The organism is Streptomyces sp. NPDC050315 (assembly GCF_040655775.1).
Taxonomy (GTDB): Bacteria; Actinomycetota; Actinomycetes; order Streptomycetales; family Streptomycetaceae; genus Streptomyces.
Window position 1 is genome coordinate 225,668 of record NZ_JBFAKN010000006.1, and the last position, 112,974, is coordinate 338,641.

At 69.7% G+C, this 112,974-nt stretch carries 105 protein-coding genes, 6 tRNA genes, 2 pseudogenes and 1 riboswitch (2 of these 114 only partly in view); of the genes and pseudogenes, 59 read left to right on the plus strand and 54 right to left on the minus strand.

Annotated elements, in window-relative coordinates:
• The 4 genes from AB0I82_RS23285 to AB0I82_RS23300 all read left to right on the plus strand — a co-directional run.
• Positions 1-53, plus strand: the end of a protein-coding gene (locus AB0I82_RS23285) for an ATP-binding protein (protein WP_363259277.1). 445 nt of this gene lie to the left of the window's left edge; only the last 53 of its 498 coding nucleotides appear in the window; the start codon falls outside the window, past its left edge; the stop codon is at positions 51-53.
• A 315-nt stretch (positions 54-368) separates the two neighbouring features.
• Positions 369-572: a cold-shock protein gene (locus tag AB0I82_RS23290; protein ID WP_363259278.1), complete on the plus strand. Its 204-nt coding sequence runs from the start codon at positions 369-371 to the stop codon at positions 570-572.
• 209 nt (positions 573-781) lie between these two features.
• Positions 782-2,317: a DEAD/DEAH box helicase gene (locus tag AB0I82_RS23295; protein WP_363259279.1), complete on the plus strand. Its 1,536-nt coding sequence runs from the start codon at positions 782-784 to the stop codon at positions 2,315-2,317.
• A 61-nt stretch (positions 2,318-2,378) separates the two neighbouring features.
• Complete coding sequence (locus AB0I82_RS23300) at positions 2,379-2,690, plus strand: SCO5918 family protein (RefSeq protein WP_363259280.1); 312 nt, start codon at positions 2,379-2,381, stop codon at positions 2,688-2,690.
• Positions 2,691-2,805: 115 nt separating this feature from the next.
• Here the strand turns inward: AB0I82_RS23300 and AB0I82_RS23305 are convergent, their stop codons facing one another.
• Positions 2,806-3,180 (minus strand): hypothetical protein, encoded by a 375-nt coding sequence (locus AB0I82_RS23305; protein ID WP_363259281.1) that lies wholly within the window; start codon positions 3,178-3,180, stop codon positions 2,806-2,808.
• Between the two features lie 242 nt (positions 3,181-3,422).
• Between AB0I82_RS23305 and AB0I82_RS23310 the strand changes: the two genes are divergently transcribed.
• The gene (locus tag AB0I82_RS23310) at positions 3,423-3,761 is read left to right on the plus strand and encodes a MerR family transcriptional regulator (protein WP_363259282.1); all 339 of its coding nucleotides are present in this window, start codon (positions 3,423-3,425) and stop codon (positions 3,759-3,761) included.
• An 18-nt stretch (positions 3,762-3,779) separates the two neighbouring features.
• Here the strand turns inward: AB0I82_RS23310 and AB0I82_RS23315 are convergent, their stop codons facing one another.
• Positions 3,780-4,181 (minus strand): hypothetical protein, encoded by a 402-nt coding sequence (locus AB0I82_RS23315; protein WP_363259283.1) that lies wholly within the window; start codon positions 4,179-4,181, stop codon positions 3,780-3,782.
• Positions 4,182-4,785: 604 nt separating this feature from the next.
• On the opposite strand from AB0I82_RS23315, the gene AB0I82_RS23320 reads away from it, so the two are divergent.
• Positions 4,786-4,896, plus strand: coding sequence for a GTP-binding protein (locus tag AB0I82_RS23320; RefSeq protein ID WP_363259284.1), 111 nt, complete (start codon positions 4,786-4,788; stop codon positions 4,894-4,896).
• Between the two features lie 9 nt (positions 4,897-4,905).
• Positions 4,906-5,787, plus strand: a complete 882-nt coding sequence (locus AB0I82_RS23325) for a DUF72 domain-containing protein (RefSeq protein WP_363259285.1) — start codon at positions 4,906-4,908, stop codon at positions 5,785-5,787.
• Here AB0I82_RS23325 and AB0I82_RS23330 read toward each other — a convergent pair.
• From AB0I82_RS23330 to AB0I82_RS23375, 10 genes are read right to left on the minus strand one after another with little or no spacing between them, the layout of a single operon-like run.
• Positions 5,711-7,423 carry an ATP-binding cassette domain-containing protein gene (locus AB0I82_RS23330; protein WP_363259286.1) on the minus strand — a complete coding sequence of 571 codons (1,713 nt, stop codon included), beginning with the start codon at positions 7,421-7,423 and terminating at the stop codon, positions 5,711-5,713. The genes AB0I82_RS23325 and AB0I82_RS23330 overlap by 77 nt on opposite strands.
• On the minus strand, positions 7,420-8,244 hold the full coding sequence (locus AB0I82_RS23335; protein ID WP_363259287.1) for an ABC transporter permease subunit: 825 nt from the start codon (positions 8,242-8,244) through the stop codon (positions 7,420-7,422). The genes AB0I82_RS23330 and AB0I82_RS23335 overlap by 4 nt, the downstream gene beginning before the upstream one ends.
• Complete coding sequence (locus AB0I82_RS23340; RefSeq protein WP_363259288.1) at positions 8,241-9,218, minus strand: ABC transporter permease; 978 nt, start codon at positions 9,216-9,218, stop codon at positions 8,241-8,243. Before AB0I82_RS23340 ends, AB0I82_RS23335 begins: the two co-directional genes overlap by 4 nt.
• Positions 9,215-10,807 (minus strand): ABC transporter substrate-binding protein, encoded by a 1,593-nt coding sequence (locus AB0I82_RS23345; protein ID WP_363259289.1) that lies wholly within the window; start codon positions 10,805-10,807, stop codon positions 9,215-9,217. The genes AB0I82_RS23340 and AB0I82_RS23345 overlap by 4 nt, the downstream gene beginning before the upstream one ends.
• A 37-nt stretch (positions 10,808-10,844) precedes the next feature.
• Positions 10,845-11,636: a class I SAM-dependent methyltransferase gene (locus AB0I82_RS23350; protein WP_363259290.1), complete on the minus strand. Its 792-nt coding sequence runs from the start codon at positions 11,634-11,636 to the stop codon at positions 10,845-10,847.
• 20 nt (positions 11,637-11,656) lie between these two features.
• Positions 11,657-12,922, minus strand: coding sequence for an MFS transporter (locus tag AB0I82_RS23355; RefSeq protein ID WP_363259291.1), 1,266 nt, complete (start codon positions 12,920-12,922; stop codon positions 11,657-11,659).
• Entirely contained in the window at positions 12,919-14,019 is a 1,101-nt protein-coding gene (locus AB0I82_RS23360) for a dipeptide epimerase (RefSeq protein ID WP_363259292.1), read from the minus strand. The genes AB0I82_RS23355 and AB0I82_RS23360 overlap by 4 nt, the downstream gene beginning before the upstream one ends.
• Entirely contained in the window at positions 14,016-15,113 is a 1,098-nt protein-coding gene (locus AB0I82_RS23365) for a pyridoxal-phosphate dependent enzyme (RefSeq protein ID WP_363259293.1), read from the minus strand. The genes AB0I82_RS23360 and AB0I82_RS23365 overlap by 4 nt, the downstream gene beginning before the upstream one ends.
• Positions 15,110-15,988, minus strand: coding sequence for a DUF364 domain-containing protein (locus tag AB0I82_RS23370; RefSeq protein WP_363259294.1), 879 nt, complete (start codon positions 15,986-15,988; stop codon positions 15,110-15,112). Before AB0I82_RS23370 ends, AB0I82_RS23365 begins: the two co-directional genes overlap by 4 nt.
• Entirely contained in the window at positions 15,985-17,241 is a 1,257-nt protein-coding gene (locus tag AB0I82_RS23375) for an ATP-grasp domain-containing protein (protein WP_363259295.1), read from the minus strand. The genes AB0I82_RS23370 and AB0I82_RS23375 overlap by 4 nt, the downstream gene beginning before the upstream one ends.
• 157 nt (positions 17,242-17,398) lie before the next feature.
• On the opposite strand from AB0I82_RS23375, the gene AB0I82_RS23380 reads away from it, so the two are divergent.
• From AB0I82_RS23380 to AB0I82_RS23395, 4 genes are all read left to right on the plus strand, one after another.
• Entirely contained in the window at positions 17,399-18,892 is a 1,494-nt protein-coding gene (locus AB0I82_RS23380; RefSeq protein WP_363259296.1) for an alpha/beta fold hydrolase, read from the plus strand.
• A gap of 22 nt (positions 18,893-18,914) precedes the next feature.
• Complete coding sequence (locus AB0I82_RS23385; protein WP_363259297.1) at positions 18,915-19,532, plus strand: GNAT family N-acetyltransferase; 618 nt, start codon at positions 18,915-18,917, stop codon at positions 19,530-19,532.
• 62 nt (positions 19,533-19,594) lie between these two features.
• Positions 19,595-20,632 carry an AAA family ATPase gene (locus AB0I82_RS23390; RefSeq protein ID WP_363259298.1) on the plus strand — a complete coding sequence of 346 codons (1,038 nt, stop codon included), beginning with the start codon at positions 19,595-19,597 and terminating at the stop codon, positions 20,630-20,632.
• Positions 20,633-20,752: 120 nt separating this feature from the next.
• Positions 20,753-21,862, plus strand: a complete 1,110-nt coding sequence (locus AB0I82_RS23395) for a PP2C family protein-serine/threonine phosphatase (protein WP_363259299.1) — start codon at positions 20,753-20,755, stop codon at positions 21,860-21,862.
• Here AB0I82_RS23395 and AB0I82_RS23400 read toward each other — a convergent pair whose 3' ends face one another.
• Together AB0I82_RS23400 and AB0I82_RS23405 are read right to left on the minus strand one after the other, a co-directional pair.
• The gene (locus AB0I82_RS23400) at positions 21,863-23,446 is read right to left on the minus strand and encodes a PTS ascorbate transporter subunit IIC (protein ID WP_363259300.1); all 1,584 of its coding nucleotides are present in this window, start codon (positions 23,444-23,446) and stop codon (positions 21,863-21,865) included.
• A 38-nt stretch (positions 23,447-23,484) separates the two neighbouring features.
• Positions 23,485-24,261, minus strand: a complete 777-nt coding sequence (locus AB0I82_RS23405; protein ID WP_363259301.1) for a PTS sugar transporter subunit IIA — start codon at positions 24,259-24,261, stop codon at positions 23,485-23,487.
• Between the two features lie 70 nt (positions 24,262-24,331).
• Here AB0I82_RS23405 and AB0I82_RS23410 point away from each other — a divergent pair, with 70 nt between their 5' ends.
• Positions 24,332-24,919, plus strand: coding sequence for an HhH-GPD-type base excision DNA repair protein (locus AB0I82_RS23410; RefSeq protein WP_363259302.1), 588 nt, complete (start codon positions 24,332-24,334; stop codon positions 24,917-24,919).
• A 74-nt stretch (positions 24,920-24,993) separates the two neighbouring features.
• Here AB0I82_RS23410 and AB0I82_RS23415 read toward each other — a convergent pair whose 3' ends face one another.
• Both AB0I82_RS23415 and AB0I82_RS23420 read right to left on the minus strand, forming a co-directional pair.
• Positions 24,994-26,121, minus strand: a complete 1,128-nt coding sequence (locus tag AB0I82_RS23415) for a HoxN/HupN/NixA family nickel/cobalt transporter (protein WP_363259645.1) — start codon at positions 26,119-26,121, stop codon at positions 24,994-24,996.
• Positions 26,122-26,152: 31 nt separating this feature from the next.
• Positions 26,153-26,404: riboswitch (cobalamin riboswitch) on the minus strand.
• Between the two features lie 171 nt (positions 26,405-26,575).
• On the minus strand, positions 26,576-27,472 hold the full coding sequence (locus AB0I82_RS23420; protein WP_363259303.1) for a helix-turn-helix transcriptional regulator: 897 nt from the start codon (positions 27,470-27,472) through the stop codon (positions 26,576-26,578).
• A 244-nt stretch (positions 27,473-27,716) separates the two neighbouring features.
• Here AB0I82_RS23420 and AB0I82_RS23425 point away from each other — a divergent pair, with 244 nt between their 5' ends.
• The 4 genes from AB0I82_RS23425 (at position 27,717) to AB0I82_RS23440 (ending at position 30,844) form a co-directional block, all read left to right on the plus strand.
• Positions 27,717-28,766: an NAD(P)-dependent alcohol dehydrogenase gene (locus AB0I82_RS23425; RefSeq protein ID WP_363259304.1), complete on the plus strand. Its 1,050-nt coding sequence runs from the start codon at positions 27,717-27,719 to the stop codon at positions 28,764-28,766.
• A 325-nt stretch (positions 28,767-29,091) separates the two neighbouring features.
• Positions 29,092-29,622, plus strand: coding sequence for a DUF4232 domain-containing protein (locus AB0I82_RS23430; protein ID WP_363259305.1), 531 nt, complete (start codon positions 29,092-29,094; stop codon positions 29,620-29,622).
• A gap of 146 nt (positions 29,623-29,768) precedes the next feature.
• On the plus strand, positions 29,769-30,065 hold the full coding sequence (locus AB0I82_RS23435) for a type II toxin-antitoxin system VapB family antitoxin (RefSeq protein ID WP_004943146.1): 297 nt from the start codon (positions 29,769-29,771) through the stop codon (positions 30,063-30,065).
• 155 nt (positions 30,066-30,220) lie between these two features.
• Positions 30,221-30,844, plus strand: a complete 624-nt coding sequence (locus AB0I82_RS23440; RefSeq protein WP_363259646.1) for a LytR C-terminal domain-containing protein — start codon at positions 30,221-30,223, stop codon at positions 30,842-30,844.
• A 90-nt stretch (positions 30,845-30,934) separates the two neighbouring features.
• Here AB0I82_RS23440 and upp read toward each other — a convergent pair whose 3' ends face one another.
• Entirely contained in the window at positions 30,935-31,570 is a 636-nt protein-coding gene (gene upp / locus AB0I82_RS23445) for a uracil phosphoribosyltransferase (protein ID WP_030259840.1), read from the minus strand.
• Positions 31,571-31,777: 207 nt separating this feature from the next.
• Here upp and AB0I82_RS23450 point away from each other — a divergent pair, with 207 nt between their 5' ends.
• From AB0I82_RS23450 to AB0I82_RS23515, 14 genes are all read left to right on the plus strand, one after another.
• Positions 31,778-32,146, plus strand: a complete 369-nt coding sequence (locus AB0I82_RS23450) for a hypothetical protein (RefSeq protein ID WP_363259664.1) — start codon at positions 31,778-31,780, stop codon at positions 32,144-32,146.
• Positions 32,147-32,473: 327 nt separating this feature from the next.
• Complete coding sequence (locus AB0I82_RS23455) at positions 32,474-33,007, plus strand: hypothetical protein (RefSeq protein ID WP_363259306.1); 534 nt, start codon at positions 32,474-32,476, stop codon at positions 33,005-33,007.
• A gap of 81 nt (positions 33,008-33,088) precedes the next feature.
• Complete coding sequence (tadA, locus tag AB0I82_RS23460) at positions 33,089-33,640, plus strand: tRNA adenosine(34) deaminase TadA (RefSeq protein ID WP_363259307.1); 552 nt, start codon at positions 33,089-33,091, stop codon at positions 33,638-33,640.
• A 102-nt stretch (positions 33,641-33,742) separates the two neighbouring features.
• Positions 33,743-33,829: transfer RNA gene (locus tag AB0I82_RS23465), tRNA-Ser, on the plus strand.
• Positions 33,830-34,212: 383 nt separating this feature from the next.
• Positions 34,213-34,377, plus strand: a complete 165-nt coding sequence (locus AB0I82_RS23470; RefSeq protein WP_363259308.1) for a hypothetical protein — start codon at positions 34,213-34,215, stop codon at positions 34,375-34,377.
• Positions 34,378-34,490: 113 nt separating this feature from the next.
• Positions 34,491-34,784 carry a Dabb family protein gene (locus AB0I82_RS23475; protein WP_363259309.1) on the plus strand — a complete coding sequence of 98 codons (294 nt, stop codon included), beginning with the start codon at positions 34,491-34,493 and terminating at the stop codon, positions 34,782-34,784.
• Between the two features lie 403 nt (positions 34,785-35,187).
• Positions 35,188-35,991: an RNA polymerase sigma factor SigF gene (locus AB0I82_RS23480; RefSeq protein WP_363259310.1), complete on the plus strand. Its 804-nt coding sequence runs from the start codon at positions 35,188-35,190 to the stop codon at positions 35,989-35,991.
• Positions 35,992-36,203: 212 nt separating this feature from the next.
• Entirely contained in the window at positions 36,204-37,028 is an 825-nt protein-coding gene (locus tag AB0I82_RS23485; RefSeq protein WP_363259311.1) for an RNA polymerase sigma factor SigF, read from the plus strand.
• 113 nt (positions 37,029-37,141) lie between these two features.
• On the plus strand, positions 37,142-37,840 hold the full coding sequence (locus AB0I82_RS23490) for a hypothetical protein (protein WP_363259312.1): 699 nt from the start codon (positions 37,142-37,144) through the stop codon (positions 37,838-37,840).
• Between the two features lie 68 nt (positions 37,841-37,908).
• A complete protein-coding gene (locus AB0I82_RS23495; protein WP_363259313.1) occupies positions 37,909-38,469 on the plus strand; it encodes an SseB family protein in 561 nt (186 codons plus the stop codon).
• Entirely contained in the window at positions 38,466-39,188 is a 723-nt protein-coding gene (locus tag AB0I82_RS23500) for a hypothetical protein (protein WP_363259314.1), read from the plus strand. Before AB0I82_RS23495 ends, AB0I82_RS23500 begins: the two co-directional genes overlap by 4 nt.
• Complete coding sequence (locus AB0I82_RS23505; RefSeq protein WP_363259315.1) at positions 39,188-44,074, plus strand: putative T7SS-secreted protein; 4,887 nt, start codon at positions 39,188-39,190, stop codon at positions 44,072-44,074. Before AB0I82_RS23500 ends, AB0I82_RS23505 begins: the two co-directional genes overlap by 1 nt.
• Before the next feature lie 6 nt (positions 44,075-44,080).
• Positions 44,081-44,524, plus strand: coding sequence for a hypothetical protein (locus AB0I82_RS23510; RefSeq protein WP_363259316.1), 444 nt, complete (start codon positions 44,081-44,083; stop codon positions 44,522-44,524).
• 130 nt (positions 44,525-44,654) lie between these two features.
• On the plus strand, positions 44,655-44,951 hold the full coding sequence (locus AB0I82_RS23515; protein ID WP_363259317.1) for a hypothetical protein: 297 nt from the start codon (positions 44,655-44,657) through the stop codon (positions 44,949-44,951).
• Positions 44,952-45,086: 135 nt separating this feature from the next.
• Here the strand turns inward: AB0I82_RS23515 and AB0I82_RS23520 are convergent, their stop codons facing one another.
• The 4 genes from AB0I82_RS23520 to AB0I82_RS23535 all read right to left on the minus strand — a co-directional run bounded on the left by AB0I82_RS23520 (position 45,087) and on the right by AB0I82_RS23535 (position 46,675).
• Positions 45,087-45,434, minus strand: coding sequence for a DUF6247 family protein (locus tag AB0I82_RS23520; RefSeq protein ID WP_363259318.1), 348 nt, complete (start codon positions 45,432-45,434; stop codon positions 45,087-45,089).
• Positions 45,435-45,572: 138 nt separating this feature from the next.
• A complete protein-coding gene (locus AB0I82_RS23525; RefSeq protein ID WP_363259319.1) occupies positions 45,573-45,905 on the minus strand; it encodes a helix-turn-helix transcriptional regulator in 333 nt (110 codons plus the stop codon).
• Positions 45,905-46,288, minus strand: coding sequence for a type II toxin-antitoxin system RelE/ParE family toxin (locus AB0I82_RS23530; protein WP_363259320.1), 384 nt, complete (start codon positions 46,286-46,288; stop codon positions 45,905-45,907). The genes AB0I82_RS23525 and AB0I82_RS23530 overlap by 1 nt, the downstream gene beginning before the upstream one ends.
• 123 nt (positions 46,289-46,411) lie before the next feature.
• Positions 46,412-46,675 (minus strand): GntR family transcriptional regulator, encoded by a 264-nt coding sequence (locus AB0I82_RS23535; protein WP_363259321.1) that lies wholly within the window; start codon positions 46,673-46,675, stop codon positions 46,412-46,414.
• Between the two features lie 285 nt (positions 46,676-46,960).
• Here AB0I82_RS23535 and AB0I82_RS23540 point away from each other — a divergent pair, with 285 nt between their 5' ends.
• Positions 46,961-47,095 (plus strand): hypothetical protein, encoded by a 135-nt coding sequence (locus AB0I82_RS23540; RefSeq protein WP_363259322.1) that lies wholly within the window; start codon positions 46,961-46,963, stop codon positions 47,093-47,095.
• A gap of 409 nt (positions 47,096-47,504) precedes the next feature.
• Here AB0I82_RS23540 and AB0I82_RS23545 read toward each other — a convergent pair whose 3' ends face one another.
• A complete protein-coding gene (locus AB0I82_RS23545; protein WP_363259323.1) occupies positions 47,505-47,723 on the minus strand; it encodes a hypothetical protein in 219 nt (72 codons plus the stop codon).
• A gap of 337 nt (positions 47,724-48,060) precedes the next feature.
• Between AB0I82_RS23545 and AB0I82_RS23550 the strand changes: the two genes are divergently transcribed.
• From AB0I82_RS23550 to AB0I82_RS23560, 3 genes are all read left to right on the plus strand, one after another.
• On the plus strand, positions 48,061-48,579 hold the full coding sequence (locus AB0I82_RS23550) for a MarR family transcriptional regulator (RefSeq protein WP_363259324.1): 519 nt from the start codon (positions 48,061-48,063) through the stop codon (positions 48,577-48,579).
• A gap of 8 nt (positions 48,580-48,587) precedes the next feature.
• A complete protein-coding gene (locus AB0I82_RS23555; RefSeq protein WP_363259325.1) occupies positions 48,588-51,221 on the plus strand; it encodes an MFS transporter in 2,634 nt (877 codons plus the stop codon).
• Between the two features lie 193 nt (positions 51,222-51,414).
• Positions 51,415-52,251: a YceI family protein gene (locus AB0I82_RS23560; protein ID WP_363259326.1), complete on the plus strand. Its 837-nt coding sequence runs from the start codon at positions 51,415-51,417 to the stop codon at positions 52,249-52,251.
• Between the two features lie 15 nt (positions 52,252-52,266).
• Here AB0I82_RS23560 and AB0I82_RS23565 read toward each other — a convergent pair whose 3' ends face one another.
• The 8 genes from AB0I82_RS23565 to AB0I82_RS23600 form a co-directional block, all read right to left on the minus strand.
• Positions 52,267-53,040, minus strand: a complete 774-nt coding sequence (locus tag AB0I82_RS23565) for a TetR/AcrR family transcriptional regulator (RefSeq protein ID WP_363259327.1) — start codon at positions 53,038-53,040, stop codon at positions 52,267-52,269.
• Between the two features lie 53 nt (positions 53,041-53,093).
• Positions 53,094-54,623: an MFS transporter gene (locus AB0I82_RS23570; protein WP_363259328.1), complete on the minus strand. Its 1,530-nt coding sequence runs from the start codon at positions 54,621-54,623 to the stop codon at positions 53,094-53,096.
• 71 nt (positions 54,624-54,694) lie between these two features.
• Complete coding sequence (locus AB0I82_RS23575; RefSeq protein ID WP_363259329.1) at positions 54,695-56,770, minus strand: glycosyltransferase family 39 protein; 2,076 nt, start codon at positions 56,768-56,770, stop codon at positions 54,695-54,697.
• Complete coding sequence (locus tag AB0I82_RS23580; protein ID WP_363259330.1) at positions 56,767-58,041, minus strand: bifunctional glycosyltransferase family 2/GtrA family protein; 1,275 nt, start codon at positions 58,039-58,041, stop codon at positions 56,767-56,769. Before AB0I82_RS23580 ends, AB0I82_RS23575 begins: the two co-directional genes overlap by 4 nt.
• Positions 58,042-58,070: 29 nt before the next feature.
• Positions 58,071-59,648 (minus strand): HAMP domain-containing sensor histidine kinase, encoded by a 1,578-nt coding sequence (locus tag AB0I82_RS23585; protein ID WP_363259331.1) that lies wholly within the window; start codon positions 59,646-59,648, stop codon positions 58,071-58,073.
• Positions 59,649-59,662: 14 nt separating this feature from the next.
• Positions 59,663-60,415 (minus strand): response regulator transcription factor, encoded by a 753-nt coding sequence (locus AB0I82_RS23590; protein WP_363259332.1) that lies wholly within the window; start codon positions 60,413-60,415, stop codon positions 59,663-59,665.
• Between the two features lie 198 nt (positions 60,416-60,613).
• Positions 60,614-61,528 (minus strand): DUF2797 domain-containing protein, encoded by a 915-nt coding sequence (locus AB0I82_RS23595; RefSeq protein WP_363259333.1) that lies wholly within the window; start codon positions 61,526-61,528, stop codon positions 60,614-60,616.
• Positions 61,529-61,570: 42 nt separating this feature from the next.
• Positions 61,571-62,593, minus strand: a complete 1,023-nt coding sequence (locus tag AB0I82_RS23600; protein ID WP_363259334.1) for a helix-turn-helix domain-containing protein — start codon at positions 62,591-62,593, stop codon at positions 61,571-61,573.
• Positions 62,594-62,664: 71 nt separating this feature from the next.
• Between AB0I82_RS23600 and AB0I82_RS23605 the strand changes: the two genes are divergently transcribed.
• Positions 62,665-63,435 (plus strand): NAD(P)H-dependent oxidoreductase, encoded by a 771-nt coding sequence (locus AB0I82_RS23605; RefSeq protein ID WP_363259335.1) that lies wholly within the window; start codon positions 62,665-62,667, stop codon positions 63,433-63,435.
• A gap of 59 nt (positions 63,436-63,494) precedes the next feature.
• Here the strand turns inward: AB0I82_RS23605 and AB0I82_RS23610 are convergent.
• The 3 genes from AB0I82_RS23610 to AB0I82_RS23620 all read right to left on the minus strand — a co-directional run bounded on the left by AB0I82_RS23610 (position 63,495) and on the right by AB0I82_RS23620 (position 64,047).
• Positions 63,495-63,567 (minus strand) — tRNA-Arg (locus AB0I82_RS23610).
• A gap of 152 nt (positions 63,568-63,719) precedes the next feature.
• Positions 63,720-63,792, minus strand: a tRNA-Arg gene (locus AB0I82_RS23615).
• 164 nt (positions 63,793-63,956) lie between these two features.
• A tRNA-Ser gene (locus tag AB0I82_RS23620) sits at positions 63,957-64,047 on the minus strand.
• Between the two features lie 244 nt (positions 64,048-64,291).
• Here AB0I82_RS23620 and AB0I82_RS23625 point away from each other — a divergent pair.
• Together AB0I82_RS23625 and AB0I82_RS23630 are read left to right on the plus strand one after the other, a co-directional pair.
• Positions 64,292-64,780, plus strand: a complete 489-nt coding sequence (locus tag AB0I82_RS23625) for an SSI family serine proteinase inhibitor (protein ID WP_363259336.1) — start codon at positions 64,292-64,294, stop codon at positions 64,778-64,780.
• Between the two features lie 369 nt (positions 64,781-65,149).
• Positions 65,150-69,604 (plus strand): PAS domain-containing protein, encoded by a 4,455-nt coding sequence (locus AB0I82_RS23630; protein ID WP_363259337.1) that lies wholly within the window; start codon positions 65,150-65,152, stop codon positions 69,602-69,604.
• A gap of 49 nt (positions 69,605-69,653) precedes the next feature.
• Here AB0I82_RS23630 and AB0I82_RS23635 read toward each other — a convergent pair whose 3' ends face one another.
• Positions 69,654-70,238, minus strand: a complete 585-nt coding sequence (locus AB0I82_RS23635) for a TetR family transcriptional regulator (protein ID WP_363259338.1) — start codon at positions 70,236-70,238, stop codon at positions 69,654-69,656.
• A gap of 99 nt (positions 70,239-70,337) precedes the next feature.
• On the opposite strand from AB0I82_RS23635, the gene AB0I82_RS23640 reads away from it, so the two are divergent.
• Both AB0I82_RS23640 and AB0I82_RS23645 read left to right on the plus strand, forming a co-directional pair.
• Positions 70,338-71,603: an MFS transporter gene (locus tag AB0I82_RS23640; RefSeq protein WP_363259339.1), complete on the plus strand. Its 1,266-nt coding sequence runs from the start codon at positions 70,338-70,340 to the stop codon at positions 71,601-71,603.
• Between the two features lie 123 nt (positions 71,604-71,726).
• Positions 71,727-73,172, plus strand: coding sequence for a recombinase family protein (locus AB0I82_RS23645; protein ID WP_363259340.1), 1,446 nt, complete (start codon positions 71,727-71,729; stop codon positions 73,170-73,172).
• A gap of 57 nt (positions 73,173-73,229) precedes the next feature.
• Here the strand turns inward: AB0I82_RS23645 and AB0I82_RS23650 are convergent, their stop codons facing one another.
• The 7 genes and pseudogenes from AB0I82_RS23650 to AB0I82_RS23680 all read right to left on the minus strand — a co-directional run bounded on the left by AB0I82_RS23650 (position 73,230) and on the right by AB0I82_RS23680 (position 80,029).
• On the minus strand, positions 73,230-74,921 hold the full coding sequence (locus tag AB0I82_RS23650; protein ID WP_363259341.1) for a long-chain fatty acid--CoA ligase: 1,692 nt from the start codon (positions 74,919-74,921) through the stop codon (positions 73,230-73,232).
• A 168-nt stretch (positions 74,922-75,089) separates the two neighbouring features.
• Complete coding sequence (locus AB0I82_RS23655) at positions 75,090-75,698, minus strand: SigE family RNA polymerase sigma factor (RefSeq protein ID WP_363259342.1); 609 nt, start codon at positions 75,696-75,698, stop codon at positions 75,090-75,092.
• A 182-nt stretch (positions 75,699-75,880) separates the two neighbouring features.
• Positions 75,881-76,846, minus strand: coding sequence for a DUF1906 domain-containing protein (locus AB0I82_RS23660; RefSeq protein WP_363259343.1), 966 nt, complete (start codon positions 76,844-76,846; stop codon positions 75,881-75,883).
• Positions 76,847-76,961: 115 nt separating this feature from the next.
• Positions 76,962-78,131, minus strand: coding sequence for a lipid-transfer protein (locus tag AB0I82_RS23665; protein ID WP_363259344.1), 1,170 nt, complete (start codon positions 78,129-78,131; stop codon positions 76,962-76,964).
• Positions 78,128-78,616 (minus strand): MaoC family dehydratase, encoded by a 489-nt coding sequence (locus AB0I82_RS23670; RefSeq protein ID WP_363259647.1) that lies wholly within the window; start codon positions 78,614-78,616, stop codon positions 78,128-78,130. Before AB0I82_RS23670 ends, AB0I82_RS23665 begins: the two co-directional genes overlap by 4 nt.
• A pseudogene (locus AB0I82_RS23675) lies at positions 78,599-79,504 on the minus strand (bifunctional MaoC family dehydratase N-terminal/OB-fold nucleic acid binding domain-containing protein); the annotation flags it as partial. The pseudogene AB0I82_RS23675 and the gene AB0I82_RS23670, both read right to left, overlap by 18 nt.
• Before the next feature lie 219 nt (positions 79,505-79,723).
• Complete coding sequence (locus AB0I82_RS23680) at positions 79,724-80,029, minus strand: hypothetical protein (RefSeq protein WP_030259736.1); 306 nt, start codon at positions 80,027-80,029, stop codon at positions 79,724-79,726.
• A gap of 674 nt (positions 80,030-80,703) precedes the next feature.
• On the opposite strand from AB0I82_RS23680, the pseudogene AB0I82_RS23685 reads away from it, so the two are divergent.
• A pseudogene (locus tag AB0I82_RS23685) lies at positions 80,704-80,836 on the plus strand (IS5/IS1182 family transposase); the annotation flags it as partial.
• A 411-nt stretch (positions 80,837-81,247) separates the two neighbouring features.
• Here the strand turns inward: AB0I82_RS23685 and AB0I82_RS23690 are convergent.
• Positions 81,248-82,000, minus strand: coding sequence for a PRC and DUF2382 domain-containing protein (locus tag AB0I82_RS23690; RefSeq protein WP_363259345.1), 753 nt, complete (start codon positions 81,998-82,000; stop codon positions 81,248-81,250).
• 298 nt (positions 82,001-82,298) lie between these two features.
• Between AB0I82_RS23690 and AB0I82_RS23695 the strand changes: the two genes are divergently transcribed.
• Entirely contained in the window at positions 82,299-82,592 is a 294-nt protein-coding gene (locus AB0I82_RS23695) for a hypothetical protein (RefSeq protein ID WP_363259346.1), read from the plus strand.
• A gap of 489 nt (positions 82,593-83,081) precedes the next feature.
• Here the strand turns inward: AB0I82_RS23695 and AB0I82_RS23700 are convergent, their stop codons facing one another.
• The 3 genes from AB0I82_RS23700 to AB0I82_RS23710 form a co-directional block, all read right to left on the minus strand.
• Positions 83,082-83,321, minus strand: a complete 240-nt coding sequence (locus AB0I82_RS23700) for a hypothetical protein (protein ID WP_363259347.1) — start codon at positions 83,319-83,321, stop codon at positions 83,082-83,084.
• A gap of 360 nt (positions 83,322-83,681) precedes the next feature.
• A tRNA-Ser gene (locus tag AB0I82_RS23705) sits at positions 83,682-83,802 on the minus strand.
• A 136-nt stretch (positions 83,803-83,938) separates the two neighbouring features.
• Complete coding sequence (locus tag AB0I82_RS23710) at positions 83,939-84,841, minus strand: hypothetical protein (RefSeq protein ID WP_363259348.1); 903 nt, start codon at positions 84,839-84,841, stop codon at positions 83,939-83,941.
• Positions 84,842-85,282: 441 nt separating this feature from the next.
• On the opposite strand from AB0I82_RS23710, the gene AB0I82_RS23715 reads away from it, so the two are divergent.
• A complete protein-coding gene (locus AB0I82_RS23715; protein ID WP_363259349.1) occupies positions 85,283-85,660 on the plus strand; it encodes a hypothetical protein in 378 nt (125 codons plus the stop codon).
• Between the two features lie 816 nt (positions 85,661-86,476).
• Positions 86,477-87,841, plus strand: a complete 1,365-nt coding sequence (dgt, locus tag AB0I82_RS23720; RefSeq protein ID WP_363259350.1) for a dGTP triphosphohydrolase — start codon at positions 86,477-86,479, stop codon at positions 87,839-87,841.
• Positions 87,842-87,949: 108 nt separating this feature from the next.
• Here dgt and AB0I82_RS23725 read toward each other — a convergent pair whose 3' ends face one another.
• Positions 87,950-88,519 (minus strand): hypothetical protein, encoded by a 570-nt coding sequence (locus AB0I82_RS23725; RefSeq protein WP_363259351.1) that lies wholly within the window; start codon positions 88,517-88,519, stop codon positions 87,950-87,952.
• Between the two features lie 213 nt (positions 88,520-88,732).
• On the opposite strand from AB0I82_RS23725, the gene AB0I82_RS23730 reads away from it, so the two are divergent.
• Positions 88,733-89,068, plus strand: coding sequence for a DUF6233 domain-containing protein (locus AB0I82_RS23730; RefSeq protein ID WP_363259352.1), 336 nt, complete (start codon positions 88,733-88,735; stop codon positions 89,066-89,068).
• A 60-nt stretch (positions 89,069-89,128) separates the two neighbouring features.
• On the opposite strand, the gene AB0I82_RS23735 is transcribed toward AB0I82_RS23730, so the two are convergent.
• Both AB0I82_RS23735 and AB0I82_RS23740 read right to left on the minus strand, forming a co-directional pair.
• Positions 89,129-89,578 (minus strand): DoxX family protein, encoded by a 450-nt coding sequence (locus AB0I82_RS23735; RefSeq protein ID WP_363259353.1) that lies wholly within the window; start codon positions 89,576-89,578, stop codon positions 89,129-89,131.
• A gap of 269 nt (positions 89,579-89,847) precedes the next feature.
• Complete coding sequence (locus tag AB0I82_RS23740; protein ID WP_363259354.1) at positions 89,848-90,207, minus strand: hypothetical protein; 360 nt, start codon at positions 90,205-90,207, stop codon at positions 89,848-89,850.
• A gap of 705 nt (positions 90,208-90,912) precedes the next feature.
• On the opposite strand from AB0I82_RS23740, the gene AB0I82_RS23745 reads away from it, so the two are divergent.
• Complete coding sequence (locus AB0I82_RS23745; protein ID WP_363259355.1) at positions 90,913-92,127, plus strand: amidohydrolase family protein; 1,215 nt, start codon at positions 90,913-90,915, stop codon at positions 92,125-92,127.
• Between the two features lie 81 nt (positions 92,128-92,208).
• Here AB0I82_RS23745 and AB0I82_RS23750 read toward each other — a convergent pair whose 3' ends face one another.
• A complete protein-coding gene (locus AB0I82_RS23750) occupies positions 92,209-92,997 on the minus strand; it encodes a GntR family transcriptional regulator (RefSeq protein ID WP_363259356.1) in 789 nt (262 codons plus the stop codon).
• 570 nt (positions 92,998-93,567) lie between these two features.
• Here AB0I82_RS23750 and AB0I82_RS23755 point away from each other — a divergent pair.
• The 3 genes from AB0I82_RS23755 to AB0I82_RS23765 all read left to right on the plus strand — a co-directional run bounded on the left by AB0I82_RS23755 (position 93,568) and on the right by AB0I82_RS23765 (position 96,096).
• Positions 93,568-94,326, plus strand: a complete 759-nt coding sequence (locus tag AB0I82_RS23755; RefSeq protein WP_363259357.1) for a GntR family transcriptional regulator — start codon at positions 93,568-93,570, stop codon at positions 94,324-94,326.
• A gap of 39 nt (positions 94,327-94,365) precedes the next feature.
• Positions 94,366-95,289, plus strand: a complete 924-nt coding sequence (locus tag AB0I82_RS23760; protein WP_363259358.1) for an FkbM family methyltransferase — start codon at positions 94,366-94,368, stop codon at positions 95,287-95,289.
• A gap of 609 nt (positions 95,290-95,898) precedes the next feature.
• Positions 95,899-96,096 (plus strand): hypothetical protein, encoded by a 198-nt coding sequence (locus tag AB0I82_RS23765; RefSeq protein ID WP_363259359.1) that lies wholly within the window; start codon positions 95,899-95,901, stop codon positions 96,094-96,096.
• Between the two features lie 665 nt (positions 96,097-96,761).
• Here the strand turns inward: AB0I82_RS23765 and AB0I82_RS23770 are convergent.
• Positions 96,762-97,517 carry a glycosyltransferase family 2 protein gene (locus AB0I82_RS23770; RefSeq protein ID WP_363259648.1) on the minus strand — a complete coding sequence of 252 codons (756 nt, stop codon included), beginning with the start codon at positions 97,515-97,517 and terminating at the stop codon, positions 96,762-96,764.
• 2 nt (positions 97,518-97,519) lie between these two features.
• The gene (locus AB0I82_RS23775) at positions 97,520-98,308 is read right to left on the minus strand and encodes a GntR family transcriptional regulator (protein WP_363259360.1); all 789 of its coding nucleotides are present in this window, start codon (positions 98,306-98,308) and stop codon (positions 97,520-97,522) included.
• Positions 98,309-98,769: 461 nt separating this feature from the next.
• Between AB0I82_RS23775 and AB0I82_RS23780 the strand changes: the two genes are divergently transcribed.
• From AB0I82_RS23780 to AB0I82_RS23830, 11 genes are all read left to right on the plus strand, one after another.
• Positions 98,770-99,069, plus strand: a complete 300-nt coding sequence (locus AB0I82_RS23780; RefSeq protein ID WP_363259361.1) for a hypothetical protein — start codon at positions 98,770-98,772, stop codon at positions 99,067-99,069.
• Complete coding sequence (locus AB0I82_RS23785; RefSeq protein WP_363259362.1) at positions 99,069-99,314, plus strand: hypothetical protein; 246 nt, start codon at positions 99,069-99,071, stop codon at positions 99,312-99,314. Before AB0I82_RS23780 ends, AB0I82_RS23785 begins: the two co-directional genes overlap by 1 nt.
• Before the next feature lie 202 nt (positions 99,315-99,516).
• The gene (locus tag AB0I82_RS23790) at positions 99,517-100,587 is read left to right on the plus strand and encodes a hypothetical protein (protein WP_363259363.1); all 1,071 of its coding nucleotides are present in this window, start codon (positions 99,517-99,519) and stop codon (positions 100,585-100,587) included.
• A gap of 89 nt (positions 100,588-100,676) precedes the next feature.
• Complete coding sequence (locus AB0I82_RS23795) at positions 100,677-102,866, plus strand: cell division protein FtsK (RefSeq protein WP_363259364.1); 2,190 nt, start codon at positions 100,677-100,679, stop codon at positions 102,864-102,866.
• 140 nt (positions 102,867-103,006) lie between these two features.
• Entirely contained in the window at positions 103,007-103,258 is a 252-nt protein-coding gene (locus AB0I82_RS23800; RefSeq protein WP_363259365.1) for a hypothetical protein, read from the plus strand.
• A gap of 32 nt (positions 103,259-103,290) precedes the next feature.
• On the plus strand, positions 103,291-103,479 hold the full coding sequence (locus AB0I82_RS23805; protein WP_030260061.1) for a hypothetical protein: 189 nt from the start codon (positions 103,291-103,293) through the stop codon (positions 103,477-103,479).
• 9 nt (positions 103,480-103,488) lie between these two features.
• Positions 103,489-103,872: a hypothetical protein gene (locus AB0I82_RS23810; protein WP_363259367.1), complete on the plus strand. Its 384-nt coding sequence runs from the start codon at positions 103,489-103,491 to the stop codon at positions 103,870-103,872.
• A 95-nt stretch (positions 103,873-103,967) separates the two neighbouring features.
• Positions 103,968-105,767, plus strand: coding sequence for a DnaB-like helicase N-terminal domain-containing protein (locus AB0I82_RS23815; RefSeq protein WP_363259368.1), 1,800 nt, complete (start codon positions 103,968-103,970; stop codon positions 105,765-105,767).
• Between the two features lie 235 nt (positions 105,768-106,002).
• A complete protein-coding gene (locus AB0I82_RS23820) occupies positions 106,003-106,185 on the plus strand; it encodes a helix-turn-helix domain-containing protein (protein WP_363259369.1) in 183 nt (60 codons plus the stop codon).
• Between the two features lie 53 nt (positions 106,186-106,238).
• Positions 106,239-107,651 carry a tyrosine-type recombinase/integrase gene (locus tag AB0I82_RS23825; protein ID WP_363259370.1) on the plus strand — a complete coding sequence of 471 codons (1,413 nt, stop codon included), beginning with the start codon at positions 106,239-106,241 and terminating at the stop codon, positions 107,649-107,651.
• 1,223 nt (positions 107,652-108,874) lie between these two features.
• Positions 108,875-109,429: a hypothetical protein gene (locus AB0I82_RS23830; RefSeq protein ID WP_363259371.1), complete on the plus strand. Its 555-nt coding sequence runs from the start codon at positions 108,875-108,877 to the stop codon at positions 109,427-109,429.
• 804 nt (positions 109,430-110,233) lie between these two features.
• Here AB0I82_RS23830 and AB0I82_RS23835 read toward each other — a convergent pair.
• The 3 genes from AB0I82_RS23835 to AB0I82_RS23845 all read right to left on the minus strand — a co-directional run.
• Complete coding sequence (locus tag AB0I82_RS23835) at positions 110,234-111,412, minus strand: protein kinase family protein (protein WP_363259372.1); 1,179 nt, start codon at positions 111,410-111,412, stop codon at positions 110,234-110,236.
• Positions 111,413-112,107: 695 nt separating this feature from the next.
• Positions 112,108-112,197 (minus strand) — tRNA-Ser (locus AB0I82_RS23840).
• Between the two features lie 384 nt (positions 112,198-112,581).
• A protein-coding gene (locus AB0I82_RS23845; RefSeq protein ID WP_363259373.1) for a trypsin-like peptidase domain-containing protein crosses the window boundary here: on the minus strand, positions 112,582-112,974 show its final stretch. Its footprint extends 1,446 nt past the window's final position; the window shows 393 of its 1,839 coding nt (coding positions 1,447-1,839); the start codon falls outside the window, past its right edge; its stop codon occupies positions 112,582-112,584.

A 112,974-nucleotide genomic window follows, 5' to 3' on the forward strand; every position in this document is an offset into this window, starting at 1 on the left:
GGCAGGGGACGACCGCGCCGGACCCAGAGGTTGCCTGCCGGAGCACGGCATGAAACGCACGACGTACCTGCGCCGGTGCGCGCGGCAATATCTGTGGCCGCCGAGAGAGAAATCAGCGCGAGGCGCGCTGAGAGTTTCTTGCGCGGGAAGCGGAGTGGAATTACTCACCCCTCAGTACCGACCGTACCGTGCTACTGTCGTTACCAGTTGCAGTTGTGGTTCCCAAAACTTCAAGTGCCCGCACCGTGTTTCCGTACCGGTGGGAGCGCTTTTTGTGTTTCCGGTCTTTTTCCGGCGGGGTGATCATCGCGGCGACATGGAGTCCGCAAAGTGCAGACTCCAGGAACTGCCCCGAAGGAGAAATTGACATGGCTACTGGCACCGTGAAGTGGTTCAACTCGGAAAAGGGCTTCGGCTTCATCGAGCAGGACGGCGGCGGCCCCGACGTCTTCGCCCACTACTCGAACATCGCCGCCCAGGGCTTCCGTGAGCTCCTCGAGGGCCAGAAGGTGACCTTCGACATCGCGCAGGGCCAGAAGGGCCCGACGGCCGAGAACATCGTTGCCGCCTAAGGCTGACGCAGTACCGCAGCTGGGGCCCGCACCTTGGGGTGCGGGCCCCAGCTCGTTGCTTTCCCGCAATTCTTCTGTTCCGCTGCCGGTCGGTCATTACCGACCAGGCCCGGTTCATATTTCACCCGGCTCGTTCTCGCAATTCTCCGCGCTGTGTACTCGCTGCGGGTTTTCCTTGATACGCGCCGCATCAAGGAAGGTTTCCCCAAATGAAGCGCACTCGCGGAAATGATCGCTACGCCCGTTCTCGTAACGGTGGTTCCGGCTCCGGTGGTTCCGGCGGCGGCCGTTTCGGCGCACCGTCCTCCGGCCGTTCCGGTGGCCCGCGCCGTTCCGGCGGTAACGGGCGTCGGCCGGCCGCTCCTCAGGGGGAGTTCGCGCTGCCGGTGACGGTCACCCCCGCGCTGCCCGCCGTCGAGGCGTTCGCCGATCTCGACATGCCGGCGCAGCTGCTGGCCGAGCTCGGTTCGCAGGGCGTGACCACGCCCTTCCCGATCCAGGCGGCGACGCTGCCGAACTCTCTTGCGGGCCGGGACGTGCTGGGCCGGGGCCGCACCGGTTCGGGCAAGACCCTTGCCTTCGGTCTCGCGATGCTGGCCCGTACGGCAGGGCAGCGTGCCGAGCCGCGCCGCCCGCTGGCCCTGGTCCTCGTACCGACGCGTGAGCTGGCCCAGCAGGTCACCGACGCGCTCACCCCCTACGCCCGCGCCCTGAGGCTGCGGCTGGCCACGGTGGTCGGCGGGATGTCGATCGGCCGGCAGGCCGGTGCGCTCCGCGGCGGTGCGGAGGTGGTGGTCGCGACGCCGGGCCGTCTCAAGGACCTCATCGACCGCGGCGACTGCCAGCTGAACCAGGTCGGCATCACCGTGCTGGACGAGGCCGACCAGATGGCCGACATGGGCTTCATGCCGCAGGTCACCGCGCTGCTGGACCAGGTGCGCCCCGAGGGCCAGCGGATGCTGTTCTCGGCCACGCTGGACCGCAACGTCGACCGGCTGGTCCGCACCTACCTGACCGACCCGGTGGTCCACTCCGTCGACCCGTCCGCGGGCGCGGTGACCACGATGGACCACCACGTGCTGCACGTGCACGGCACCGACAAGCACCGGCTGACCACCGAGATCGCGGCCCGCGACGGCCGGGTGATCATGTTCCTGGACACCAAGCACGCCGTCGACAAGCTGACCCAGCACCTGCTCAACAACGGCGTCCGCGCCGCCGCCCTGCACGGCGGCAAGTCCCAGCCGCAGCGCACCCGCACCCTCGCCCAGTTCAAGACCGGCGATGTGACGGCGCTGATCGCCACCAACGTCGCGGCCCGCGGCATCCACGTCGACAACCTCGACCTGGTCGTGAACGTCGACCCGCCCCAGGACCACAAGGACTACCTGCACCGGGGCGGCCGCACGGCCCGCGCCGGCGAGTCCGGCAGCGTCGTCACCCTGGTGACCTCCCAGCAGCGCCGCGACATGAGCCGCCTGATGGCCACCGCGGGCATCACCCCGCAGATCACCCAGGTCCGCTCCGGCGAGGCGGAACTCAGCCGCATCACCGGCGCACAGGCCCCCTCGGGCATCCCGGTCACCATCCCCAAGCCGGCCGCCGCGGAACGCCCCCGCAGCGGCAGCCCCTCCTCCTCCCGCGGCCGCCGCAGCCGCAGCGCCCAGAACCGGCGCACCGACCGCACGCGGCGCGGCCCCGGTCAGCGGCAGTCCGCCCCCGCCTCGGGGGCCGGCTCGCGCTGATCGTCCCTGTCCCTGTCCCTGTCCCTGCCAGCCGGCCCCTCTCCCCTGTTAGTGAGGCATCATGCGCTGCATCATCGCTCGTTTCCCGTTCGACCTGACCAAGGATGGGGTGCTGGCCGCCATGAAGGGCGTCAAGCCGGAGCTCGTCACGGGTGACTCGGTGGTGATCGGCCGCCGCCAGTACCCCGTCAAGCAGGTGGGCGCGGTCATCACCCGGCAGGACCGCCGCGACTTCTCCGCGGGCGAGGTCACCCGGGCCATGACGCGGCTCGGCTTCACGTGCCACACCGCCGAGACCGAGGCCGCACCCGCGGAGGCGCTCACCCCGCTGGAGGCCGCATCGGCACTGCTCGGGACCGCCACCCCCGAGTAGCGGCGACGGCGTCAGTACACAGCTCAGTACCGCTCAGTACAGCGAGGAGGGCCCTGCCGGTGTGCGCCGGCAGGGCCCTCCTCACGTGTTCGTTCGCCTCAGGGACGCGTACCTCTCAGTGGTCGGAGTAGCTGAAGTCGCCGACGGTCCACGCGCTCACATCCTGGATCGCGACGCGGTACATCCCGCCCGTCTCCGGGATCCCGATGCTGCCCTGCAGGATGCGGGCGACATGGAAGTGCAGGTGCGTGGGGGTTTCGGCGTGGTCGGGGCGGCGCTGGGTCCCGTCGTTGGTGAAAATGCCGGCGAACGGGCCGAGGCGCGCCGAGTCCGACAGGACCTCCGACACCCGCTGCCGCCACAGGGCTTCGGGGGCCAGCCGGCCGGTGATGACCGCGCTGCTGGTGACAACGGTCAGGGGCATCTGATTGCTTTGCTCGGACTCCACCATGGCGGCGATGTCGACGAGCAGCACGTCAGGGTTCGACATGAGAGCCGATTCTATTCAGGGGCGCGGTCCGGCGGATCCCTCCGGCCCCCCGAATGCGCTGAAATCTCTCCTCGCCGGAGTAGACATTGCGCGGCCGCACGGTGAAGGCTTCGCTCGCAGCCGTCGGCCCCACGAGCTCCGGCGGCCGGGCGGATGGTGTTGAATTTCCCGCGGGGCCCTGCTGCCGGGGCCCTGACGCCGCACGGCACCAAGGCCCTCGACAGTCGGATCGACGAGGTGAAATGACAGCAGGAAACCCGCTCAGTGGTCGGCTGGACGACGACGACTACCCCGCGTACACCATGGGACGGGCCGCCGAGATGCTCGGCACCACTCCCGGGTTCCTCCGCGCCATCGGGGAGGCCGGGCTGATCACCCCGCTCCGCTCGGAGGGCGGACATCGCCGGTACTCCCGCTACCAGCTGCGGATCGCCGCCCGCGCCCGCGAGATCGTGGACCAGGGCACCCCGGTCGAGGCCGCGTGCCGCATCGTCATCCTCGAGGACCAGCTCGAAGAGGCCCAGCGCATCAACGCCGAGTACCGCCGCGCCGAGGGCAAGCCGGAGGACGGCGCGCACTGAGCCGGATGCGCCCGGGCGTTATTCGGCCCAGCGCAGGCAGACGGCGGCGACCCAGCGGCCGCCGAAGGGCTTGCTCAGCTTCGCCCAGCGGTTGTCGCCGCCGCATTCCTTGTACTTGCCGCCGTTCCTGATCTCGTTGACGCAGACGGAGACGCCCTTACTGATGTTGCCCACCTCCTTGTAGGACTTCCCGGGTCCCTTGCGGGCGGTCAGCTTGATCTTCGTCGTGTGCCGGTAGCACTTCGCCACGGCGTGGGTTCCGGCCTTTGTTTCGGCCTTCGTTTCGGCCTTCGTTTCGGCCCGGGCTCCGGCCTGCGTGTCGGTCTGCGCGGCAGCAGTAGCGGTCCCACTCGCCGTACTCATGACGACAGCGCCGCTCAGCAGCGCGGAACAGACGGCGGCGGTGGTCCGGTACCTCATACGCTCTCTCCCGTTGACGTATTCCTGTGGGGTGTTGGGCGATTCCACCGTGACACCCGTTGCCGGACTCTGTAAATGGTGCTGTGCGGACGGGAGTTGCGCCCGATCGAGCCACTCCGGCCGGGTCCGAGCGGCAATCCGCCGGTCGAGTATGGGCTGCTCACCGAGGGGGTATCAGAGCACGGTCAGCGCCCTTCAAGGGGGGATTCAGAATGACCACACCGCCTCAAGAGTGTGTCGTACTCGATATTCCGGAGGGATTACGGCTGAACCTCTTGGGTCTTGTCGTCGAAGTCGGCCAGGTACGGATAGTCGCTGACCGGGCGGGTCTGCTCGGCAACCTCTTGGCGTCCCTGACCTGCGGCGGCGGCACGTCCGCAGTCAGGAGCGGCCCACACGCATAGGAACGGAACCACCGCTGCCTCGTCCCGCGCACGTTCGGGACGAGGCAGCGCGGCGCCCACCGATAAATGCGTTGCCGGGCGGACGGGGGTCTGCCGCACTGCCGGAGGTCACTGAACCCACCGAAGGGAGACGGAAATGCGGACGACATTCATGTCCCAGCAGCAGGTAATCGCCGCCCATTCGGAGGACATGACACTCGGTGCAGAGGTTGAACCCGGGAATTCCGGCGCACGTCGACGCCGGTAAGACGAGCCTGACCGAGCGGCTACTACAGGCCGCCCGGGCGGTGAGCGCCCGGGAGCGCGGGTAGCCGGGCGCCATGGGTGGAATTGCCGTAGGGGTGTGCGGGTGGACGGACCCGGCGCTGGTGCGCAGTGGCTGGTACCCGGCGGGGAGCCGGGGCGCGGAGGGGAGGCTGCGCTATTACGCCGAGCGGTTTCCTGTCGTGGAGGCCGACGCGACGTACTACGCGCTGCCCAGCGCGCGGAACAGCGAGCTGTGGGCCGCACGCACGCCGGCCGGCTTCCGCTTCGACGTCAAGGCGTTCTCGCTCCTCACCGGGCACCCCACACGGGCGGCGGCGCTCCCCGCCGACCTGCGCCCGGCCTTCGCCCGCGGCCCGCGAAACCCGCGAGACGCCGATCCGGCGCTGCTCGACGAGGTGTGGGCGCGGTTCAGCGGAGCGCTCGCACCGCTGCGGAACGCCGGCCGGCTCGGCACGCTGTTGTTCCAGTTCCCGCCGTGGCTCGCGCCGGGCGCGCGGGCCGAGGAGTTCCTCGAACGGTGCGCGGAACGTACGGACGGCTGGCCCGTCGCCGTCGAGTTCCGGCATCCCGACTGGTGGCGACGGGAGGCGGCCGACCGCACCACGGCGCTCCTCTCGGGGCTCGGCATGGCGGCCGTGGCCGTGGACATGACGCAGACGCTCCCGGCGTCCGTACCGCCCGTCACCCCGGTGACCTCGCCCGGCACGGCCGTGGTCCGCTTCCACGGCCGGAGCGAGGCATGGGGCACGGGCAGCAAGGAGGACCGCTACCGGCACGCCTACACGACCGCCGAACTGACCGAGTGGATACCGCGCATACGCTCACTGACCCACCGCGCCGACACCGTCCACGTCCTGTTCAACAACTGCTGTGGCGATGCGGCGGTACGTGCGGCGGAGACGATGCGGGGACTGCTGCCAGAGACGGGGCGCTGAGGATCCGCCGGGTGGGGCCGTGGTCCGCGAGACGGCCGCTCTTGATGACGGCGGTGCGGGTGGACACGGCGGCGGTTTCGCGGTCGTGGGTGATCAGGACCAGGGCGAGGTCCGGGCGGGTGCGGAGGAGGTCGGTGAGGAGGGTGAGGAGGGCGCGGCGGGTCACGGTGTCCAGGCCCGAGGTGATCTCGTCGCAGATCAGGACGCGGGGGCGGGCCAGGAGGGCGCGGGCCAGGGCGGCGCGCTGGAGTTCGCCGCCGGAGAGCTGCTGGGGGCGGCGGCGTACGAGGTCGGCGGGGAGGCCGAGATCGGCCAGGGTGTCCGCGGCCTCGGTCAGGGCCGCGGCGGCGGGGACGTGCCGCAGCCGGACGGCCGTGCGGGCCACCTGGTCCAGGACCGGGCGGTGCTCGTCGAAGGCGGCGCGGGCGTCCTGGAAGACGTACTGGACCGCCGCGAGCTCCGCGCGGGTGCGGGACCGCAGGCTGCGCGGGAGCGGCACGCCGTCGAGCAGGATCTCGCCGTCGTGGGTGCGGTGCAGGCCGGCCAGGCAGCGGCCGAGGGTCGTCTTGCCGCTCCCGGACCGGCCGACGACGGCCAGGCACTCGCCGGGCTGGAGGGTGAGGGCGGGGACGTGCAGGACGGGGGTCCGGTGGTGGCGGGCGGTCAGGTCGCGGATGTGGAGGAGGGGAGCGACGGGGGCATGGGGAGTTCCCTGGATGCCGGGGGCATCGGGAGTTCCCTGAATGTCGCGGTCCTCGGGGGTCTCCTGGAGGTCGGGGGTGTCGGAGATGTCGGCGGCCTCGGCCGCGCGGCCTGAGGGGGTGGCCCTGTCGGAAGCCGGCGGGGCGTCGTGCCTGGGAGCCGCGTCCGCGAACAGTTCGCGGGTCCATTCGTGTTGGGGCGACTGCCGGACCTGCTCCGCCGGGCCCGATTCCACGACGCGGCCCGCGCGCATGACGTAGAGGTCGTCGGCGAGGGCGCGGACGACGTCCAGGTCGTGGCTGAGGAGGAGGACGGCGATGCCCTGCCGGGCCAGGCCCGCGAGCTGTTCGACGATGCGGCGCTTGGTCAGGTCGTCCTGGCCGGTGGTCGGCTCGTCGGCGATCACCGCGCGGGCGCCGGTGAGCAGGGCCTGGGCGAGGACGAAGCGCTGCTGCTGGCCGCCGGAGAGCTGGTGCGGGTAGCGCCGCAACAGCGGTTCGGCGTCCGGGATTTGGGCCTGTGCGCAGGCCTGCAGGACGCGTTCGGTGACGGCCGTGCGGCGGTCGCGCCGGGGCAGGTCGCGCACCTGGGCGCGGGCGATGTCGCGGAGCAGGGCGTCGACCCGGCGGGCGGGGTTGAGGGCGGCGGCCGGGTGCTGGGGCACATAGCCGATGAGGCCGTCCGGTACGCGCACGTCGCCGGTGACGCGGGCACCGGACGGATACTCGCCCAGCAGCGCCAGCCCCGTGGTCGTCTTGCCGCTGCCGGACGCGCCGACGAGCGCGGTGATCCGCCCGGGGTACAGCCCCAGGGACACCCCGTCGACGATCGCGCGGCCGGGCCCCGTTTCGGTGTCGATCACGACCCGCAGGTCCTCGATCTCCGCGACCGGGTCGCCGGTGGGCAGCAGGGAAGTGTCGGTGGCCCCGTTCACGTGCGAGTTTCCTTTCGTGCCGAGGACCGCGTGCGAGCCAGCGCCGCGTCGAAGAGCAGGTTGCCGCCCATGGTCAGGGCGACGATCAGTACCGCGGGCAGGACGACGGCCCACGGCTGGACGAACAGGCCCGTGCGGTTGCGGTCGACCATCACCGCCCAGTCGGCGGCGTCCGGGGCCACGCCGACGCCCAGGAAGGCGGCGGTGGCCACGAGGTACAGGACGCCGGTCAGCCGGGTGCCGGCGTCGGCGGCGAGGGTGCGCAGGGCCGAGCGGCCGACGTAGCCCACGGCCATCCGCCACCAGGTCTCGCCCTGCATCCGCAGCGCCTCGACGGCGGGGCGGGCTGCCGCCTCGGCCGCGGTGGCGCGGATGATGCGGGCCGCGTCCGGGATGTTCACCAGGGCGACGAGCAGGGCGAGTCCTGCCGTCCCGGGCGAGAACACGGCCGCGGCGAGGAGGATCAGCAGCAGGGACGGGATTGCCAGGAGCACGTCCAGCGGGCGCATCAGGAGCTCTTCGAGCCAGCCGCGGTGGGTCAGGGCGGCGGCGAGGCCGAGCGGCAGGGCTACCGCGTACGCGAGCGCGGTCGCGGACAGCGCGGTGAGGACGACCGTACGGCCGCCGAGCAGCACCTGCCGCCAGACGTCCCGGCCGACGAAGTCGGTACCGGCCCAGTGCCCGTCGCCGAGGGTGAAGGAGGCGCCGCGCGGGCCGGGTTCGCCGGCGAGCAGCGGGCCGAGGAGGGCGATCAGCAGCGGTACGGCGGTGAGCAGGAGGGCGAGCGCGAAGCGGCCGGATCCGCGGGTACGCATGGTCATGCGGCCACCGCCGCTCGTGGGGTGAACCGGCGCGCCACCAGGTCGGCGCCGAGGTTCAGGACGACGGCGGTGAGCCCGAAGACCACCGCAAGGCCCTGGATGACCGGGACATCGCGCTCGGCGACCGCGTTCATCAGAACCGTACCGAGGCCGGGGATCACGAACAGCGCCTCGACGACGATGACGCCGCACAGCAGCCAGTCGATCGTGCGCGCCAGCTGCTGCGCCGCGGGGGCGAGGGCATTGGGGAGGGCGTGCGTGTACCGGACGCGCGCGCCCGCGATGCCGTACCGGCGGGCCTGCGCGGCGTACGGCGACGCCAGCGCGTCGATCATCCCGGCCCTCACCAGCCGGGCCAGCGAGCACACCGGCCGGGCGAGCAGGACGAGGACCGGGAGGACGAGCGCGGCGGGGTGGGCGAGCAGGTCGGTGCCGTAGCCCACGGCGGTCGGCGGCAGCCAGCCGAGCCGGAGCGCGAAGACCGTGACGAGCAGCACGCCGAGCGCGAACTCCGGTACGGCGTAGACGCCCAGGGTCGCGGAGCTGATGAGGCGGTCGGCGAGCCGGCCCTCGTGGCGCGCGGCGAGCACGCCGAGGCCGACGGAGACCGGGATCAGCAGCGCGACCGTCAGGGCCGCGAGCAGCACGGTCGGGCCGAAACCGTTCGCGAGGTAGGTGGCGACCGGGCGGCCGGAGGTCAGGGAGGTGCCGAGGTCGCCGTGGAGGAGGCCGGCTGCCCACGCGACGAGGCGTTCGTGGGCGGGCCGGTCCAGGTGCAGGGCCTCGCGGATGGCCGCGACGCGGGCCGGGTCGGGCTGGTCGCCCGCGAGGGCCACGGCCGCGTCCCCGGGCAGCGCCTCGGTCAGGGCGAAGACCAGCAGTACGACGGCCACGGTCTGGCCGGCGCCGAGCAGCAGCCGGCGGACCACCCAGGCCCGCAGGCCGGTACCGCGAACCTCTTTGGTGGCACTCACGCCAGCCACACCTTGTCGAACCGGGCCCAGTCCAGCGTGTTGGCGGGCGCGTCCCGCGCGACGCCCCGGACGTTCTTGGCCGTGCCGAGGATCCAGTCGGCGAAGCCCCAGACCAGGAAGCCGCCCTCGGTGTACAGCCGGCGCTGCATCCGCTCGTAGACGGCCGCCCGGTCCTTCTTGTCCTTGGTCGACTGGGCCTGCTGGTAGAGCGCGTCGAAGTCCTTGTGGTGCCACTGGGTGGCGTTGGTGGTGGAGTCGGTGAGCAGGCGCTGGGAGATGTGGGACTCGATGGGCATGGCGCCGGAGCGGTAGCTGGCGAACGTCCCGGAGTCCAGGGTGTCGGTCCAGAAGGTGTCCTTGCTGCCCACCTTGACCTTCACGTGCACGCCGGCCTTGGCGGCCTGGTCGCGGAAGATGGACGCGGCCTCGGTGAAGCCGGCGGCGACGGGCGAGGTGTCCAGGGTGACCTTCAGGCCCTCGGCCCGCGCCTTCTTCAGCAGGTGGCGGGCCTTGTCGAGGTCCTGGGTGCGCTGCGGCAGGCCGTCGGCGTAGTACTCGTACCCCTTGCCGAAGAGGTCGTTGCCGATCTCGCCGGCGCCGGACAGCGCGCCCTTGACCAGCTCCTCGCGGTCGGCGATCAGGTAGAACGCCTCGCGCACCCGCTTGTCGTCGAACGGCGCCCGGTCCGTCTTCATCGCGAACGCCTGCATGGCGCTGTTGCGCAGCCGGACGATCTCCACCTGGCCCTTGCCCTCGTGCGCCCGCCCGGTGGTCGGGTTCAGCTCGTGGGCGTACTCGACCTGGCCGCCCAGGAGGGCGTTGACGCGGGCCGACTCCTCGTTGGCGATCACGAACTCCAGCCGCTCCAGGTGCGGCGCGCCGTCCCAGTACTCGTCGTACCGCTCGACGACGGCGGACCGGCCGGGCGTGAAGGAGACGAAGCGGAACGGGCCGCTGCCGACCGGCTTGTCGTCGAAGTGCTTCGCGCCCTCGGGAACGATGTACGCGCCGAACGCGGCCAGCACATTGGGGAATTCGGCGGTGGGCCGCTTCAGGACGAATTCGACCGTGCGGTCGTCCACGGCCCGGCTCGCCTTGAGGTCGATGGGCTCCAGGGACGCCTTGGCGCGGAACGCCTCCTTCGGGTCGGCGATGCGGCGGTAGCTGTACAGGACGTCGGCGGCGGTCACCGGCTTTCCGTCGTGGAAGGTGGCCTTGCGCAGCTTCACCCGCCAGCGGTCCAGGCCGTCGTTGGGCTCCCAGGAAGCGGCGAGGCGCGGCTGCGCGGAGAGGTCGGCGCCCTGGTCGGCGAGCTTGTCGAAGAGGGCCTTGGCTCTGGCGGCGTCGGCGAAGAGGTTGGTGCGGTGCGGGTCGAGGGTCTCGCTCGCGCCGCCGCCGGCGAACGCGGCGCGCAGCGTGCCGCCGCGCCGGGGCTTGCCGTCGCCGCCCGCGGCGGCACCGGAGCCGCCGGGGCCGCCGCAGCCGGCCAGCGCGAGCGCGCCGAGCCCGGCCACGCCGCCGGCGGCTGCGAGGAATCCCCGGCGGCGCAGGCCGGGGAAGCGGGAGTCGTCGAAGGGGGCGTTGGGCATGGCGGTGTCCTTGCTGTGAGAGTCGGGTGACGAACGGTCAGGCAGGGGACATGAGGCGCGCGACAAGGTGCAGGCGGTCCGCGTCCAGGCGCTCGCCCGGGGGGTCGCCCTCCCGCCACGCGGGTTCGGTGCGCGGGCCCGGCCCGTCGTACAGCGCGACCACCTCGAAGCCGTGCGCCGCGAGCACGTACCGCAGCTCCTGCGGGAGGAGCAGCCGCCAGGCGGAGCGCTGTTCGACGGGTGCGGAGCCGTCGTCGGCGGTCCAGACGCGGGTACGGCGCAGCAGCTGCGCCGCGCGGTCGACGTACAGGGTCGTGGTGGACTCGTACGCGACGCCCTGCCAGGCGAAACGGCGCACCGCCGGCGCGTCGAGGATCTCCGTACGGCCCAGGAAGAACGCACCGTTGCGCATCTCGGCGACGAGCAGTCCGCCGGGTGCCAGGCTGCGCCGGCAGGAGGCGAGGAAGCCGTCGAGGTCGTCGTTGGTGTGGCAGTACAGCAGCGCGCTGTCCAGGCAGACGACGGCGTCGAAGGACCGCTCGGGGAAGCGGAAGCCGCGCAGGTCGGCAGGTACGTACGAGGGTCCGGGGTGATGCGTACGGGCGTACGCCAGCATCGCCTCCGAGAGGTCGGCTCCGACGACGGAGCGGCCGGTGCTGTGCAGGTACGCGGCGTCGCGCCCGGTGCCGCAGCCGATGTCCAGGACGCGCGGCCCGGAGCCGTACCGGCGCAGGCAGTCCGCGGCCCAGCGCCCGGCCAGTCGTTCGGTGTCGGGGAACCGGGCCTCGTACAGCTCCGGGTTGTCGGTCAGCAGGTTTCCGCTGCTCACGGCGGTTCCTTCCGAGGTACTCACGCGGCCACCGCCACGGGTCCGGCGGGCGCCCGCTCCGGCAGTGCGCGCAGCTTGTGCAGCCAGCCCACGCCCGCGGCGGACAGCAGCCCGAACACCAGGCAGCAGGCCCACGGCAGCCAGCCCGCGTCCTGTCCGCCGGCGTCCATGGCCCAGCCGACGACGGTGTTGCCGACGGCAGCGGCGATGCCGGAGACGACGTAGAACAGGCCGAAGTAGGTACCGGTCAGCTCGGCGCGGCCGAAGTCGGGGATCAGCTCCATCACGAACGGCTGGGCGATCATGACGCCGAGGTAGAGCAGCAGCGCGCCGGCCAGTACGGGCAGGGCGCGCAGCGCGGCGGCGCCCAGGCTGCCGGGCGGCCCGGTCAGCCCCGCGACGGCCATCGGCGGCACGAACGCCAGGCCCATCAGGGCGAGTCCGGCGGTGATCCAGCGGGAGCGGCTGCCGCGGTCCTTCAGGGCGCGGGTCACGCGCAGCTGGAGGGTGAGGTTGGCGGCGGTGCCGACGAGGAAGACGATCCCGGCCGCGCCGTCCCAGCCGGTGGCCCGCCGGGCGCCGTCCGGCAGCAGCAGGTACAGCTGGTTCTCCATGGTGTACATGCCGACCATGGCGAGCGAGAAGGCCAGGAAGACGCGGTTGGAGACGACCTCGCGCCAGTCGCCCAGTACGGAACTCTTGGTGGGTGTTGCGGTACGGGCGGGCAGCACGGCGGCCTGCGCGGCGGTCAGTACGGCGAAGATCCCGGCGGCGGTGAGCGCGGAGGCCCGGAAGTCGACCAGCAGCAGGGCGGAGCCGAGCAGCGGGCCGATGAGCGCGCCGGTGGTCGCGAAGACGTTGAACAGCGCGAACGCCTCGGCCTTGCGGTCGCCCGCCTCCTGCGCCAGGTAGGCGCGCACGGCCGGGTTGAAGAGCGCGCCGGCCAGGCCGCTGAGGATGGACGCGGCGAGCAGCACGGCCAGGCCGTCGCCGAGCGCGAAGAGCGCGAAGCCGACGGTGCGCAGACCGCAGCCCGCGATGATGACGCCGCGCGCGCCGAGCCGGTCGGCGGCCGAGCCGCCGATGAGGAACAGGCCCTGCTGGCTGAGGTTGCGGACGCCGAGCACGATGCCGACGACCGCCGCCGACATGCCCAGGTCCTCGCCCAGGTGCACCGCGAGATACGGGATGAGCAGGTAGAAGCCGGTGTTGACGCCGAGCTGGTTGATCAGGAGGAGGCGGATGGCCGGCGGGAACCCGCGCATCTCGTGCCAGGTTCTCTTCATCGCGGCACCTCTTGGACGAGGCCGGCCGGTGCGGCCGTCCCGTCGGGCAGGTCGGTGTGGCGCACCGGCCGCACGCCGAGGCCCGGCTGCCGCCCGGCCCGTACGGTGCCGTCGGTGCCGCCGATGCCGGTCCACGGGTCGTGGGCGAGCAGCAGGTGGCCGTCGAGGTCGGCCCAGCGGGCGCGGTCGGCGAGGTGGACGGCGGGGGCGAGGCCGAGCGAGCTGGCGGTCAGGCAGCCGAGCATCAGCTCGGTGCCGCTGCCGGATATCAGGTCGGCGATACGCAGCGCCGCGTGCACGCCGCCGCACTTGGCGAGCTTGACGTTGATGCCGTGCACCCGGCCGACGAGCCGCCGGGCGTCCTCGAAGCCGACCGCGTCCTCGTCGGCGATGACGGGGATCGGCGAGCGTTCGGCGAGCCGGGCCAGCGCTTCGGGGCGGCCGGGCGCGATGGGCTGTTCGACGGCCTCGACGCCGAGGTCGGCGTACCGGGGCAGCAGGGCCGAGGCCTGCGCGGTGGTCCAGGCGCCGTTGGGGTCCAGCAGCAGCCGGGCGTACGGCGCCGCTTCACGTACCGCGAGTACGCGCTCCAGGTCGTCCTCGGGGTCGGGCGAGCCGGCCTTGATCTTGATGACGGAGAAGCCGTGCCGGGCCAGCCGCCCGGCCTCCTCCCCGGCGGCGCGGCGCGAGCCGATGCCGATGGTGCGCGCGGTCGCGGCCCGCGGCGCCTCCTGGGCCCCGAGGAGCCGGTGCACGGGTGCGTCGGCGCGCCTGCCGACCAGGTCCAGCAGGGCCGACTCGACGGCGGCGGTCACGGCGGGCGGGGTGGCAGGCCCGGGCAGCGCGCCCTCGCGCAGGGCATCCAGCGCCGCCTCCGGCCCGTCGAATCGGGCGAGTTCGAGCGCGGTCTCGCTGAGCAGCCGTCCGATGGTCTCGGCGTCGAGGTTGTAGTACGTACTGGCCACGGCCTCGCCGTAACCGCGCTGTCCTTGGTGTTCGATGGCGAGCCAGACGGCGTCGCGGGCCGCCATGGTCGAGCGGGAGATGCGCAGCGGCTCGGTGAGCCGGAGCCGTACGGTGCGCTGGCTGAGCTTCACGGGGTGCCTTCCGAGGGGGTGGGGGTGAGCGGGCCGGCGAGCGGGTCGGCGACCGTCCGGCAGCGCGTCCAGCCGGTGGCCTCCGCGGCCCGTGGGTGCGGGATCTCGACGGGGCGGGTGACGGCGGTGGTCAGGTCCAGCCCGTGCGCGGTGGCGAAGTCGTCGTCGTAGACGGTGCCGAGGTAGCGCTGCGGCCCGTCGGGGAAGACGGTGGCGACGACCGCGCCCGGGTGGATCCGGGCCGCCCAGGCGGCGACCAGCGCGACCGCGCCCGTGCTCCAGCCGCCGCTGACGAAGTTGCCGGCGGCCAGCCGGCGGCAGGCGTCCGCGGACTCGGCCGGGCCGACCCAGTGCACCTCGTCGAACGCCTCGTAGGCGACGTTGCGCGGGTGGATGCTGCTGCCGAGGCCGCGCATCAGGCGGGGCCGGGCGGGCTGCCCGAAGATCGTGGACCCGGTGGCGTCCACGCCGATCAGCCGCAGGCCCGGCCAGTGGCGGCGCAGCGGGCCGACGATGCCCGCACTGTGGCCGCCCGTACCGACGCTGCACACGAGTACGTCGAGGTGGTCCAGGTCGGCGGCGATCTCGGCGGCCAGCGAGGCGTAACCGGCGATGTTGTCGGGGTTGTTGTACTGGTCGGGCCAGTACGCGTCGGGGAGTTCGGCGCGCAGGGCACGCAGCCGGGCCAGCCGCGCGGCCTGCCAGCCGCCCTCGGCCGCCGGCCGGTCCACCAGCTCCAGCCGGACGCCGTACGTCCGCAGCAACCGCCGCATGGACGGCTCCAGTTCGGTGTCGCCGACCAGCACGACGGGGTGGCCGAGGGCCTGCCCCGCGAAGGCCAGGCCGACGCCGAGGGTGCCGGAGGTGGACTCCACGACCGGCGCGCCGGGCCGGAGTTCGCCGCGCTCCTTCGCGCCCAGCAGCATCGACACCGCGGCCCGCGCCTTCATGCCGCCCGCGCCGAGCCCTTCGAGCTTGGCCCAGAAGCCGGGGTGCGGGCAGGGCAGCCCGGTGGTGATCCGGGCGAGCGGGGTGCGGCCGAGCAGGCCGAGCAGCTGCGGGTTGGCGGTGGTGGGCAGGACGGCCGTGGTCATGCGGCGGCTCCGGAGGCGGCGGCGCGACGGTCCGGCCCGGCGGCCGTCCCGGCGTACCGGTGAACGGTCCCCGGCCCGCCGTCCAGCCAGAAGAAGGGATACGGCTCGGCGCACACCGCGCTCACCCCGGCCCCGAGGAACCGCGGCAGTACGGCACTTCCCGTCTGCGCGAACATCACCAGCGGCGTGCCGTGCGCGGCGGCGTGCGCCCGCAGCGCCTCGAAGCTGCCGTTGCCCAGCGTCATGCCGGAGGCGAGCACCGCGTCGCAGCGGTCCAGCTCGGCGAGCGCGTCGGTGACGACCGGCTCGCCCCACTCCGTCGTACCGCCCTTGAGGTCGCACGGCACATACGTCAGGCCGCGCTCGCGCAGCGCCTCCAGCAGCGAGTTGACGACGCCGACGACGAGCACCCGCGCGCCGGGCGGCGCGTCGATCAGCTCCACGACGGCGCGCGCCCGGGCGCGGGACTTCTCCAGCGAGCTGCCGGCGGGCAGCGGGAACGGCCGGGCACCGCTCGCGGACCCGTGCGGCGCGACGTCCATCAGGTACGCGTCCAGCGCCGCCACCCGTACGGGCAGCAGCTCGTGCCCCAGCAGCGTGGCAACGTCCGCGCCCACGCACGCCTCGACGGCCTCGTCACTCAGCGCGCCGGGCTCGACCGCGCAGGACCCGACCGCCGCGCCCAGCCGCAGGCTGAGCACTTCGTTGCGGTAGCCCCCGGCCCGCCCGGCATGGCGTACGGCCTGCCGGGTGCTGAAGGCCGTGGAGATCCGCCGCTCGGCGGGGTCGGGCCCGTACGCACCGGCCAGCACCCCGGCCACCAGGTCGTCGTAGCAGGTGACGGCGGTACAGGGGCCGTCGGCGGCCGGGCTCATCGGCCCACCACCCGCGGGCGCAGCCCGGACAGGAGCTCCTCGACGCGGGCCCGGGCGCCCGGCCCGTCCGCGTCCCCCGCCATGACGTGCCCGAGGTACTCGTTGTTGCTGCCGGCCGCCTTCACACTCTTCCCCGGCTCGGCGAGCTGGAGTTCCAGTACTCCGTCCGCCTCGCGCACGGCGTCGCCGCCGTCGATGTCCGCGAGTACGCCCGCTTCTTCCGGCACGAGGAAGCCGATCGCGGCGCTGGCCAGTCCGGTGTCACGGACGGCCAGATCGGGCTGCTGCCCGAGCGCGACGTCCACGCAGGCGGCGGCCACGTCGATGCCGGTGACATGGCGGATCAGCTCGGTGATGCGGTTGCCGGCGGGCCGCGGGTTGACCTCGACGACGCGCGGCCCGTCGGGCGTCAGCTTGATCTCGGTGTGTCCGACGACGCCGTCCAGGCCGAGCGCCTTGAGGGCCTGTACGGCGGTGTCGGCAGCGGCCGCCGCGTCGGCGGCGGAGAGCGCGGCGGGGAACATGTGCCCGGTCTCGATGAAGGCCGGCGCCCCGCCCACGCTCTTGTCCGTCACCCCGACGACCTGCGTGGACCCGCCGTGCGTCACGGTCTCCACGCTGACCTCGGGCCCGTGCAGCAGCTCTTCGAGGAGGACGACGGGGGCCCGGCGCTGGCCGCGCGCATTGATGGGGAAGTCCTCGACGGCGCGGTAGGCGCGCTGCAGCTCGGCCTCGTCCGCGACCTTCCGTACGAACATCCCGGCGCACAGGTCCACGGGCTTGAGCACCAGCGGATACCCGATCTCCGCGGCGGCCGCCGCCGCTTCGGACCGGTCGGCGCAGACCGCGAACCGCGGCTGGGGCAGCCCGGCGTCCGCGAGCACGCGGCGGGTGGCGTCCTTGCGGCAGGCGTTCTCGACCGCTTCGGGCGCCGGTCCGGGCAGGCCGAGATGGCCGGCGATCCGGGCGACGGTCGGCAGGTAGTAGTCGCAGGACGTGATCACGCCATCGAAGCCGAGCGCGGCGTGCAGCTCCTCGGCGTACGGGAGCAGCGTCTCCAGGTCGTTGGTGTCGGCGGTCAGCACATTGCGGGCGCCGAGCAGCGGGTGGGCCGTGCCCTCGGGCGCGCTGCGCAGGTAGTGGTGCAGATCGCGGGTGAGGAACGTGAACTCGTGCCCGCCCTCGCGGATCGCACGGGGCAGCAGCCTGCTCATTGCCCCGACCCAGCTCTCGACCATCAGCAGATGAGCCACGATTCCCCTTCGCCAGCAGTGAGTTGCGGTCGTCGGCCCGGCCGGAAACGCCTCTTCGCAGAGTTGTCCGGCTTGACCGAGCCACACTGTAAACGATAATCATTTTCAAGTCACCTCTTTGCACGGTGTTCCCGCCACTGCCCTGAATGCGAGCTCTGTGATCACCGCCGCCCGTCGCCCCGCCCTGCTCTGCGCCCTCGCGGCCACCGCCGCCGCGCTGCTCCCCGCGGCGCCCGCGCACGCCGCCGCTCCCCCGGCCCCCGCGCTGCGCTTCGGCGCCTGCCCCGACTCCGTACCGGACCCGCCGGCGCCCGACCGCGTCGAGTGCGGCGAGCTGAGCGTTCCGCTGGACCGGAGCCGTCCAAATGGCCGGGGCATCGACATCGCCGTCTCCCGGGTACCGGCCTCCGGCACGCCGGACGAGCGGCGCGGCGTCCTGCTGGTGAACCCGGGCGGGCCCGGCGGCTCCGGGCTTCCGTACGCCGTCACCAAGCGCGCCAAACTCCCCGAGAGCGTGCGGCGTTCGTACGACGTGATCGGGTTCGACCCGCGCGGTACGGGGCGCAGCGCGCCCGCGGACTGCGGCCCCATGGGCGGGCTCTTCGACGCACCGGGCCAGGACCCGGTGCCGAAGGACCCCGCCGCCGAGCGCGGCTACCTCGACTCGCTCCGCCACATGGCCGACGCGTGCGCTACGGGCGTCGGCGATGCGCTGCCGCACCTCTCGACCACCGAGACGGCCCGCGACATGGACGCGATCCGCGCGGCCCTCGGCGAGCGGAAGATCGGCTACCTCGGCGTGTCCTACGGGACCTACCTCGGCGCCGCCTACGCCGCCCAATTCCCGCACCGCGTCGGCCGGATGGTGCTCGACAGCGTCGTCGGACCCGAGAACTGGTACGACTTCGACCTCCGGCAGAGCCGGGCGCTGCTGCGCCAGCGCGACACCTTCTTCGGCTGGGCCGCCGCGCACGAGAAGCGCTTCGGGCTGGGCGGCAGCGCCGCCGCCGTCCGCACCGCCTACCAGCGCGCCCGCGACGGCCTCGCGGACCGTCCCGTCGACGGCTTCGGCGCCGCGGAGTTCGACCGCACCGTCTACCGGGCGCTCGGCCGTACCGAGCGCTGGGCGGGCCTGGCCGACGGCATCCGTACGTACCTACAGGACGGGACCGTCGCACCGCTGCGCCCGGCCGACCCCTTCGACGGTGCCGCATCCCGTACGTACGAAGCCGCCAATCGCACCGTCAAGTGCGCGGACGGGCCCGGGCCCACTGCCGCGCAGGTGATCACCGACATCCGCCGAATACGGCGGCTCGACCCGCAGCCGGTGCTCACCGGGATGGAGGCTTCGGTGTGCGCGTACTGGCACCACCGGCCCGCCCACCGCACCGCGCTCGGCAGCCCCGAAGCGCCCCCGGTCCTGCTGGTCGCCTCCGACCACGACCCGGTCACGCCGATAGCCGGCGCCCGCGGCCTGCAACGGCGGCTGCCGGGCTCCCGCCTCGTCACCCTCCACAACGACTACTCCCACGGCGTGTTCGCCAGCCGCGGCAACGGCTGCGTCGACGGCACGGCGGCCGCCTACCTGGTGAGCGGCACCGTACCGACGTCCGACGTGCACTGCGCCGGCCCCGGCCTGCCGACACCCTGACCTGTAGAAAGCACGGCACACCATGACTGTCACCGACACCGCGCGGCCCACCGCGCCCGCCTACACCGTGCGGGCCGCCACCCCCGCCGACATCGACGGCGCCCGCCGCGTCATGCTCGACACCCTCTACCGGGAATTCGGCTACGGCTTTGTGCCGCAGTGGCACCGCGACGTGGTCGACATCCCCGGCACCTATCTCGACGACCCCCGCCATCTGCTGCTGGTGGCCGTGCACGAGGGCGAGGTGGTGGGCACGACCGGCGTGCGCTCCGCGGGCCCCGCCCACCCGCCGCACCCCCGATGGCTCGCCGACCGCTACCCGTCCGGCTCCACCGCCCAGCTCGTACGCGTCTACGTGGACCCGGCCCACCGGCGGCACGGACTGGCCCGCACGATGGTCGGCCGGGCCTGCGCCTTCGCCGCCGCCACCCCCGGGTACGAGCGCATCTACCTGCACACCAACGTCAAGGTCGAGGGCAGCGGCGCCTTCTGGCGCAGCCTCGCCGACGAGGTCTTCGACGCCCGCGCGACGGGCGAGCACGGCCCGGGCGTCGAGACGGTCCACTTCGAGATCCCGATGCCGCCCCGGCCCGACAGCGCGTCCGTACCGACCAACGACCTGGTCTACGGCGAGAGTTAGGTATACCTATCGCGTCCGATCACCGATGCCGGGGCCCCGCCCCGACCGGCAGGCTGACCGCCATGCGGGAACTGGAGAACTGCGACCAGGTCGCCCTGGCCGGGCGGGACGGAGCGCTGGCGGAGGTCGAGTACCTCCTGCGGCACCGGCGTCTGGTGACCGTGACGGGCCCCGGCGGCGTCGGCAAGAGCGCACTGGCCGAGGCGCTGACGCGCCGGCCGGGGCTCGGCCCGGACGTCATCGTGGCCCGTACCGACCTCGCGCCGCTCGCCGACCCCGGGCTCGTGCCGCACTGGCTCGCCCGCGCGCTGGGCATGGACGGCCCCGCGGGGAAACCCCAGCTCGCCGCGCTCATCGAGGCATTGGGCGACACCCCGGCCCTGCTGGTCGTGGACACCTGCGAACACCTGGCCGAGCGGTGCACCGAGGTCCTCACCGCCCTGGTCGGTGCCTGCCCCCGCCTGCACGTACTGGCCACCAGCCGCACCCCGCTGCGCACCCCGGGCCTGTATCCGCTGTCCCCCGTACCGCTCGACGTCGCGGCCGGGATGTTCGCGGCGTACGCCCGGCAGCTCGACGCCGAGGAGGCGCCGCCCGACGTGGCCCGGCGGATCTGCGCACTGCTGGACGGCCTGCCGCTCGCCGTGCGCATCGCGGCGGACCAGCTCACCCGCCACTCCGCCGCCGACGTGCTCGCCGGCCTCGCCCGGGCCGAGGCCGCGCTCGACCTGCCGGCCACCGCGCCCGGCCTGCCCGGCCGCCAGCATTCGCTGCGCGACTCCCTCGCCTGGAGCCTGCGGCTGTGCACGGCCGACGAACGGCTGCTCTGGGCGCGGCTCAGCGTCTTCCCCGGCAGCTTCGAGCTGGCGCAGGTACGGGAGATCTGCGGCGACGCGCAGCTGCCGCCCGGCCCGCTCGTCGCGGCGTTCACGGGGCTGGCCTGGCAGTCGCTGATCGAGCCGCAGCCGGACGAGAACGAGGTCACGGCCTTCCGGATGCCGCGTGCCACCCGGGCGTACGGGCGGCAACGGCTGAGCCTGTCGGGAGAGGAGCGGGAGCTGTTGAACCGCTTCCTGGCCTGGACACTGCGCGAATCCTGATTCCCGAAGCACGGGTTTGACCAGCTTCTTTCCGAGGGAATTCGCCATATGCACACCTCGTGCATCGAACGCTCACTAGGCTGTTCCGTTCCAGCCGCCGCTCAGCGGGCAGGTTTTGCCATGCCGAAGCTTCCTCCGGCCGGACGCGTCAGTACCGTCCCGGCCGCACCGCCGCCCGGCAATTCCGCGAGGCTGATCCGAGGAACGTTTCCGCTGGCGATTGCCGCGGGCTGCGCCCTCCTCGGCCGGGCCCTCGATCTCCCGCAGCTCTTCCTGCCCCTGATGCCCGCCGTCGCGGCGCTGCCCGCAATGGGGCGGTCGGGCGGGCGCGACGTACTGGGCGCCGGCGCCGCGGCACTCGCCGGCGTGGCGGTACTGGGCTGGGGCGCCGCCCGCCCGGTGAACGTGATCGCGGCGCTGGCGGGCGTACTGACGGTGACCGCGCTGGTCCGCGCCGCCGCCCGCCGCAGCCGCCGCCAGGAGTCCAAGCTCGCCCGCCTCGGCCGGCTGGCCCAGGTGACCCAGGCGGCGGTACTGCCCCGGCCACCCGAGTCGGTGGGCGGAGTACGGCTGGACGCGCGGTATCTCGCGGCCACTCCCGGCGCCACGGTCGGCGGCGACATCTGCGGCGCCGAACGCACCCCCTTCGGCGTCCGGCTGCTCATCGGCGACGTGTCGGGCAAGGGCCTGGACGTGGTCGCGACGGCCGCCGAAACGCTGCACATCTGGCGCGAACTCGCCCACCACGAAAGCAGCCTGGCGGGCATCGCGCTGCGCATGGACACCGCCGTCACCCGCATCCACCACCACGACGGCTTCGTCACCGCGCTGCTGATCAATGTGTACGACGACGGCCGGGTGGAGCTGCTGAGCTGCGGCCACCCGCCGCCGCTGGTGGTGCGCGGCGGCCGGGCCTCCTGGCTCGCCGGGCTGGACGCGACGGCCCCGCTCGGGCTGATGCGGATGGTCCAGGACCGGTGCCCGACCGCGGTCGTACGGCCGGCGCCGGACGACTGGCTGCTGCTGTGCACGGACGGGGTGGCCGAATGCCGCAATGGCGCGGGCGAGTTCTACCCCCTCGCCGAGCGCGTCACGGCCTTCTGCGGCCACGAACCGACCGTCGTCCTGGACGCCCTCGAAGTCGACCTGGCCCGTTACCGCGACGGCGGCTGCCGGGACGACGCGATGATGCTCCTCATCCGCCCGCCGTCCCGGCAGCACTCGGGGTGATCAGCCGGCTTCCGGGGGCGGGGGCGGCGTGGGCGCGCCGGCCGGCGGGGCGATCTTCGCGTAAGCGGTCGTGACCGTCGAGGTGGCCTTGGCGGCCGCCGGAGCCGCAGCCGCCGGGGCCTCCGTACGAGGAAGTACCGCATCCCGGCGCGCACCCGGATCCCAGCCGGTCTCCACCACCCGCTTCTGCACCAGCACGGCCCCGCCCAGCACCACCGCTCCGATCGCCAGCATCAGCACGACAGCGCCCGCGCCGCCCAACTTCGCCGCATTGCCGATCAGCGCACCGAACCAGCCGAAGTCCGCATCCCCGAAAGTGGTGTTCTCCTCGCCGAACGCACCGAGCACCTTCAGGAGCAGCGCGGGCAGAAAGGTGATGAGCACGCCGTTGACGAACGCACCGAGGGCCGCGCCGCGCCGGCCGCCCGTCGCATTGCCGTAGACACCGGCCGCGCCGCCGGTGAAGAAGTGCGGCACCAGCCCCGGCAGGACCAGCGCGAGGCCGAACCACGGGTGGAAGAGCGCGGAGAGCAGCCCGAGGCTGACCAGCCCGCCGAGGAAGCTGCAGAGGAAACCGATGAGCACGGCGTTCTGCGCGTACGGGAAGACGATCGGCGCGTCCAGCGAGGGCACCGCACCGGGCACCACCTTCTTGGCGATCCCCTGGAACGCCGGGACCAGCTCGCCCAGGATCGTCCGCACACCGAACAGGATGATCGCGACGGCAATGCCGAACTGCAGGCCCTGCATGACGGACTGCATCAAGTAGTTGCCGATACCGGTGGCCGCCGCCGCGCCGCCGTCGACCGCGAACGCCTTGAACGCGGTGTCCCGGCCCGCCTTCGCCAGGAAAAGAATCGCCAGGATCACGTAGATCAGGACCATGGACAGCGCGGTGGCCACCATCGAGTCGCGCAGGAAGCGCAGCCCCTCGGGCAGCTTCATGTCCTCCGTACTGCGGCTGCGCCGGCCGACCAGCTGTCCGGTCGCGCCCGCCGCGACGTACCCGGCGGTGCCGAAGTGGCCGATGGCGATGGTGTTGTCACCGGTGATCCGCTTGGTCCACGGGTGCGCGAAGGCCGGCATGGAGACGAGCAGGATGCCCAGCAGCACGCCGCCGACCAGCACCACGACGGCCGAGGACTGACCGGCGGTGGCCAGCACCACGGTCAGCAGCGTCGCCATGAACAGCATGTGGTGACCGGTCAGGAAGACGTACCGCAACGGCGTGAAGCGGGCCAGCAGCAGGCTGACCCCGAAGCCGACGATCATCAGCCAGGCGACCCGGGCGCCGAACTGCGCCTGCGCGATGCCGACGATCGCCTCGTTGGTCGGGATGACGCCGTGCGCGCCGGTCGCGCCCTGGATCATCTCGCCCAGCGGGGCGAGGGCCGCGACGACCAGATTCGCCCCCGCCCCGATCAGCAGGAAGCCCAGCGTCGCCTTGATGGCGCCGCCGATGATCTGCCCCGCGGTCTTCTTCAGGGCGATCAGACCGGTGGCCGTGATCAGGCCGACCAGGTACGCCGGCTGGCTGAGGACCTCGTTGACCAGGAATTCGGCGATCGATACGAGCCAGTGCATGGTGGTGGTGCGCCCTTCGTTACTGGACGTCGTATTCGTTACTGGACGTCGTAGGTATCGCGGAGGATGCGGTCGACCTCACCCGTACTGGTGAAGTTCTCGACGACCTTCACCGGGACGCCGACATCGCCGAGCGTCCTGGCGATCTCGCCCGAGGTGAGGATGGCGACGGCCTCGCCCGCCTTGCCCTTGGCGGAGATGGTGTCGGTCGCCTCGACGGTGACGTACCTCGACCAGCCCCAGCGATCCAGCACCTGCTCAAGGGTGTTCTTCAAGAAGAGGCTGGTGCCCAGTCCGTTGCCACAGACGGTGAGGATCTTGTGTACGGAGGTGCCGCCCTGCGCGGCCGCGGGTTCCGTCGGCGCGTCGCGGCCCGCCAGTACCGCGTGCACCGCCTCCGGCGTCGCCGCCTCGCGCAGCGCCCGCTCGGTCTCCGGGTCACCGAGCAGCCGCGCGAGCGCCGCCATCGCCTCCGTGTGCGCCCCGGAGTCCCGCGCCGCGAGCGCGACGACCAGGCTCACCGGATCGTTCGACTCATGCCCGAACTCCACCGGCTCGGCCAGCCGCACCCACGACATGCCGGTCTTCAGTACCGCGGGCGAGGGGCGGGCGTGCGCGAAGGCGAAGCCGAGGGCGATGACGATGTACGGCCCGTTCTCCTCGACGTTCTCGATCATTTCCGTGGTGTACTCGCCGGTAGCGGTACCGGTCGCGACCATGAGATCGCCGGCGGCCCGTACCGCGTCCCGCCAGTCCGCCGCCGTCACGTCCAGCCGCACGGCCTCGGCGGGAATCAGTTCGCTCAGTGTCGGCATGGACGGGATCGTCGCACGAAAACGCTTGCCCGGATATGCGGGGTGCGGCGCCGGAAGGGATCATCGGAACATGAACGTGAGGATGCGGGTCGCACAGCAGGAGGAAGCCGACGAACTGCTCGGCCGCAGTCCGCTCGCCGCGCTGGTGGGCATGCTGCTGGACCAGCAGGTGCCGATGGAGTGGGCGTTCACCGGCCCGTACACCATCGCCCGGCGGATGAACGGCGACGACCTGGACGCGCAGGCCATCGCGGCCCAGGACCCGGAGGCGTTCGAGGAGCTGCTGGCCCGCAAGCCGGCCGTGCACCGCTATCCGCGCTCGATGGCCAAGCGGGTGCAGCAGCTGTGCCAGTACCTCGTCGAGCACTACGACGGCGATGCGGAAGCCGTCTGGCGGGACGCGGGAACCGGCGCCGAGCTGCTCAAACGCCTCAACGACCTGCCCGGCTTCGGCAAGCAGAAGGCCCAGATCTTCCTGGCCCTCCTCGGCAAGCAGTTCGGCGTACGCCCCGAGGGCTGGCGCGAGGCCGCCGGTCCGTACGGCGAGGAGAACTCCCACCGCTCGGTCGCCGACATCACGGGCCCCGAGTCGCTGGCCGAGGTCCGCGCGTACAAGCAGCAGATGAAGCGAGCGGCGAAGAAGGCGGCGGGGAAGTAAGGAGCGGCGGGCACCGGCCCGCCGCCCCTCACCTTGTACTGCAGTCCTTGTACTGCAGTCCTTGTACTGCGTGCTCAGCCCTCCGGAGCGGCGGCCACCCGTGCCGCCCACCGCTTTTCGACGCCCGACAGCCGCCAGTAGGCGATCGCCGCCGCCCAGACGACGACGAAGAGGCCGACGATGACGTAGCCGACGTTGTCCAGCTCCAGGCCGGAGATCCAGCCGGTGACCGCGTCCTTGAGGCCGAGCTTTTCGTGCAGCACGCTGACCAGCTCGATGGTGCCGATGAAGAGCGCCACGGCGATGGACAGGCCGGTGATCGTGAGGTTGTAGTAGACCTTGCGCACCGGGTTGGAGAACGCCCACTGGTACGCGAAGTTCATGAACGTGCCGTCGAGCGTGTCGAAGAGGCTCATCCCCGCCGCGAACAGCAGCGGCAGGCACAGGATCGCGTACCAGGGCAGCCCGGACGCGGCGCCGCTGCCCGCCATCACCATCAGCGTCACCTCGGTCGCGGTGTCGAAGCCGAGGCCGAGGAGCAGCCCGATCGGGAACATCTGGCCCGGCCGCGTGATGGCCTTGGTGAACCGGCCCAGTACCCGGTTCATGAAACCGCGCGAGTCCAGCTGCCGTTCCAGCTCCGACTCGTCGTACTCCCCGGCCCGCATGGCACGGAAGACCCGCCAGATGCCGGCCAGCGCGACCAGATTGAGGGCGGCGATGAGGTACAGGAAGGCCCCGGAGACGGTGGTGCCGACCGTGCCGAGCACCTGGTGCGTACGGGAGTCCTCGTCCATCAGGGTCCCGGCGAGCGCCGCGCCGCCCGAGACCAGCGCGGCCATGAGCACGACCATGCTGGAGTGGCCGAGCGCGAACCAGAAGCCCACCGAGACCGGGCGCTTCCCGTCGGCCATGAGCTTGCGGGTGGTGTTGTCGATGACGGCGATGTGGTCCGCGTCGAACGCGTGCCGCATGCCGAGGGTGTACGCGGTAATGCCCAGGCCCACGCCGAACACCTGGGTGCCGACGGTGTAGTGGCCGGGCACGACGAGCAGGAACAGCACACCGAACGCGACGATGTGCAGTGCGGCTATGACCGCCAGCAGACCGGCGGTCCGTAGGGTGTCGCGGCGCTGCCAGCGGAACTCGGGCAGCACGGAAGAAGTCGAAGAAGAAGACGGGGCATCGGTGGGCAGGGCCATCCGGCGATCACGCTCCAGCACCTCGTGGAATCAATTCGTGAGATGCCGTGGCCGGTCTCCTGGCTTACGGGGAACCCCCTGCTCGTCAAGAGCCTGAGGTGGACGCGCCCGTCCCGGCCTTCCCGCCCGCACTACACGGACAGTGGCCCCCGCACGTACGCAGTGCACGTACGTACAGGAAAAGGGTCGGTAGCTCCCCGATCACAGTGGCGAGGGCCGCTCCGGAATCAGACCTTGAAGGTCTTCACCGGTCTTCCCGAACACCACGGCTTGGCCACTCTATCCCCGACCGGGCCGGAGGGGGCTGTCCCCCTCTAACCCCGACTTCCCCCGGGGGCCCCTCCCCCCCGCCCCCACCCCTCCCCAGCCCCTCGGTAATCCTTCGCTCAGCCCTCGCCCAGTCCTCGCCCAGTTCTCGCTCAGCCCCCGGTCATCCCCCGCCCCCAGTCATCAGTCATCCCCCCGTCTCCTGCCGCTCGGCCGCATCCTTGCTCGCCGGCTCGCGGGACACCGGGCCCTCCGCCGCCCAGCTGCCCAGCAGCCGCAGTGATTCCGCCGAGGTCGAGCCCGGCTCGGCGTGGTAGACGATCAGCTGCTGGTCCGGGTCGGCGGGCAGCCGCAGCGTCTCGTACGACAGCGTCAGCGGCCCGACGACGGGGTGGTGCAGCCGCTTCACGCCGAAGCCCTTGTCCTGTACGTCGTGCGTGGCCCACAGCTGGCGGAACTCCTCGCTCTTGACCGACAGCTCCCCGATCAGCGACGCGAGCAGCGGGTCGTCGGGATGGCAGCCCGCGTCCAGGCGGAGGTAGGCGACGATATCGGCCGCCTTGCTCTCCCAGTCGACGTACAGCTCGCGGGAGGCCGGGTCCAGGAAGACCTGCCAGGCGATGTTCCGCTGCTCGGGCGGGAGCGCGGCGTAATCACCGAGCAGCGCGCATGCCATGCGGTTCCACCCGATGACGTCCAGGCGGCGGCCCGCCACATACGCCGGTATCCCCTCCATCGCGTCCAGCAGCTGCTGCAGCGCGGGCCGCACCCGCTGCGGCCGCCCCGCACCGCGCGAGCGCTTGGCCTTCGGCTTCACCAGATGGCTCAGATGCGCCCGCTCGGCCGCGTTGAGCCGCAGCGCGCCGGATATCGCGTCGAGGACCGCCGTGGAGACGTTCTGCCCGTGGCCCTGCTCCAGCCTTACGTAGTACGCCACACTCACCCCGGCCAGCTGCGCGAGCTCCTCCCGCCGCAGGCCCGGCACCCTGCGTCGCCCGCTGTGCCGCGGCAGTCCGACGTCCTCGGGCTGCAGACGCGCGCGGCGGGTGCGCAGAAACTCGCTCAATTCTGTGCGCTGGTCCATACGGCAAGTATCGGGGTCCCGGCGAAACTGTGCGGGGGCCTGTGGATAACTCCGTCGGGGCGGCCCCCGCGAAGTTATCCACAAGGGCGGCCCCGGCCGACTGCGACGGCCGCCAACGACGGTCGACGGGCGACGGGCGACGGGCGACGGCGCCCCGAGGGTGTCACTGCCATTGGTAGGAACGCCGTTCGTACGTAAACGGGGGGCCTGGCTCCACTTCTGTACGCGAGGCAGCCTCGATGGCATGACACACACCTCTGTCGCCGCGTATGCAGCACCCGCGCCCAAGGCACCCCTGGAGCGCACCACCATTCCGCGCCGTGAGCTCGGCGCGCACGACATCGAGATCGAGATCAAGTACGCGGGGATCTGCCACTCCGACATCCACCAGGTCGACAACGGCTGGGGCGAGGGCATCTTCCCGATGGTCCCGGGCCACGAGATCGCCGGCGTGGTCGCCGCGGTGGGCTCCGAGGTCACCCGCCACCGGGTCGGCGACCGGGTCGGCGTCGGCTGCATGGTCGACTCCTGCCGGGAGTGCGACAACTGCAAGGCCGGCCTGGAGCAGCACTGCACCGGCACCGGCAACGTACAGACGTACAACGCCATCGGCCGGGACGGCGAGCCGACGTACGGCGGCTACTCCACCCACGTCGTGGTCTCCGAGGACTTCGCCCTCCGCATCCCCGAGGGCATCTCCCTGGACGCCGCCGCGCCGCTGCTCTGCGCCGGTATCACCGTCTACTCGCCGCTCTCGCGCTGGGGCGCGGGCCCCGGCAAGAAGGTCGCGGTCGTCGGCCTGGGCGGCCTCGGCCACATGGCCGTGAAGATCGCGCACGCGATGGGCGCCGAGGTCACCGTCCTCAGCCAGTCGCTGCGCAAGAAGGAGGACGGCCTGAAGCTGGGCGCCTCCGACTACCGCGCCACCTCCGACCCGGCCACCTTCGAGGAGCTGGCGGGCCGCTTCGACCTGATCATCAACACCGTCTCCGCCAATCTGGACGTGGACGCCTACCTCTCGCTGCTGCGCGCGCACGGCACGCTGGTGCAGGTCGGCGCGCCGGAGGACCGGCTCAGCTTCTCGCCGTTCTCGGTGATCGGCGGCAGCCGGGCGATGGCCGGTTCGATGATCGGCGGCATCCCCGAGACGCAGGAGATGCTCGACTTCTGCGCGGAGCACGGTCTCGGCGCGGAGATCGAGGTGATCCCGGCCGAGCAGATCAACGACGCGTACCGCCGGGTGCAGGCGAGCGACGTCCGCTACCGCTTCGTGATCGACGCCTCGACGATCTGAACCCCGAGCGGGCTCGTGGACCGCGTGCGCACGGCCTGATCCCCGAGCGGGCTCATGGACCACGTGCGCACGGCCTGATCCCCGAGCGGGCTCGTGACCGTGTACGCACGGCCGGTCCGCCGCGTGACGGAGCCGGGTGGCCGTTCGACGGCCGCCCGGCTTCGCCGTATTTGGCGGCGGATGACGGCATTAGCCGGACGTTAGCGGATCACTAGCGCACCCGGACAGAGTGGATGTCGTGCCGGGCCGGACGGACCAGCCGGCCGCACGAGCCACCACATCGCAGTCATCAGCCATCGCAGTCACCAGTCACGGGGGAGCCACCATGTCCAAGAAGACCGCCAAGGTCGCCGTCGCCTCGCTGCTCGCCGCCGGAACGCTGGCGCTGACCGCCGGCCCCGCCCTGGCCCAGGCCGCGCCCGCCGCGTCCGCCGCCAAGCCGGCGCCCTGCACGGCGTCGGCGCTGAAGTTCGAGGCCGGCACCGTCAGCCGCCCGATCAACCACGTCCTGATCAAGGCCACCAACACGTCGAAGAAGACCTGCGACTTCTCGGCCGAGAGCTACCCGCTCCTGCGGCTCCACAAGGACCAGCAGGCGGTCACGCCGGTCATCGAGGACTCCCGGCCGCAGGCCGTGGTCACCCTCGCCCCCGGCGAGACGGCCTACGCGGGCCTGATGCTCTCCGCCGCCGACTCGCCGGAAAAGGGCTTCAAGACCGGCAGGATCGGTGTGGCCGTGGCCAAGAACACCGCCCTCAAGGACGTCACCGTCAAGGGCGGCCCGGTGTACGTACAGCCCGGCGTCGCCCAGGTGACGTACTGGCAGGACAACCCGGCCGACGCCCTCATCTGGTGACGCGCGCACGGCGGGCCGGCCCCCACCGGCCCGCCGTGCCGTACTCGGGCGGCGGCGGGGCATTGCTCCCTGTACGCCGTATACACCCCGTTCGTACCCGTGCGACATGGCTGCGCCCGAGGCCGGGTGACCGGTAGGCTTTCCGTGTGATCTTCAAGCGCATCGGAAATGGGCGGCCGTACCCCGATCACGGCCGGGAGAGCACCCGCCAGTGGGCGGATGTGGCCCCGCGCCCGGTACGCCTTGACCAGTTGGTGACCACCAAGCAGCAGCTCGATCTGGAGACGCTGCTCGCGGAGGACTCGACCTTCTACGGCGACCTGTTCGCGCACGTCGTGAAGTGGCAGGGCGACCTGTACCTGGAGGACGGACTGCACCGCGCGGTGCGGGCCGCGCTCCAGCAGCGCCAGGTGCTGCACGCCCGCGTCCTCGAACTGGACTGACACCTCAGCTCAGCCCTGAGCTTTTACGCAGCGTGGCTGCAGCGCCCGGTATTGGCCCTTTCGGGTCAGGTCTCGCGCCACGAACAGATCATTTAATAGGCAGAGCGCCGCAGCCGCACTACGCTGCGGACATGAGCATGCTGACGCCCCCCGGCATGGGCGGTAAGAAGTACCGCATCACGGGCGACAGGTATCCGCGGATGCGCCGTCCCCGTCGTGAGCGCAGGATCGTTGCGGCCGTCGTGGCCTCGGCCTGCGTACTGGGAGTGGGCGCCTGGGGCGCCGTACAGCTCATCGACGTCTTCACCGGGCACGGCACCACCGCGCAGGCCGCGCAGGAGAAGCGGAAGTGCCCGACCGGGCAGGACGGCGGCAAGCCGCAGCACACGGCGAAGCCGCTGCCCAAGCCAAAGACGATCAAGGTCAACGTGTTCAACGCGACCACCCGCAGCGGGCTCGCCAAGGACACCGCCGACGCGCTCAAGAAGCGCGGCTTCACGATCGGCGAGGTGGGCAACGCGCCCGCCGCCTACGACAAGAAGGTCAAGGGCACCGGCGTACTGCTCGGCGCGCCGGCCGCGATGGACGGCTCCTTCAAGGTGCTGGGCACGCAGGTGGCCGGGGCTCAGCAGAAGACCGACACCCGCAAGGGCGGCGAAGTCGACCTGATCATCGGCGACGAGTTCAAGGACCTGGCCAAGGAGAAGGACGCCAAGGCCGCGCTCGCCGCGCTGACCGCCCCGCCGAAGAAGGAGAAGCCGGACGCGCCGGGGTGCTGAGCACCACCGCCCCGCGCCCGGCCCCGCCGTACGCCTCGGTTCGTACGCTCAGCCCGTTCGTACGCTGCGCCGCCCGGGCCGTTCGTACGCTCAGCCCGCCGTCCCGTACATGCGGTCGCCCGCGTCGCCCAGCCCGGGGACGATGTAGCGGTCCGCGTTCAGCCGCTCGTCGACCGCCGCGGTGACCAGCGTCACCGGCGTACCGGCCAGCTCCCGCTCCATGACCTCCACGCCCTCGGGCGCGGCCAGCAGGCACAGCGCGGTCACGTCGTCGGCACCGCGCTTGATCAGCTCCTTGATCGCCGCGACCAGCGTGCCGCCCGTGGCGAGCATCGGGTCCACGACGTAGACCTGGCGCCCGGAGAGGTCCTCCGGCATCCGGGTGGCGTACGTCTGCGCCTCGTACGTCTCCTCGTTGCGGACCATGCCCATGAAGCCGACCTCGGCCGTGGGCAGCAGCCGCACCATGCCGTCCAGCATGCCCAGCCCGGCCCGCAGGATCGGCACGACCATCGGGCGGGGGTGGGAGAGCCGGACGCCGGTGGTCGCCGTCACCGGGGTCTCGATGTCGACCTGCTCGGTGCGCACATCGCGGGTCGCCTCGTACGCGAGCAGGGTGACCAGCTCGTCGGCGAGACGCCGGAAAGTGGGGGAATCGGTGCGCTTGTCGCGCAGTGTGGTGAGTTTGTGCGCCACCAGCGGGTGGTCGACGACGTGGATCCGCATGACATCGACACTAACCGAGGCCGGGCCCCCGAGCGCCCGCCGGTGGGCGCGCGACCTCTCCGTACGAAGATCAGCCACTTACGGCGGACCCTTCGGCCAACGTCAACCAACTCGCATCAACCCACCACTTCGGGGGAAAGTGGGCACAGACGCCCGGACCGCCGGCCGGCCTCCGGGCGAGGACCTCGGCCCGAGGCGGTGTCGCTCATGCCCGACCAGAAGAACCGTCAGGACGCACGACAGATCCGTCAGAACCGGCAGGACACCCGGCCGGAAACCCGGCAGACCAGGCCGGACGCACGCCAGAACCGTCCGGACGCTCGTAGACCCGGCGCCACGCACGGCGCGGCCAGAGGCGACGGCGGCGGCCCCAGACCCGACCGCCCGGCGGACCGGGAAGAGGCGGAGCCGGCGGCCGGCGGGGCCACCGAATCCGACGCGGCGCGCCGACGGCGGCGGGCGCAATTCCTCCGTGAGCTGAACGAGGCCAAGGAACTGCGCGACCGCGTCCAGCCGCGCCGCGCCCGCGCCGCCCGGATGCGGCAGCAGATGCGCATGCGGACGTTCCGCTGGTGACGCGGCCGCCCTGCTGGGCCGGTACGAGAGGCACGTACCGCTGGTGAGGCGGGCCCGTACGGGAGCTGCGTACCGCTGGTGACGCGGACGTTCCGCGGGCAGTGCGCGCCCCGCCCGGACCCTCCGCGGAGCGGAATCCGGCCCGCGTCCGACCCCCGTACGGCCCCCACATGGACCGGATCTCGCAGAACCCGCGCACGACGCAGCGCCGAAGACCCCGCGCGAACGCGTTGTTTCTGCCACGATTCCGATGGGGCGGGGACTCCGGGCGCACGCGCGTCCGCCTCGCCCGGCCCGGATACGCCTCTGACCAGTGGGAGAGTCACGGTGTACTTCGCCGCACTGCTCGCGCGCACCTCAGACGGGTGGGAAGCGAGCGATACAGAGCTCGACGATGTGGAGACGCTTGCCGACCTGGCCGACCTGGCCCGGCAGGCGGCGGTCGACGACGACACGGTGGTGGCGTTGATCGAGCAGGAGGACGCGTGGTTCGGCGTCGTCCGGGTGGACGGCGAGGACGACCCGCGCGTCTTCATCTCGAACGCCACGATCGCGTCCCGTAGCTCGTACGGCGCCATGCTGACCGACGAACTGCTCGGCCGCGACGACGAGGGGCAGGAGGATCTCGACGGTCTGACCAACCTGGACGGTACGGAGGACGGTGAGCCCGAGAGCGCCGAGGACGAGCCGGAGGCCGCCGGTGACGACCCGGTGCCGACCGGCCCGCTCGGCGACGTCGAGCTCCTCGACGACCTCGGCGTCAGCGCCAAGGAGCTGCTGTCCTTCGACAACCACGGCGACGCGCTGAGCGGGATCGCCGACGCGCTCGGCTGCACGGAGGTCCTGGAGGCGGTCCGGTGACGGCCGGGGAGCGGCGTACCGCCGGCCGCTCCCCGTCCGCCCGCCGCGGGCCGGCGTCCACCGGTCCCGGACACTGTTCCCATGACCGACGCACAGCCCGCCGCGGCCCCGGCGGACCCCGCACCCGATCCACTGCGCGACCCGTGGGCCGCGCCCATGCGGCACGCCCTGGCCGAGGCCTCGCTCGCCCCCGGGACCGGTGACGTCCCGGTGGGCGCCGTCGTGCTGTCCGCGGACGGCCGGGTGATCGGTACGGGCCACAACGCGCGCGAGGCCACCGGCGACCCGACGGCGCACGCCGAGGTCCTCGCCATCCGGGCGGCCGCCCGCACGCTCCAGGAAGAGGCGGCGCGCACGGCCGGTACCGGTGAGGCACGCCGCAGCACCGATTGGCGGCTGACCGGCTGCACCCTCGTGGTCACGCTCGAACCCTGCACGATGTGCGCGGGCGCGATCGTGCTCTCCCGGGTGGACCGGGTGGTGTACGGCGCCCGGGACGAGAAGGCGGGCGCGGCCGGCTCCCTCTGGGACGTCGTACGTGACCGACGCCTCAACCACCGCCCCGAGGTCATCACCGACGTCCTGGCCGACGACTGCGCGGCCGTCCTCACGGACTTCTTCCGCGCCCGCTGAGGGCGCCGGGCGGGGCATTCCGGGCCCGTTCCGAGCGGTCACCGCCCCCGCCTCCCGGAACCGATTTCGGCACACGGCCCCTCATGGGCTAGGCTCTGCCTCGGTAGCGTGTCCGAGCGGCCGAAGGAGCGCGCCTCGAAAGCGCGTGAGGGGGCAACTCCTCCGTGGGTTCAAATCCCACCGCTACCGCTCGCACGAAGGGCCCGACTCAGCAGAGTCGGGCCCTTCGTCCGTTCCGGGCCTCATGGCCCGCACCGCGGCCGGGAGGAACGCGGTACGGACCCCCGCAGCGAGGTCCCGGTCCCCGAACCCGTCGGACTCCTGCCAGATCCGCCGGGCTCTCCTCCAGCGTGCGGCCGTACCCCCGGCTCAACGGGGCGCCGAACGACCCGTATTGGCGGGACTTTCGTCCATAAGGGCGGCGTACGGCCCGGGAGGGCGGAGACGACCCGGGCGCCGGAACCGAGCGGTGCCGACCGGGCGCGGCTGCTGCCGTGGGGCCGGTGTGGTTACACTCGCCCGACTGCACCGGGCAGGAGCCGCCGGTTAGGGCCTTAGGGGAGACGGGACGCATGGTGGAAACGAAGAAGATCGCGATGTACGTGGTCGTCGTCTTCGTCCTGTACACGATCGTCACGTCCCCGACGCGGGCCGCCGACCTCGTGCAAATAGGGTTCGAGGGCATTTCGGACGCCGCGCAGGGCGTGGGCCAGTTCATGACCTCATTGATCAAGTAGCCGCACCGCCGCATCGCCGCACCACTGTCCGCGGACCCGGGCCAGCAGAAACGATTCCCCCCGTTCAGCCCCTTCCGCACCTTCTGCACCTTCCGCGCCTTGGAGGCCGCCCCGTGATCCGCCACCTGGTCCTTTTCAAGCTCAACGACGGCGTCGAGCGCGACGAGCCGCGGGTCGCGGCCGGCGTGAAGGCCTTCCAGGAGCTCGGCGACCTCATCCCCGAGCTGCAGTTCTGGGAGTGCGGCTGGAACGTCACCGACCGCCCGATCGCCTACGACTTCGCGATCAACTCGGCCGTCGCCGACAAGGAGGCGCTCACCCGCTACCTGGAGCACCCCGCCCACCAGGCGGGCGTCCAGCAGTGGGCGGAGTTCGCCACCTGGGTGATCGCCGACTACGAGATCTGAGCGCGGTCCGGCCCCGACCGGACCGCGATACGGCGGTACCGCGCGCCCGAGCGCCCCGCGGCACCGCCCCGGCCCCCTCCGGGCCGAAGCGCCCCTCGCCCCTGCGGGCGGGGGGTTTCCTCATGCCCGCACACCGGCCGGCGGCCCACCGAGCGCCCTCCCCGGCATCCCCGTACCGCGCACCCACCACCGCCAACTGCCCTTCAACACGGCAATATGCGGTGCTTGCACACAGTGCACATGTCTTGTGATGCTATGACCGCTTTTGCCCGAAGAGTCCGTTACCGCAAGCGGCTCTCACAAGAAGCACCGATGCAGAGAAGCACCGGCACAAGAAGCACCGGCACAAGAAGACCGACTGACCACTGACGCACTGGAGCGCTGTGAAGGGGAGGCGTGAACCGTGACGGCCCGTACTGCGCCGAAGGCGCCATCCCGCCAGAGCAGGAGTGCGGACACCCGGGCGCTCACACAAGTCCTCTTCGCCGAGCTGGCCGGCCTGGAGCCGGGCACCCCCCAGCACGCCCGCGTACGGGACGCGCTCATCGAGGCGAACCTCCCCCTGGTCCGGTACGCGGCGGCACGTTTCCGCAGCCGTAACGAGCCCATGGAGGACGTCATCCAGGTCGGCACGATCGGGCTGATCAACGCGATCGACCGCTTCGACCCCGACCGCGGCGTGCAGTTCCCCACCTTCGCCATGCCGACCGTCGTCGGCGAGATCAAGCGGTACTTCCGGGACAACGTCCGCACGGTCCACGTCCCCCGTCGGCTCCACGAGCTCTGGGTGCAGGTCAACGGCGCCACGGAGGACCTGACGGTCCTGCACGGCCGCTCCCCCACCACCGCCGAGATCGCCGAGCGCCTGAAGATCGGCGAGGAGGAAGTCCTCGCGTGCCTGGAGGCCGGCCGCTCGTACCACGCGACGTCCCTCGAAGCCGCGCAGGAAGGCGACGGGCTGCCCGGCCTCCTCGACCGCCTCGGTTACGAGGACCCGGAGCTGGCCGGCGTCGAACACCGCGACCTCGTCCGCCACCTCCTCGTACAGCTGCCCGAACGCGAGCAGCGCATCCTCCTGCTCCGCTACTACAGCAACCTCACGCAGTCCCAGATCAGTGCGGAACTGGGCGTGTCCCAGATGCACGTCTCCCGGCTGCTTTCGAGGAGTTTCGCCCGACTCAGATCCGCAAACAGGATCGACGCCTAACCAGGACGAGGTACGGCCACCCGGCCACCACCACTCCTTCCTGCAGGGATATGTCGACATGGCGCTACAGCGTGTTGCCGACATGTGACATTCTGCAGGAACCGCGTTTGCCGTGGCGCCGCCTCCGGTATTCAGGTGGAGGCTGAACTCTTCGCTCCGCATGGGGCCGAAGGGACGCAGCGGCGACCCGACCGCGACCTCAAGGGGGTGGCATGTCCGTAGAACTGGGCAGCTCGAAGGTGCTTCCCGCGCCAGCACCGCATGTGCACGACGACGCCCTCAACACCCGTACGCTCTCCCGCTCCCTGTTCCTGCGGCTGGCCACGCTCGACAAGGACAGCGTGGAGCGTACGTACGTCCGCGACACGCTCATCGAACTGAACCTCCCGCTGGTGCGCTACGCCGCGGCCCGCTTCCGCAGCCGTAACGAGCCGATGGAGGACATCGTCCAGGTCGGCACGATCGGCCTGATCAAGGCGATCGACCGGTTCGACTGCGAACGGGGCGTCGAATTCCCGACGTTCGCCATGCCCACCGTCGTAGGCGAGATCAAGCGCTTCTTCCGCGACACGTCCTGGTCCGTACGGGTCCCCCGTCGCCTCCAGGAGCTGCGCCTCGCCCTCACGAAGGCCAGCGACGAGCTGTCCCAGAAGCTCGACCGCTCCCCGACCGTCTCCGAACTCGCCACGTGCCTCGGCGTATCGGAGGAGGACGTCGTCGACGGCCTCGCCGTCGGCAACGCGTACACGGCATCGTCGCTGGATTCCCCGTCCCCGGAGGACGACGGCGGCGAGGGCTCGCTCGCCGACCGCCTGGGATACGAGGACAGCGCCCTCGAAGGCGTCGAATACCGCGAGTCGTTGAAGCCCCTGCTGGCCAAACTCCCCCCGCGGGAACGCCAGATCATCATGCTCCGCTTCTTCGCGAACATGACCCAGTCCCAGATCGGCGAGGAGGTCGGCATCTCCCAGATGCACGTCTCCCGCCTCCTCACCCGCACCCTCGCCCAACTCCGCGACGGCCTGACCACGGACTGACGACGCGACGCACCCCCGGGCAGCGGGACCTCTCCCGGCCCGGGGCTTCGGCATGCCCGTCGGTGCGCTTGCCCCCTCTGTACACCTGACGCCCCGTCAATCACACTGCCCGCATGCGACGGACGACAGTTGGCGCGTCGGCGGGAGTACTGCTGTTACTGGGCGCCGCGCTGGCGTACTGCGACAACAGCGAAGGCCCGGGCTACATCGCGGCACACCCGGCGGACAGCCAGGCCTCGCTGAAGCCGGTGGCCCCGAAGGACGATGTCACGCTGGTCCCGCTGGACGGACCTGACGCCGATCCCGCCGCCGGCACTCCCGCCGGAAAAGACGGTGAACGCCCTCGCGCACCGGCAGACGGCACCGTTCCCCCTTCTGGCACCCCGGGGGCCGTGGAGCGTACTCAGCCGCCGGCCACCGGGGCGAAGGACGGCAGCAACGGCAGCGCCGCTCCCTCACCCCCCTCGTCCCCCTCGTCCCCCTCCCCCACTCCCACCGAGGAAGCGCCTGCCCTCCTGGAAGTCGGCACCCCCCTCCTCGCCAACACCGACGTGCGCTGGTGCGAGCAAGTAACCGTCAAGCTCCACAACGCCGGCGGCCGCCCGGTGACGGACGGCACCCTCACCTTCGCCACCCACATCATCGGCGGGCTCGGAATCGACTGGGACACGCGGAAGTCGACCCGCGATCTCCCGACCCCGATCGCCGGCGGCGAGACGAAGAAACACACGTGGAAGGTGTGCGTGGACGCGTGGCGGGTGCCGCTGGGCATGCACATCGACACCAAGGATGTCGACGCCACCTGGACGTGACGGCACCAACCCCGCCCCAGCCGGATACTCCTGGCTGGCTGTCAGACGCGAGTGCGAATATGTGATGCATGAGTACCAGTGGGGCGGGGGAATCTTCGGGTGCTGCGCGTGCGGACGGCCGACCGCGCCTGGAGGACTTGCTGCGGCAGGCCGACGCCGAGGCGGCAGCACGGGAGCAGCAGGCGAGCGAGCCGCGCGCGGACCGTACGGACGAGGCGCCGCCCGCGGCGGCAGTGCGGGCATTCGCCGCCCGGCTGGGCGAGTTCCGCCGTACGGCCGTGATCGTGCCGACGCTCGACGGCGACCTGATGACCGCGACCTACGGCGGCATCCGCTGGATCTACGCCTTCAGTGACAGGCAAGCCCTCGCCCGCTTCGCCGTCGCCGCCGGCTGGGAGCCGCCGCCCGCGGACGGCCTGGAGTTCCTGACCGTGTACGGCGCCCGGCTGCTGGACGTGGTGGTCCCGGCGACGGGCGAGCCGACGGGCGTGGCCCTGGACGTCGCGGACGCGGAGGCGGGCGGCTGTGTGATGTTCCCGCCCGTACTCGGCATCGTCCCTGACGAGGCGGCCGTGGACGGCCCCAACGGCGAGGCACTCGCGACGGCCGCGGGGAAGGCCACGGCATGAGCGGCGAGCACGGCGGCCGGCCCGAGATGAGCGACGAGCTGAAGGACCTGCACGTCTCGCCGTCGGCCATCAAGAAGATCACCAGCGGCATCAACGGTGCCATCGACGAGCTGCAGGCCATCGGTCAGGCAGGCGCCGCCGAGGTCGGCCGCGGCTTCTCCGAGCTCGCCCTGACCGGCATGGAAACCGGCTACGCCGATCTCACCGCGAAGTTCGAGACGTTCTGCGAGCGCTGGGAGTGGGGCGTCCGCTCCCTCGTGAAGGAGGCCCTGGACTTCGCCGACGGGGCGGGCTTGTCGGCGGGCCTGATGCACGAGGCGGACGGCTACGTCCAGGGCACGATGAAGGTCGGCTGGACGGCGGCGATGGGCAATCCGCACCTGTCCGAGGACGAGGCCGAGAAGCGCAGCTGGGGCCAGACCCTTGAGGACAACCCGATCCACAGCCTCACCAACCCCGACTACAGCGCCAAGTCGATGCTGGAGGCCGGCCGGCACGCCGAGGACACCTGGAAGGCGACGGCGCACGACCTCACCACGGACGGGATGATCGGCGGCCAGTACAGCGCGTACGCGAAGCTCGCCGGTTACGGGGACGAGTACAACGCCGCGATGGACGACGCGTACGGCCCGGACCAGAAGGCCGACGACGGCAGCGCGCAGGGGGACAGCGGCAAGCACGGCGGCAGCCGCACCGAGCACGGGGGAAGCAACAGCTGATGGGTTGGGACGACTGGATACCGGACGACGTCAAGGACGGTGTCAACGACGTCGCCGACAAGGTCGGTGACGCGTACGAGGACGGCCGGCAGGCCATCGGCAGGGGCATCGACCACTACAGCGACCGGCTGGCCGACACCATCGACGACGCCGGCTGGGACAGCGGTGCCGACTGGGTCCGCAGCAAGGGCGACTCGGCCGCCAACCATCTCGGTGCCGAGGTCGACGAGTGGGAGCTCGGCGAGACCGAGGACCCCAAGAAGCTGGTGCACGGCAGCGTCGACAAGATCCGCGCCACGGCCAAGCACCTCGGCGACTTCCAGAAGGCGTTCGACAAGGTCGCCTCCGGGATGCGGCAGCTGGACTCGGGCGAGTGGCGCGGCCAGGCCGCCGACGCCTTCCGCAAGAAGTTCGCCATGCACCCCACCAAGTGGGCGCACGCCGCCGACGCCTGCGAAAAGGCGTCGAAGGCCCTGTCCGACTTCGCCGAGACGGTGCACTGGGCCCAACAGCAGGCCCAGGTGGCGATCAACGAGTACAAGAAGGGCCAGGAGGCGACCGACAAGGCGCGGGCCGCGCACGCGAGGGACGTGACCGCGTACGCGAAGGACCTCCAGACCTACAAGGACGCCCAGGACGCGGGCAAGGACCCCGGCAAGCGCCCCACCGACCCGGGCGACTTCACCCATGACCCGGGCGAGGCGCTGCGCAACGCCGCCAGGGACAAGCTGAAGCACGCCCGCAAGCAGCGCAACACCGCCGGCGCGCACGCGGTGACCCATGTGGACGCGGCCCTGGCCCACGCCCCCGCCGAGCCGGAGTTCACCGACCGGGTGGGCATGGAGGCGTACGACAAGATCCAGGGCGCGCCGACCGAGCTCCTGCACACGGCGGGCGGCTTCACGAAGGGCGCCTTCGGCCTGGTGTCCTTCGCCCGCTCGATCACCCCGATGGACTCGTACAACATCTCGCACCCGGCCGAGTACGCGATGACGCTGAACTCGACCGCGGCGGGCCTGGTCGGCCTGGCCAACCACCCGGAACGCCTCCCGGCCGCCGTCGTCGGCACCGGCTGGAGCCACGACGCCTCGGAAGCCAAGGGCCGCCTGCTCTTCGACGCCTTGCTGGACGTCGCCACGGGCGGCGCGGCCGCGGCGGCGAGCGCGGGTTCCCGTACGGCCAAGGCGGCCCGCCTCGCCGACGATCTCGGAGAGGGCGCCCTGCGCCGCGAGGGGCGGGATGCGGCGGAGGGCGCGGGGGAACGCACGGCGCGCGAGCAGGCGGACGAGGCCGAGAAGGGCGCGGCCGAGCGGGCCGAGGACCAGAAGGTCTGTCGGGAGGACCCGGTCGACATGGCCACCGGCCGGATGGTGCTGCCGCAGACCGATCTGAGTCTGCCGGCCGCCGGCCTTCCGCTGGTCTTCCGCCGTACTTTCGAGTCGTCGTACCGTGCCGGGCGGTGGTTCGGCCCGTCGTGGGCCTCCACCATGGACGTGCGCCTGGAGATCGACGCCCGGGGTGTCGTCTTCGTACGCGAGGACGGCTCCCTGCTGTCCTACCCGCACCCGGTCCCGGGCGTCCCCACGCGGTCCGAGGAAGGCGACCGCTGGGCGCTGGAGCGGGAAGCCGACGGCGGTTACCTGGTCACGGACCCGGACACCGGCCGTACCTGGTTCTTCTCCCCGCCCACCGACGGCGCCGAGGACGGCATCGCCCTGCTGGAGCAGGTCTCCCACCGCGGCGGCCACTGGATCGCCTTCGCCTACGACGACGAGGGCGCCCCCACCGAGATTGCCCACAGCGGCGGCTACCGCGTGCGCGTCAGTACGTCCGAGGGCCGCATCACCGCATTGCACCTGGTCGGCGCCGATGGTGAGGCGGGCGGCGACGTGGAGGTCGTCCGCTACGGCTACACGGACGGCGACCTGACCGAGGTGACCGGCTCCTCCGGGCGCCCGCTCCGCTTCGGGTATGACGACCGGCACCGCATCACGTCCTGGACCGACACCAACGACTCGCGCTTCGACTACGAGTACGACGACCAGCACCGCTGCGTCTTCCAGTCCGGCGTGGCGGGCCACATGCGGAACACCTTCCGCTACGACGAGATCGACGAGGCCACCGGCCACCGCATCACCTCGGTCACCGATTCACTCGGACACACCACCCGTTTCCTGATCAACGACCGCACCCAGGTCGTCGCCGAGATAAGCCCCACCGGCGCGGTCACCCGCACCCAACGCGACCGACGCAACCGAGTGCTGTCGGTCACCGATCCGCTCGGCAACACCACCGCGTACGACTACACCGCCGACGGCGAACTGGCCCGCGTCACCCGCCCGGACGGCACCCAGGTGACCGCCGCGTACAACGAGCTGGGCCTGCCGATCGAGGTCACCGACCCGGACGGCGCCGTCTGGCACCAGACGTACGACGAGACCGGCCGCCGCACGTCGACCACCGACCCGACCGGTGCCGTCACGACCTTCACGTACGACGCCCGCGGACATCTCGCCTCGACCACCGACTCCGAGGGCCACACCACCCACGTACGTTGCGACTCCCACGGTCTACCTCAGCAGATCACCGACCCGCTCGGCGGCACGACGACTTACGTACGGGACTCCTTCGGCCGCGTCGTGGCCCACACCGACCCCCTCGGCGCCACCACCCGTTTCACGTGGAACATCGAAGGCCACCTCGTCCGCCGCACGGCACCCGACGGCGCGACCGAGTCCTGGACGTACGACGGCGAAGGCAACTGCCTCACCCACACCGACGCCGCAGGCGGCACGACCCACTACGAGTACACCCACTTCGACCTGCTCACGGCCCGCACGGAGCCGAACGGCGTCCGCTACTCCTTCGCGTACGACGCACAACTCCGGCTGACCAAGGTCACCAACCCCCAGGGCCTGGAGTGGTCATACGCCTACGACCCGGCCGGCCTGCTGTCCTCCGAAACGGACTTCGATGGCCGCCAGGTGTCGTACGAACGTGACCCGGCGGGCCGCCTCGCTGCCCGCACCAGCCCACTGGGCCACACGACCGTCTACCAGTACGACAAGCTCGGCCGCACGACAGCCAAGCGCACCGCTGATGGCGCAACGACCCGCTACACCCACGATCCGAGCGGCCGCCTCCTCCGCGCGGCAGCGACGGGCTGCGAGGTGACGTGGCAGCGCGACGCCCTCGGCCGCATCACCGCCGAATCGGTCGACGGCCGCACGATGTCGTACGCGTACGACATGCTCGGCCGCCGCGTGCACCGCCGCACCCCCTCCGGCGCCGAGGCCACCTACGTGTACGACGCCGCCGGCCGCCGCACCTCCCTCACGACCTCCGGTCGAACGCTGAACTTCACCCACGACGCCGCAGGCCAGGAGATCACCCGCAGCCTGACGGACGGCCTGATCACCCTCCACCAGTCATACGACCCGGTGGGCCGCCTGTCATCCCAGTCCCTGTACGGCGCGAGTACGGGTACGGCAGCCGGAACCGATCTCCCCGAGACGGGCAGCAGCCCTCTCCAACACCGCACGTACACCTACCGCCCCGATGGCTACCTCACCGCCATCGACGACCAGCTGAACGGCCCCCGCCGCTTCAGTCTCGATGTCATGGGCCGCGTCACTGGGGTCTCCGCCCACAACTGGACCGAGACCTACGCCTACGACGAGTCGGGCAACCAGACATCCGCCGAATGGCCCGGCGCGCACGCCAACTCGGAGGCCACGGGCACACGCACGTACACCGGCACCCGCCTCACCCAAGCCGGCCGCATCCGCTACGAACACGACGCCGCGGGCCGCATGACGGTACGCCAAAAGCGCCACCTCTCCGGCAAACGCGAAACCTGGCACTACACCTGGGACACCGAGGACCGCCTCACGTCCGTGGTGACTCCGGACGGCACCACCTGGCGCTACCTCTACGACCCCCTGGGCCGCCGCACAGCAAAACAACGCCTGTCCCCATCCAACGAAGTCATCGAGCAGATCGACTTCACCTGGGACGGCACCACCCTCACCGAACAAACCACCTCAGCCGACGAGTCGACCCCTTCAGTCACACTCACCTGGGACCACAACGGCCTGGCACCGATCGCTCAAACCGAACGCCTCTCCGCAGCCGATGCCCCACAATCCAAAATCGACTCCCGCTTCTTCGCCATAATCACCGACCTGATCGGCACCCCCACCGAACTGGTCTCCCCAGAAGGCGAAATAGCCTGGCACACCCGTACGACCCTCTGGGGCACCACCACCTGGAACACCGACGCGACGGCCTACACCCCCCTCCGCTTCCCAGGCCAATACTTCGACCCCGAAACTGGCCTGCACTACAACTACTTCCGGTATTACGACCCCGCGACTAGCCGATACATCACTTCAGACCCTCTCGGACTCTCTCCTGCACCCAATCCGGCCACTTACGTCACCAACCCTCACACCTGGTCTGACCCCCTTGGCCTCGGACCTTGTCCTCCACGAGGGGAAAAGTCGAATCCGTTCGACTCCAGAGAAGAGGCAGAAAAATCGGCCTACGATCTGGCAGGAGTTCCTTACGGAGAAGAACCGGTAGCACAATGGACCGTGACCGGCGACAAGACACTGAAGAACACGCCCGGTTACGTTTACGCGAAGGAAGAAACTCATTGGGGCAACTTCAGGCAATTTGAAACCGAGAATGGGTCCCGAGTCATCGTGGAACACACACACGATCCAGCTGGCCTTCACTTCCACGCGGGAAAACCCAAGCAAGATCCGTCGAGAAACTTCGTAAACTTTGGGTGGGACAATACGCACGACGGATATAGATCTATGGAACGCTACGCAAAGATGAACAAGCCTGGCGGAGATCACCATTTCTTCTATGAGGAGTAAAGCGAGATGAGCACAGTCGAAGAGCAGGCGATCCTGGACAGGATCGCAGCTACAGGTCTGACGATCCTGAAAAGGCCGACCCCTACCAACGTCACCACTACCGAACAAGCATGGCAGAAAGTCAACAATATCGAGACAGAGCCTGTCGCAGAGGTACCGATCAAATCTCCCGACGCCCTGTCACGCGTCGATCAATGCTGGCTGGAAGAAGCCGCGAAGGGACCACTCTTCACGGAAAACGGTGAATTTTACATCAGCATCGGAGGGCCGGGTAGCCGCAAGGTCGATTGGACGGCTGTTCAGTGGTCACAGAATGCCAGGGTGTCGAATTTCCTGATTCGCGATGACGGCCATTTGGAGTTTGTAGCAATGTCGATTGACGGTAGCTACATTTGCGCGGTATCAACAGAGGATGAAGATTACTGGATTATCGAGCACAGGTTCAGCTGACAGCTACCGCGCAGCGGTGATAGGCGTCGATGTGTGGCGAGTGCCGCTGAAGATGCACATCGATACGAAGGATGCGGACGTCGCATGGAAGTGAGCGACCGCAAGTGTTCCCCGGGGCGGGGTTGAGTGTATGGAGTACTGGAAGGTTCGCTGGAATCATGAGTTTCCGGATGAGGCGGTCGTGTTCTACAGCGAGATCGGGGACGACGGGTATGAAGTGAGAAAGGTGCAGGTTTATCGGGACGGGCGCGAGTTGAAGGCGGATTGTCTGCATGAGTCCGGCGAGATCGGCCTGAGCGAGGTCCCCGTCGGAAGGATCGAGGACGTGGCGGCGCAGAGTGAGTTCGCTGCGGAGGTCATCGAGCGCGGGGAGTTCGAGTCCGCGTGGGGGCGAACGGCTTGGCCCGGACGAATGGCGGACGAGTAGGGGCGGCTGGTGCACGCGCCCCCAGGGGCGCTCGTATTCGCCGTGCGTGTGGCAGAACGGCGAGGTGTCAGCCGTACCAGGTGATGTTGCAGATATAGATGCACTCGTTGCAGTCCCACGTCCAGTCGCCGTGGGTCACAGCCCGGCCTCTTTCTCCGCCGCCTCGCGGATCCGCTGGATCTCGGCTATGGCATCTGTGGGGTCCTGGTCCCCCGTATCGACGATTCGCTCCAGTGCACGGAGACGGGCGGCTCGGTCGGGGTACCGCTCGATCGCGATGAAGACGGCCCAGGAGTGGACGAAGGCGCGGAGAGGGGCGAGGCTCTGCGTCTGCTGAGCGTTCGTCGTCGCCTCGAAAATGTGCTGGGTGAGGGCAGGAACCCTGCTCGGCGCGATACGGGACACAGCGGCCCGCAAGGCGTCGGGCGTGAGGTCGGGCATCGGGATCAGCGGTCCGTGCGGGCCGTCGAGCTGCGCGCTCACGGGGGCCTCCAGTGCGGTGGGTAGCCCATACGCCAGCGGTCGGGCCGACGGCCCGGGCCTGGAGTGGAACACCGACGAGCCGAGGCGCGCACGGCTTGGCCCTCGGGCAGCGCGCCGGCGCGGTGGAAGCGAAGCCTCTCAGGCCGCGCCGATCACTCGGTCGCCGTATTCGATGGACAGCGTGATCCGGGCGCCCAGTGCCGCGGCGTAGGTGCGCATCGTTTCCAGGTTGTGGATCTCGCCCCGTTCGATCTGGGAAACCCGCGCCTGGGAGACGCCGACCGCAGCCGCGATCTGAGCCTGCGTGCGCCCCTGTTCCTCTCTGATTCTGCGCAGGTGGTAGCCGAGCACGTACGCCTCGGTCGCCGTCCGAGCTGCCTGCTGGCGAGTTTCCCACTCGGCGTCGGTGACCTCGGGATGGGTTTCACGCAGCCGGCGCTTCACCTCGGCCCAACTGCTGTGGCCAGTCATCAGGCGTTCCCGTCCTCTCGTGTGCGGTGGGCACTCGCCAAGTAGGCGCTATAGCGAGCCTCGGCAAGCGGAATCGCATCTTCGTACCACTGGTTCCAACGGCCTGCCTTGTCCCCCGCCACAAGGAGAACCGCCTCACGTACCGGGTCGAAGGCGAACAGCACCCGAACCTCGGTCCTGCCTGCGCTTCCCGGCCGAAGCTCTTTCAGGTGGTGAACACGACTGCCGGTGATGCGGTCCACCAGCGGCCTGCCCAGCATGGGCCCGCTCTCGGCCAACATGTCGACGGCTGCGGTGACAAGGTCCGCACTCACCGGATCCTCCTCTGCCAGCTTGAGCAGCCACAGCTCCACCGATGGATGGAGGTTGATCTCCCAGCTCATGCTCTGCATCCCAGCGTAGGACGCCGAGGCCTAGAAGGAAATCCTTATATTGCCATCCCAACGGATGACAGGGGAGGCAGCCGAGCCGGCCGTCTCGTCGCGTCGACTCGACTGGTGGCGTGCTCAGACGTCCGAGGGCTCGCCCGTGAAGTCTTCCGGCAAGTGCTTCGAGACGAACGAGCCCATGCCGGGGGTTGTGACGATGAGGCCCTCTGAGCGGAGCGCGGCGGTGACCTTGCGGACGGTCACCCGGGCGACGCCGAATTCCTGCTCCATCTGAACCTCGGAGATCAGGTGCTGTGGCGGGTACTCCCCGCTGGCGATCCGCTTCCGGACCACTTCGGCGATCTGCATCCACTTGGGTCGCGTCGGGTCGAACTCCATCACGAACAGGACTGTACGCAGAGGTAACTAGGACGGCATAGACGCTCCCGTCTGCCTATAGCTATAGACAGGTGCATAACTCTCTCCCTAAGCTGGCGGGCAACAGAAGCCCCGGCGATCGCGGCAACGATCCCGGGGCGTGGCCAACGCTGTCTGTGGATGAGGAGCGTCGACATGCGTCACCGTATCGTTCGCGTCGTGGCACGGGTGGGAGAACTGGTGGGAGAACTGTTCTTCCGGTCTGTGCCAGTGCCAGTGCCACCCACTGTCGTTCGCACGTCTCCGCGAGTGCTCGATGAGCTGATCGACGCAGACTCGACCCGCCTCGTACGGCCGTACCTCGTCGTGTGTGAGCGGCACGCTCGGGAGCGGGCCGCTCGGCTCTTCGCGTACGACGGCGGCTTCTCGGTGTATGCGTCGTGAGCGAGGCGGAGCGGCTTCGGTTGTTGCCCTGGGCCGGGGCCGACGGGCGGCCCTGTTATCTGTCGGCGGAGGCGGACGGGAGCGGGTACGTATCGCAGCTGGCCGATGAGGTGGAGGCCGTGCAGTTGGGGATGGGGGCTCGGCTCGTCGAGCGGGCGACCGAGCTGCTCGGTGAACGGGGGCCTGAGCGCAGGGCGCGGGCCAATGAGTTGCGGTGTCTCGCGTATGGGCTGGTGGAGGCGTTGCGGGATGCGCTCAGGATTGCTGAGAGTCGGAGTGATCGGGCGGCGCGGCATGACATGTAGGACGCGCGGCGACAGTTAGTACGCAAAGGACGGCGGTGCCCCGCGGAGGGGGCACCGCCGTCCGACGTGAGAAGAGGAACAGGCAGGGGCAGAGTCGGGGCCGGTCAGGCCAGGGCCAGCCAAGCCGCGCCCGCGACCACCACGACGGCGACGATGACGCCGATGATCAGGCCTACGCGGGGGCCCGAGGAGGACGGCTGGGTGGTTGCGGCGGTGCGGGGGGTTTGGGGGGCTCCCTCGTCGACGAAGGCGCGGAACATCTGGGTGCTGCCGGCCGGGTCGTAGTTGCCGTTGCCGTCGGGCGTCTGCGGGTTGTTCGCCATAGGGCGAGAGATTAGCGAACTGGTGGGTAGGTGGCACACCCCTGGGGGACGGGGCGGCGGGTGCCTCGCGGGCACACCCGACATCGGTGCGGAGTCGGCCAGAGCACCGCAAAGTGACGACGGGGTGGGAGCGGGAGGGGCGGGGGACCTCGTATGCCCTGGTGATCAGCCCGGCACGCCTCTCTGACCTGCAGATTTACGGTTCACTGTCGGGCCTTTGACTGCTGCACGGTACATCTTTTTGGTTTCCTTTACCTCGCAAACCCCCCATTCGTTTGCCTTCGGCAACCAAGTGGTTCTATGGTTGCCTCAAGCAACAAAAGATGTGGAGGTGCCCATGGCCGCGCAGGGTCAGTACCAGGAGCTGGCCAGGCAACTCAGCGCCATCGGTGCCGTGAAACGCGAGCTCGGGCGCATCCTCCCCCACGATTGCCCGCCCGCCTCGGTAGGCGTGCTCACCATCCTCGACCGGTACGGCGAGATGCGGATGAGCAAGCTGGCCGAGCTGCTGATGATCGACATGTCGGTGACCAGCCGGCACGTCGCCCACATCGCGGAGCGCGGCTGGATCGAGCGGGAGCCCGACCCTCTGGACAAGCGGTCCAGGCTGCTGCGACTGACAACCCGCGGACGCGAACTGCTCGCCGAGCTGTCCGTCCGTTACACAGACTCCCTCGCCCGGTACCTCGACGACTGGTCCGACGACGACGTCGGCCGGCTGAACGAGCTGCTCGCGAAGTTGCACGAGAGCTTCGGCGACTGCCGCACCCGGGCGCATCAGGAACCCACGCGTACCGACGCCGCGCGTACGGACGTCACGCGTACCGAAACCACCCGTACATCAGCAGGACGATAAGGAATTACATGGCTACAACCACACCAGCCGGTGTGCGGGGCGGCCACGCCAAGCACGGAGGCGGCGGAGACGCCTCCGCCGGAGCGCCCATGACGCACCGCCAGATCATGGAGGCGCTGTCCGGGCTGCTGCTCGGTATGTTCGTCGCCATTCTGTCTTCGACGATCGTGTCGAACGCGCTGCCGGAGATCATCCACGACCTCAACGGCGGACAGAGTGCCTACACATGGGTCGTGACGGCGTCGCTGCTGGCGATGACGGCGACCACCCCGCTGTGGGGCAAGCTCTCCGATCTGTTCAGCAAGAAGCTGTTGGTGCAGCTGTCCCTCGTCATCTACGTGGCAGGGTCGGTCGTCGCCGGACTCTCGCAGAACAGCGGGATGCTGATCGCCTGCCGTGTCGTGCAGGGCATAGGCGTGGGCGGTCTGTCCGCCCTGGCCCAGATCGTGATGGCCGCGATGATCTCGCCGCGTGAGCGCGGGCGGTACAGCGGTTACCTCGGTGCTGTTTTCGCCGTTGCGACCGTTGGCGGTCCGCTGCTCGGTGGCGTCATCACCGACACCGACTGGCTCGGCTGGCGCTGGTGCTTCTACGTCGGCGTGCCCTTCGCGGTGATCGCGCTGATCGTGCTGCAGAAGACCCTGAAGCTCCCCGTCATCAAGCGCGAGGGCGTCAAGGTCGACTGGGCCGGTGCCTTCTTCATCAGCGCGGCGGTCTGCCTGCTGCTGGTGTGGGTCACCCTGGCCGGCGACAAGTACGACTGGATGTCCTGGCAGACCGGTGCGATGGTCGGCGGCGCGGTCGTGCTCGCCCTGATCTTCATCCTGGTCGAAACCAAGGCGGCCGAGCCGATCATTCCGCTGCGGCTGTTCCGCAACAAGACGATCACGCTGGCCTCGCTGGCCTCGCTGTTCGTCGGTATCGCGATGTTCTCCGGCACCGTCTTCTTCAGCCAGTACTTCCAGCTGGCGCGCGGCAAGTCGCCGACGATGTCCGGCGTGATGACCATCCCGATGATCGCGGGGCTGTTCATCTCCTCGACCGTGTCGGGCCAGATCATCACCAAGACCGGCAAGTGGAAGGCGTGGCTGGTCACCGGTGGCGTGCTGCTGACCGCGGGCCTCGGCCTGCTGGGCACGATCCGGTACGACACCGAGTACTGGCACATCGCCCTCTTCATGGCCCTGATGGGGCTCGGCATCGGCATGATGATGCAGAACCTGGTGCTGTGCACGCAGAACCAGGTCGCCCCTCAGGACCTCGGCTCCGCCTCGTCCGTCGTCACCTTCTTCCGCTCCCTCGGTGGTGCGGTGGGTGTCTCGGCGCTCGGCGCGGTGCTGGCAACCCGAGTCACGCACTACGTCAAGGACGGCCTGGCCGACCTCGGACCGGCCGGCGCCAAGGCGGCCGCCCAGGGCGGCACCGGCGGCGGGGGCATTCCGGACCTGGACGCCCTCCCGGCGCCCCTCCGGACGGTCATGGAGAGCGCCTACGGGCACGCTGTCGCGGACATCTTCCTGATCGCCGCCCCGTGCGCGCTGCTCGCCTTCCTTCTGACGCTTTTCATCAAGGAGGTCGCCTTGAAGACCAAGGGTGGACTGGCACAGTCCTCCGACGACGGCTCGGACGCCACGGCGTCCGGCGCCACCACGGACGCGACGGCGGTTCCGGCCGACGCCACGGCCGCCCCGGCCACCGCCGCAGCCGCTTCGGCCGCCTCGGCCGCCTCGGCCGGGGAGCGGGAGCCGGCCCTGGTCGGCGCCCCCTCCGCGGCCGACGACCGGACGCCCTCCTGGGCACAGGCCCAGCCCGCCCAGGCCACCCAGGCCCAGCCGCTGGCCGCCTACGCCTCCGCCGGCGACCCCGGCACCCCGGAGGGCCCGGCCATCACCGGCTTCGTCCGCAACGGCGACGGCAGCCCGGTCCCGCGCTCCGCGGTCACGCTGATCTCGCTCAGCGGCCGCCAGCTGGGCCGCTCGGTGGCCCAGGCCAACGGCTCGTACGTACTGAACGCCCCCGGCGCCGGCTCGTACGTGCTGATCGCGGCCGCCGACGGCCACCAGCCGCAGGCGTCCACGGTCGTCGTCGGCGACCAGCCGATCGGCTACGACATCCTGCTCAGCGGCACCAGCGGCCTGCGCGGCCAGGTCCGCAGCGTGGTCACCGGCGCGCCGGTGGACGGCGCGATGGTCGTGGTCACGGACGTCCGCGGTGAGGTGCTGGCGACCGGCAAGACCGGCGTCGAGGGCAACTTCGCCTTCGACGAGCTGGCCGCCGGTACGTACACCGTCGCGGTGAACGCCACCGACTACCGGCCGACCGCGCAGCCGGTCGAGGTCAGCGGCCAGGGCACCACCCGCATCGAGATCGCGCTGCAGTCCGGCGCCCGCGTCCAGGGCGTCGTACGGGCCGGTGCGGACCGCCGTCCGCTGCCGGACGCGCGGGTCACGCTGGTCGACGCGGCGGGCAACGTCGTGGCCACCTCCACGACCGGTGCGGACGGCGCGTACGCCTTCACCGACCTGGACTCCGGCGACTACACGGTGATCGCCAGCGGGTACCCGCCGGTGGCCAACGCGCTGTCGGTGGACGCTGCCGGGGTCGACGGTTACGACGTCGAGCTCGCCCACCCGGGCGACTGAGACCGGCCGGTCGGATCGAACGGGGGCCAGGGCGGACAGCCCTGAGAGCACAGCCCCGGTCCGGGGCGCGCGTTGAGCGGAGACGCGCCCCGGGCCGGACCAAGGGCCCCGGCGGCGGGTGCGCACAGGCAGGGGACGGCCTGCACGCCGCCTGCCGGGGCCCATATGTACCAAGCACGAATCGGGAGTGGGTATGAGTTCGACTGGCGCGGGCGTTCGGGCACAGGTCCGGACACGCGACGGCTGGGCGGTCAAGCACGCGGTGCTGACCGTCACGGACATGACGGGCACGCAGGTCCTGCGCGCCACGGCCGACGAGGACGGCGTCGTGCGCGACGCGGCCCCGTTGCAGCCCGGCCCGTACACGGTGATCGTGACGGCCGTGGGCTACGCGCCGGTCGCCTCGACCTCGATCGTGACGGCGAGCGGCCGGATGGACGTCGGCAATGTGACGCTGGCCCGGCAGGGCGGCGCGGAGCTGCCGCCGCCCGGACCGTGGACGATCGACCCGATGCACTCGTCGGTGGCCGCCGCCGCGCAGCACCTGGGGATCTCCAGCGTGCGCGGCCGGTTCACCGAGTTCTCCGGCCGGATCGAGATCGCGGAGGACGTGGAGAAGTCGCGCGTCGAGGCGGTCATCAAGGCCGCGTCGATCGACACCGGCAACGGGATGCGCGACGGCCACCTGCGCAACTCCGACTTCCTGGACGTGGAGACCTACCCGGAGCTGACCTACCGCTCCACGGGTCTCGAAGCGGCGGGCCCGGACCGCTGGATCGTGCACGGCGACCTCGCGCTGCACGGCGTCGAGCGGCCGGTGGACCTCAACCTGTCGTACCTGGGCACGGGCCCGGACCCGTGGGGCGGTACGCGGGCGGCGTTCAGCGCCACCGCCGAGCTGCACCGCGAGGACTTCAAGATGAACTACAACCAGGTCGTGGCGGCCGGCATCGCCGCCATCGGCACCACCCTGAAGGTGGAACTGGACATCCAGGCGGTCCAGGGGGACTCGCTGCCGATGGCGGGCTGACCACCCGTACGGGCCCTAGGCTCCGCGACCCCGGTCGCGGAGCGCCTCGATGCCCGCGATCTGCACGTCCAGCGCGTACGCGAAGTCGCGCTCGCGCATCTCGCGGACGCCGACGCCCTGCTGGATCTCCAGCGCCTTCGCCGACATCTCCATCGTCTCGGCGAACTCCGGGCGGCCCTGGACCGCCCCGATCACCTCCTGAAAGTGCTCGTCCAGCGTCTTGCCGGTCTCCCGGCAGCGCTCCTCGTGCAGTCCCTCGATCGTGCTGAAGCCGTAGACGAACTGGAAGACCGCGCCCAACGCCCCGGAGATCTCCTCCTGGGAGAGCCCGCTGCCCTGCATGACGCGCAGCGTCGCGTTGGAGAACGCGATCGCGTGCGGGCCCACGTTGAGGTACTCCCCCAGCAGCCGCGGCGCCCAGCGGTGGGTGACCAGTACCTTCCGGTACTCGGCGGCCAGATGCCGCAGGTGGTCGCGCCAGTCCGCCTCCGGGTCGCTCTCGTCCGGCAGGTCGATCTCGCCGGCCACCGCGTCGATGGCCAGCTCCAGCAGGTCGTCCTTGGTGTCGACGTACCAGTACACCGACATCGCCGTGACGCCGAGCGCGGCGGCCAGCCGGCGCATCGAGAACTTCGCGAGCCCCTCCGCGTCCAGCAGCCGGACCGTGGTCTCGACGATCTTGTCCAGGTCGAGTCCGGCCGGCTGGTCCGCCTTCCGCTTCAGCGGAGGACGTTCGGTCAGCCAGACACTCTTCCGCGGTTTCCCGGCGCGGCTGCCCGTCGCTTCCATGGCCGGCCCTCCCTCATCGCTGAACTGGTCGTACGCGGTCTGCCGCCTCGATGCTATTCCGCTTCGGCACGGGGGCGCCCCGCCCGTTCGGCGCGTTCGGCGCGGCCGAGCAGGATGCCGGCGAGCAGCCCGCCCGCGAACACCGCTGCCGCGCCCACCAGTTGGCTGGTCTGGATGCCGGTCGCGAAGGCGTCCCGTACGGCGGCGCGGTCCGCGTCCGTACGGGCTGACGCGAGCGCGGCGGGCAGCGAGCCGGCGCCGGCCGCGACGGCCGGGAGCAGCGCGGCGAAGCGGGAGTTGAGCACCGCGCCGAGCACGGCGACGCCCAGGCCCTGGCCGCACTCCATGAGCGTGCCGTTGACGCCGGCGCCGACGCCGGCCTTGGCGGGCGGGATCGCGGACATGATGGCGTTGGCCATGGCCGGAATCGCCAGCGCATGGCCGGCGCCCATCACGATCAGGCCGATGAGCATGCCGTTGTACGAGTGCGCGCCGAGCACCGATATCGCTGCCAGACCGGCGGCGAGCAGCGTCATACCGCCCGCGATGGCGGCCGGCGCGCCGACCTTGGACAGCAGCCGGGCGCCCAGGCCCGAGAAGTTCAGTACGACAATGGTCAGGGCGAGCGGGGCGGTGCGCAGACCGGCGTCCAACGGGTCGTAGCCGAGCACCAGTTGCAGATGCTGGGTGAGCAGAAACAGCGATCCGCCCGCGCCGAACGCGACCAGGATGCCGCCCGCAACCGCGCCGACGAACTTGCGGTCCCGGAAGAAGTGCATGTCCAGCATCGGATGCGGGGTGTGCAGCTCCCAGCGGGCGAAGACGATCAGCGCGAGCACGCCGACCACCGCGGAGACCAGGACCTGCGCGGACAGCCAGCCGTGCGCGGGCCCGGAGATGATCGCGAAGACCACGCCCACCATGCCGACCATGGAGAGCAGGGCGCCCGGCAGGTCGGGGCGGTCTCCCGAGGGGTTCTTGGACTCCGGTACGAGCTTGGCCGCGGCTATCAGGCCGATCAGCGCCACCGGGATGTTGATCAGGAAGATCGAGCCCCACCAGAAGTGGTCGAGCAGGCTGCCGCCGATGAGCGGTCCGGCCGCGAAGCCGAGGGAGTTGACCGCGCCCCAGATGCCGATGGCCTTGGGGCGTTCGTCGCTGTCGAAGACCTGGACCACCACCGCGAGCGTGGTGGTCATCAGCAGCGCGCCGCCGACACCCATCCCGGCGCGGGCCGCGATCAGCTGTCCAGCGGACTGGGCGAAGGCCGCGCACAGTGAGCCGATGCCGAACAGTGTGAGGCCGGTGAGCAGCATCTTCTTACGGCCGTAGCGGTCGGCGGCATTGCCGGCGGTGAGCAGCAGTCCCGCCTGGACCAGCGAATACGCATTGATCATCCACTGGACGTCGGCGGTGGTCGCGTCCAGCTCCTTGTTGAGGGACGGGACGGCGACGTTGAGGACGGTGTTGTCGAGGAGGACGGTGAGCTGCGCGAGGCAGATGACGCCGAGGATGATCCAGCGCGCGGGATGGCGCGGCGGGCTCTCGGCGGGTGCGGCTCCGGAGGCCACGGAGGAGGACATACGGGCTCCCTGTACGGTGCGAGCGGATGCTTTACACCGTACAGGGATGCCTTATACGCCGTACATTCGATTTATGAGCGGGGAGCGGTCAGGTCATACAGGGTCGTGCTGCCGACGGTCACCTTCTTGTAGTGCTGCGACACCCACGAGGTGATCTTGGAGGAGCTGCCCTGGCCACCGCCCGGGCCGCCGCCCATGCCGCCGCCGAGGAAGTAGTGGATCTTCCCCGCCTTCACGTACTCCTTGAACTGCGCGAGCGTCGGGGACGGGTCGCTGCCGTTGAAGCCGCCGATGGCCATGACGGGCTTGCCGGTCGCCAGCTGGTAACCGGCGGCGTTCTGCGAGCCGATGGAGGCGGCGACCCAGGTGTACTTGTCGGCGTCGGCGAGCAGCTTCTGCTTTACGGCCGTGCTGACCTGCGAGCCGTTGAGGAGGCCGCCCATGCCGCCGCCTCCGCGCTCACCGGTACGCATGCCTGCCTTGCCGGGCGGCATGCCCGTCTTGCCGGGTGCGCCGCCGCCCTGGCCGGGCGGCATGGGGCGGGCGCCGGGGCCCTTGCCGCCGGGCTGCCCGCCCGGACCGCCCTTGCCACCCGGGCCCGCCATGCCGCCCGGACCCCCCATGCCGCCGGAGACCGACGGCCCCGCCGTGATGATCGAGCCCGTGTGCGGCGTCGTCACCGTGTTCAGCGTGTACGCGAGGGGGCCGGCCAGCGAGGTCGCGAGGCCCAGCCCGGCCGCGCCGACGGCCAGCCGTCGCCCGGCGCCCGAGGTGCCCCGCCCGAACGCCGCCAGCGCGACCGCCGCGAACAGCCCGCCGATCAGTACCACCCAGCGCAGCCACGGCAGCCACGTCGGCGACCGGTCCAGCAGGACGTACGACCAGGCCGCCGTGCCCGCGGCCGTGACGGCGAGCACCGCCGTCGCCGCGACGTGCCGCCGCCGCTGCCACAGCAGCGCGCCGCCCATGCCTACCAGCGCCGCGATGTAGGGCGCCAGGGCGATGTTGTAGTACTGGTGGAAGATCCCGGACATGAAGCTGAAGGTCGCGAAGGTCATCAGCAGCGCGCCGCCCCAGACCCAGAACGCGTCCCGCTGCTGCGCGGCCAGTACGTCCGTCGCGCGGCGGGCCCGCCACAGTACGCACAGCCCCGCGATCAGCAGCACGAAGGCCGCGGGCAGCAGCCATGAGATCTGGCCGCCCATGTCGGAAGAGAACAGCCGGTCGATGCCGGTCTCGCCCCAGCCGCCGCCACCGCCCCGGCTACCGCCGCCCCCGCCGACGCTGCCGGTCTCATTGCCGTTGATCCGGCCGAGGCCGTTGTAGCCGAAGGTCAGCTCCAGGAAGCTGTTGTGCTGCGAGCCGCCGATGTACGGGCGCGAGGCCGCGGGCCACAGTTCGACGAGCGCCACCCACCAGCCGCCGGAGACGAGGAGCGCGAGCCCGGCGAGCAGCAGCTGGCCGATCCGCTTCCGTACGGTCGTGGGCGCACAGACCGCGTAGACGACGGCCAGCGGCGGCAGGATCAGCCACGCCTGCAGCGTCTTGGTGAGGAAGGCGAGACCGAAGCAGAGCCCGGCCAGCACCAGCCACTTCGTCCGCGCGCCCTCAAGGGCGCGCAGCACGCAGCCGATCGCGCAGACCATCAGCAGGCAGAGCAGCGCGTCGGGGTTGTTGAAGCGGAACATCAGCGCGGCAACCGGAGTGATCGCCAGCGCGCCGCCCGCGAGGAGTCCGGCGCCCGCGCCGAAGCGCCGGCGCACGGTGGCATACAGCACGCCCACCGTCGCGACGCCCATCAACGCCTCGGGCACCAGGATCTGCCAGGAGCCGAGCCCGAAGAGCCGTACTGATAGAGCCATCGGCCAGAGCGCGGCCGGCGGCTTGTCGACGGTGATCGAGTTCGCGGCGTCCGAGGAGCCGAAGAAGAACGCCTTCCAGCTCTCGCTCCCGGCCTGCACGGCCGCCGAGTAGAACTGGTTGGCGTACCCGGAGGCGCCCAGGTCCCAGAGGTAGAGCGCGGCGGTGACCGCGAGGAGGAGCAGCAGGCCGGGGCGGGCCCAGCGCGGATCGCCGCGCCGCGGCAGCGCCTGCGGCTCGTGCGGCGTCTCCGCTCGCTGCGGCTCGTAGGTGGGCGGGGCGGTCATCGGGAGCTCCGTACGTCGTTCGGGGTGGTGCCCGGGAAGACCCAGGCGCGGAAGAGGAGGAAGCGCAGGACGGTCGCGGCGAGGTTGGCGGCGACCAGTACCGCCAGCTCCGTACCGTGCGCGGGGGTGCCGGCCGCCGCGTTCAGGGCCGCCAGCGAGCCGCTGGTCAGGGCCAGGCCGATGGCGAAGACGACCAGGCCCTGGGCCTGGTGGCGGACCGCGCGGTCGCGGCCCCGTACGCCGAAGGTCAGCCGCCGGTTGGCGGCGGTGTTGCCGAACGCGGAGACCAGCAGGGCCAGCGCGTTGGCGAGCTGCGGCCCGAGGCCGAGCCGGAAGAGCGAGTACAGCAGGAGGTACGCGACCGTGCTGAGCGCGCCGACCACGCAGAAGCCGACCAACTGGCGGGCCAGGCCGCCCGGTACGCCCGTCAGCTGCCGGTCGCGCGGGTCGTCGCCGAAGGGCCGGGCCAGCCGGTCCAGCGGCAGCGCGCCGGTGGCCAGCGCACGCCCCACCCGCCACACGCCCTTGAGATCGTCGGTCGCCGTCTTCACGATGTGCACGGTGCTGTCCGGGTCGTCCACCCAGTCCACCGGTACTTCGTGGATGCGCAGCCCGGCCCGCTCGGCGAGGACCAGCATCTCGGTGTCGAAGAACCAGCCGGTGTCCTCGACCATCGGCAGCAGCCGCTCGGCCACGTCGCCGCGGATCGCCTTGAACCCGCACTGCGCGTCGCTGAACCGGGCGGCCAGCGAGCCGCGCAGGATCAGGTTGTAGCCGCGCGAGATGAACTCCCGCTTGGGTCCGCGCACGACGCGCGAACTGCGGGCCAGCCGGGAGCCGATGGCGAGGTCGGAGTGGCCGGAGATCAGCGGCGCGACCAGCGGCAGCAGCGCGTTCAGGTCGGTGGAGAGGTCCACGTCCATGTACGCGAGGACGGGCGCGCCGGACATCGTCCAGACGGTACGCAGCGCCCGGCCGCGGCCCTTCTGCTCCAGCCGTACGGCCGTGACCTCGGGGATCTCGTCGTCGAGCCGGGCCGAGACCTCGGGAGTCGCGTCGGTGCTCGCGTTGTCGGCGATGGTGATCCGGAAGCCGTACGGGAAGGTGCGGACCAGGTGGTCGTGGAGCCGCCGTACGCACGGTTCGAGATCGCGCTCCTCGTTGTAGACCGGGATCACGACGTCCAGGACGGTCGTGGTCCGGCCGGGGCGCAGATGCTCACGGGGCGGCAGGGAGCCCAGCGACGTGGGCGTCGGCTGTGTCGTCGTCATGGGGCCGACGTTCGTCGGCCCCGCTGTCATCACCGTGTGGTGAGGCTGTGGCCTGCCTGTGAGTACTCAGCGGGGGCCTGCGGGGCCGGTTCGGCAGCGGCCTGCGCGGCCGGTTCCGCGGGCAGCCGAACCGTGAAGACCGTCCGGCCCGGGGCGCTGTCCACGCCCACCTTGCCGCCGTGCGCCGCCACCACCGCGCGGACGATCGCCAGCCCGAGGCCGGTGCTCCCGGCGGCCCGCGACCGCGACGCGTCGCCGCGTGCGAACCGCTCGAAGACATGCGGCAGCGTCGCCGCCGGTATGCCCGGGCCGTCGTCCGCGACCTCCAGCAGGACGTACGGGCCGTGCCGGGCCACCCGCGCGGTGACCGTCGTGCCCTCCGGCGTGTGCGTGCGCGCGTTGCCGAGGAGGTTGACCAGTACTTGATGCAGGCGTGCCGCGTCGGCCCGTACGAGCGCCGGTACTTCGGGGAGTTCGAGCCGCCAGTGGTGGCCGGGGCCGGCCGCGCGCGCGTCGCTGACCGCGTCCACGACCAGCGGCGAGAGATCGGTGCTCGCATACGAGAGCGGGCGTCCCGCGTCCAGCCGGGCGAGCAGCAACAGGTCCTCCACCAGCCCGGTCATCCGGGTCGCCTCGGACTCGATGCGGCCCAGCGCGTGCCGGGTGTCGGGCCCGGGGTCCTCGCGGCCGCGCCGGGTCAGCTCGGCGTAGCCGCGGATCGAGGCGAGTGGCGTACGCAGCTCGTGGCTGGCGTCGGCGACGAACTGCCGTACCCGCGTCTCGCTCTCCTGACGCGCCGTCAGGGCCGAACCGACGTGTCCGAGCATCCTGTTGAGAGCCGCGCCGACCTGGCCGACCTCGGTCCGTGGGTCGGCCTCGGCCGCCGGCACCCGCTCGTGCAGCGCCACCTCGCCCCGGTGCAGCGGGAGTTCGGATACCCGGGTGGCGGTGGCCGCGACCCGGCGCAGCGGCCGCAGCGCGAGCCCGACCATGGAGGCGCCCGCGATGCCCGCCGCGATCAGCCCGGCGGCCGTCACACAGACCTCCACCACGATGAGCGTGCCGACCGTCTCCTGCACCTGGTCCAGCGGCAGTCCGAGGACGACCGAGCCGTCCTTGGAGGACGTGACCCGGTAGTCGCCGAGCCCGGGCAGGGTCGCGGTGTGCGGCTGCCCGTCCCTGGGGACCGCCCCCAGGGCCCGGAGCTGCGCGGCGCCGAGGTCGTCCAGGTGCTCGGAGAGCACCCGGCTGCGGGAGTCGTTGCTCTTCGCGCCGCTGTCGATGGTGCCGTCCGCCTCGACGTGGGCACCGACGGTCCCCACGGGCTGGCCCGGTATCGCGACGAAGTCGAGGGAGTCCTGCCGCAGCGGGTCGCGCCCGATCGGGCCGCCCTCCGCGCGGTGCACGGACTCCCGCAGCTGACCGTCCAACTGCCCCTGAAGGTAGTCGTGCAGCGCGATGGCGGTGACCGTGCCGATGACGGTACCGACGACAGCGATCAGCGCCACGGCGGCCACCACCAGCCGGGTGCGCAGCGACCAGGGACGCCGCCCGGAACGGCCACCGGTAGGACGTCGCCCGGAACGGCCGCCGCTAGTACGGGACATCACTGCCTTCCCGCCTACTCGCCGGGCTTGATCAGATATCCCGCGCCGCGCCGGGTGTGGATCATCGGGCTGCGGCCCGCGTCGATCTTCCGCCGCAGGTAGGAGATGTACAGCTCGACGACGTTGGCCTGGCCGCCGAAGTCGTAGGACCAGACCCGGTCCAGGATCTGGGTCTTGCTGAGCACCCGGCGCGGATTGCGCATCAAGTACCGCAACAGCTCGAACTCCGTGGCCGTGAGGTGGATGTCCACCCCACCGCGCGAGACCTCATGGCTGTCCTCGTCCAGCACGAGGTCGCCCACCGCGAGCACCGACGAGGGCCGTACGGCGGCGGCACCGGCCCGGCGCAGCAGCCCGCGCAGCCGGGCGACCACCTCCTCCAGGCTGAACGGCTTGGTGACGTAGTCGTCGCCGCCCGCGGTCAGCCCGGCGATGCGGTCCTCCACGGCGTCCTTGGCCGTGAGGAAGAGGACCGGCACATCGGGCAGGTCGCGGCGGAGCCGGCCCAGTACGGTCAGGCCGTCCAGGTCGGGCAGCATGACGTCCAGGAGCACCGCGTCCGGCCGCCACTCGCGCGCGGCCCGCAGCGCGCTCGCGCCGTCCCCGGCGGAGCGGATGTCCCAGCCTTCGTAGCGCAGCGCCATCGACAGCAGGTCGGTGAGCGACGCCTCGTCGTCGACGACGAGCACGCGCACCGGGCTCCCGTCGGGGCGCAGCAGTTCCGGGTGCTTCTTCACGGAGGGCGGCGAGCCGGCAGTGGCAGTCATGCCCACCAGCCTGGCCGCGGCCTCTGAGAACCCCCTTTCGGGTTTCTGTGAATCTGCTGAGAAACGCAGGCAGCGGGTCGGCGGACCGGCTGGGCCGCCCCCCGCGCGGTCCAGCCGGTCTCACTGGTAAGAGCATGGCAGGCACCACTGACAATCGGCTTGGAGCGCGGGGGCGGTGGGCCACCGCGCCCGTCGTACTCAGAACAGCCCCTCCTGCCGTCCCTCGTCCTCGCGGCTCTCCTCCCGCATCACCGCCGCCGTGGTCACCTGCCCGGCGGCCGGCCGCAGCACCCACCCGGCCAGCAGGCGGGTGTCGATGACGAACACGGGGCCCGTACCGGCCTGTTGTGCCAGGTACAGGTCCGACCCGGCCGCCGCCAGCACCGACCCGACGATCTCCTCCCCCGCCCGCAGCCCCGCGATCTCCCCCACGGCCCCCGGCGCTGCCGGAATCCGGCCGAGGCCGAACACCTCGGAATGATCGACATACGCGTACGGCGCCGCCCGGAGCGCCTCCGGCCAGCCCGGCAGCGACTGCGCCTCCTGGTGCAGCGCGGCCACCTCGGCGGCGCGCTCGGCGGCCGGCGGCAGCGCCCGCCGCGCCGCCCGCTTCTCCGCCTTGCCGAACCGGTCCCGTACCGCCAGCGCGCTCCCCAGCAGCGCCTCGGCCCGCCGCGCGGCCATCAGCGGCCCGCGCCCCAGCCAGGAGTACCCGACCGCGCCCTGCTCCAGGAGCCGCGCCGCGCCCCGCTCGGCCGCGGTGATCCCCACCTTCAGCAGGCCGGGCCCGAAGTACGCGAGGTAGACGCCGTACGGGCGCGGGTCGTCGGCCATCGTGTCCGCCGCCACCGACCGCGAACGGTCCAGTCGCGCGCAGTCCGCACACTGGTCGCGCGCGCCCGCCCCATCGAGCACCGCGGCGTACGGGCAAACGGTCCACCTCCCGGCCCGCCGCACGCCCAGACAGCGCCGCTCACCCTCGACTGCGAACGCCAGCGGCTTCCCGGCGGGCAGCGCGCTCAGCCGCTCCTCGGCCCGCTCCGGATCGCACCAGCCCAGCCCGAATGCCTCACCCGACCAGCGCGGCCCCGTGCACCGCCACCTCGTGCCCATCCACCCGCCGCCCTTCGCCCCGCCGTCCGCGCACGGCCGCCCTCACACCGCGGCCGCGGCCCTTTCCGGTCGCTCGGCGCCCGCCCCGGGCCCCCGGAACGTGCTCCGGTACTGGCTCGGCGACACCCCCAGCGCCACCTGCAGATGCTGCCGCAGCGACGCGGCCGTGCCGAACCCGGCGTCCGCCGCCACCCGGTCCACCGACAGGTCCGTCTCCTCCAGCAGCTGCCGCGCCCGCTCGATGCGCTGCTGCGTGAGCCACTGCAGCGGCGAGACCCCGGCCTCCTCCCGGAAGCGCCGCGTGAAGGTCCGTACGCTCATCGACTCGCGCGCGGCCATCTCGCGCAGGCTCAGCGGCCGGTGCAGCTGCTCCAGGGCCCAGGCCCGCGCCTTGGCGGTCGTGGCGAACTGCCGCTCGGGCATCGGGCGCCGGATGAACTGCGCCTGACCGCCGTCGCGGTGCGGCGGCACGACCGTACGGCGCGCGACGTCGTTGGCCACCGCGGAACCGTGGTCACTGCGGACCATGTGCAGGCACAGGTCGACGCCGGAGGCGACGCCCGCGGAGGTCAGCACGTCGCCGTCCTCCGTGTAGAGCACGTCCGGGTCCAGGCACACCGCGGGGAAGAGCCGCCGGAAGTCCTCCGTGGACCGCCAGTGCGTGGTGGCCCGGCGGCCGTCCAGCAGGCCCGCGGCCGCCAGCACGAAGGCACCCGTGCAGATCGACGCGACCCGCGTCCCGGGCCTGATCCGTCCGAGCGCCGCGGCGAGCGGCGCGTCCAGGGCCCCCTCGTCCGGGGTGTAGTCCTCGTGCGCGGCCGGCACGACCACCGTCTGCGCCTCCGCCAGCGCCTCGGGGCCGTGCGCGACGTTGATCGCGAAGTCCGCGTCCGTACGGATCTCACCGGGCTCGACGGCGCAGGTCACCACCTCGTACAGCGGCTCGCCCGCGGCCGACTCGGCCAGCCCGAAGATCCGGTGGACGATGCCCAGCTCGATCGGCAGCATGCCGTGCCGCACCAGCACCGCGACCCGGTGCCGCCCGCTCTCCGTGAAAGCACCCATGGCCCGATTCTTTCACACCATGGCCATCAGGCCACTCGTTTCGGGTCACCGCGCCACGGACGATCGAGGACATGAAGGTTCTCTGGCTCTACGCGCACCCCGAACACCGCTCCCTGAACGGCTCGCTGAAGGACGACGGCATCACCGCCCTGCGCGCCGAAGGGCACGAGGTCCGGGTCTCCGACCTGTACGCGATGAAGTGGAACCCGGTCGTGGACGCCAATGACTACGGCCACGACCCGGCCGACCGCCTGGACGTCGCCAACCATTCCCGCGACGCGTACGAAAGCGGGCGGCTCGCCCCCGACATCGCCGCCGAGCACGAGAAGCTGGACTGGGCGGACACGGTGATCATCCAGTTCCCGCTGTGGTGGTACGGGATGCCCGCGATCCTCAAGGGCTGGTTCGACCGCGTCTTCGTGAAAGGCTTCGGCTACGGCGTCTTCGACGAGGCCACCGGGCGCACCCTGCGCTACGGAGAGGGCCGGCTGGCCGGAAAGCGCGCCATGGTCGTGCTCACCGTCGGCGCCCGCGAGCGCGAAATGGGCCCGCGCGGCATCAACGGCGGCCTGGACGCCGTCCTCTTCCCGCTCCAGCACGGCACGCTCTGGTACGCGGGCATGTCCGTGCTGCCCCCGCTCCTCGTCGCCGGCGCCAACCGCTTCTCCCCCGAGCAGTACGCCGAGGCCGCCGCCCGGCTGCGCGAGCGCCTGAGCACCCTCGCCGACACGCCCCCGATCCCGTACCGCTCCCAGAACGGCGGCGACTACGACGAGCACCTGACCCTCCACCCCGACCTGGCCCCGGGCCGGGAGGACCTCGGCATTCACACGCAGGCGTGACGCCCGGCCCCCGGGAACGCCGAAGGCCCCGTCGGTCTCGACGGGGCCTTCGGCCGCTGTGCGCTCGGCAGGATTCGAACCTGCAACCTTCTGATCCGTAGTCAGATGCTCTATCCGTTAAGCTACGAGCGCTCGGTCTCCCGGCGATCTTTCGCGCCGTTCAACAGTGCGGGACAACAGTACATGACCTGCACCGATGCACGAAACCCGATCTTCTTGCGCGCCCCCTCCGGCCCCGGGAACGCCGAAGGCCCCGTCGGTCTCGACGGGGCCTTCGACTGCTGTGCGCTCGGCAGGATTCGAACCTGCAACCTTCTGATCCGTAGTCAGATGCTCTATCCGTTAAGCTACGAGCGCTCGGCTTCCCAGCCTTCTTTTCGACCGGTCGGCGTTGCGGGAACAACATTACATGAGCCCGGCCGTAGCGCGAAATCCATTAGCCGGACCCCGCCTGACCTGCGGAAATCCCCTGCGCGAACGACGAAGCCCCGACCGATTGGCCGGGGCTTCGTCCCTTACAGCGGAGGCGGAGGGATTTGAACCCTCGATGGGCTTTAAGACCCAAACCGCATTAGCAGTGCGGCGCCATAGACCGGACTAGGCGACGCCTCCACGCAACGCCACCCGCGCGAACGCGATGTGGTGTGTGCAGATGATGGCACAGCTCAGCGTGCTGTCACCAATCGAGGTCTACGGTACTAGGCGCACGGGCGGCTGAGCAAAGCACTTCCCGCCGGTACGGACCGGCGCCACGGTGCACGATCACGCGGTCGCCGTGCGCGGTCGCGCGGTTGCGCAACGTACGGCGCGGTGGAGCGTTAAGAGGAACAGGGGGTGCCCGCCCCCTCCCGTCCCCGTGTCCCACGCCCTGGAGAGCCCGATGGCGCTGCGCCGCATTGCCGCACTCGTCCTGACCGCCGCCACCTGCGCCGTCACGCCCGCCGTCGGCGCGCCGGCGGCCGGTGCCGTCACCCCGTCGGAGCAGCACCGGCAGATGCCGGTCCCGCTGTCGCACGGCGGGGACCGCCTGAAGGTGACCGTCACCGACTCCGGTACCGCAATGGACGGAACGCACGAACTGAAGTGCCACCCCACCGGCGGCGACCACCCCAAGGCGCAGGACGCGTGCCGGGCGCTGGACAAGGCGACGCGCTGGGGCAAGGACCCCTTCGCGCCGGTGGCGCCCGACGCGGTGTGCACGATGCAGCACGGCGGGCCGGCCACGGCCCACGTGACCGGCCGCTGGGCCGGGCGCCCGGTGGACGCCACCTTCAAGCGCGACAACGGCTGTGAGATCGGCCGCTGGGACAAGCTCGTACCGCTGCTTCCCTCGGCGGGCTCCTAGTCGCCTCCTTGAAGAGCCCGTCGACGAAGCCCCAAGTCGACTAAAAAGTCGACGTCAGGGCGGCGCCGGGAGACGCGGGCCCGCGGCGAGCCGGACGGAAGACGAGGTTCCGCTTCCCGTGAAAACCGGTCGGACACACGCGAAAACCAGCCGGGTTTCGTGCCCAAGTAAGGCCCCAGATCAGGACGCGGGGCACATGTCGGGCGTGCGCCGAGTCGCACAAGGCCGTGGCATTACCTCCTCGTCATCCGCCTCCGCGTCCCCGCCCGGTGCCCGTAGACTCCCTTCCAGTGACACGCCACGGTGGGTTTCAGTCACACACCACGGTGGGTGTCGGCAAGATGCGGTCATCAGGGAGGAAGCGTCGTCGTGAGCAGCAGGCCATCCCGAGGCGCTGCTCGCCTCGCAGCCATACTCGACGCCTTGCCCGACGCGTTGTTGCTGGTCAACTGCAACGGCACGGTGGTCAACGCCAACACCATCGCCCTGGAGACGTTCGAGGCACCGGGCACCGCTCTGGTGGGCCGCGGCCTGCTGGACCTGCTCCCGACGTTCGACTCCAAGCGCATCCCCGGCTCCATGCGGCGCCCCGACAGCGCGCCCCAGGGCGGGCGGCAGAAGCCGACGCGGATGGTCGCGCGGCGCACGGACGGTACGGAGATGCTGGTCGAGGTGACCAGCGCCAACCTGGAGGACGGCCGCACTCCGTACGAGTCGGCCTTCGAGGCGGCGTACGCGGACCACCGCTCCTCGTACACCGGCGACGAGCTGCTCATGCTCGTCGTCCGCGACCTCTCCGGGCAGCTGGACATCGAGAGCGAACTGGCCCGCCAGCAGCGCCAGACCGAGATGATCCTGCGCGCCGCCGCCGAGGGCGTGGTGGGCGTGGACGCGGAGGGCAAGGTCGTCCTCGTCAACCCGTCCGCCGCGCAGATCCTCGGCTACCGGGCGAGCGAGCTGGGCGGCAAGGAACTGCACCCGCTCATCCACCACTCACGCGCCGACGGCACCCCCCTGCCCTGGGCGGAGACCCCGCTCGCCGACACGCTCAAGTCCGGCCGCAAGCACCGGGTGCGCGCCCAGGTCCTGTGGGCCAAGGACGGCCGCGCGGTCTCCGTCGACCTCACGACCGCTCCGGTACGGGACGGCGACCAGCTCGTCGGCGCCGTCATGACCTTCACCGACCGGCGCCCGATGGACGCGCTGGTGGCACGGCAGGCCCAGCTGCTCGCCGTACTGGACCAGTCGCTGCGCGGCCCGCTGGAGCAGCTCCGCACCGAGCTGGGCACCCTGGCCTCGGACCCCGCGGGCCAGCTCTGGCCGGAGGCCAACCAGGTACTGCACCACCTCACGGCCGGGTACAGCCGTATGACGACGCTGGTGGACAACGTCCTCAGCTACCAGCAGCTCGACGCGGGCACGGACAAGCTGCAGCGGACCGAGGTCTCGCTGGACGCGGTGGTCGCCGCGGGCGTGGAGGGCGCGGTCGAGCTGATCGGCCCGGGCCGCGCGCAGTTCGCGGTGCACGCGCCGCCCCTGAAGGCCGAGGTGGACGCGGCGCGGCTGGCGCAGGCGCTCTCGCACCTGATCGCCGATGTCGCGGGCGTCGACTCGACGGGCAACACGCCCGCGGGCGCCGCGCCTGCCGGTGACTCCACGATCGTGGTGGCGGCCGCCAAGCGCGGTGCGGTCGTCCGTATCGAGGTACGCGGCCCGTACAGCGGCGGCGACCCGGTGCACGGCCCGATCGTGCGCGGCATCGTCCGGCTGCACGGCGGCGTGCTCCAGACCCACGAGGTACCGGGCGGCGCGGGCGGCAGCGCGTACGTGCTGGAGGTACCGGTCAAGGCGGACGGCTCGGCGGCCCCGGCCGGACAGCAGGTCGGCGGCACGGACGGGACGGTGGAGATGCCGGCGTCCGGGGCGGCTGCCGGTAGCGGTGCTGGTACTGGTGCGGCTTCTGCGGAAGACAGCCTCGGTGCGGGCGTTGCCGGTGATGAGGGTACGGGTGGCACGCCGGCCGGTTCGCGGGCGCACTCGGGTATGCCGGGTGCGGAGGCCGTGCCGCCGGGCGGCCGGCGGCGGGGCCGGCCGGAGCAGGAGTCCGCGGGTGGCGGGCTGCCCGCGCTGCCCGCCGCGCCCTCTCCGGGGGCCGCGGACGCCCAGCAGGGACCGCAGCCGGGCGGCCGTCGGGCCCGCCGTGCGCTCTCCGACACCGCCGGACGGTCGATCCCGAACCAGCTCCCGGCCCATGTACCGGGCCAGGGCTCGAATCAGGGGGCGAACCAGGGTACGAACGCGGCGCAGCCGCAGGGCGGTTCCGAGCAGCAGCCGTCACGGTCCGCTGCCAGCGCGCTGACCCCCGCAGCGGGGCCGGGCCGACCGGGGCAGCAGACCGGTGGGCAGGGGCCGCAGGGCGGTCGGGGCCGCAGCGGTGATCAGGCGTCGTCCGGGCAGAACGGGCGGAACGGCCAGGCCGAGCAGAGCGGCCAGGCCGGTCAGGGTGATCAGACCGGTCAGAGCGGCCAGGCCGGTCAGGGCGGGCAGGGGCCCGCTGGGCTCAGCCCCGCGCGTTCCGGGGGCGCACCGGCATCGGCGTCCGCCGGGCAGCAGGGCCCGCGTACGCCCTTCGCGCTGCCGCCTGCCGCGGCTGACCAGCATCCGGTCCAGAACACCGCTCAGACCCCAGCCGCACAGGCCCAGGCAGCCGCTCAGGCGCAGGCCGCTCAGGCCCAGGCCGCTCAGGCCCAGGCCGCTCAGCCCCAGGCCCCGGCACAGCCGCAGCCCGGTGCGCGGCAGCCGCAGCCGCAGCCCGGCGCTCAGCAGCCGCGGCCCGCGCTGCCTGCCGCCGGTGCGCCGGCTCCCGACCCGCGGACAGCCGCCGCCCAGGCGCCTGGACCGCAGCTCCCCGCCCAGGCCACGGGCCCGCAGGGGCCCGCCGGTCCGGGCGAGCCGGTACCCACCGGTACGGGCCGACGCCGCGCCCGGCGCGCCCCCGAAGAGGCAGCGGGTACCGCTGACGGCGCGCCCTCCGCGCCGGGCGCGCTGCCCGCGCTGAACGGCGCCGGGGCCGGGCAGGCCGGTCCGGCCGCCGGCGGTGAGTGGGACACGCCGACCGGCCGCCGCCGCGCACGCCGCGCCGCCGCCGAGGAGCGGGCCGCCGCTTCGATGGCCGACTCGGAGTCCACCGGTACGTTCGTGGTGGGCGCCGAGGGCCAGGTCACGCACCCCGAGGACGACACCGCGACCCCCGCGACCCCCGCGGCCCCCGCGCCGACCGGCCGCCGCCGCGGCCGCCCCAGCCCGGCCGAGGCCACCGGCCCGCACGGCCAGGAAGCCCAGGCCGCACAGGCAGCACAGGCCGCGCAGGCGGCGCAGCAGCCCGAGGACGTACGTCAGGCACAGCCCCAGCCTCAGCCCCAGGCGCAGGCGCAGGGACAGCCCCAGGCGCAGCTCCCCGCCCCGGCCCCCTCTCAGGAGACCGGCCGGCGCGCCCCCTCCGTACCGCGCCAGTCCGCGCACGGTCAGCAGGGCGCCGCGGGCCGGCCCCTGCCCGTACCGGAGGAGGAAGCGGGGCCCGCGGCCGGGCAGTCGGACGGCCGCGCGTTCAGCGTGCGCACGCTCGGGCAGGGCGTCCCCTTCGCCCAGCAGATCGCCGACCAGCACCAGCCGGCCAACGGCCGCCCGGGCCGCCACGGCCAGCCCGCCCAGGAAGGCCAGCCCCAGGGCGCCCGGCCGACCGGCGCCACCAACGGCGCGAACAGCGCCAACGGCACGCTCGGTGGCGCCGCCGGCGCCGGTTCCGGACGACGCCGGAAGCTCGCCGCGCCCCCGCAGGACGACGCACGCGGCACGGGCACCGGTACGGGCTCGGGCACCGGCACCGAGATGGTGCCCGCCACCCGCACCCCGCAGGGCGCGCAGCCGCAGGCCGGGCAGCCGCAGCAGCAACCGCAGCCCTCGCTGATGGAGTCCACGGAGGGCCGCGCGTTCGCGATCTCCGCGCCGGGCGAGGGCCAGGAGGGCCCCGAGCCGCTGGACGGCCCGAACGGCGCCATAGAGGTCGTGGACCGGCAGCCGCCGCCCATGGACGACGAGCTGCCGCCCGAGCCGCTGGACAACCCGCGCCGGCTGCTGGTGTGGCCGGCGCCGGACGCCTCGACCGAGCAGGCGCTGAGCGACCGCGGCTACCGCCCGGTGATCGTCAACTCCCGCGAGGAGGTGGACGCGCAGATCGCGGCGTACCCGGCCGCGCTCTTCGTCGACCCGCTGACCGGGCCGATCACCCGCAAGGCACTGCAGTCGCTGCGCGAGGCGGCGGGCGCCGCCGAGGTGCCCGTCCTGGTGACGGCAGGGCTGGCCCAGGCGACCCGGGAGGCGGCGTACGGCGCCGACCCGGCCGTACTGCTCAAGGCACTCGCGCCGCGGGACAGCGAACAGCACCCGTCGCGCGTCCTGCTGATCGAGGAGAACGACGCCGTCGCGGGCGCGCTCACCACGTCGCTGGAGCGGCGCGGCATGCAGGTCGCGCGGGCCGCGACGGACGCGGACGCGGTCAGCCTGGCCACCCAGATCCGGCCCAACCTCGTGGTGATGGACCTGATGCAGGTGCGCCGCCGGCGGGCCGGGATCGTGGACTGGCTGCGCGCGAACGGGCTGCTCACCCGCACCCCGCTGGTCGTCTACACCTCGGCCGACATGGACCCGGCGCAGCTGCCGCGGCTGGTGTCCGGCGAGACCGTACTGTTCCTCGCCGAGCGGTCCACCAGCGCGGACGTCCAGGGCCGCATCGTCGACCTGCTCACCAAGATCGGCACCAACTAGGCGCTCCACGGGGCGCGTCCGAGACGGGCGCGCCCTCCAGGACGTACGGCTACGGCTTGCTGATGATCCGGCGCACCGCCGTGCCGATCGACTCGCGCAGCCGCGCCCGCGCCTCGTCCGTGTCGCCGACCAGGATCTTCCGCATCTGCGGCATGGCCGTGTACCAGGCCGCCACGCCGAGCAGGATGAACGCCAGGTCGCGGGGCGGCAGGGCGGTGCCGATGACACCGCGGCGCTGGGCGTCGGCGAAGACCTCGGCCTTGCGGTCCCAGTGCGCCGTGCGCTCGTCCTCGCGCGGGATGGCACCGGTGCCGTACTCCAGCCCCTCCCACATCAGCAGCCTCAGCAGTTGCGGATGGGTGGCGTGGTACTCCAGGAGCCGGTCGACCCAGGCGTCCGGGTCGTCGGCGTCGACCGGCATGTTGCGGGCGTGGTCGACCAGCCGCTGCTCCAGGACCTGCGCGAACAGCTCGTTCTTGTTGCCGAAGTAGGCGTAGATCAGCTGCTTGTTGGCCTTGGCCTCGCGGGCGATCCGGTCGATACGGGCACCCGCGATGCCGTACGCGGCGAACTCCGCGGCCGCCGCTTCGAAGATGCGCGCCTTGGTGGCCGCGGGGTCCCTGGTCCCTGTCATGGAATCAGCGTAACCAACTATTTGGTTGACACGACCGACGCACGCGCCGAGACTTACAACCAACCAGTTGGTTGCTACCGGGGAGAAGCCACCGCCGCCATGCCCACCAAGCCCTCAGCCGCACCGTCCACCGCGACCCGCCGCGCACCCGCATCGCCCGGCAAGGAAGCGCCGACCGCCGCGGCACAAAGCCGCACCGGTCCACCGCCCGGCCTCCTCCTCGTCGTCATCGCCCTCTGCACCGCGGCGACGGTCGCCAACATCTACCTCGCCGCGCCGCTGCTGAGCCTCATAGCCCGCAGCTTCGGACTGCCCGCCGCCGGCGTCAGCTGGATCACCGCCGTCTCCCAACTCGGCTACGCCATCGGCCTGCTGGCCTTCGTACCACTGGGAGACACGGCCAACCGGCGCCGCCTGATCACCGTGCTCTCGGTCGTCACCGCCGCCGCGATGACCGTCGCTGGGCTCGCCCCCGGCCTGCCCGCGCTGGGCGCCGCCCTGCTCGTCGCCGGCGCCACGACCGTCATCCCGCAGCTCCTCGTCCCGCTGGTCGCCGAGCGGGCGCCCGCCGCGCGCCGCGGCCTGCACGTCGCGGCCGTGGTCGCGGGCCTGTTCACCGGCATCGTCGCGGCCCGCGTACTGGGCGGGCTGGCCGGCCAGGCGTACGGCTGGCGCGCCGTCCTCCTCGGCTCGGCCGCGCTCACCGTACTGATCGGCTGCGTGACCGCCGCGCTGCTGCCGCCGGAGCGCCGCGAGGTCTCCGGCGGGCTGCTGACCCGCATCGGCAAGGGCATCGCCCAGGTCCCGGGGACGATGATGGCCTCCGCCGACCTGCGGCGCGCGTGCCTGCGCCAGGGCGGGCTGTTCGGCGTGTGGAGCGCGCTGTGGACGGCGGTGGTCCTGCTGCTGACCGGGGCGCCGTACCACTTCTCCACCGCGACCGCCGGGCTCTTCGGCCTCTTCGGGCTGGTCTCCGCGATGGTGGCGCCGCTGGCCGGCGGCCTGATCGACCGCTTCGGCACGGACCGGGTGGTGGCCGCCGCCTACACGCTCTCGCTGGTCTCCGTACCGCTCTTCTGGCTCGGCGGGCAGCAGCTGTGGGCCCTGTGCCTGGCCGCCGTACTGATCCACGCCGGCCTCGTCTGCGGCCAGGTCGCCAACCAGACCCGCGCCCTGACCTCCACCGGCTCCCCCGCCGCGGCCAACACCGCCTACATGGTCGCGGCCTTCGTCGCCGGCGCCCTGGCCTCCGCCCTCACCGGCCCGGTCTTCACCCACTGGCACTGGCCCGGCGTCTGCGCCCTCACCCTCCTCTGGCTCGCCGCGGGCCGCTTCCTCCCCCACAGCAGGCCCGTCCGCCGCTGAATCGATACGGCGGGCCACACATCACCTACATAGGTAGTGATCCGAGGAGTTTCCTGAAATACAGCAGTCGACGCTCTACCTTCGCAGAGATCATTCGTGGCGGATCAGGGGAGGGATGCCGCGGTGGCTCTGCGAATCGGTGGTTACGCCCGCGTCAGTCTCGACAAGGCGGACGACGAGAAGGGCATTGACCGTCAGCGAGAGCACTACGAGCGTCATGTCAGTGTCCGCCCTGGCTGGACCGTTGTCTGCCACTACATCGACAACGATCTCTCGGCGTACCGGAAGAACGTCGCTCGTCCCGAGTTCGAGCGGCTCCTCATGGACCTTCGTGACGGCGTGATTGATGGCGTTGTTGCCTATGACCTCGATCGTCTGGCGCGTCAGCCACGGGACCTTGAACGCCTCATCGACATCTACGAGGACCGTCCGAATCTGATTTTTGCCACAGTCACCAACGACATCAATCTCTCGTCACCGGACGGCCGCACCATGGCCCGCGTCCTCGTCACCATGGCCAATAAGGCTTCGGCCGATGCATCGCGCCGTGTCGCACGCAAGCATCGACAACTTGCGGACGAGGGCAGGAACGGCGGCGGCCACCGCGCCTTCGGCTGGAAGGAGGACCGCGTCACCGTCGAACCGTACGAGGCAGGACTCATCCTGAAGGCCCATGACGATCTGTTGGCGGGCACCCGACTGAATACTGTCGTGCGCGAATGGCAGGCCCTCGAGGTCAGGACGGCTCGTCGAACAGCTGCGCCCATCTCACGCACGGCGGTCAGGTCGATTCTGACCAATCCAAGGCTCTGCGGGTACCGAGCCGTGAACGGAGCAGTTCACTACGGCCCCAATGGCATGCCGGTCATCGGGGAGTGGGAGCCCATCACCACGCCGGAGAAGTTCGAGGCCGTCCGGCTGGTTCTGGAAGACATCACGCAGCGGTACAAGGACCGGACGCGGAACGGCACCAATTCCCACCGTTACCTTCTCTCAGGAATTCTGCGGTGCTCGGAATGCGGCAGCCGGATGATGCCGAACCTCCGGAGCAGTTGGCAGCCCGGAGGCAAGGGCAGCAGATTCTTCTACCGCTGCCCTGCGTCAACCGATGGCGGCTGCGGCAAAGTGAGCCGCGCGGGTGAACCAGTGGAGAGGCACATCGTCGGCTTGGTACAGGAGGCGGAGACGCTCCTGGCCCGAAGGCCGAGCGGAAGATTCTCGACCGAGTGGCCCGGAAAGGCCAGGCTGGCCGAGGTGGAGTCCGAGATCGTCGCATATATACAGGCCAAGAAAGACAAAGGCATCACCGCGCCCACACTCATCACGCTGCTTGAGCCTCTTGAAGCGGAGCGCGAGTCCCTCAAATACGAGCGCGCCCGGTTCCTTGCTGACAAGGCCAGGGCCGAGGACACCGGATGCACCGCGAAGGATTTCGCGCGTCTGCCGATCGAACGGCAGCGCGCCGTCGTGATGAAGCACATCAAAGCCGTGATCGTCCATCCCGCTGGACGTGGCGCCCGCACATTCGACCCGGCCCTGTTGGAGGTCGTACGGAATACGGACGTCTGACACCCGCCCCGGCGGTGAGGCGCCTCGCTCAAGGAGGCCCCTCACCGCACAGCGTCATCAGACCGCCGCGGACCCCGTGTCTCCGCTGCCGGTCTGCCCTGTCAGGTACGTGACGTCCAGCTCCCCGGACTTATGCATTTTCCGCAGCACCTTTTTGTCGAATTTCCCCACGCTCGTCTTCGGGACGGCCGGGATGACTGCCCAGCGCTCGGGGAGCTGCCAGCGGGCGATGCGGGTGGCGAGGAAGTCCTTCAGGTCCTCGTAGCCGGTTGTGGCGCCTTCCTTCAGGACGACCGTGGCCAGCGGGCGTTCGCCCCACTTCTCGTCCGGGACCGCGACCACGGCGGCCTCGGCGACGTCCGGGTGGGCCATCAGGTGGTTCTCCAGCTCGACGGAGGAGATCCACTCGCCGCCGGACTTGATGACGTCCTTCGCGCGGTCGGTGAGGGTGAGGTAGCCGTCGGGCGTGATCGTGCCGACGTCGCCCGTGCGCAGCCAGCCGTCCGGGCTGAACTTGTCGTCGGGGCGGAACGCCTCGCCGACCGCGCCGCCGTAGTACGCGCCCGCGATCCACGGCCCGCGTACCTCCAGCTCGCCGGCCGACTCGCCGTCCCAGGGCAGGTATTCGCCGCCGGGTCCGGCCAGCCGCGCCTCCACGGAGGCCGGGAAGCGGCCCTGCGTACAGCGGTAGCGCCACTCCTCGTCGCCGGTCACGCCGGCCGGCGGGTGCGCGACGCTGCCGAGCGGCGAGGTCTCGGTCATGCCCCAGGCGTGCACGACGCGGATGCCGTGCCGGTCCTCGAACGCCTTCATGAGGGACGGCGGGCAGGCCGAGCCGCCGATGATCACCGTGCCGAGGCACGCCACATCGCGCTTGCCGGCGTCCAGTTCGGCGAGCAGCCCCTGCCAGATGGTGGGCACGGCGGCGCCGATGGTGGGCCGTACGGTCTCGATCATCTCGGCGAGCGGGGCCGGCTGGAGGAAGCGGTCCGGCATCAGCAGCGAGGAGCCCGCCATGAAGGCGGCGTGCGGCAGACCCCAGGCGTTGACGTGGAACATGGGGACGACCGGGAGCGCCGTGGAGCGGCTGGTCAGGGCGAACGCCTCGGCGTTGTTGACCTGCATCGAGTGCAGGTAGAGCGAGCGGTGGCTGTAGGTGACGCCCTTCGGCTCGCCGGTGGTGCCGGAGGTGTAGCAGAGCGCGGCGGCCTGCCGCTCGTCGGTCTCGGGCCAGGCGTACGTCTCGGGGCGCCCGGCCAGCAGCTCCTCGTAGTCGTGGACCTGCGCGGCGGCGCCGTCCAGTACGGAGCGGTCGCCGGGGCCCGCGACGACGATGTGCTCCAGCGTGGGCAGCTGCGGGAGCAGCGGGGCGAGCAGCGGCAGCAGCGAGCCGTTGACGAGGACGACCCGGTCGGCGGCGTGGTTGACGATCCAGACCAGCTGCTCGGCGGGCAGCCGGAGGTTCAGGGTGTGGAGGACCGCGCCCATGGAGGGGATCGCGAGGTACGCCTCCAGGTGGGCGGCGTTGTTCCACATCAGGGTCGCGACGCGTTCGTCGTCGCGTACGCCCAGGTCGTCGTGGAGGGCATGGGCCAGCCGCGCGGCGCGCAGGCCGGTCTCCCGGAAGGTCTGGCGGTGCGGCTCGCCCTCCCCGGTCCAGGTGATCACCTCGGCCTTGCCGTGCACGGTGGACCCGTGGGCAAGGATGCGGGTCACTGTCAGCGGTACGTCCTGCATCGTGCTCAGCACCGGGGCCTCCCGAAGACCTGTTACGGGCGAGTAGATTTCCGCTGATTCTGCTGCCGTACCTTGCGGTATGTCACTACCACTCGGGAAAATCAGGCGTGTGACCCGTCACGCTGCTGTCCTTCTGACGTGCGGAATCGCTCCCGGAGCCGCGCATTGCGGCCGGAGTTCTCAGGCCGCCCGCGCCAGGTCGGGGTCCTCGCGGAGCTTGGCCAGCGCCCGGGAGACGGCGCTCTTGACCGTGCCCACCGAGACGTCCAGCACCTCGGCGGTCTGCGCCTCGCTCAGGTCCTCGTAGTACCGCAGCACGACCATGGCCCGCTGCCGGTCGGGCAGCCTGAGCACCGCGCGCCACATCGCGTCGCGCAGTACTTGCCGCTCCGCGGGATCGGGGGCCGCCGTGAGCGGGCCGGGCTCGGGCAGCTCGTCGCAGGCGTACTCCTCGATCTTCCGCTTGCGCCACTGCGAGGTACGGGTGTTCACCAGCGCCCGCCGTACGTAACCGTCCAGCGCCCGGTGGTCCTCGATCCGCTCCCAGGCCACGAAGGTCTTGGTCAGCGCGGTCTGGAGGAGGTCCTCCGCGTCGTTGGGGTTCGCGGTGAGCGAGCGGGCCGCGCGCAGCAGCGCCGGGCCCCGGTCCCGTACGTATGCCGCGAACGACGGGAAGGACGGCAAGGACGGGAACGAGGCGACGGAGGGGAGCGCCGAGGGCGACGGGAGCGGCGTCGGCGACGGTGCCACCGCGGCGGTCGAGGCGCCCTTGCACACTGGCGTGGTCATGCCCTCCACGCTAGGAGCGGCGGGCTCGGCGGGGATCGGTCCGAGGTGCCGAAGCCGCATCCGCCTCAGGTTGTACGGGTGGGGCCTGCCCCACCTCCTCAGGGCGGAGCGCGGCCCCACCCCCGTCAGGGTCCGCCCGACGGGGCTCTCCGGGCCGACGCCGTCCCGACGGGGGTGGCCGGTCACTTGATCACCGCTACCGGAGCGTCCACATAGTTGCGGTCGATGCTCAGCGCACGGCCGCCGTGCGTCTCCACGACGTGGCCGACGTACTGGTGGATCCGGCGGTTCGGGTGCCAGGACGTCGCCGGCAGCCACCGCTCACCGTAGGCGGACGGCGGCACCTTCCAGCGCGCGAACCACATGATCTCCGGCAGGTCGGTGATGCCCTGCGCCCGGGCCTGCGCCATGTGGCGCACGCCGGAGTTCGCGCTGCTGTAGAAGCCCGGCAGGTAGCCGAAGCGGCGCACCTCGCGGTTCCAGGAGCGGATGAAGCGCAGCGTGCGGTCCGCGCAGGGGCGGTTCGTCAGGCTGTACGCCTCGATGTCCAGGTAGATCGGGCTGCGCGGCATGATGCCGTAGGCGCGGGCCCGGTTCACCGCCACCTTGGCCTCGGTCACGCCCTGTCCGTACGGGTCGGCGCCGATGGCGTACTTCCGCTTGTGCTTGTTCTTCACGCACGGCGCCTGCGAACCGAGGTAGATGGGCAGCACCCGCCAGCCGGCCCACTTCGCGCCCTGGAACCACTGCGGGCTGAGATTGTGCTGCTTGGGACAGGCGCGGCCGCGCCCCGCGAAGTAGACGCCGATGGCCCGGTACTTGGTGCTGTTCCAGGCCCGGAGCGAGCTGACCGCCGGGGCCTCGCAGGTGTCGAGCCCGAAGCCCTTGTAGAGGTACGGGCCGGTCGGCGGGGCCTTGGCGGGGGCCCGGGCCGCGGGGCCGGGGGAAGCGGCGGGGTCGGCGGCCGCGGCCTCGGCCGCCCGGCCGGCCTTGCCCGCGCCGGAAGCCTCCGCGGGCCGCGCGTCACCGGCCTTCGGGGCGGAGGAGAACCAGGACGGGATCAGCGCTGCCAGGAGGGCGAGAACCAGCCCGACGGTCGGCAGCAGCGCCAGCAAGGCGATACTTTTTGCGGATTTTGTCCATCTCATACGCCGAGTGAACGGGGCGCACTCCGCCACCCGGGAACGGACACGCGGGAGGCTCCGCCCGTTCAGCCGTATGCCGGGTGTGGGTGTGCGCGGACCGGGGTGCGCGGACCGGGGGTCAGCCCTCGTCCGCGCCGAGTACCAGCCCCGAGGTCGGCACTCCCGTACCGGCCGTGACCAGCACCCGGGACGCGCCCGACACCTGGTTCACGGACGTGCCGCGAATCTGCCGCACGCCTTCCGCGATCCCGTTCATGCCGTGCAGATACGCCTCGCCCAACTGCCCGCCGTGCGTATTGAGGGGCAGCGCGTCCGCCGCGACGAAGTCCGCCGCCTCACCGGGCGCGCAGAACCCGAACTCCTCCAGCTGCATCAGCACGAACGGAGTGAAGTGGTCGTACAGGATGCCGACGTCGATCTCCCCGGGCGTCAGCCCGCTGCTCCGCCACAACTGCCGCGCCACCACGCCCGACTCGGGCAGCCCGGTCAGGTCGTCGCGGTAGTAGCTCGTCATCTGCTCCTGCGCGCGGCCCGTGCCCTGCGCCGCCGCGGTGATCACGGCGGGCGGACACCGCAGGTCACGCGCCCGCTCGACCGACGTCACCACGATCGCCTGCCCGCCGTCCGTCTCCTGGCAGCAGTCCAGCAGCCGCAGCGGCTCGACGATCCAGCGGGAGGCGGCGTGCTCCTCCAGGGTGATCGGCTTCCCGTAGAAGTACGCGGCGGGGTTACGGGCCGCGTACCGCCGTCCGGCGACCGCCACGCGCCCGAACGCCTCCGGCGTCAGCCCGTACACATGCAGGTACCGCTGTGCCGCCATGGCCACCCAGGAGGCGGGCGTCAGCAGCCCGTACGGGAGGTTCCAGCCGAGCGCCGCACCCTCGGCGGACGGCTCGCGCCGCTGCACGCCCGCCCCGAAGCGCCGGCCGGAGCGCTCGTTGAACGCGCGGTAGCAGACCACCACCTCCGCGACGCCGGTCGCCACCGCCATCGCGGCCTGCTGGACCGTCGCACAGGCCGCGCCGCCCCCGTAGTGCACACGCGAGAAGAACGACAGCTCACCGATGCCCGCCGCCTGCGCGACGGTGATCTCCGGGCTGGTGTCCATGGTGAACGTGACCATGCCGTCCACGTCCTTGGGCCGCAGCCCGGCATCCGCCAGCGCGGCCCGCACCGCCTCGACCGCCAGCTTCAGCTCACTCCGTCCGGAGTCCTTGGAGAACTCCGTCGCCCCGATGCCGGCGATCGCGGCCCGGCCGCCGAGGGAGTCCCGGGTACGCACGCTCATACGGGGCCTCCGGCGTCCGCGGCCAGGGCGACGGTGACCGTGCCGGTCACATGGCGGCCCTGTCCGTTCTCGCCGATCACCCGCACGACTGCGGTGCCGTCCGCGCTACCCTCCGCGCTTTCGGTGACGGTGCCTCGCAACACCAGTGTGTCGCCCGGGTAGTTGGGCGCCCCCAGCCGGATGGCGACCTTGCGGAGTACGCACCCGGGCCCGAAGTGGTCGGTGATGTACCGCCCGACCAACCCGTTCGTGGTGAGGATGTTCATGAAGATGTCCGGCGAACCCTTCTCCCTGGCCGCCTCGGCATCGTGATGCACGTCTTGGTAGTCGCGGGAGGCGAGGGCTCCGGCGACTATCAGGGTTCTGGTGATCGGGAGGGTGAGAGGGGGGAGTTCTTGGCCGGCGGGGCCGGCTTTCCTGGCGGGGTCGGTTTTCCTGGCGGGGTCGGCTTTCCTGGCGGGGTCGGCTTCGCCGGCGCGAAACACCGGCAGTACCCACGGCTCCTCGTCATCGTCCACCCGCTGGAATTCCAGCCGTACGGGCATCCCGATGCGTACGTCGCCATGGCCCACGCCCACCACATCGCTGACCATCCGCACCCCCTCGGCCAGCTCGATCACCGCCACCGCGTACGGCGGATCGAAGGCGGGAAACGGCGGATGGTGCATCACCACGTATGAGAAGACGACACCGTCACCGCCCGCCTCGACCGTGTCCCACTTCTCGCTCCCGCAGCCGTTGCACCCCGGCAGCCAGGGGAAACGCAGCTGTCCGCAGTCCCCGCACCGCTGAATCAACAGCCGGTGTTCGGCGACCCCCGCCCAGAATCCGGCGTTGTCCCGATTGATCACAGGCCGCGGCCGGCGCGCGGACTCCTCCCGCGCCCGGCGCGGCTTCTCGCCGACGTCTCGCTTCCCCGTAGGCGCGTACTTGAGTATCCGAAACCGATGCGTCCCAACGACTTCGCCCTCTCCCCCCTCCCCGCCCCCTCCATCCCCTCCGACCCGTACATCCATCCGAGTAGTGACGAAGTACCCAACCCCCAACTTCGTCGTCTTCCGCGCCGACACCGACTCGATCACCGCGTCGAAACGGACCTCGTCCCCCGGGCGCAGCGCTCGCAGGTACTCCTGTTCGCAGTCGGTCGCGACCACCGCCGTGCACCCGGCGCCGTCCAGCAGCGCGAACAGCTCGTCGTACGCCGCCGACCTGCCCGTATGCCCGGAGAGCCCGCCCATGGTCCACGCCTGCAGCATGGTCGGCGGCGCGATCGCGGCCTCGCCGGTGTAGGCGGGGTTGGTGTCGCCGACCGCCTCGCACCAGTGCCGGATCATCGCCGCGTTGACGGGGTCCTTGCCGGTCCCGCCGACCATGGCGGCCCGCCCCGCGTACGCCTTCAGCCGCCCCTCGAGATCCGACTCCGTACCGCCCACCGCGCCCCCTCCGCACCCACCGACTCGACACAACGCACGAACGAGCGGTTCCTGACTGTCCGTCAGAAACCGCTCACTGTCAAGGTACTCAGTTATGGGGTACGGGCGGCCGGCTCTCCCCAGCGCCGGCCGCCCGCGGTCCTCAGGTCACCGAAGTGGTCACCAGAGGTTCGTGAAGTTCACCGTCGCGTTCGACTGGTCGACGTGGGTGAACCCCGAGCCGTTCACGCTCGCAGTGTTGTTCTGGTTGGACGCCCCGTCGCCGTTCGCGACCTGCTGGGTCGTGGTGGAGTTGCCGTTGTTGTCGTTACCGACGCCGGTGCCTTCCTGGCTCGCCGACACCGCCCCCGACCCGGCCGACGCGAACGAGCCGTTGTCCGCATGCGCGACCCCGGCGAACAGGGCTGCTGCGAACGGCAGCGCGGCAACGGCGGCGATGGTGCGAGCGGTACGGATGCTTGCCATGACTTTCCTCCTGCGGAACCACTTGTACGGGTAACCCCTGGGTGGTTGGCCGACCCCCCCGGGCCTGTTGCGTAACGACGTCGCGCCACCAGAACTGCCCAGGCCGCACCCCCCGAACCGACAACCGCCACCGATTCCCCCGCAAGTGTGACCCCACCCCATCAAACCCCCACACAACAACTGCTGGGGGGCGCAACGAAGCGCACCAAGCTCCTGTGAAGCCCCACCAAAGGCCTCCGACCAGGCCGAACCCCCCGGGCCGTGTTCCTTGCGCCCCCTGCAGCAGGCGGAGGCTTCACTCACGTACGAGCATGTACGTACATGCACACACATCCATGTGCATCTACGTGCATCTACGTGCTCAGGAGCCGGACATGGCGTCCCCGAACATGGGGATGTCCCCGGCGTTCCCGATGCCGACAGATCGACGCGGCCGTCCTTGTTGTGGTCGGCTAGGTGGACGGCGTTGCCGAAGCTCACCGCGCCGGTGGCCGTGACGCCTCCGGCGGAGCCGTGCAGGCCCCACACGGCGCCGTCGTCGCTGTTCTCGCCGCCCGCGCAACTGGCGGGGCGTCTACAACCGGCTGCGCATGTGGGCCGCCGATGGCACCTGGGAACGTGTCTTCACCGCGCTGACGGCGCAGGCCGACGCGGAAGAGAACCTGACTTGGGCGGTATCGGTGGACTCCACGATCGTGCGCGCCAACCAGCATGCGGCCGGGGCCACAAAGAGGGGCCCCGGCAGGCGAGCCGCACGACCGTGTCCTTGGACGGTCCCGCGGCGGGCTGAACACGAAGATCCACCTGGCCGCCGACGCCCGTTGCCGGCCCCTGGCCTTCCACCTGACCACTCCTCGCGAGCGATCCGGCAAGGCGCATTCACCGGCGCGGGCGACCAGCAGCACGCCGTCGGCCTGCGAGCCCCCGCCCGCCGCCCTCCATACCGATACGCGGGTAACACCCGAAACGCCTGGTCACCTGAGAAGTGCTTCTTCTCCTGCCCCCCTACAGACTCTCGATAAGCCCGGACGTATTCACAGCACCAGCACTCGGGCTCCAGGCGCTTGCCTTTGGTGCGCCGGCGGCACGTCGGCCAGCAGACGCCGGATCGGAGGACGGCGAGGAGTTGTATGAGTGGCCGTATGAGTGGCCCCGGTGATCGCGCAGGCGTCCGGAAGAATCGGTTCCGTCCGAACGCCTGGGAACGGGTACGCCCCGTCAGCTGCGACGGTCGTTCTCGTCGGTGTCGGCTTCGATGCGCTCCTTGCGGACCTTGCCCTTGACCGTCTCTTCCTCAACACGCTCATCAGTGGTCAGACGGACCCGCTCGACGGGTTCGGCCTTGGTTTCCACCACCGGCCGCTCCGCATGGAGGGTGACCTCATGCTCGGCCTCGGAAATCTCCGGGCCGGACATGGCCTCCTCGCGGTTGGCCTCGGTGACCGGCTCCCGCTCCACGCGCACTTCCTCATGGCGCACCGGTACGGTCCGCTGCTGCTCCTCGGTGACCACGTACTTGCGCAGCCGCGCGCGGCCGGTCTCGCGGCGCTCGGTGCCGACCCGCATCTGCTCCTCCGAGCGTGTCATCGCCTCGTCGGTGGGGCGGCCAGCGGCCTTCTTGGCGTCGGGCTGGGTCTGCCGCCAGGCGGCCTCCCAATCGACGCCGTAGAACTCGTACAGGCGACGCTCCTCCTGTTCGGAGAGGTGCCCGCCGGCATCGACGTCGACGTTGGGCGCCTCCTTGACCTTGTTCTTGAGGTAGGGAACCTCGAGGTGGTCCTCGACGACGGTGGCGTCATGGATGGGCACGAACGACTCGCTGGTGCCGAACAGGCCGGTCTTCACACTGACCCATTCGGGCTGTCCGCTTACTTCGTCGAAGAAGACATGCCTGGCATCGCCGATCTTCTTGCCGGCGCTGTCGTAGACCGGGTGGTCCAGCACGGTGGGGATCTGTTCCCTGGTGATCATCTGGATTCCTCCTGTCTATCGGGTGGCGGGTAGCCGCCCGCCGGTGAGCGAAACGGGCTCGTGGTAAACGAACCGAGCGCGCCGGAGGCGAGCGTCGGTCCGCGACAGTATGGATATGAACGGAGGCGCAAGAGGGCCATGGGAATCGACGTGGTGTGCGTACACGGTCGTGAGGAATAAGCTTCCAAAGCCCGGTCATGAAGCCAACGTTGACGCTGATGACCGTTGCCGGCGGAATGATCCCGCGGTAGCCCTCGTCTGGGTCGGGCTGGCCCTCCGTAGGGACTACAACGCCCTAGTGAGAGATCTGGACGCGATCGATCGCATCATCCAAGCGTCCGACGATGCGTTCGAGACGCCCCAGGAGCGAGACGCAGCGATGTATGCGCTACGCGAGCCTACTTTCAACGTGGGCCGACTCACGTACACCTACGAATGGATACAACGGCTCGTCTGGGGCCAAGCAATGAGCGATCTTCGCGGTCCGGCTTGGCTGGCTATCGCAGGAATTGTGCTGGCTATAGCAGGCATTGTGCCGGCCACTTTGGCCGGTGCCTGGCCCATTTGGATCCAGCAGCAATCAGGCTCCTGACGCGGTCTTGAAAACTGTCGTGGCGGCAACGCCACCGTGGGTTCAAATCCCACAGCCTCCGCACCGAGAAGGCCCCTGACCAGGGAATCTCGCCGGGGGCCTCTGCCTTTGGCGTTGTCCGGCGCCACCCACGATTTTCCCGTTGCTCCCCGGCCGAGCGGGCACGGATGGGGCACGGGGGCGATTTCCTGCCCCGGGTCTTGTCGGAGACCTTGAGGACCCGCGTTCTTTCCGCTCCAGGTCGGGGCACGCCGCCTGACTGATCGTCATTGGGTCGTTGTCGGCCGGTGTTGCCGACGACGTTGTCCAATGCCGAGCTTGTCGCCGAAGCACGCCCGAAGCCGCCCTCTCGCTGTTATCTGAGCCGCCAGTTGGCCACTTCGTGCTCAACCCTGGGTGCCCAGCGGGTGCGGGCAGCAGCTCCGCTCGCACCCGCTGGGCAAGTCGCATCCGGCCGCCAATAAACGAGTGGGCACCCAGGCCAGATGCCTAACCGTGCGGGTGGTCGATCACATTGCCGTTGGAGCAGTTGTTGCGGTGGTTCCCTGACCAGTCGCTGAAGGCTGGGACGACGGCCACCTCCTGCATGCAGACGTTCTCAGCGGTGAAATTCCAGTTGTTCGCGGCGTTGACGCCGGAACCAAAGTTGCTGTCGTTTTCGGCGAAGGCAGGTGTGGCCGTACCGACTGCGACAAGCGCGACAGCAACGACGCTGATGATCTTCTTCATACCTGGGAAACGACCGTGGCCGCCCAGGGGCACGCAGGGACTCCGAGCTCCAGCGCTCTGTCGCCCGCAAGCGAAGAACGCTTGGCTCCCTCTTGTCGTGGAACTGAGTCAGCGAGCATGTGGCCGGCTGCGATGCTCTGGGTGGCCAGCTAGGCAGCTTCCCGTAGACGAGCCCGCCAGTACCAAGGCCGATTGAGCAGGCACTTCGCGAGACCGAGTGAGCCGGATTCTGGTCCACGCCTGGTCCACACGGGCTGATCAACAGCGGGCTATGCGCGCTACGGGGTGAGACAGACCGAACGCGAAAGGGGTGCCCGTTCGCGTCGGGCACCCCTTCTGGCCTGCAGCTTTGTTGGCCGGTGGCGGAGGCTGTGGGATTTGAACCCACGGTGGCGTTGCCGCCACGACAGTTTTCAAGACCGCTGAGCTTTCGACCGTCATGCATGCCCTGACCTGCAGAGGAGCTGCGAATAGCACCTCCGCAGGCTCCCTCGTGGCCACAGGTTGGCCATGGTCTCTCGCGAGGCAGGCACGAATCACGGCGAAGCATCAGCCGCGCGCCGTCTGGCTTTCTCTCACGAGGCTGCTACGGTGCTTCGGCGCGAAAGCCGCTCACACTAGCGGCCACGGTCCAAATCTTCATCGGGCTCCCACCAGTCAGCAGGATCGTGTGCAGTGGGGACAGCGGAGGGTAGCCCGGCCAATTCGAAGAACTCGGATCCCAGATCAAGTTGGCAAGTGGGGCAAGTGAAGTTCAAGGGGTAGAGAATGACCACCCAGTCCTCATCGTCATCTGAACGGTTTACGTCGTCGCGCCTCTCGACTGAGTGCATGCCAGTGAGACGGCCGCTTCTGCCACATACCGGGCATTGCGCTAGCTCCTCCTCCTCATCAGCCAAGCCGTAGATTGCGGCGATACGTCCGAGGTCATAAGCGCCAATCTGCGGGTCCAGCGCGGAAAAGACACGCCTCGCAACTGCGACCTTCCTCTGGTATGCAAGCTTCAGATCGTCCGCGCGCTCCTGTAGTAGCTCATCGTGGAGCTCACGGTAGTCACCCCAGAAAAGTTCGCGTGACACAGTGAGCTCGCTCAGTAGACGGTCGACGATTCGGATCGACGTGACCAGGTGCTGTCGGACCTCATTCTTCTCGTGAACCCCCAGATGGGAGACCCCGTTCCGTGCGTTCAAGAAGGTCTGAAACTTCTCCTTGCTGAACGGGAGAGGCGGCTTCAGCAAGGAGTTGCAGCGTTGGAACGCAAGCGCTGCAGAAACGGTCTTGGTGTTGGTCATCCCGGTGTTGGCGAGCACCCCGTGGCCGGTAGCGTGAAGCAGCCCCGCGAAGTCGTTGGGGTCGGCCACCAGGGCTGGGTGGTAGGAGGCCAGGAATGCCTTCAGTGCGTGCTCGGTGGCGACTCCGAAGTGGTGGACAGCGAAGTCCAGGTCGGTGTCACGGGCGAAGGCATCCAGGCCGGCGTGCATCCAACGCTTAGCTGAAGAGACGAGCGTCTGGCTGTCCATGTCCAGACTCTAGTGCGACTAGCTTCCACCACGCTGTCAGTCGAGCTGCTCGAGCCTTACGCCCTCGTAGGGAAGCGCCATGGTCGATCTCACGCGAGCCCGTCTCCGTAAGGTCAGGAACGAGACTTGGCCTTGAGGTTGAATCAGCCACGGCTCACAGGCTGAGCTTCCGTCGCACCTCAGCGATCACGGGATTCTTCAGGCGCAGAGCTAGAGGGCGGGAGCAGGAGATCGCGCTCCGGGTACTTTTCTCCGGTGACACTGCCCTGTATTCCGAGGTCTTCCCGTGCAGCATCATGGAAGGCGTTGATCAGGCGGAAGGCTGTTCGGTGCCGCTGACGCCACTCGTCCAGGGACGGCAAGTCACACGAAGAGCGCGGCCTGAAGCGGCGGGCACGGCGAACCACGCGGCCCATAGCGATCCCGCCTGTCCTCGTACAGATGCTGCGCACACACATCGAGCAGTACGGCACCGCGTCAGACGGGCGGCTCTTCCGTGCGTCCCAGGGCGGGCGGGTGCGCTCCCCGGAGTACACCGACATGTGGCGTGAGGCGCGAAAAAAGGCGCTCTCATCAGAGGAGGTAGAAACGCCCCTGGCGAGCGTGCCGTTCTCGCTGCGGTACGCAGGCGTCTCCCTCTGGATCAAGGCGGGCGTGGCCCCCGTAGAGGTAGCGAGGAGGGCCGGCCACAGCGTCGCCGTGCTGTGGAAGTTCTACGCGAAGACCCTCCGCGGCCAGGAGCAGAAGTCGAACCAGCTCATGGAGGACGCTCTGGACGATACAGACCTTGGCCAGTCAGGTAGCCACTTCGGTCGCTGAATGAGAATTTCCGAGGTGGCCATCGCGCAATGAAGCAACCGGAGGCGCCCGCGCCAGCGGGCACCCCGCGCTGCACAGCTGAGTCACAACCGACCGTCAGCCACGACTTCTCAGCCCTACCCGACACTTAGGAGTTCGATCAGGGTGTTGCGGGCCACTAAGCCCGGTCGCTTCGGGCACCCCTTCTGGCCTGGTGTTATGTCGGCCTGTGGCGGAGGCTGTGGGATTTGAACCCACGGTGGCGTTGCCGCCACGACAGTTTTCAAGAGAAGGCTCCTTCGAGCGCCTACACAGGCCCTGAACTGGTGAAACGCCTACACGTCCCCCGAACCCCCACTCTCTGGTCCATAGATGGTCCACGAGGCCCCGGTGGCGGCGCTCCTCGTGGCTCGACGGCCCGGAACAGGCCCGCAGCAGAGCGATGGGAGATGAGTCGAGCAAGGCCCCCTCAGGGAGAGGTGATCTCGCAGATCACACGGCGCCCCTACAGCAGCGCCTCGATCGGCAAGAGATGCGGGCGGCATGCACTAAGGTCAGCCGTTCCACGCGAGATTGGTCCACGTTGCTCTTTCAGGCCTGATCCTCCGTGTTGGCTATAGCAACTGCTGAGATCACGCGCACTGCGGTTCTCCAAGCAATCGCGACACGACCGGGTAGGGCGATAGGCATTCCTCGTTACCTACGGCTTCAAAACTGCTTCCTATCTACTCGTCCATGAATGACTTTCACCCATTTGGGCTAATGCGTGGGTCCTGGCAGCGCGTCCTCTTCCGGGGCAGCCCAAGCTGTAAAGGCACGTACCGGGAGGCGAAGACGATGCCTGCAACTGGCCCAGACCCAGCCGAGCGGCTGCATCCAGAGGAACCGCGCGAGGATGCGCGAAATGATTTTGAGCGTGACCGAGATCGAATTTTGTACTCTTCGGCGTTTCGCCGACTGGCTGGCATTACACAGGTAGCAGCCGTTCGAGAACACCATCTGCTGCATAACAGGTTGACCCACAGCCTAAAAGTTGCCCAGATGGGGCGCAGAATAGCGCAACGCCTAGTCGCGAGCGACGAGGCGTTCCATGCAGGACTAGACGAGGACCGGGACTGCTTTCCCGATATCGTCGAGGCCGCCGGCCTAGCCCACGACATAGGACATCCGCCATTTGGGCATGTCGCAGAGGGGGTACTAGACAAGAGGATGGCTGGCACGTACGGCGGCTTCGAAGGAAACGCTCAATCATTTCGAGTTGCCACAAAAATGGCGGTCAATGTGAACGCCGCGGAATACGGAGGCCTCAACCTAACGCGAGCGACATTGAACGCCATTCTCAAATATCCTAGGTTCGATGCAGTCCCCGATTGGCAGCTCTATCCATGGCTTGACCGCGCCCACGGAAATAAATGGGGTGCTTACCGAAGCGAGCAACGGGACTTCACGCATGCCCGCTCGGGAATGACAGGGGACGAACGAAGCGCAGCTGCCATGCTCATGGACTGGGCAGACGATGTCTCCTACGTGACCCACGACGTGCAAGACTACTTTCGAGCTGGGTTGATGCCGCTGCATGCTCTCCATCTCGACAAGGATGAATTCTTCACCTTCGCCTGCAGCAAGAGGAGAGGGTACGGGCCATTCGACACGGGCAAGTTCATTGACGCATTCTGCGAGATAAAAACATTGATGCCCGAGCGTGAGTGGCGGGACACTCGCCTGGATCGCGTCAGGCTTGACCAACTAATGCACGAGCTGATCCGGAAATTCTTCAAAGCAGTATCCACTGACACTTCATCATCTATCAAGATAGATGAAGCACCCGAGTACTGGGTTGAGGTGCTGAAGCAGTTGACTTTCTACTACGTTATAAACCAGCCAGCACTCGCATTGGCTCAGGAGGGGCAAAAGGCAGTCATAGGACGATTGTTCGATGAATTGATGGATATGCTCACCCGCCACCTCGAAGGCGGAAAGAACCCCAACGTCCCAGTTCCTAGACTCTTGGACGACATCTACGAACGCATGGAGGAACATGAGAAATTTAGCGGATTCCCAAGGAGTGATGAACAGCGTCGCGCACGAGCAGTGTGCGACTATATCTGCACCTTGACCGAGGATCAGACACTGAACCTACACGAGCGTATAACTGGCCTAAGTGTGTCGCAGGCGTCTATTTTTGGCGTTTGGTTTAGCTGATAAGTGGCTGGTCCCGAGCCAGACCAAGGGTGTTCAGTCACGCACAACTGTGTGCTAGTTTCGCGAACGCCCGACACAGGAGCAGACACGTTGCAGCAAATTCGGGAATCAGGCGGAAGCGTTCTCGTCCCCGCGGCGAGCCGGCGGAAGCAGGAGATCGCGCTCCGGATGCTTTTCGCCGGTGGCACTGCCCTGGATCCCGAGGTCTTCCCGAGCAGCATCGTGGAAGGCGTTGATCAGGCGGAAGGCGGTTCGATGGCGCTGACGCCACTCCTCCAGTGTTCCGCGGATCCTCCCCGTCGCTTGCCAGTCGATCTCGGCAAGGACCACGTTCAGATCGTGTCCCGCCTCGATGGCGTCGTCACCGCCGAGCAGCATGACCCGCTCGAAGGCTGATCCCCACCGGCGGCTGGCGCTCCCCAGGTCCTCGCGGAGCTCATGCTCCGATCGGCGGGCTTCGCTCAGGCCTTCCCGCGACTCGTACAGCGGCACGGCCATGGCGATTCTCATCTTCGCCGCGTCCACGTACTCCCCGTACGCCTCGACCTTCTTGTCGTCCCAGCGCGTCAGCAACTCGTACCGGGTCCGATTTCGCTCGGTCAGGTAGCTGGCCACGTACGAAGTCAGCGCACCGAGCAATACGGCAGCTATCGTCACAAGCTGCTCGCCGGCACCCATTTGACCCCCAGCCCCAACACTCATCTTGCAGACCCAACACTCATCTTGATGTGTTGGTGATCTTAGGCATGCGGGTGTCGGTGGGACTGGCCAATGACCGGAAATAGCCGTTGCGCGGCTTGACAGGAGCGCCCGGACGGTCGGGCCGCTGACGTATCGCTCGGCGCGGTGCTGGACGACGCCACCAAAGGATGCCGCCTTAGAATCGAATGCATGAACGATTACTCGCCGAACCGGCTAGAGCTGCTCCGGTTCCTCCAGCGGGTCCAGCTTCAGCAGCTCGACCAGACACAGCGGTGGATCGAACAGGAGCAGGCTCGGCGGTCTGCGCAGCAGCCTCAGAGCGAAGTGGCGCCACCGCCGGAGTGGAAGCTCGAACGCGAGCGCCTTGGCGGCCGCGATGCCCCGCCCGTGTACGTGCACGTCGGCGACTGCGGCATGGGCAAAGGCGCCGGGATCACCCGCGAGCAGGCCCTCCAGGCCCTGGCAGAGGGAATCAGTGCCTGCCCCTTCTGTCGCCCGGACACGGAACTCGGCGTTATCGACTGATCCGACGATCCGCCGGGCGGGCTGCCCGGGCGCCAGGCCAGGCTCTTCGCAGGGCACGGCCTATACAAACAGGCCGATGACGCTGTCGAGTGACCAGGACTGCCAGCTCACGGTGAACAGAGCCACTGCCGAGATCAGCGCCATCATCAGGTTTTGTCCCAGCTCGGCCCAGTCGTGGATCATGAGCACGAAGTAGATCAGGTTCAGGACGAAGCCGGCGATGAGCGCGACGGGCGTCAAGAAGCCGACAATGAGGCCAAGGCCCAGGGCGAGCTCGGCGTAGGCAACGACGTACGCCATGAGGCGCGGGTGGGGTTTGACCAGGCCGTCGAAAGTGCGTCTTACGAAGGGCCAGCGGTGCTTGTCCGCAACGCCGGCCGCCCACTTGATGCCGCCGCCCTTGAACCATTCCTTCTTGTCCTTGTGGCGCCAGCTCTCCAGCCACCACAGGCCGAGACCGATACGCAGCACGGCGAGCCATTCGGCTCCGCTCAGCCAGATTGTTTGCATCGCGTGCTCCTCTCTCACACTCGGGACCGTCAGTCGCACCTGACGGCCCGTCAGTTTCGATGGGCTGGCGATCGCTGCACAAGAGGGCGTCATCGCCCAATCTGGGCTGGGGCACGCGAACGGCCCGGCTCGCCGTACGCAGGTGTACGGCGAGCCGGGCCGGGGCCGAGGGCAAGGGGGGCGTGGTGGATGCGCCCCGTACCGCCGTCAAAAGCTGGCGGGGCAGTCAGCGGGAAGGCGGGGCGGCGGGCGCGCCGCTCCGGCGCAGGTCACCCGAAGGCGCCCGCCGGCAGAGATGGGCCGTCGCCCTCCTCGCCCGTTGCCTGCCTCCCGGCCTCCTGCACCGAAGCCCGGAGGCGTTCGCCTCGGCTTTCTGCGATGCGGAGTACGTCGACAAGGGATTCGACCAGCCGATCGGCCACGTAGCGGACCTGCTCCGGGGTCACGCTCGGCGCGTTGAAGACTTCGTCGACGTGCTCGATGAGGGCGGCCCCCATGTTGAGCTGTATCGCTTCCATGTTGTCAGCCAGCTGCCACATGTACCCGCTGGTCTCGTCCGTGCTCAGGTAGCAGGGCTTACCGTCCGACCGGACCCACGGAAGCAGCCGGATCCTGTGTGCCTGGCTCACGCTGTCACCTCCGCGCCGTACTCCCACAGGCTCCGCACGTCGATACCTCGTGCGACGAGCCGATGCCACGCTTCCTGCTTCCGCTCGTGGGCGAGTACGTAGGGGCGGACGAGGGGTACGTCCCAGAGGGGATCCACCTGGTGGCCTGACGGCTGATGGCTGGCCTGGGAAGGCCGCGGATTGCGCGGTTGGACGGTACTCCGGAGAGTCGGCTGCCGGTGCTGCCGGCCTTCAAGCGCGGCTCGGTGACGTCCCGGCGCCGGCAGTAAGCAGCGCAGGATCGAAGCGAGGAAGTGGACGCTACGGTGTGACATGACGACCTGCTCTCTCAGGTTGCTCAAGGCCCCCGGACCGGTCGCATCGGTCGCGGGGGCTGTTGGTTTCTGGCGCTCGAAGCGCCCGTACGGAACATCCCAGGGCGAAGGAACACAGGCTCATCGCGGTTCGGGCGCGCGAGGGCGCACCAATGAATCACCAGGTGTGATGACCTACGGTGAATCTAGTTAACTAGCTTAGAGGTTGGGGGAGGGGGTTCGCCACACTCTCGACCCGCCGGGTGTCGCCACTCGCGCGCACCACCTCACGGTGTGCCGCGACAGGAAAAGCCGGTCCTGTCTTGTTGCTTGAAGGCGCGGTCTATACCCTCGGCTCGCGACCTGACGGGCCGTCAGGTCTGATGGCTGGTGACACATCCGGGAGGGTTCGATGGCCAGCGAGGCGAACGGCACCACCGACATACCGATGATCATCAGCGTGGACGACCACGTGATCGAGCCCGCGCACCTCTTCGAGACGTGGCTGCCGGCGAAGTACCGAGACCGCGGGCCCAAGCCGATGACGGCCGGGATCGGTGGGCTGGAGCGGGTGGCGAGCAAGTACCGGTTCACTACGGACCCGGACGGCCCGCTGACCGACTGGTGGGAGTACGAGGGGAACCTCTTCCCGTACAAGCGGATCATTGCGGCCGTCGGCTTCTCGCGCGATGAGATGACCCTCGAAGGCATCACGAGGGAGCAGATGCGTAGGGGCTGCTGGGATCCGAAGGCGCGGATCGAGGACATGGAGGCGAACCACGTCGAGGCATCCCTCTGCTTTCCGACCTTCCCGCGCTTCTGCGGCCAGACGTTCGCCGAGGCGCGCGACCTGGAGGTGGGACTCGCGTGCGTCCGGGCGTACAACGACTGGATGGTGGAGGAGTGGTGCGGTGACAGCGGTGGGCGCCTGATCCCGCTCTGCCTCATCCCACTCTGGGATGTCGACCTCGCTGTACAGGAGATTCGCAGGAACGCTGCGCGGGGCGTGCGGGCGGTGACCTTCAGCGAGATCCCCACGTACCTCGGGCTGCCGAGTATTCACTCGGGCTACTGGAACCCGTTCTTCGCCACTTGCGAGGAGACCGGCACGGTGGTGTGCATGCACATCGGCTCGTCGTCGCAGATGCCTGCCGCTTCGCCGGACGCGCCGCCAGCGGTCGAGGCGTCGCTCAGCTTCAACAACGCGATGGCCTCGATGATGGACTTCCTGTTCAGCGGGGTGCTGGTGAAGTTCCCCAGGCTGAAGCTCGCGTACGCGGAGGGGCAGATGGGCTGGATCCCGTACGCCCTGGAGCGCGCGGACGATGTGTGGGAGGAACACCGGGCCTGGGGCGGGGTTCGGGACCTGATCCCGGATCCGCCGTCGACGTACTACTACCGGCAGATCTTCTGCTGCTTCTTCCGCGACAAGCACGGGGTCGCCTCGCTCGAATCCGTCGGCGTCGACAACGCGACCTTCGAGACCGACTATCCGCACGTGGACTCGACCTGGCCGCATACGGAGCAGGTGGCCGCAGAGCATGTCGTCGGCCTCCCGCCGGACGTGACGTACAAGCTGCTGCGCGGGAACGCGATCCGGATGCTCGATCTCGACTTCGACCGGTAAGGGGAGCGCAGAAAGGAGCGGCCGTACCGATCGGCGGGGATCGGTACGGCCGCCATTGCTACGGGTCGGGAGAGGATCGCGTCAGCAGATCGTGCAGGCAGCTGCCACAGGCGTCGTGTACACGGCCGCGACGCGGTCGCCGGACATCAGTAAGTCCGCGACCTCCACGACTTGGCCCTGAACGTCGATGGACGTGCGCTGGATGGCTATGACGGAGACGCCGGGGACGACGCCCAGGTGTATGGCCTCCTCGGCGCTCGGCGGCCGCGCGGTGAGCCGTTCCACGACGTAGTCGAGCTTGATGCCTGCGTTGGCGAGCCAGCCCTGGTAGGCGTCGCCCCAAGGGAAGTCGTCGCTGACGGGCGCGACGGGCACCACGGGGGCTGCCGCCACCATGTCGTACAGCAAGTACGAGCGCACGAGAGTGCACGGCTTGTCGTCCTTCGGGCGCTGACCCCGGTGGGTGAATTCCAGCAGCCGTGTCCCTGGGGGCACCTCCATCCGAGTCGCGACGTCTCCGGACGCCTTCATCTCGCAGCAAGTGACCGAGACCGTGAGGTCAGCGGCAGGGCCGGAAACCCATCTGCCGTGATCATCGGCGCGCTTGTTGAGCGTCCCCGCCGGCGACTGCCGGTCGTTGGCGTACTCGATCTGAGGAACTACGGCACGGACGAAGTTCCCGCGGCCGTGCTGCTTCTCGATCAAACCCTCGCTCTGCAGGACGCCGAGCGCCTGGCGTACTGTCGGCGCGCCCACTCGGTACTCGTTGGCCAGAGCGCTTTCCGAAGGCAGGCGGGCCCCCGCGGTGAGGGCGCCTTCTTGGATCTGCCGACGGAGGTCCGCAGCGATCTGCTCGTACCGACTAGCCATTCAAGATCACCGTTTCCTCGCTCGGGTTCAATGGGCAGCACCTGCTGACGCTGTCGCTGTCGATCGGCCGCGGGTCCGGTCAATGCGCCCGCCGTCGAGTCGGGGCATGCGGTCGCACGGTGGCCGTGATGGCTCTGCCGTTCATGTAGTGCGCTCCCTTATCGCTGATCTCCCGCCGCTGGGCCGGTCCGGCCGTCGCGGAGTTTCGGGGACTCATGGGTGATTCGCGGCTGCTCGGTATCGGGGCTCGCTCGCCTCGGCGGCACTGCCCAGACGACGGCCCATGCGGTGAGCCCCTCCGCGTCGCTGTCGAGGCCGAACCGGTCGGCGCGCTCTAATGCCGCGAGCAGAGCGCGCCAGCTCGCCTCGGACGGAGCTTCCGGTACTCGCACTTCGACCCGGATGCGGCCGGTGCGCCGAGTCATCCGAGGCTCGTACTGGGCGGCCGTCAGCCGTGCCGCGATGTCCTGCGCTCGGGATGCAGGTGCAGGCACGGCTCCTCCGTCGCAACGCGATAACCAAGCGTGAAGCTGGTTAACTAGCTTAGAGCTAGTGGACTAGATTTACCACATGCCTGAGCAGCCGCCTTACCTCACCGTCGCCGACCGCCTCCGGCAGCGCATCGCCAGCGGTGAGTGGTCGCCCGGGGACCGGCTGCCTTCCCGATCGCAGATCGGCAGCGAGTACCAGGTGGGCGAGAACGTCGTCCGGCGCGCGCAGGAACTCCTCATCGCGCAGGGCCTACTTGAAGGGCGCGCGGGCTCCGGCACCTACGTGGCTGAACCTCGCGACCGGCTCCGCATGGTCCGGTCGTGGTGCCGCGAACAGCGCGACGGATCGCCGTTCCGGGCGGACATGACGGGGCTCGGGAAACGGGGCACCTGGGAGCATCGCACCGAGGCAAAGGTGCCGGCGCCGGCGGACATCGCCGCTCGACTCGGGATCTCCGAGGGCGACCTGTGCGTCCGTACAGAGTACGAGTTCCTGGCCGACGGGAAGCCGGTGCAGCTGTCGACCAGCTGGGAGCCGTACAGCATCACGGGCGGCACGATCGTGGTGCTTCCCGAGGGCGGACCGCACGCCGGCCGCGGGGTCGTTGAGCGCATGGCGGAGATCGGCGTGGTGATCACGCATGTGGTCGAGCAGCCGGAACCGCGGAAGGCCACCAACGCGGAAGCGCACCTTCTGGGAGTCTCGAAGAACTCCTTGGTCACGCACATCCAGCGCACGTACATGGCGGAAGACGGCCGACCGGTGGAAACCGCGGACATCGTCATCCCCGCTGCGCACTGCGAGGTCGTGTACGAGATCCCCATCGATCGCGTGTGAGTCCGATACGCCGAGAACTGCTCAAACTCGGGAGCCGGTGTGACTGCTGTACTTCCTCAGTTCAAGCGGGGCCTTGCACGCTGGTACGTGCGCTACGCCCCCGGCACCCTCGGCAAGGCGGCGTTGCTCGACAGCTACCTGAATGCTGAGCTGCGCGACAATCCCGTGCGGCGCAAGACGCGGACCCGCTTCGGCGACACCTTCACCACGGACACGCAGGACCTCATCCAACGGTACGTCTACCTCTTCGGCGTCTGGGAGCCACACCTGACGGGCTGGCTTGAGAGCCGACTGAAGCCAGGCGACGTCTTCGTGGATGTCGGAGCCAACATCGGCTACTACAGCCTGCTCGCTTCGCACCTCGTCGGCGACAGCGGCAAGGTCGTGGCCATCGAGGCGTCTCCAACCTTCCACAAGATCCTGGCAGCGCAGGCCGCCACCAATCACTGCGACAATCTGCGCGCCGTGAACGCCGCGATCTCCGACCACGAGGAGATCCTGACCTTCACCCTCGCGAGCTCGCGCAACATGGGCGCGAACAGCATCGTCCCGTACGGCGGCGAAGCGGAGTCCACGTTCGAGGCGGAAGCCCGACCGCTCGCTGACGTGCTGACATCGGACGAGGTAGCTCGCGCCCGAGTCATCAAGATCGACGTAGAGGGCGCCGAGGGCGCGGTCGTTCGCGGCATGGAGCCCATCCTGAACAAGCTCCGCCCCGACGCCGAGCTAGCCATAGAGGTCACCCCACAGCGCATGGCCGAGCTGGGCTTCTCCGCCGACGAGCTGCTGGAGACCTTCACGAGCCGCGGCTACAACGTGTACCGCCTGGCAAACGACTACGCGGCGAGCAGCTATCCGGCTGCTCTGCGACGTGGCGCCATGGCACCTGTCCGGTGGCGTGGACCGGTCACCGAGGAGAGCGAGCTGGTCTTTTCGCGGGTGGATGCCGAAGAGCTGAGGTAGACGAGGCGGGCCAAGCCTGCAGATACCCATGGCCAACTCGCGGCACAAGAAGCCAGAGAACGAACGGCGCTACTTTTCCCACCTCGGCGGGGTGACGGCGGGTGCGTCACCGGCCTGCAAGCGCTGAGCCCAACACCGGGGCCCAATGGGCTCACTGCCGGGCATGAGCAGTACACACGATGATGCCGTGGCACCACCATGCTGCACGTCGACGGTAAGTTCGGCGGTCTGCTGGCGGCCCAGAGTCACATGTAGACGGTGAAGCCGGGCGAGACGTTGGCCTGGGAAGAGCAGGGGCGCGATAGCGGGAGTACGGCGTCCGACAATGCGGCGTCTACCTGCAGGAATGGCTGGCCGACGACGAATCGCGAACACCCCTATGCCAACAGTGGCGCACGTCACATCAGTTTTTTTGAAGTCACGAACCTGGTTGATGAACCGGGGAGTTAGGCCACACGCGGGCGATGCAACCGCCACAGACGCACTCAACTTCCCTGTAATCTCAGACTCGTTCCTCCGAACGTCCTGCGGCGCGCCCCGCAGGGGCGGCTGGCCCCATCCCGGGCGGTCTCCCTGCCAGGTGCACCGACGACCAGAGGAGGACCAGGAATGCCGACCGGTTCCGAAGACGGCGACGCGGCGCAGAGCGGCGAGCAGGACGACTCGCAGCCTGACGCCGAGGAGACGTCACAGGACCGGGAGGACCGCACCAACGAGTACAAGCGGATCGCCATCGAAGCTGCGGTGAACCTTGCCGTGACCTTCCTCGGTGGCCTCGCCGTCGAAGTGCTCTCAAAGCTCGTCTAAACGAGCTGCGGCCCCAGGTGCTGCAACACCCAAGGCCGCATAGCGGTCACTCCTGATGTACGGCCCCGTCCGCCTCACAAGCCAAGGCGGGGCCGTACGACACTCAGCGAAGCACCGAGTCCCCTCTGCAGGCCAGACCTATATGGCCTAGGCCATTCTCTAACACATGATGTGGGCGTCTAGGAGTGGCACAACCATAACGCGCTGACACGCGACGTGTCATGCAGTCCTCGTCGGCGTCCGGCCCACGCAGGGGGTGCAAGCCACCGGACAGCTCACCAGATTGCCGACTTTTCGGGTGCCGCCCCTCGCTCATCTGGAGACACTCCACCGACCATCAGTAGCCGGTGTCAAGAAGCCCCACGAATATGCAGGGCGGTAAGGAAGGAAAGGTCGATAAGCCTATTGACCTGCAAGAATGTTAGGTCGACAAGGGGAACGGTTACAGGGGCGTTTACTCCAAGCGCGCTGGGTTCCTGGCTTATCGAGCTCCAGCCGCCACCCTTGCCACACCCATGAACCCCCTGGCCAGAGGGCTTATCGACCTTGCTGCCCTTATCGCTACGCCCGCTCACATCCATCGCTCCGACAGGGCCAGCCCCACGCAGAACGGCTGTGCCGGGCGAGACGTGTCTCACCGGGCACAGCCGTCGGTTTGCTGCCAATCAGCCCTCGTGACGCCAATTCGTCATCGCAGCAAGCGCCCGAGCCCGAGCCTGCACAACCGCGAACCGCGCCTCGCGCTCCCCCTCGTCGGTGTGCGCCGCCTGGCTCGTGACCTGCCCCGGCCACTTCCGGTACAGCAGTCCCGTCTCCGCGGAGAACCAGCCGCGGCTCACTGCGCTCAGCGCCAGCAGCAGGCCCGTGTCCTCCGAAGCCGGCAGGGCCATCCAGCCGCCGAGGGCCAGGAGGAGGTCGTGGCGGATGCACAGCGTGGCTGGGTGCACCTGGGCGCGGAAGTTGTGCGCCTCCCAGTGCTCCAGCACGGCGCCGCGCTCGATCACACCCTCCGGCGGGTCCTGGTCGAAGCCGACGGTCGAGCCGTCGGGCATCAGGTCGAGGACGCGGGCCGTTGCCCAGCCGATCGACGGGTCGCTGGTCAGAGCACGCAGGTCGCGGGCGAGGGCGCCGTGGGCGAGCATGTCGTCCGCGTCGAGGACCTTGATGTACTCGCCCTTCGCGCGCGAGAGCCCGAGAGTGCGGGCCATCGCGGCGCGACCGTGGCGGCCCTGGCCGAAGCTGATGCGCGGATCGTCGGGGACGTGCGGACGGACCTCGTCCGTCTCTCCGTCCTCCTGGATCACCCACTGCCAGTCCCAGCCGTCGGGCAGCTCCTGCTCCGTCAGCGACTTGTAAGCGTCGGCGAGGAACTTGGCGGCCGGCGGGTGGACGGCCGTCATGACCGTGATGACGTTCGGCATCGTCACCACCGGTCCAGGGGCGTCGTGAAGACCAGCTCAGTGACGTCGCCGGGCATGATCACGTCGGAGACCTCCACCACCCGGTCACCGGTATCGATGGAGATCTTTCGGAGAACGAACACTGAGACGCCCTTCTGGAGGCCGAGCTCCTCGGCCTCCTCTGCAGTCGGAGGCCGGGCGGTGATCCGCTCCACGATGCGGTCCAGCTCGATGCCGACCGTGAGCAGCTGATTCTGCGTGCCCCCGGGCCACGGCTCATTGGTGTGGTCGAGGAGGTCGGGGTTCGAGGAGACCGCGTCGTAGAGAAGGTGCGAGCAGACGAGGCTGAACGGCGCGTCTCCCTCGCGGGGGAAGGTCCGGTACTCCCGTTCCAGCAGGCGCGTGCCGACCGGCACGGAGAAGACCGCCGCCAGGTCCTCGTCGGCTTTCACTTCCCGATAGGTGGCCTTGAAGGCGAGATCGGAGACGGTGAGACCGGTGTCGTGCTCGGTCGAGCCGGTCTTCGCGCGCTCTTCGTGCACGAGGCGGGCCCGGTCCTTCTCCCACTGGTGGCGCTCGTTCGTGCGTTCCACCCGTGGTCGCGGCTTGCGAACGAAGTTGCCGATCCCGTGCCGCTTGTCGATCAGCCCCTCGGCGAGCAGCTCGCGCAGCGCGTCGCGCATCGTCGGGACGCTGGTCCGGTACTTCTCAGCAAGCTTGGTCTCGGACTGCAGCTTCTCCCCTGGCTTGAGCTGACCTGCACGAATGTCCTGGCGCAGCGCGTCAGCGATCTGCTCGTACTTCTTGGCCATGGAGTGCTCACCGTCCCTGTTGGTTGGACGGATTCAGCATAAGTCCTCAAGAGGAGTTGACGACATCGGGAGCGGTGATCTACGTTCTCAGCAACTCCTAAAGAGGAGTTGAGGACAAGAGGTCTTTATGACTCTTGTCAGTCGAGCCTGCCTGAAACCGCGGAAGGCGACCACGTCGCACGCCGAGGACGGCAGGAAGAGGTTGCTGCTTGAGAACTGAATGGCACGGCGCCTGGCAAGCAAGACCGTGCCCTGACCAGTGGCTTTAGTGATCGGCGCCGCCCCTGGGGGTGGCGCCGACCGCCACGGCCGCTCGTCTCCGACGAACGGTTGCCGCACCTGCTCGCGCAGCTCAGCGGCTTGCTCAGCGCATATCTGCCGGGCCGGCGGTACTCCCGTGCAAAGGACATCGCCGCCGCCCCGTGCCTCCCTGTCCACTCATGTCAGACCAGGAGAGCGCCATGAACTTCGCGATCGACTGCTTCGACCTCGGCTTCGACTTCGACGAGCCGATGGAGCCGAGCATCGGCACGCCGCCCGAGCTGTGGCTCGGTGTACCGGGCGAGTCCGAGGAAGAGCGCACGGCTCGCCTGCAGGCGGCCAGCGACATCCTCGCGGACGAGCCGGAGCTGATGGATCTCGTTACGCGCATGACCGTCGCGGCGATCGAGGCGGACATGCCCTATCTCTTCGCTGCCCACCTCGCGAGCCGGTCCTCCGCCGGCCGCAGCACTCGCCCCCTCTCGGAAGGAATCGCCTGATGAACGGCTACTTCGACTACGACGAGTACGACTTCGCCGAGGACTACGACTTCAGCCCCGTCGACGCTCCGCAGTCGGAGAGCACCGGTACGTGCGACGGGTGCCGGCTGCTGCCGGGCGAGTCGGTGACCGTGGGCGGGCTGACCGTGGTGTGCGCCTGCTGGATGGGCCAGGGCGCCTCCGAGGAGGCGTGCCACTGCGGGCCCGAGGAGGGAGACGCGGCAGGTGACGAAATCCCCGACTGAGCCCTCGACCCCGTCGCCGACCCGCGGACCGGCGACGGAGCAAGAAGCCGCGGCCGCCCGCAAGGCGATTCAGCAGCTGGAGCAGGTCGGACAACTCGTGACCCGCTCCCTGCTGGTCCTCGGCTTCGGGGCGTTGGTGTTCACCTGCATCAACGTCACGAGGTTCGCCATCAAGCACGACGTACCGGGCTGGGTCGCGTGGATGCTCGACCCGCTGGCGTCCCTGGCCCTGCTGACCGTGTTGTACGTCGATGGAGTCCTGGCCGAGCAGGGCGGCTACCGACCGAGCGGCTGGCCGTTCATGCTCCGGTGGTTCGCCGGCCTTTCCACCTGGATCATGAACTGCTGGCAAAGCCTGTACCCGGACGGCGACTTCCGCATCATCCCCGCACACGCGGACGCCGGCGGGCTGTTGCTCCACTCCGTGGCGCCGTTCCTCCTCATCACCTTGGCCGAAGCGTCGGCCGGGTACCGCACGTACCTCGCGCGCAAGACCGCGGAGCATCGGCGCACGATCACGGCGCACCAGGAGGCGATCGCCGCCGAGCGCAACGCACTCGCCCAGCGGGCTCGCGAAGAGCGCGAACGCGCTGAGGCAGAAGAACGAGAGCAGGCTCGCGAACAGGCCCACTTGGAACGCGAACGGGCGCGGCGCAAGGCCGAACGCGAGGAACGCGAACACGCCGCGCGCCTCGCCCGTGAGGCCCGGCAGGCAGAAATCGAGAAAGCTCGCGAACTGGACCGGATCGCTCGCGAGAAGGAGGAACGAGCCGCCCGGCACGAGGCGGAGCGGCTCCGTACCCAGGCGGAAATCGAGGCCGCCGAGCGCGATCGGGAAGCCGAACGCGAACGGCTCCGGATCAAGGCAGAAGCCGAGGCCAGAGCCCACGAGGAGAACGAGCGGGCCAAGCGTGAGGCCGCCGCCCAGCGCCGTGCCCGCTCCCAGACCGAGCGGGTGAAGCAGGGCCGACCCTCCTCAGAAAGTTCCTCGAAAGCCGAGCGCATCCATGCCTCGCTTTCTGACGGCCGCGCCTCGAACAGTGAGGGGCGTATCCCTCGCGAAGTGCGCGCGGCTCAGCGCGAGAAGGCCGAACGCGAGGCCGCCGCGGCCCTCCTGGACAACCGCACCCCGGACCCCGTCGAGCTCGCGAAGCCTTACGGCCTCGGCGAGACGTGGGGCGGTGATCGCGTCCGTGCCGCCCGCCGACGACTGGCCGAAGAGGACGGCTTCGAGGACGTGGTCATCGCGTCGGTGCTCGAACTCAGCGCCTGAACTACTCGCTACACGAAAAGCACAGGGCCCGGCCGCCCACCTCCTACAGCGACGGCCGGGCCCTGCTCCTCCCTCAGGAAGGACCGCCATTGAAGCACTCTGATGATGACGACGAACTGTTCCAGCGGCTCGAAGCCGAGATGAGCGACGGCGCCGGCGCGGACGTGGTCGACCTGGGCAAGGCGCGCGAAGCCCGGGTGGCCGGGTCGCCCGACACCGCCGCCGAACCGGCAGGCCCCACGTCTGCCGCCGGCCCTGGTGCCGCCGTACTGGTCGACGGCCCCGGCCCGGCCGGGCCCGGCTTCCTGACGCGGCTGGCGGGCGCGAAGCGTCGGCCCGTACTGCCCGATTGGCTGCGCTCCCGTCAGGAGCTGACCACGGCCGTGAAGTGGGTGGCCGGACACTACGGCCACCTGACCGGCTACCACTCCGTCCGCACCCCGATCTACGTCACGCGACTCGCCCTCCAGTCGCCCCGCGGCACAGCCCGCTTCCTGGCCGGGACGATGCGGTGGGTTGCCGACAAGGAGGGTGAGCCGGTCCGGCTGGCTGCGGTGCGGCGGGAGGACGCGACCGAGTACCTCAAGCTCTCCCGGCAGCGCGACGGCCGCGTCCGGCTGCGCACCCTCGTCGCGCTTCTCGGCTCCCTGGTCGGCCTCGGTACGGCTCTCGCCTTGTACGTGCTGGCGCCCGGGTGGCTGCAGGCCGTCTCCCTCGGTGCCCTGGTACTGGCGTTGGGGGCGGCCGGCACCGAAGCGGACGCCCCGGTCATCACCCGCGCCGTCGAGACGTCCAAGGCGCCGAAGCTCACCAGCGACATCGTGCTCCGCGCGCTGGGGGCCTTGGGCATCCCGGCCATCAACCAGGCGCAGTCCAAGGGCCGGGACGGCTTCGCCTTCACCGCCCCCATCACCCGCGACGGCCCCGGGTGGCGCGCGGAGGGGGATCTGCCGTACGGGGTGACGGTCACCGACGTCATCGACCGTCGCGAGAAGCTGGCTTCTGGCCTGCGGCGCCCGCTGGGTTGTGTCTGGCCTGAGGCGGTGCCGGATGAGCACACCGGCCGGCTCGTGCTGTGGGTTGGCGATCAGGACATGTCCAAGGCCAAGAAGCCCAAGTGGCCGCTGTTGAGCGGCGGCAGCGTGGACCTGTTCAAGCCCGTGCCCTTCGGCACGGATCCGCGTGGCCGCTGGGTCGAGGTCACGCTGATGTACATCGCGGGGATCATCGGCGCCATCCCGCGCATGGGCAAGACCTTCCTGCTCCGCCTGCTGCTGCTGATCGCGGCGCTGGATCCGCGGGCGGAACTGCACACCTACGACATGAAGGGCACCGGCGACCTGGACCCGGTCGGCGACCGCGTCTCCCACCGCCACGGCGCCGGCGACGACGATGAGGTCATCGAGTACGCGATCCGCGACTTCCGCGAACTGCGGCAGGAGTTGCGGCGGCGCACCAAGATGATCCGCTCGCTGCCGCGGGACATCTGCCCGGAGTCGAAGGTGACCAGCGAACTGGCCGACAAGAAGGAGCTCGGCCTGCACCCCATCGTGGTCGGGGTGGATGAGTGCCAGGTCCTCTTCGAACATCCCAAGTACAAGGACGAGTTCGAGGAGATCGCCACCGACCTGGTCAAGCGCGGCCCGGCCACCGGGATCGTGCTGCTGCTCGCGACCCAGCGTCCGGATGCCAAGGCCCTGCCCACCGGCATCAGCGCGAACGCCTCGGCCCGTTGGTGCCTGAAGGTGATGGGCCAGCTGGAGAACGACATGGTGCTGGGCACCTCCGCCTACAAGCGCGGGGTGCGGGCCACGATGTTCTCCTGGGCCGACAAGGGCGTGCACTACTTCGTCGGCGAAGGCGCGGACGCCCGCATCGTGGCCTCCACTTACGTCGACAGCGTCGGCGCGGACAACATCGCGCTCCGGGCCCGCAAGGCCCGCGAGGACGCCAGCACCCTCTCCGGACACGCGCTCGGCGAGGAGCCGGAAACCGCCGTGGCCGCCTACGACCTGCTCCGGGACCTGCTCGGCGTCATCCCGGTCGAGGAAGCCAAGGTCTGGAGCGAGACGGTCGTGGCCCGCCTGGCGGAGCTGCGGCCCGACGTCTACGGCGAGTGGGCCGCCGAACAGCTCACCGCCGCGCTCAAGCCGTACGGCATCGAGACCGTCCAGATCGGCCGCCGGATCAACGGCAAGGTCGTCAACCGGCGCGGCCTCGAACGCGCCCACATCACCGCCGCAGTCGCGGAACGTGACGGAAACCGCGACGCCGGATGACGCTCCGGGGCCGCTGGCGCTAGCAGCAACCCTCGCTAACGTTAGCGGCCCCGCTAGCACCCGATTCCCACCCTGACCAGGCTGCTAGCGGATAGCGGCCTCCTTCGAGCGTGCCCTGAAAACGCCAGAAAGGCCCCGCGATGACCCTCACCTCAGCTGCTATCACGCTCTTCACCGGCTACACGCTGTGTTACGCCGCGCTCTGCGCGGTCAGCCCGTTCGGCAACTGCCGCAAGTGCCGTGGCTTCGGCTTCCAGCTCAAGAAGGACCGGAAGGGCCGCCTGCGGCCGGGCAAGCTCTGCCGCCGCTGCCACGGCGACCGCAAGCGCATACGGGTCGGCCGTCACCTCTTCAACGTCGCGTCCCGCATCCACCGCACCGGCACCCGCTGACCTTCACCTCTCATCCCACAGAGGAGGCCCTCGTGGCTGTCACCGTCTCCCTCGTCGCCCTGTTCGGTCTCGTCCTGATCTTCCTGCTGCGCTCCAAGACCCTTGGCTACGGCTCCGCCTTCATCGCCGTGATGTTCGGCTTCTACCTCGCCTCCACCGGCATCGCCCACCAGGTCAACCAGCTCACCGCAGCAGTCGTCGACGCCGTCCACAACCTGTAGGGACCGCCTGTGCACGAACCCACCACGTCCATCGATGCGTACGCCGCAGCCCCGCATCTCCTCGCCGAAATGACCTGGGTCACCGGCCAGGTCGCCACCCACGCTTCCGGCATGCGGCTGAGTCGGGAGTTCTGGCTCCGTAAGGCCGCGCTGCTGGACCGGCTCGCCCTTCGTGAGGCCGAGGAGGAGGGCATGCCCGAGGCCATGGCGGAGGCCGACACCCTGGCCGCCAGGGCGGCTCACCGGCTTGCTCAGTACGACCGGGAACGCGGTGGCGGGCCGTTCGCCACGAGCAACGGCCCGATCCCGCCCGATTCCTCGCTGTGGGACCCGAGCTACCGGCCGTACGTACGCCAGGAGTGCGCGGCCTGGCGGCGGATAACCGCGGCCTGACTCTGAATGCGCCGAGGCGGCGGCACTCCCGTGCAAGGACACGCCGCCGCCTCGGTTCTCCCTGCCGTCCGAAGACAGAACAGGAGACACCCATCATGTCACCTGAGGCCGCACCGGCACCGTACGACAATGTGCGGTCTCTCCACGGCGACCTCGCCCCCCTGGCCGGCTCCAAGCCGCCCCAGGACCTCGAAGCCGAACAGTCCGCGTTGGGCGCCATGCTGCTCTCCGCTCAGGCCATCGCGGATGTGATCGAAACGATGGACCCCGGCGACTACTACCGGCCCGCGCACGAGACGATCCACCGCGCGATCTGCGACCTGTACGACCGCGGGCAGTCCTCCGACCCGATCACCGTTGCTGACCATCTCAGCAAGCGCGGAGACCTGGGCAAGGTCGGTGGAGCGTTCTACCTCCACACCCTCGTCCAGGCCGTGCCGACCGCGGCCAACGCCGAGTACTACGCGGAGATCGTGCGGGAGAAGGCCGAACGCCGCCGCCTGATCGAAGCCGGTACACGTCTCGTACAGGCGGCTTCCGCCCCGGACACCGACGCTGACGAGCTCCGCGCCACGGTGCTGCGGCAGATCACCGAGCTGACCGCACGCCCCACCGAGCCGTCCGACGAGGACGCGGCACCCAGCGGACCGCCCAATCCGCTGTACGACCGACGGCCGGGCCTCCACCGCCCGCACCGGCCGGGGCCAACCCCGCACCCCGACGTCTTCTGCGGGTGGCTGGGCGATACGGTCCGCGAGCTGGACCCCACCACCGAGGCTGACCCCATCGCGGTACTGGCCAACCTGCTCTCCGCGGCCGGAGCAGTCATCGGCCGACGCCCGCACCTGATGATCGGCAACGACCGGCACCCCACCCTGATCTGGGCCCTGACCATCGGCCCCACGTCGTCGGGCCGTAAGGGGTCGGCGACCTCGACCGCCCGGCGCGTGCTGGCCGAGGCCCTGCCGGACTTCTTCGGCCCCGAGCACACCCCGCGCGGACTGAACTCCGGGGAGGGGCTGATCGAGTACGTCAAGGACGACGACAGTGACGACGCCTCGCACGCCAGCATCGACAAACGGCTGTGGGTGCTGGAGTCGGAGTACGCGGTCACCATGAGCCGCGGTCGCCGCGAAGGCAGTTCGTTGCCCGGCGTGTTGCGGCAGGCATGGGATGGTGACTCCCTCGGCTCGATGGTCCGCGACTCGCTCAAGGCCACGGATCCGCACATCGCGATCCTGGGGCACATCACGCCGGAGGAGTTCCGGGCCAAGATGCAGGACTCGGAGATGGCGGGCGGCACGTACAACCGCTTTCTACCGATGTTCTGCCACCGGAATCTGATCCTGCCGGGCTCGCGGGGCGCCAGCCCGGAACTGGTCTCCAATCTCGCCTCCGGCTGGCGAACCGTCCTCGCCGACGCGGCCCGCGTCGACCAGGTGCAGTTCAGCCCGGACGCCTGGGACTTGTACTGCGAAGAGGTCTACCCGGCGCTCAGCGACGACTCGGCCGGCGGCGTCATCGCCCAGTTCACCGCGCGGGCCGCCCCGTACGTCCAGCGGGTGGCCATGGTCTACGCCCTGTGCGACCACACCAACACCATCTCCGAAACCCACATGCGCGCCGCCTGGCGGCTCCTCAACTACGCCCGCGCCTCCGCCGTCCACCTCCTCGGCGATACCACCGGCGACCCGAAGGTCAACAAGCTCGCCGAGGCGGTCCGCGCCGCCGGCCCCGACGGTCTCACCGCCGACCGCATCCGGCGCCTGTTCAAGAACACCACGCGAGCGGAGCGGGACCGGCTGGTCGCCGAGCTACTCGACCTGCCGGGTTACAGCCGCTTCCAAAAGCCCACGGGCGGTCGTCCTACGACCGTCGTGACCTACGCGGGCTGAGCGCGGTAAGCGAGAAAAGGCCGCTAACCCCACTGACCTGCGCAGACATCGGCACGGTAAGAGGAGCGGTTGGCGGGGCGACAAGCCAGCCATCCGGCGGCCTCGGACTTATCGCCCGGCTTGCCGCACCCCTTACCGACCCGGTGAAAGCCCAGGTCAGGCGGCTTACCACCCCTACCGCTCTTTCCACCCACCCCGGCCCCTGCCACCCCCTCGCACGAAGAGGAGCACTGACATGCCCAAGGCCGAAATGCTCAAGCTCCGCGAAGTACTCGAAGAGATCGACATGAGCCGCGCGGCCTTCTACCGGATGCGCGCCCGCGGCAACGGCCCGAGGATGCTCAAGCTCCCGAATGGCCAGCTCCGATGCCGCCGGCGTGACCTGGACGCCTGGTTCGCCACCTGCGAAGCCGCCTGACTCACACGCCACCACCAAAGGGGCCTGCCTGGCAGCGGCAGGCCCCTTTCCTCATGAAGGAGGCAACACTGCATACCTACGACGTGCGGGTCTGGGGCATCCGGAAGCGCAACAGCAAGAGTGCCCCGTTCCAGCTCCGTTGGGTGGTCGGCGGGCATCCGCATCAGCAGCCGTTCACCACAAAGACCCTGGCCGACGGCCGCCGGTCGGAGCTAATGGCCGCTGTACGCAACGGCGAGCAGTTTGACACCGAGACGGGGCTCCCGCTCTCCGAGCTGCGCGAGATGAACTCACCAACTTGGTATGAGCACGCCTGCGCGTACGCCCTCATGAAGTGGCCCAACTCGGCGGCGAAGCACCGGGCCAATATCGCCGAAGCAATGGCCAATGTGACGGCGGTGCTGGTCTCGTCGGCCAAGGGAGCGCCGGATGCCAAGACGCTCAGGATGGCGCTTCGAGGGTGGGCATTCCAGATGGTTCGGGACGACGCCGGCGAGCTGGCGCCCCGGAAGGGCGTAGAGACGCCGCCTGACGACATCGCTCGCGCCCTCGCATGGGTCGCAGGGGCCTCGCTCAAGGTCGTAGACGTGGCCCAGTCGGAGAACCTGCGACGCGCCCTCAATGCCGTCTCGCTGAAGCTGGATGGCAAGCGCGCCGCGGACAACACGATCCGCCGAAAGCGCACGGCCCTGAGCAACGCGCTCCGCTACGCCGTGGAACGTGAGTTGCTCACGAAGCATCCGCTCTCCGCAATCGACTGGAACCCACCGCCGACGGATGGTGAAGTCGATTTCGAGTACGTCCCCGAGCCGCAGCAGGCACGGCAACTCCTCCAGGCCGTTCAGGAACAGGGGGCGCGCGGTGAGCATCTGTACGCCTTCTTCGGGTGCTTGTACTACGCGGCCATGCGCCCCTCGGAGATCGCGACCCTCAAAAAGCACAACTGCAAATTGCCCCAGACTGGGTGGGGCGAGCTGGTCCTCGCGAACAGCCGGCCGGAGGTCGGTTCGGGCTGGACGGACGACGGCAAGTCGTACGAGGAGCGTGGCCTCAAGCGCCGGGCGCGCCGGGCGACGCGCCCCGTGCCGATCCCGCCCGTCCTCGTGCAGATGCTGCGGGCGCACATCGAGCGGTACGGCACCACGTCTGACGGGCGGCTCTTCCAGGCCGTGCGCCATGGCCGTGTGCGATCCACCGAGTACACCGACATGTGGAAGGAGGCCAGGAAGAAGGCCCTCACCCCGGAAGAGGTGAAGACTCCTTTGGCAGACGTGCCGTACTCGCTACGGCACGCCGGCGTCTCTCTCTGGATCAAGGCAGGCGTAGACCCCGTCGAAGTAGCCCGGCGGGCCGGCCACAGCGTCGCCGTCCTGTGGAAGTTCTACGCGAAGATCCTCCGCGGCCAGGAACAGAAGTCGAACCAGCTCATCGACGAAGCCCTAAATGACTCTGCCCCTACGGAATAGAGCGCTTCCTTGCTGTGCGGCACACGCACTCGACAACGACGGGTAGACGACTCGGCACGATGGCCACGCAACACGTAGGGGCGAGGCACCCGGTCAACTGGGTGCCTCGCCCCTACGTGCATCCAAGATGGGCTGACATCATTAGCCCAATCGACCACCGCTTTAGGAGTTCACTCGGCTGCCTGCGGGCTCGTGAGCCGCACCGGTCCGGGACTGCGGTGAACTGCCCGGGCCTACTGTCGTCTGCCGCTGTTGATGTCAGCTACGGATGTCAGCCGGCGCCGTTCACCTAACCCTCGGTGCGGATGCAGCCATTGCAGAAGACCTCCGCCGATACCGCCCATCGGCTACCGCACCGCCGTGATCACTGCAGCGATACCAACGAGGAGGGTCCCCACACCAGTCATGAGCGAGGCCAATCTACCTATGGTGAACCGTGTCATTCCGTTAGGGTCGCGCTCAGCAGGGGTGATGGATGGTTCCATGACGCTCCTTCTTTGATGCGTCTCCGAGAGAGGCGTTCAGAGCCCCGTCCGGGTCTGGCGAGACAATGCGGACGGGGCTCTTTCTGGCCACGGAAGGTATCAGCAACGCCCTTGACTGCGGTTGCCTAGCAACCCGTTTCGGCTCTCGCCGCCTTTTCGAGCTGCAGCGGAACGACGGCGAATCGACCAAAGGGCGCGAGGCTCTCACCTGTGGTTTTCCGCTCCGAGATGCACCGTGAAGCGGTCTGAGTGCGTCGTAGTAGCGTCTGAGTGCGTCGTAGTCGCGTCTGATGCGTCGTGGTCACTTCGAGTGCGTCGCCGGTCGGGCAGGACCGCCAAAAAGCGCAGACCATATCCACGCATACAGGACACCCGCCCAAACGGCGATTGGCTTGATTTCGGTGCCGAGTGCAGTGATCTTGAAAGCTGTCGCGGTGCCAATGTCATCGCGGGTTCAAATCCCACAGGCTCCACTGCTGAATGACATCTGACCAGCGAGTTTGGTTGGAGACCTTCTTGGGCATGCCCTGCGGCGTGCCGCTGTTCACCGGTGAGCGAGCTTGGGTGAGCAGAGGTGCAAGATCGAGGTTCCTGCCTTCGTCAATCGCTGGCCGCCTGCCGGGCGCGGTCCGCGGTTTCCCGCGAACCCCGCCCTCCGTGGCACGTTCGGTCACCCGTGCTGAACAGCGTCGGTCGAAGTACTACCGCTAGACACCGGGTACCAGGTTGAATGCTGCGATGGCGGAGCAATGGAGTGTGTTAGTAGGCGCGGGTGGTGCCTTGCTTGGCGTGGCACTCACTGGCGGTTTTACCCTGCTCAAGGGAAGACAGGACAACACAGAGAAGCAACGAGACCGCATAGAACAGCGGCGCGTGGCTCTACGTGAAACCCGCCGCACTACTTACGTCCGGTTTCTGTCTGCGTACCACGAGGTCGACAGTAAATTCCTGGACGCCTGGAAGATCCGACCCGCACTCTTGGGCGCCACTCCCAGTCCGCAATTGCTGGACGTGCTGGCTTCGGCCACAGCCTTGCGTGAGGTACTGACGGAAATAGCGCTCGATGGGCCGCCAGAGGTGTCTGCTGCTGCCTATGACTTGTACGGCGCCGTTTGGGACACGGCGACACTGCTCAATCGGCTCGTCACCGAGCATGCTGATAGCGAGCAACATTTGTTTCGGTTGTCCGACATGGGTGATGGGGAGCGCGAGAGGACGGCTGCACAAGTGCGATTCGTCCAGGCAGCTAGCACAGCCATTGGCGGGAACCTCCCTGGCTTGTTCAGCATGTGAGCTTTAGGGGTGCCTTCAGGAAGTCGAACGACTCGCCACGACGGCGGGTCACTCAGCGAAGGCGCCCACGACGGGATCGACCATATCGCGGCAACTGGTAGCTCCCCCTCAGCCACGTATTGGAGTCCGGTTCGCTCACGCTGGAGCATCCATGACGGTGTCAGTACGGCGGCCTGCCCCATGCCGGCGTTCTCGCCCGGACTGCTCGGCAATCCCCGTCCCCTCCTCCGACGGCTCCAGAAGGGCCTGCCGTGAAGCGCCCGGCCGCCAAGCTGCATGGTGGTCGCTGGCCTGGATCGGCGCCCACGGCAGCAATCGGCGAACCCAAGTGATCGGCACCAGGTAGGCCCGGCAGGGAACGGCACCCCTCCGCGAGAGCCATCGAGTGATTCCCCACCCCCCTTCCCCGACCGTAGGGAGGGGCTTGATGAGGTAGAGAAACCTGTAACAGCTTCCCTCCTCCACCGACCAACGCCGTCTTGTCGTGGCAACGTTACACATGCTGCTCTGACTGCCGTGACTGATCACAGGGAGGCAGGGATGAGGCAGAGAACGAACATCTCGCGCTGAACAAGCCGGGCGTCCCCGTACGTCAGAAGATTCTTGAGCTAGAACCCCACGGGTTGAAGCGCATGATCGCCCGGCTTCCCTCCAAGTACGAGATTCACTCGTGGAGTTCGATCCGTCGTCACTCCAGCTGCTGCTGATGGTCGGTGTGACGGCCAGGCGGGGGCGTTACTGTGCACGCCCGTCCAACACCGTTGATGTCAGCCGTGGATGTCAGAGGGCTTCACCCCCTAAGTGTTATGCCGGAGCGCCCGTTGGCGGCGGGGTGGATTCCAGTCTCTCGACGTCACCAATTAGTTCGCGCACGCTCCCGTACCGATGGGCGACATCATGCGCCGCGCATTTCCGCACGATCTGGCTTGGCGCATCATCTTGGGACATCAGAGCCTCTCTTCCAGTGAAGATATAGGAAAGCACCCAGCCGATCGAGTAGATTTCATTGCGCACGCCGTAGTCCTTGAAGTTCGCCAGGACGGGGTCTCGATAGGTTCCCCGCATCTCTGTCTTCGTTCGTGTGAACTCGGAATGCTTGTCCTTGGCGAGGCCGAAGTCTGACAGCTTTACAAGGACAGCCCCACCGTTGAAGGTCTTCACCAGGACGTTTTGGAGGCTGACGTCGCGGTGAAGCAGACCTTCGCTGTGTATGTAATTGACGCCGTACAGGAATTGCAGCGCAATTCTCTTCCGCGACGAAAAAGGCAACATATTGTTGCGCTTCTTGATGTACTTGCGAAGCGTGGACTCGCAAAACTCCATCAAGTATTCATTGCGAGTTGCGTCGTACTGGAACACCTCAACTATGTACGGAAATCTAAGGCGCTTGAGGATGTCGAATTCTTGCTGGAACCGCTGAAGATCCCGTTCGCTCATGTCCTTGTTGGCGCGCTTGAGGGCGAATTTAACTCCGTAGTCAGGGTCGACGAAGGAAAACACCTTGGCGTACGAGCCTTCCCCTATCAGCTGCAGCTGGGTGCGCTGGCTAGACTTCTTCAATTTTATCTCCGTATCTGAGCGAGAAAAAACTGGCTCGTATTTGATGATTGCAATTTGCTCGAAGTCGTCCGGGATGGTGCTGCCCCCGCTGCGCACCAGCCAAGACTGACACCTCTTTATTGCATCCGAGTAGGACTCCGTGAGGTGCACCTGTATTCCGGCAGACTTGAGAGAATCAAGGAAGTTGGTGACTTCCTTGATGAGTGCGAGCATTTCTCTGCTGCGCTCGGCCCAGTAGTGGCGGGTCGCCTCCGCCCTGTCGTTAATGGATTCGAAATGCTCGTTTAGCTGTTCGTGAAGGCTGGCGAAGGCACGGCCGAATCGAGGGTCATCCACGTATAGACGGAGGAAAGCATTCGAAACTTTCGCATCTGCATAAGAATTCGAGAGATCGGCCAGCATCAATTCGGTAGGGTCAACCATTTCATTATCCTCCAGACGGTTGCTTTTTTGCTCGCCTTCCTCTTTTGGTGCCTAGCCAGGTTAAGGTTCGTTTCGGGCTTGCGGGGTGAGAATCCAGGAAAAGGGCACGGTATGGCGACCTGCTCACGGTCGCCCCAGCTCTCATCCCGCCGCCGTCGCCCCACACGCATGTGGAGCGGGCGTGGCCTGGGTCGACGATGGCGGGGTGGGGCTCCTCGCAACCCCCCACGGATCCGCACCCGGCAGCCCTACCCCCCGGCTTCCGGTGCCGGCCAATGCCCGCCAGAGGCATCGTCTTTGATAGCAAGCTGCGCAGTGCGATCGCCCGATTCACAGCCCGGACCAACACACCTGGCGGTCGTAGACGTAGCGCCCGTAGCGCGGGCCGAAGGCACGAGCGCGGGGGGCGGCGGAGCCGGGAGCCCGCTCGGCGGAGCGGAGCGCAGCAGGTCTTGATGGCCTAGGGAAATTCCGACCCCACCAACGGCGTCCTTCAGGAGCAAAGGCCGAACCAGCCCATCGACGCTGCGCTGGACGATTCTGACACCGCCGAGGGGGAGCCAGCTTGGCCACAGGTTGGCCACACGCGCTGATCAAAGCCGGGATACCGGCGGATCAGGGTGAGACGGGATGAACGCGAAAGGGGTGCCCGGTCGAGTCGGGCACCCCTTCTGGCCTGCAGCTTTGTTGGCCGGTGGCGGAGGCTGTGGGATTTGAACCCACGGTGGCGTTGCCGCCACGACAGTTTTCAAGACTGTTCCCTTAGGCCGCTCGGGCAAGCCTCCCTGCGGCACCTGTCGGCGGCCGGCCGACGGTGACGCGGGGATCAGGGTAGCGCGTCAGCCCGCTCTGTGCGCTGTCCGAGCGTACGGTCGCCGGGATCGGCGGGATCGGCGAGAGTGATGTCCGCGCACGTCAGCGGTCTCCGGACGGTCGGGCGCCCACGTCGGCGTCCTCCCGGTGGGCCGGGCGCGCGTGTCAGCCGCCCCCGGGCCAGCAGGGCAGGGGTGTCAGCCGTCTACCGGCCGGCCGAGCACGCCGACCAGCCAGCTCCCGGCCAGCCGGGCACGCCTGCCAGCCAGCTCCCGGCCAGCCGGGCACGCCTGCCAGTCGCCTCCCGGCAGCAGGGCGCGCCTGTCAGCCGCCTCCCGGCCAGCCGGAGACGCCCGTCAGTTGTCCCCCACGCGTTGGCCCAAGGTGATCTTTGTTGTGTGGGGCTTGCCGGCGCGTTCGTAGGTGAGGGTTACCTTTTCGCCGGGGCGGTGTTGCCAGATTTCGCTGATCAGGGTGGGGCCGCTGTCGATGACTGTGTCGTCGAGCTTGGTGATCTTGTCGCCGGGCTTGAGGCCGGCCTTGTCGGCCGGGCCGTTCGGGGTGACGGCGTCCGTGCCGCCGTTGCCGCGTTGGGCGATCGTCGCGCCGTCGCCGGACTCCCGCATGCCGACCTGTACGCCGATCTGCGGGTAGATCGGCTTGCCCGTACGGATCAGGTCGTCGGCCACCCGCTTGGCCTGGTCGATCGGGATGGCGAAGCCGAGGCCGATGCTGCCGGACTGGCTTCC

Bases quoted from the DNA above. Each gene is read 5' to 3' on its own strand.
- AB0I82_RS23450 (WP_363259664.1), top strand. From the start codon at position 31,778: ATGCCCGACCAGAAGAACCGTCAGGACGCACGACAGATCCGTCAGAAC.
- AB0I82_RS23830 (WP_363259371.1), top strand. From the start codon at position 108,875: ATGGCGGAGCAATGGAGTGTGTTAGTAGGCGCGGGTGGTGCCTTGCTT.
- tadA (WP_363259307.1), top strand. From the start codon at position 33,089: ATGACCGACGCACAGCCCGCCGCGGCCCCGGCGGACCCCGCACCCGAT.
- AB0I82_RS23310 (WP_363259282.1), top strand. From the start codon at position 3,423: ATGACAGCAGGAAACCCGCTCAGTGGTCGGCTGGACGACGACGACTAC.
- AB0I82_RS23725 (WP_363259351.1), bottom strand. From the start codon at position 88,519: ATGGGTGCCGGCGAGCAGCTTGTGACGATAGCTGCCGTATTGCTCGGT.
- AB0I82_RS23550 (WP_363259324.1), top strand. From the start codon at position 48,061: ATGGCCGCGCAGGGTCAGTACCAGGAGCTGGCCAGGCAACTCAGCGCC.
- AB0I82_RS23665 (WP_363259344.1), bottom strand. From the start codon at position 78,131: ATGAGCGTGCGTACCCGGGACTCCCTCGGCGGCCGGGCCGCGATCGCC.
- AB0I82_RS23400 (WP_363259300.1), bottom strand. From the start codon at position 23,446: ATGCACTGGCTCGTATCGATCGCCGAATTCCTGGTCAACGAGGTCCTC.
- AB0I82_RS23655 (WP_363259342.1), bottom strand. From the start codon at position 75,698: ATGACCACGCCAGTGTGCAAGGGCGCCTCGACCGCCGCGGTGGCACCG.
- AB0I82_RS23690 (WP_363259345.1), bottom strand. From the start codon at position 82,000: ATGATCACCAGGGAACAGATCCCCACCGTGCTGGACCACCCGGTCTAC.
- AB0I82_RS23560 (WP_363259326.1), top strand. From the start codon at position 51,415: ATGAGTTCGACTGGCGCGGGCGTTCGGGCACAGGTCCGGACACGCGAC.
- AB0I82_RS23680 (WP_030259736.1), bottom strand. From the start codon at position 80,029: ATGGCAAGCATCCGTACCGCTCGCACCATCGCCGCCGTTGCCGCGCTG.
- AB0I82_RS23370 (WP_363259294.1), bottom strand. From the start codon at position 15,988: ATGAGCCCGGCCGCCGACGGCCCCTGTACCGCCGTCACCTGCTACGAC.
- AB0I82_RS23555 (WP_363259325.1), top strand. From the start codon at position 48,588: ATGGCTACAACCACACCAGCCGGTGTGCGGGGCGGCCACGCCAAGCAC.
- AB0I82_RS23470 (WP_363259308.1), top strand. From the start codon at position 34,213: ATGGTGGAAACGAAGAAGATCGCGATGTACGTGGTCGTCGTCTTCGTC.
- dgt (WP_363259350.1), top strand. From the start codon at position 86,477: ATGCCTGCAACTGGCCCAGACCCAGCCGAGCGGCTGCATCCAGAGGAA.
- AB0I82_RS23390 (WP_363259298.1), top strand. From the start codon at position 19,595: ATGCGGGAACTGGAGAACTGCGACCAGGTCGCCCTGGCCGGGCGGGAC.
- AB0I82_RS23790 (WP_363259363.1), top strand. From the start codon at position 99,517: ATGCTCGACCCGCTGGCGTCCCTGGCCCTGCTGACCGTGTTGTACGTC.
- AB0I82_RS23745 (WP_363259355.1), top strand. From the start codon at position 90,913: ATGGCCAGCGAGGCGAACGGCACCACCGACATACCGATGATCATCAGC.
- AB0I82_RS23415 (WP_363259645.1), bottom strand. From the start codon at position 26,121: ATGGCCCTGCCCACCGATGCCCCGTCTTCTTCTTCGACTTCTTCCGTG.
- AB0I82_RS23580 (WP_363259330.1), bottom strand. From the start codon at position 58,041: ATGACGACGACACAGCCGACGCCCACGTCGCTGGGCTCCCTGCCGCCC.
- AB0I82_RS23835 (WP_363259372.1), bottom strand. From the start codon at position 111,412: ATGGTTGACCCTACCGAATTGATGCTGGCCGATCTCTCGAATTCTTAT.
- AB0I82_RS23495 (WP_363259313.1), top strand. From the start codon at position 37,909: ATGAGTACCAGTGGGGCGGGGGAATCTTCGGGTGCTGCGCGTGCGGAC.
- AB0I82_RS23325 (WP_363259285.1), top strand. From the start codon at position 4,906: ATGGGTGGAATTGCCGTAGGGGTGTGCGGGTGGACGGACCCGGCGCTG.
- AB0I82_RS23315 (WP_363259283.1), bottom strand. From the start codon at position 4,181: ATGAGGTACCGGACCACCGCCGCCGTCTGTTCCGCGCTGCTGAGCGGC.
- AB0I82_RS23635 (WP_363259338.1), bottom strand. From the start codon at position 70,238: ATGACAGGGACCAGGGACCCCGCGGCCACCAAGGCGCGCATCTTCGAA.
- AB0I82_RS23385 (WP_363259297.1), top strand. From the start codon at position 18,915: ATGACTGTCACCGACACCGCGCGGCCCACCGCGCCCGCCTACACCGTG.
- AB0I82_RS23300 (WP_363259280.1), top strand. From the start codon at position 2,379: ATGCGCTGCATCATCGCTCGTTTCCCGTTCGACCTGACCAAGGATGGG.
- AB0I82_RS23730 (WP_363259352.1), top strand. From the start codon at position 88,733: ATGAACGATTACTCGCCGAACCGGCTAGAGCTGCTCCGGTTCCTCCAG.
- AB0I82_RS23700 (WP_363259347.1), bottom strand. From the start codon at position 83,321: ATGAAGAAGATCATCAGCGTCGTTGCTGTCGCGCTTGTCGCAGTCGGT.
- AB0I82_RS23570 (WP_363259328.1), bottom strand. From the start codon at position 54,623: ATGTCCTCCTCCGTGGCCTCCGGAGCCGCACCCGCCGAGAGCCCGCCG.
- AB0I82_RS23345 (WP_363259289.1), bottom strand. From the start codon at position 10,807: ATGCCCAACGCCCCCTTCGACGACTCCCGCTTCCCCGGCCTGCGCCGC.
- AB0I82_RS23660 (WP_363259343.1), bottom strand. From the start codon at position 76,846: ATGAGATGGACAAAATCCGCAAAAAGTATCGCCTTGCTGGCGCTGCTG.
- AB0I82_RS23530 (WP_363259320.1), bottom strand. From the start codon at position 46,288: ATGAGCTGGGAGATCAACCTCCATCCATCGGTGGAGCTGTGGCTGCTC.
- AB0I82_RS23295 (WP_363259279.1), top strand. From the start codon at position 782: ATGAAGCGCACTCGCGGAAATGATCGCTACGCCCGTTCTCGTAACGGT.
- AB0I82_RS23710 (WP_363259348.1), bottom strand. From the start codon at position 84,841: ATGGACAGCCAGACGCTCGTCTCTTCAGCTAAGCGTTGGATGCACGCC.
- AB0I82_RS23425 (WP_363259304.1), top strand. From the start codon at position 27,717: ATGACACACACCTCTGTCGCCGCGTATGCAGCACCCGCGCCCAAGGCA.
- AB0I82_RS23595 (WP_363259333.1), bottom strand. From the start codon at position 61,528: ATGGGCACGAGGTGGCGGTGCACGGGGCCGCGCTGGTCGGGTGAGGCA.
- AB0I82_RS23640 (WP_363259339.1), top strand. From the start codon at position 70,338: ATGCCCACCAAGCCCTCAGCCGCACCGTCCACCGCGACCCGCCGCGCA.
- AB0I82_RS23525 (WP_363259319.1), bottom strand. From the start codon at position 45,905: ATGACTGGCCACAGCAGTTGGGCCGAGGTGAAGCGCCGGCTGCGTGAA.
- AB0I82_RS23765 (WP_363259359.1), top strand. From the start codon at position 95,899: ATGCCGACCGGTTCCGAAGACGGCGACGCGGCGCAGAGCGGCGAGCAG.
- AB0I82_RS23775 (WP_363259360.1), bottom strand. From the start codon at position 98,308: ATGGCCAAGAAGTACGAGCAGATCGCTGACGCGCTGCGCCAGGACATT.
- AB0I82_RS23820 (WP_363259369.1), top strand. From the start codon at position 106,003: ATGCCCAAGGCCGAAATGCTCAAGCTCCGCGAAGTACTCGAAGAGATC.
- AB0I82_RS23410 (WP_363259302.1), top strand. From the start codon at position 24,332: ATGAACGTGAGGATGCGGGTCGCACAGCAGGAGGAAGCCGACGAACTG.
- AB0I82_RS23290 (WP_363259278.1), top strand. From the start codon at position 369: ATGGCTACTGGCACCGTGAAGTGGTTCAACTCGGAAAAGGGCTTCGGC.
- AB0I82_RS23800 (WP_363259365.1), top strand. From the start codon at position 103,007: ATGACCCTCACCTCAGCTGCTATCACGCTCTTCACCGGCTACACGCTG.
- AB0I82_RS23365 (WP_363259293.1), bottom strand. From the start codon at position 15,113: ATGACCACGGCCGTCCTGCCCACCACCGCCAACCCGCAGCTGCTCGGC.
- AB0I82_RS23715 (WP_363259349.1), top strand. From the start codon at position 85,283: ATGCTGCGCACACACATCGAGCAGTACGGCACCGCGTCAGACGGGCGG.
- AB0I82_RS23590 (WP_363259332.1), bottom strand. From the start codon at position 60,415: ATGACTGCCACTGCCGGCTCGCCGCCCTCCGTGAAGAAGCACCCGGAA.
- AB0I82_RS23305 (WP_363259281.1), bottom strand. From the start codon at position 3,180: ATGTCGAACCCTGACGTGCTGCTCGTCGACATCGCCGCCATGGTGGAG.
- AB0I82_RS23490 (WP_363259312.1), top strand. From the start codon at position 37,142: ATGCGACGGACGACAGTTGGCGCGTCGGCGGGAGTACTGCTGTTACTG.
- AB0I82_RS23825 (WP_363259370.1), top strand. From the start codon at position 106,239: ATGAAGGAGGCAACACTGCATACCTACGACGTGCGGGTCTGGGGCATC.
- AB0I82_RS23510 (WP_363259316.1), top strand. From the start codon at position 44,081: ATGAGCACAGTCGAAGAGCAGGCGATCCTGGACAGGATCGCAGCTACA.
- AB0I82_RS23545 (WP_363259323.1), bottom strand. From the start codon at position 47,723: ATGGCGAACAACCCGCAGACGCCCGACGGCAACGGCAACTACGACCCG.
- AB0I82_RS23585 (WP_363259331.1), bottom strand. From the start codon at position 59,648: ATGTCCCGTACTAGCGGCGGCCGTTCCGGGCGACGTCCTACCGGTGGC.
- AB0I82_RS23565 (WP_363259327.1), bottom strand. From the start codon at position 53,040: ATGGAAGCGACGGGCAGCCGCGCCGGGAAACCGCGGAAGAGTGTCTGG.
- AB0I82_RS23815 (WP_363259368.1), top strand. From the start codon at position 103,968: ATGTCACCTGAGGCCGCACCGGCACCGTACGACAATGTGCGGTCTCTC.
- AB0I82_RS23780 (WP_363259361.1), top strand. From the start codon at position 98,770: ATGAACTTCGCGATCGACTGCTTCGACCTCGGCTTCGACTTCGACGAG.
- AB0I82_RS23505 (WP_363259315.1), top strand. From the start codon at position 39,188: ATGGGTTGGGACGACTGGATACCGGACGACGTCAAGGACGGTGTCAAC.
- AB0I82_RS23420 (WP_363259303.1), bottom strand. From the start codon at position 27,472: ATGGACCAGCGCACAGAATTGAGCGAGTTTCTGCGCACCCGCCGCGCG.
- upp (WP_030259840.1), bottom strand. From the start codon at position 31,570: ATGCGGATCCACGTCGTCGACCACCCGCTGGTGGCGCACAAACTCACC.
- AB0I82_RS23440 (WP_363259646.1), top strand. From the start codon at position 30,221: ATGGGCGGTAAGAAGTACCGCATCACGGGCGACAGGTATCCGCGGATG.
- AB0I82_RS23355 (WP_363259291.1), bottom strand. From the start codon at position 12,922: ATGAAGAGAACCTGGCACGAGATGCGCGGGTTCCCGCCGGCCATCCGC.
- AB0I82_RS23575 (WP_363259329.1), bottom strand. From the start codon at position 56,770: ATGACCGCCCCGCCCACCTACGAGCCGCAGCGAGCGGAGACGCCGCAC.
- AB0I82_RS23430 (WP_363259305.1), top strand. From the start codon at position 29,092: ATGTCCAAGAAGACCGCCAAGGTCGCCGTCGCCTCGCTGCTCGCCGCC.
- AB0I82_RS23395 (WP_363259299.1), top strand. From the start codon at position 20,753: ATGCCGAAGCTTCCTCCGGCCGGACGCGTCAGTACCGTCCCGGCCGCA.
- AB0I82_RS23500 (WP_363259314.1), top strand. From the start codon at position 38,466: ATGAGCGGCGAGCACGGCGGCCGGCCCGAGATGAGCGACGAGCTGAAG.
- AB0I82_RS23515 (WP_363259317.1), top strand. From the start codon at position 44,655: ATGGAGTACTGGAAGGTTCGCTGGAATCATGAGTTTCCGGATGAGGCG.
- AB0I82_RS23770 (WP_363259648.1), bottom strand. From the start codon at position 97,517: ATGCCGAACGTCATCACGGTCATGACGGCCGTCCACCCGCCGGCCGCC.
- AB0I82_RS23405 (WP_363259301.1), bottom strand. From the start codon at position 24,261: ATGCCGACACTGAGCGAACTGATTCCCGCCGAGGCCGTGCGGCTGGAC.
- AB0I82_RS23755 (WP_363259357.1), top strand. From the start codon at position 93,568: ATGCCTGAGCAGCCGCCTTACCTCACCGTCGCCGACCGCCTCCGGCAG.
- AB0I82_RS23600 (WP_363259334.1), bottom strand. From the start codon at position 62,593: ATGGGTGCTTTCACGGAGAGCGGGCGGCACCGGGTCGCGGTGCTGGTG.
- AB0I82_RS23335 (WP_363259287.1), bottom strand. From the start codon at position 8,244: ATGACCATGCGTACCCGCGGATCCGGCCGCTTCGCGCTCGCCCTCCTG.
- AB0I82_RS23750 (WP_363259356.1), bottom strand. From the start codon at position 92,997: ATGGCTAGTCGGTACGAGCAGATCGCTGCGGACCTCCGTCGGCAGATC.
- AB0I82_RS23785 (WP_363259362.1), top strand. From the start codon at position 99,069: ATGAACGGCTACTTCGACTACGACGAGTACGACTTCGCCGAGGACTAC.
- AB0I82_RS23485 (WP_363259311.1), top strand. From the start codon at position 36,204: ATGTCCGTAGAACTGGGCAGCTCGAAGGTGCTTCCCGCGCCAGCACCG.
- AB0I82_RS23735 (WP_363259353.1), bottom strand. From the start codon at position 89,578: ATGCAAACAATCTGGCTGAGCGGAGCCGAATGGCTCGCCGTGCTGCGT.
- AB0I82_RS23605 (WP_363259335.1), top strand. From the start codon at position 62,665: ATGAAGGTTCTCTGGCTCTACGCGCACCCCGAACACCGCTCCCTGAAC.